At 72.3% G+C, this 112,599-nt stretch carries 111 protein-coding genes and 1 riboswitch (2 of these 112 cut by a window edge); of the genes, 42 read left to right on the top strand and 69 right to left on the bottom strand.

The window, feature by feature from the left end; all coding sequences use genetic code 11:
* The 4 genes from FHU40_RS01055 to FHU40_RS01070 form a co-directional block, all read right to left on the bottom strand.
* Window positions 1-331, bottom strand: the beginning of a protein-coding gene (locus FHU40_RS01055) for a hypothetical protein (protein WP_183590448.1). Its footprint begins 941 nt before the window's first position; the window shows 331 of its 1,272 coding nt (coding positions 1-331); its start codon is at window positions 329-331; the stop codon falls past the left edge of the window.
* A 50-nt stretch (window positions 332-381) separates the two neighbouring features.
* Window positions 382-1,365 (bottom strand): C40 family peptidase, encoded by a 984-nt coding sequence (locus FHU40_RS01060; RefSeq protein WP_183590449.1) that lies wholly within the window; start codon window positions 1,363-1,365, stop codon window positions 382-384.
* 13 nt (window positions 1,366-1,378) lie between these two features.
* A riboswitch (cyclic di-AMP (ydaO/yuaA leader) is annotated at window positions 1,379-1,565 on the bottom strand.
* A gap of 233 nt (window positions 1,566-1,798) precedes the next feature.
* Entirely contained in the window at window positions 1,799-2,005 is a 207-nt protein-coding gene (locus FHU40_RS01065; protein WP_183590450.1) for a hypothetical protein, read from the bottom strand.
* A gap of 66 nt (window positions 2,006-2,071) precedes the next feature.
* Window positions 2,072-3,340 carry an NYN domain-containing protein gene (locus tag FHU40_RS01070; protein WP_183590451.1) on the bottom strand — a complete coding sequence of 423 codons (1,269 nt, stop codon included), beginning with the start codon at window positions 3,338-3,340 and terminating at the stop codon, window positions 2,072-2,074.
* A gap of 101 nt (window positions 3,341-3,441) precedes the next feature.
* Here FHU40_RS01070 and FHU40_RS01075 point away from each other — a divergent pair, with 101 nt between their 5' ends.
* Both FHU40_RS01075 and FHU40_RS01080 read left to right on the top strand, forming a co-directional pair.
* Window positions 3,442-5,256: a DEDD exonuclease domain-containing protein gene (locus tag FHU40_RS01075; RefSeq protein ID WP_183590452.1), complete on the top strand. Its 1,815-nt coding sequence runs from the start codon at window positions 3,442-3,444 to the stop codon at window positions 5,254-5,256.
* Between the two features lie 28 nt (window positions 5,257-5,284).
* A complete protein-coding gene (locus tag FHU40_RS01080; protein ID WP_183590453.1) occupies window positions 5,285-5,563 on the top strand; it encodes an Lrp/AsnC family transcriptional regulator in 279 nt (92 codons plus the stop codon).
* A 24-nt stretch (window positions 5,564-5,587) separates the two neighbouring features.
* On the opposite strand, the gene trpD is transcribed toward FHU40_RS01080, so the two are convergent.
* The 3 genes from trpD to FHU40_RS01095 are packed head-to-tail and all read right to left on the bottom strand — an operon-like array spanning window position 5,588 to window position 8,086.
* Window positions 5,588-6,610, bottom strand: coding sequence for an anthranilate phosphoribosyltransferase (gene trpD, locus FHU40_RS01085; RefSeq protein WP_183590454.1), 1,023 nt, complete (start codon window positions 6,608-6,610; stop codon window positions 5,588-5,590).
* A complete protein-coding gene (locus tag FHU40_RS01090) occupies window positions 6,607-7,002 on the bottom strand; it encodes an Rv3143 family two-component system response regulator (RefSeq protein ID WP_183592131.1) in 396 nt (131 codons plus the stop codon). The genes trpD and FHU40_RS01090 overlap by 4 nt, the downstream gene beginning before the upstream one ends.
* A 34-nt stretch (window positions 7,003-7,036) precedes the next feature.
* Entirely contained in the window at window positions 7,037-8,086 is a 1,050-nt protein-coding gene (locus tag FHU40_RS01095; protein ID WP_183590455.1) for a cytochrome c oxidase assembly protein, read from the bottom strand.
* 65 nt (window positions 8,087-8,151) lie between these two features.
* Here FHU40_RS01095 and ctaE point away from each other — a divergent pair, with 65 nt between their 5' ends.
* Genes ctaE through qcrB form a run of 4 tightly spaced genes read left to right on the top strand, consistent with a single transcriptional unit; the run spans window position 8,152 to window position 12,542 of the window.
* Entirely contained in the window at window positions 8,152-8,799 is a 648-nt protein-coding gene (ctaE, locus tag FHU40_RS01100; protein WP_183590456.1) for an aa3-type cytochrome oxidase subunit III, read from the top strand.
* Window positions 8,800-8,833: 34 nt separating this feature from the next.
* Entirely contained in the window at window positions 8,834-9,712 is an 879-nt protein-coding gene (qcrC, locus tag FHU40_RS01105) for a cytochrome bc1 complex diheme cytochrome c subunit (protein WP_183590457.1), read from the top strand.
* Window positions 9,709-10,791, top strand: a complete 1,083-nt coding sequence (gene qcrA / locus FHU40_RS01110; RefSeq protein WP_183590458.1) for a cytochrome bc1 complex Rieske iron-sulfur subunit — start codon at window positions 9,709-9,711, stop codon at window positions 10,789-10,791. Before qcrC ends, qcrA begins: the two co-directional genes overlap by 4 nt.
* Window positions 10,792-10,793: 2 nt before the next feature.
* Complete coding sequence (qcrB, locus tag FHU40_RS01115; protein WP_183590459.1) at window positions 10,794-12,542, top strand: cytochrome bc1 complex cytochrome b subunit; 1,749 nt, start codon at window positions 10,794-10,796, stop codon at window positions 12,540-12,542.
* A 435-nt stretch (window positions 12,543-12,977) separates the two neighbouring features.
* Here qcrB and FHU40_RS01120 read toward each other — a convergent pair whose 3' ends face one another.
* The 4 genes from FHU40_RS01120 to ctaC all read right to left on the bottom strand — a co-directional run bounded on the left by FHU40_RS01120 (window position 12,978) and on the right by ctaC (window position 17,324).
* Window positions 12,978-14,186: a L,D-transpeptidase gene (locus tag FHU40_RS01120; protein WP_183590460.1), complete on the bottom strand. Its 1,209-nt coding sequence runs from the start codon at window positions 14,184-14,186 to the stop codon at window positions 12,978-12,980.
* A gap of 86 nt (window positions 14,187-14,272) precedes the next feature.
* Complete coding sequence (locus FHU40_RS01125) at window positions 14,273-14,671, bottom strand: cytochrome c oxidase subunit 4 (RefSeq protein WP_183590461.1); 399 nt, start codon at window positions 14,669-14,671, stop codon at window positions 14,273-14,275.
* Window positions 14,671-16,425, bottom strand: a complete 1,755-nt coding sequence (gene ctaD, locus FHU40_RS01130; RefSeq protein WP_183590462.1) for an aa3-type cytochrome oxidase subunit I — start codon at window positions 16,423-16,425, stop codon at window positions 14,671-14,673. Before ctaD ends, FHU40_RS01125 begins: the two co-directional genes overlap by 1 nt.
* Window positions 16,422-17,324: an aa3-type cytochrome oxidase subunit II gene (ctaC, locus tag FHU40_RS01135; protein ID WP_343057655.1), complete on the bottom strand. Its 903-nt coding sequence runs from the start codon at window positions 17,322-17,324 to the stop codon at window positions 16,422-16,424. Before ctaC ends, ctaD begins: the two co-directional genes overlap by 4 nt.
* 122 nt (window positions 17,325-17,446) lie before the next feature.
* Here ctaC and FHU40_RS01140 point away from each other — a divergent pair, with 122 nt between their 5' ends.
* Window positions 17,447-18,544, top strand: a complete 1,098-nt coding sequence (locus FHU40_RS01140; RefSeq protein WP_183590463.1) for an aminotransferase class V-fold PLP-dependent enzyme — start codon at window positions 17,447-17,449, stop codon at window positions 18,542-18,544.
* A complete protein-coding gene (locus tag FHU40_RS01145) occupies window positions 18,545-18,790 on the top strand; it encodes a sulfurtransferase TusA family protein (RefSeq protein WP_183590464.1) in 246 nt (81 codons plus the stop codon).
* A 154-nt stretch (window positions 18,791-18,944) separates the two neighbouring features.
* Here FHU40_RS01145 and FHU40_RS01150 read toward each other — a convergent pair whose 3' ends face one another.
* Genes FHU40_RS01150 through FHU40_RS01160 form a run of 3 tightly spaced genes read right to left on the bottom strand, consistent with a single transcriptional unit; the run spans window position 18,945 to window position 21,149 of the window.
* A complete protein-coding gene (locus FHU40_RS01150) occupies window positions 18,945-20,108 on the bottom strand; it encodes an NAD(P)/FAD-dependent oxidoreductase (RefSeq protein ID WP_183590465.1) in 1,164 nt (387 codons plus the stop codon).
* Between the two features lie 13 nt (window positions 20,109-20,121).
* Window positions 20,122-20,742 (bottom strand): GTP cyclohydrolase I FolE, encoded by a 621-nt coding sequence (gene folE, locus FHU40_RS01155; protein WP_183590466.1) that lies wholly within the window; start codon window positions 20,740-20,742, stop codon window positions 20,122-20,124.
* Window positions 20,739-21,149: a hypothetical protein gene (locus FHU40_RS01160; RefSeq protein ID WP_183590467.1), complete on the bottom strand. Its 411-nt coding sequence runs from the start codon at window positions 21,147-21,149 to the stop codon at window positions 20,739-20,741. Before FHU40_RS01160 ends, folE begins: the two co-directional genes overlap by 4 nt.
* 96 nt (window positions 21,150-21,245) lie before the next feature.
* Here FHU40_RS01160 and FHU40_RS01165 point away from each other — a divergent pair, with 96 nt between their 5' ends.
* Window positions 21,246-21,932, top strand: coding sequence for a helix-turn-helix transcriptional regulator (locus tag FHU40_RS01165; RefSeq protein ID WP_183590468.1), 687 nt, complete (start codon window positions 21,246-21,248; stop codon window positions 21,930-21,932).
* Here FHU40_RS01165 and FHU40_RS01170 read toward each other — a convergent pair.
* Complete coding sequence (locus FHU40_RS01170; RefSeq protein WP_183590469.1) at window positions 21,916-22,899, bottom strand: carbohydrate kinase family protein; 984 nt, start codon at window positions 22,897-22,899, stop codon at window positions 21,916-21,918. The two genes, FHU40_RS01165 and FHU40_RS01170, sit on opposite strands and share 17 nt — an antisense overlap.
* 64 nt (window positions 22,900-22,963) lie before the next feature.
* On the opposite strand from FHU40_RS01170, the gene FHU40_RS01175 reads away from it, so the two are divergent.
* On the top strand, window positions 22,964-23,173 hold the full coding sequence (locus FHU40_RS01175; protein ID WP_183590470.1) for a hypothetical protein: 210 nt from the start codon (window positions 22,964-22,966) through the stop codon (window positions 23,171-23,173).
* Window positions 23,174-23,655: 482 nt separating this feature from the next.
* On the opposite strand, the gene erpA is transcribed toward FHU40_RS01175, so the two are convergent.
* Window positions 23,656-24,018, bottom strand: coding sequence for an iron-sulfur cluster insertion protein ErpA (erpA, locus tag FHU40_RS01180; protein WP_183590471.1), 363 nt, complete (start codon window positions 24,016-24,018; stop codon window positions 23,656-23,658).
* Window positions 24,019-24,088: 70 nt separating this feature from the next.
* Entirely contained in the window at window positions 24,089-25,186 is a 1,098-nt protein-coding gene (locus FHU40_RS01185; RefSeq protein ID WP_183590472.1) for a glycerate kinase family protein, read from the bottom strand.
* Between the two features lie 35 nt (window positions 25,187-25,221).
* On the opposite strand from FHU40_RS01185, the gene FHU40_RS01190 reads away from it, so the two are divergent.
* Both FHU40_RS01190 and nadA read left to right on the top strand, forming a co-directional pair.
* Window positions 25,222-26,139: a GNAT family N-acetyltransferase gene (locus FHU40_RS01190; protein WP_343057656.1), complete on the top strand. Its 918-nt coding sequence runs from the start codon at window positions 25,222-25,224 to the stop codon at window positions 26,137-26,139.
* 50 nt (window positions 26,140-26,189) lie between these two features.
* Window positions 26,190-27,362 carry a quinolinate synthase NadA gene (nadA, locus tag FHU40_RS01195; RefSeq protein WP_183590473.1) on the top strand — a complete coding sequence of 391 codons (1,173 nt, stop codon included), beginning with the start codon at window positions 26,190-26,192 and terminating at the stop codon, window positions 27,360-27,362.
* A gap of 32 nt (window positions 27,363-27,394) precedes the next feature.
* On the opposite strand, the gene FHU40_RS01200 is transcribed toward nadA, so the two are convergent.
* The 9 genes from FHU40_RS01200 to FHU40_RS01240 all read right to left on the bottom strand — a co-directional run bounded on the left by FHU40_RS01200 (window position 27,395) and on the right by FHU40_RS01240 (window position 36,593).
* A complete protein-coding gene (locus FHU40_RS01200; RefSeq protein ID WP_183590474.1) occupies window positions 27,395-28,555 on the bottom strand; it encodes a sensor histidine kinase in 1,161 nt (386 codons plus the stop codon).
* A gap of 109 nt (window positions 28,556-28,664) precedes the next feature.
* Window positions 28,665-30,209: an efflux RND transporter periplasmic adaptor subunit gene (locus FHU40_RS01205; protein WP_183590475.1), complete on the bottom strand. Its 1,545-nt coding sequence runs from the start codon at window positions 30,207-30,209 to the stop codon at window positions 28,665-28,667.
* Entirely contained in the window at window positions 30,206-30,994 is a 789-nt protein-coding gene (locus tag FHU40_RS01210) for a hypothetical protein (RefSeq protein WP_183590476.1), read from the bottom strand. Before FHU40_RS01210 ends, FHU40_RS01205 begins: the two co-directional genes overlap by 4 nt.
* 28 nt (window positions 30,995-31,022) lie before the next feature.
* The gene (locus FHU40_RS01215; protein WP_183590477.1) at window positions 31,023-32,249 is read right to left on the bottom strand and encodes an ABC transporter permease; all 1,227 of its coding nucleotides are present in this window, start codon (window positions 32,247-32,249) and stop codon (window positions 31,023-31,025) included.
* Window positions 32,246-32,968, bottom strand: coding sequence for an ABC transporter ATP-binding protein (locus FHU40_RS01220; protein WP_343057658.1), 723 nt, complete (start codon window positions 32,966-32,968; stop codon window positions 32,246-32,248). Before FHU40_RS01220 ends, FHU40_RS01215 begins: the two co-directional genes overlap by 4 nt.
* Entirely contained in the window at window positions 32,965-34,104 is a 1,140-nt protein-coding gene (locus tag FHU40_RS01225) for a permuted SH3 domain-containing protein (protein ID WP_183590478.1), read from the bottom strand. The genes FHU40_RS01220 and FHU40_RS01225 overlap by 4 nt, the downstream gene beginning before the upstream one ends.
* Before the next feature lie 132 nt (window positions 34,105-34,236).
* A complete protein-coding gene (gene pspAB / locus FHU40_RS01230) occupies window positions 34,237-34,824 on the bottom strand; it encodes a PspA-associated protein PspAB (RefSeq protein WP_183590479.1) in 588 nt (195 codons plus the stop codon).
* A complete protein-coding gene (gene htpX, locus FHU40_RS01235; RefSeq protein WP_183590480.1) occupies window positions 34,824-35,741 on the bottom strand; it encodes a zinc metalloprotease HtpX in 918 nt (305 codons plus the stop codon). Before htpX ends, pspAB begins: the two co-directional genes overlap by 1 nt.
* Before the next feature lie 36 nt (window positions 35,742-35,777).
* Window positions 35,778-36,593, bottom strand: coding sequence for a PspA/IM30 family protein (locus FHU40_RS01240; protein WP_183590481.1), 816 nt, complete (start codon window positions 36,591-36,593; stop codon window positions 35,778-35,780).
* Between the two features lie 131 nt (window positions 36,594-36,724).
* Here FHU40_RS01240 and FHU40_RS01245 point away from each other — a divergent pair, with 131 nt between their 5' ends.
* Entirely contained in the window at window positions 36,725-37,309 is a 585-nt protein-coding gene (locus FHU40_RS01245) for a DUF3043 domain-containing protein (RefSeq protein WP_183590482.1), read from the top strand.
* A 182-nt stretch (window positions 37,310-37,491) separates the two neighbouring features.
* Here the strand turns inward: FHU40_RS01245 and FHU40_RS01250 are convergent, their stop codons facing one another.
* The 8 genes from FHU40_RS01250 to paaA are packed head-to-tail and all read right to left on the bottom strand — an operon-like array spanning window position 37,492 to window position 42,795.
* Window positions 37,492-38,496: an aldo/keto reductase family protein gene (locus tag FHU40_RS01250; RefSeq protein WP_183590483.1), complete on the bottom strand. Its 1,005-nt coding sequence runs from the start codon at window positions 38,494-38,496 to the stop codon at window positions 37,492-37,494.
* A 40-nt stretch (window positions 38,497-38,536) separates the two neighbouring features.
* Window positions 38,537-38,965 (bottom strand): TA system VapC family ribonuclease toxin, encoded by a 429-nt coding sequence (locus FHU40_RS01255; RefSeq protein WP_183590484.1) that lies wholly within the window; start codon window positions 38,963-38,965, stop codon window positions 38,537-38,539.
* Window positions 38,962-39,192, bottom strand: a complete 231-nt coding sequence (locus tag FHU40_RS01260) for an antitoxin (RefSeq protein WP_183590485.1) — start codon at window positions 39,190-39,192, stop codon at window positions 38,962-38,964. The genes FHU40_RS01255 and FHU40_RS01260 overlap by 4 nt, the downstream gene beginning before the upstream one ends.
* A 34-nt stretch (window positions 39,193-39,226) precedes the next feature.
* The gene (paaE, locus tag FHU40_RS01265; RefSeq protein ID WP_183590486.1) at window positions 39,227-40,285 is read right to left on the bottom strand and encodes a 1,2-phenylacetyl-CoA epoxidase subunit PaaE; all 1,059 of its coding nucleotides are present in this window, start codon (window positions 40,283-40,285) and stop codon (window positions 39,227-39,229) included.
* Between the two features lie 29 nt (window positions 40,286-40,314).
* Complete coding sequence (paaD, locus tag FHU40_RS01270; protein WP_183590487.1) at window positions 40,315-40,863, bottom strand: 1,2-phenylacetyl-CoA epoxidase subunit PaaD; 549 nt, start codon at window positions 40,861-40,863, stop codon at window positions 40,315-40,317.
* The gene (gene paaC / locus FHU40_RS01275; RefSeq protein WP_183590488.1) at window positions 40,860-41,597 is read right to left on the bottom strand and encodes a 1,2-phenylacetyl-CoA epoxidase subunit PaaC; all 738 of its coding nucleotides are present in this window, start codon (window positions 41,595-41,597) and stop codon (window positions 40,860-40,862) included. Before paaC ends, paaD begins: the two co-directional genes overlap by 4 nt.
* Window positions 41,594-41,875: a 1,2-phenylacetyl-CoA epoxidase subunit PaaB gene (paaB, locus tag FHU40_RS01280; RefSeq protein ID WP_183590489.1), complete on the bottom strand. Its 282-nt coding sequence runs from the start codon at window positions 41,873-41,875 to the stop codon at window positions 41,594-41,596. The genes paaC and paaB overlap by 4 nt, the downstream gene beginning before the upstream one ends.
* Window positions 41,872-42,795 carry a 1,2-phenylacetyl-CoA epoxidase subunit PaaA gene (gene paaA / locus FHU40_RS01285; RefSeq protein ID WP_183590490.1) on the bottom strand — a complete coding sequence of 308 codons (924 nt, stop codon included), beginning with the start codon at window positions 42,793-42,795 and terminating at the stop codon, window positions 41,872-41,874. Before paaA ends, paaB begins: the two co-directional genes overlap by 4 nt.
* A gap of 85 nt (window positions 42,796-42,880) precedes the next feature.
* Between paaA and FHU40_RS01290 the strand changes: the two genes are divergently transcribed.
* Genes FHU40_RS01290 through FHU40_RS01305 form a run of 4 tightly spaced genes read left to right on the top strand, consistent with a single transcriptional unit; the run spans window position 42,881 to window position 44,718 of the window.
* Window positions 42,881-43,438, top strand: a complete 558-nt coding sequence (locus FHU40_RS01290; protein ID WP_183590491.1) for a GNAT family N-acetyltransferase — start codon at window positions 42,881-42,883, stop codon at window positions 43,436-43,438.
* Window positions 43,439-43,490: 52 nt separating this feature from the next.
* Window positions 43,491-43,709, top strand: a complete 219-nt coding sequence (locus FHU40_RS01295) for a hypothetical protein (protein ID WP_183590492.1) — start codon at window positions 43,491-43,493, stop codon at window positions 43,707-43,709.
* Window positions 43,710-43,723: 14 nt separating this feature from the next.
* Window positions 43,724-44,422 (top strand): AzlC family ABC transporter permease, encoded by a 699-nt coding sequence (locus FHU40_RS01300; protein ID WP_183590493.1) that lies wholly within the window; start codon window positions 43,724-43,726, stop codon window positions 44,420-44,422.
* Entirely contained in the window at window positions 44,419-44,718 is a 300-nt protein-coding gene (locus FHU40_RS01305; RefSeq protein ID WP_183590494.1) for an AzlD domain-containing protein, read from the top strand. The genes FHU40_RS01300 and FHU40_RS01305 overlap by 4 nt, the downstream gene beginning before the upstream one ends.
* A gap of 78 nt (window positions 44,719-44,796) precedes the next feature.
* Here FHU40_RS01305 and FHU40_RS01310 read toward each other — a convergent pair whose 3' ends face one another.
* The gene (locus FHU40_RS01310; RefSeq protein ID WP_183590495.1) at window positions 44,797-44,997 is read right to left on the bottom strand and encodes a hypothetical protein; all 201 of its coding nucleotides are present in this window, start codon (window positions 44,995-44,997) and stop codon (window positions 44,797-44,799) included.
* A gap of 134 nt (window positions 44,998-45,131) precedes the next feature.
* Window positions 45,132-45,878, bottom strand: a complete 747-nt coding sequence (gene dapB, locus FHU40_RS01315) for a 4-hydroxy-tetrahydrodipicolinate reductase (RefSeq protein WP_343057660.1) — start codon at window positions 45,876-45,878, stop codon at window positions 45,132-45,134.
* A 63-nt stretch (window positions 45,879-45,941) separates the two neighbouring features.
* Between dapB and FHU40_RS01320 the strand changes: the two genes are divergently transcribed.
* The 6 genes from FHU40_RS01320 to FHU40_RS01345 are packed head-to-tail and all read left to right on the top strand — an operon-like array spanning window position 45,942 to window position 52,210.
* Entirely contained in the window at window positions 45,942-46,457 is a 516-nt protein-coding gene (locus FHU40_RS01320) for a class I SAM-dependent methyltransferase (protein ID WP_183590496.1), read from the top strand.
* 56 nt (window positions 46,458-46,513) lie between these two features.
* A complete protein-coding gene (locus tag FHU40_RS01325) occupies window positions 46,514-47,134 on the top strand; it encodes a sigma factor-like helix-turn-helix DNA-binding protein (protein ID WP_183590497.1) in 621 nt (206 codons plus the stop codon).
* Entirely contained in the window at window positions 47,124-47,684 is a 561-nt protein-coding gene (locus FHU40_RS01330) for a hypothetical protein (protein ID WP_183590498.1), read from the top strand. The genes FHU40_RS01325 and FHU40_RS01330 overlap by 11 nt, the downstream gene beginning before the upstream one ends.
* A 55-nt stretch (window positions 47,685-47,739) precedes the next feature.
* Window positions 47,740-49,626 carry an ATP-binding protein gene (locus FHU40_RS01335; RefSeq protein WP_183590499.1) on the top strand — a complete coding sequence of 629 codons (1,887 nt, stop codon included), beginning with the start codon at window positions 47,740-47,742 and terminating at the stop codon, window positions 49,624-49,626.
* A 47-nt stretch (window positions 49,627-49,673) separates the two neighbouring features.
* Window positions 49,674-51,674, top strand: a complete 2,001-nt coding sequence (locus tag FHU40_RS01340) for an eCIS core domain-containing protein (protein WP_183590500.1) — start codon at window positions 49,674-49,676, stop codon at window positions 51,672-51,674.
* Window positions 51,671-52,210: a hypothetical protein gene (locus tag FHU40_RS01345; protein ID WP_183590501.1), complete on the top strand. Its 540-nt coding sequence runs from the start codon at window positions 51,671-51,673 to the stop codon at window positions 52,208-52,210. Before FHU40_RS01340 ends, FHU40_RS01345 begins: the two co-directional genes overlap by 4 nt.
* A gap of 369 nt (window positions 52,211-52,579) precedes the next feature.
* Here FHU40_RS01345 and FHU40_RS01350 read toward each other — a convergent pair whose 3' ends face one another.
* From FHU40_RS01350 to rpsO, 3 genes are all read right to left on the bottom strand, one after another.
* Window positions 52,580-53,860 (bottom strand): M16 family metallopeptidase, encoded by a 1,281-nt coding sequence (locus FHU40_RS01350; RefSeq protein WP_343057661.1) that lies wholly within the window; start codon window positions 53,858-53,860, stop codon window positions 52,580-52,582.
* Window positions 53,861-53,925: 65 nt separating this feature from the next.
* A complete protein-coding gene (locus tag FHU40_RS01355; protein WP_183590502.1) occupies window positions 53,926-56,175 on the bottom strand; it encodes a polyribonucleotide nucleotidyltransferase in 2,250 nt (749 codons plus the stop codon).
* A 288-nt stretch (window positions 56,176-56,463) separates the two neighbouring features.
* Window positions 56,464-56,739: a 30S ribosomal protein S15 gene (gene rpsO, locus FHU40_RS01360; protein WP_183590503.1), complete on the bottom strand. Its 276-nt coding sequence runs from the start codon at window positions 56,737-56,739 to the stop codon at window positions 56,464-56,466.
* Between the two features lie 179 nt (window positions 56,740-56,918).
* On the opposite strand from rpsO, the gene FHU40_RS01365 reads away from it, so the two are divergent.
* A complete protein-coding gene (locus tag FHU40_RS01365) occupies window positions 56,919-57,620 on the top strand; it encodes a L,D-transpeptidase family protein (protein ID WP_343057662.1) in 702 nt (233 codons plus the stop codon).
* Window positions 57,621-57,643: 23 nt separating this feature from the next.
* Here FHU40_RS01365 and FHU40_RS01370 read toward each other — a convergent pair whose 3' ends face one another.
* Window positions 57,644-58,204 (bottom strand): RNA polymerase sigma factor, encoded by a 561-nt coding sequence (locus tag FHU40_RS01370; protein WP_183590504.1) that lies wholly within the window; start codon window positions 58,202-58,204, stop codon window positions 57,644-57,646.
* 65 nt (window positions 58,205-58,269) lie between these two features.
* On the opposite strand from FHU40_RS01370, the gene FHU40_RS01375 reads away from it, so the two are divergent.
* Window positions 58,270-59,121: a hypothetical protein gene (locus FHU40_RS01375; RefSeq protein ID WP_183590505.1), complete on the top strand. Its 852-nt coding sequence runs from the start codon at window positions 58,270-58,272 to the stop codon at window positions 59,119-59,121.
* Window positions 59,122-59,171: 50 nt separating this feature from the next.
* Window positions 59,172-59,549: a hypothetical protein gene (locus FHU40_RS01380; protein ID WP_183590506.1), complete on the top strand. Its 378-nt coding sequence runs from the start codon at window positions 59,172-59,174 to the stop codon at window positions 59,547-59,549.
* A 65-nt stretch (window positions 59,550-59,614) separates the two neighbouring features.
* Here the strand turns inward: FHU40_RS01380 and FHU40_RS01385 are convergent, their stop codons facing one another.
* Window positions 59,615-61,444 carry a phosphoenolpyruvate carboxykinase (GTP) gene (locus FHU40_RS01385; protein WP_183590507.1) on the bottom strand — a complete coding sequence of 610 codons (1,830 nt, stop codon included), beginning with the start codon at window positions 61,442-61,444 and terminating at the stop codon, window positions 59,615-59,617.
* Window positions 61,445-61,559: 115 nt separating this feature from the next.
* On the opposite strand from FHU40_RS01385, the gene FHU40_RS01390 reads away from it, so the two are divergent.
* Together FHU40_RS01390 and FHU40_RS01395 are read left to right on the top strand one after the other, a co-directional pair.
* The gene (locus FHU40_RS01390; RefSeq protein WP_183590508.1) at window positions 61,560-61,907 is read left to right on the top strand and encodes an ArsR/SmtB family transcription factor; all 348 of its coding nucleotides are present in this window, start codon (window positions 61,560-61,562) and stop codon (window positions 61,905-61,907) included.
* 8 nt (window positions 61,908-61,915) lie between these two features.
* On the top strand, window positions 61,916-63,571 hold the full coding sequence (locus FHU40_RS01395; RefSeq protein ID WP_183590509.1) for a SulP family inorganic anion transporter: 1,656 nt from the start codon (window positions 61,916-61,918) through the stop codon (window positions 63,569-63,571).
* Window positions 63,572-63,840: 269 nt separating this feature from the next.
* Here FHU40_RS01395 and FHU40_RS01400 read toward each other — a convergent pair whose 3' ends face one another.
* Window positions 63,841-66,000, bottom strand: coding sequence for an MMPL family transporter (locus FHU40_RS01400; RefSeq protein ID WP_183590510.1), 2,160 nt, complete (start codon window positions 65,998-66,000; stop codon window positions 63,841-63,843).
* Between the two features lie 175 nt (window positions 66,001-66,175).
* Between FHU40_RS01400 and FHU40_RS01405 the strand changes: the two genes are divergently transcribed.
* Window positions 66,176-67,336: a sensor domain-containing protein gene (locus tag FHU40_RS01405; RefSeq protein ID WP_221199481.1), complete on the top strand. Its 1,161-nt coding sequence runs from the start codon at window positions 66,176-66,178 to the stop codon at window positions 67,334-67,336.
* Complete coding sequence (locus FHU40_RS01410) at window positions 67,333-67,929, top strand: LuxR C-terminal-related transcriptional regulator (protein ID WP_183592138.1); 597 nt, start codon at window positions 67,333-67,335, stop codon at window positions 67,927-67,929. The genes FHU40_RS01405 and FHU40_RS01410 overlap by 4 nt, the downstream gene beginning before the upstream one ends.
* A gap of 6 nt (window positions 67,930-67,935) precedes the next feature.
* Here the strand turns inward: FHU40_RS01410 and FHU40_RS01415 are convergent, their stop codons facing one another.
* Window positions 67,936-69,591 (bottom strand): putative PEP-binding protein, encoded by a 1,656-nt coding sequence (locus tag FHU40_RS01415; protein ID WP_183590512.1) that lies wholly within the window; start codon window positions 69,589-69,591, stop codon window positions 67,936-67,938.
* A gap of 27 nt (window positions 69,592-69,618) precedes the next feature.
* Between FHU40_RS01415 and FHU40_RS01420 the strand changes: the two genes are divergently transcribed.
* Window positions 69,619-69,876, top strand: a complete 258-nt coding sequence (locus FHU40_RS01420; RefSeq protein WP_183590513.1) for an HPr family phosphocarrier protein — start codon at window positions 69,619-69,621, stop codon at window positions 69,874-69,876.
* On the opposite strand, the gene FHU40_RS01425 is transcribed toward FHU40_RS01420, so the two are convergent.
* The 8 genes from FHU40_RS01425 to rimP all read right to left on the bottom strand — a co-directional run bounded on the left by FHU40_RS01425 (window position 69,873) and on the right by rimP (window position 78,177).
* Window positions 69,873-70,841 (bottom strand): hypothetical protein, encoded by a 969-nt coding sequence (locus FHU40_RS01425; protein ID WP_183590514.1) that lies wholly within the window; start codon window positions 70,839-70,841, stop codon window positions 69,873-69,875. The two genes, FHU40_RS01420 and FHU40_RS01425, sit on opposite strands and share 4 nt — an antisense overlap.
* The gene (locus FHU40_RS01430; protein WP_183590515.1) at window positions 70,838-71,770 is read right to left on the bottom strand and encodes a bifunctional riboflavin kinase/FAD synthetase; all 933 of its coding nucleotides are present in this window, start codon (window positions 71,768-71,770) and stop codon (window positions 70,838-70,840) included. Before FHU40_RS01430 ends, FHU40_RS01425 begins: the two co-directional genes overlap by 4 nt.
* A gap of 20 nt (window positions 71,771-71,790) precedes the next feature.
* Window positions 71,791-72,645: a tRNA pseudouridine(55) synthase TruB gene (gene truB, locus FHU40_RS01435; protein ID WP_183590516.1), complete on the bottom strand. Its 855-nt coding sequence runs from the start codon at window positions 72,643-72,645 to the stop codon at window positions 71,791-71,793.
* Entirely contained in the window at window positions 72,638-73,132 is a 495-nt protein-coding gene (gene rbfA, locus FHU40_RS01440; RefSeq protein WP_183590517.1) for a 30S ribosome-binding factor RbfA, read from the bottom strand. Before rbfA ends, truB begins: the two co-directional genes overlap by 8 nt.
* 108 nt (window positions 73,133-73,240) lie before the next feature.
* Window positions 73,241-76,057 carry a translation initiation factor IF-2 gene (gene infB / locus FHU40_RS01445; protein ID WP_183590518.1) on the bottom strand — a complete coding sequence of 939 codons (2,817 nt, stop codon included), beginning with the start codon at window positions 76,055-76,057 and terminating at the stop codon, window positions 73,241-73,243.
* A gap of 136 nt (window positions 76,058-76,193) precedes the next feature.
* Window positions 76,194-76,571, bottom strand: coding sequence for a YlxR family protein (locus FHU40_RS01450; protein ID WP_343057663.1), 378 nt, complete (start codon window positions 76,569-76,571; stop codon window positions 76,194-76,196).
* 131 nt (window positions 76,572-76,702) lie between these two features.
* The gene (gene nusA, locus FHU40_RS01455) at window positions 76,703-77,677 is read right to left on the bottom strand and encodes a transcription termination factor NusA (protein ID WP_183590520.1); all 975 of its coding nucleotides are present in this window, start codon (window positions 77,675-77,677) and stop codon (window positions 76,703-76,705) included.
* Complete coding sequence (rimP, locus tag FHU40_RS01460; protein ID WP_183590521.1) at window positions 77,677-78,177, bottom strand: ribosome maturation factor RimP; 501 nt, start codon at window positions 78,175-78,177, stop codon at window positions 77,677-77,679. Before rimP ends, nusA begins: the two co-directional genes overlap by 1 nt.
* A gap of 118 nt (window positions 78,178-78,295) precedes the next feature.
* Here rimP and FHU40_RS29275 point away from each other — a divergent pair, with 118 nt between their 5' ends.
* Window positions 78,296-78,715, top strand: coding sequence for a hypothetical protein (locus FHU40_RS29275; RefSeq protein WP_183590522.1), 420 nt, complete (start codon window positions 78,296-78,298; stop codon window positions 78,713-78,715).
* Window positions 78,712-79,146 carry a ferritin-like domain-containing protein gene (locus FHU40_RS29280; protein WP_183590523.1) on the top strand — a complete coding sequence of 145 codons (435 nt, stop codon included), beginning with the start codon at window positions 78,712-78,714 and terminating at the stop codon, window positions 79,144-79,146. The genes FHU40_RS29275 and FHU40_RS29280 overlap by 4 nt, the downstream gene beginning before the upstream one ends.
* A 199-nt stretch (window positions 79,147-79,345) precedes the next feature.
* On the opposite strand, the gene FHU40_RS01475 is transcribed toward FHU40_RS29280, so the two are convergent.
* The 5 genes from FHU40_RS01475 to FHU40_RS01495 form a co-directional block, all read right to left on the bottom strand.
* Window positions 79,346-81,127, bottom strand: a complete 1,782-nt coding sequence (locus FHU40_RS01475; RefSeq protein ID WP_183590524.1) for a proline--tRNA ligase — start codon at window positions 81,125-81,127, stop codon at window positions 79,346-79,348.
* 66 nt (window positions 81,128-81,193) lie between these two features.
* Window positions 81,194-82,042 (bottom strand): GNAT family N-acetyltransferase, encoded by an 849-nt coding sequence (locus tag FHU40_RS01480; RefSeq protein ID WP_183590525.1) that lies wholly within the window; start codon window positions 82,040-82,042, stop codon window positions 81,194-81,196.
* Window positions 82,043-82,161: 119 nt separating this feature from the next.
* A complete protein-coding gene (gene ispG, locus FHU40_RS01485; RefSeq protein ID WP_183590526.1) occupies window positions 82,162-83,313 on the bottom strand; it encodes a flavodoxin-dependent (E)-4-hydroxy-3-methylbut-2-enyl-diphosphate synthase in 1,152 nt (383 codons plus the stop codon).
* Between the two features lie 21 nt (window positions 83,314-83,334).
* Window positions 83,335-84,690 (bottom strand): M50 family metallopeptidase, encoded by a 1,356-nt coding sequence (locus FHU40_RS01490; protein ID WP_286674371.1) that lies wholly within the window; start codon window positions 84,688-84,690, stop codon window positions 83,335-83,337.
* Window positions 84,691-84,719: 29 nt separating this feature from the next.
* On the bottom strand, window positions 84,720-85,805 hold the full coding sequence (locus tag FHU40_RS01495; protein ID WP_183590527.1) for a 1-deoxy-D-xylulose-5-phosphate reductoisomerase: 1,086 nt from the start codon (window positions 85,803-85,805) through the stop codon (window positions 84,720-84,722).
* 30 nt (window positions 85,806-85,835) lie between these two features.
* Here FHU40_RS01495 and gabT point away from each other — a divergent pair, with 30 nt between their 5' ends.
* Window positions 85,836-87,155, top strand: coding sequence for a 4-aminobutyrate--2-oxoglutarate transaminase (gene gabT, locus FHU40_RS01500; RefSeq protein ID WP_183590528.1), 1,320 nt, complete (start codon window positions 85,836-85,838; stop codon window positions 87,153-87,155).
* Between the two features lie 257 nt (window positions 87,156-87,412).
* A complete protein-coding gene (locus tag FHU40_RS01505) occupies window positions 87,413-87,778 on the top strand; it encodes a YciI family protein (RefSeq protein ID WP_183590529.1) in 366 nt (121 codons plus the stop codon).
* Here the strand turns inward: FHU40_RS01505 and FHU40_RS01510 are convergent.
* The 6 genes from FHU40_RS01510 to FHU40_RS01535 all read right to left on the bottom strand — a co-directional run bounded on the left by FHU40_RS01510 (window position 87,775) and on the right by FHU40_RS01535 (window position 97,153).
* Window positions 87,775-91,296, bottom strand: a complete 3,522-nt coding sequence (locus FHU40_RS01510) for an ATP-binding cassette domain-containing protein (RefSeq protein WP_183590530.1) — start codon at window positions 91,294-91,296, stop codon at window positions 87,775-87,777. The genes FHU40_RS01505 and FHU40_RS01510 overlap by 4 nt on opposite strands.
* 54 nt (window positions 91,297-91,350) lie before the next feature.
* Entirely contained in the window at window positions 91,351-91,881 is a 531-nt protein-coding gene (locus tag FHU40_RS01515) for a pyridoxamine 5'-phosphate oxidase family protein (protein ID WP_183590531.1), read from the bottom strand.
* Between the two features lie 89 nt (window positions 91,882-91,970).
* A complete protein-coding gene (locus FHU40_RS01520; protein WP_183590532.1) occupies window positions 91,971-93,179 on the bottom strand; it encodes a saccharopine dehydrogenase family protein in 1,209 nt (402 codons plus the stop codon).
* Between the two features lie 128 nt (window positions 93,180-93,307).
* A complete protein-coding gene (locus FHU40_RS01525; protein WP_183590533.1) occupies window positions 93,308-94,741 on the bottom strand; it encodes a gamma-aminobutyraldehyde dehydrogenase in 1,434 nt (477 codons plus the stop codon).
* Between the two features lie 70 nt (window positions 94,742-94,811).
* Entirely contained in the window at window positions 94,812-96,434 is a 1,623-nt protein-coding gene (locus FHU40_RS01530; protein ID WP_183590534.1) for an amidohydrolase, read from the bottom strand.
* Window positions 96,434-97,153, bottom strand: a complete 720-nt coding sequence (locus FHU40_RS01535; protein WP_183590535.1) for an arginase family protein — start codon at window positions 97,151-97,153, stop codon at window positions 96,434-96,436. Before FHU40_RS01535 ends, FHU40_RS01530 begins: the two co-directional genes overlap by 1 nt.
* 125 nt (window positions 97,154-97,278) lie before the next feature.
* On the opposite strand from FHU40_RS01535, the gene FHU40_RS01540 reads away from it, so the two are divergent.
* Together FHU40_RS01540 and FHU40_RS01545 are read left to right on the top strand one after the other, a co-directional pair.
* Window positions 97,279-98,667, top strand: a complete 1,389-nt coding sequence (locus FHU40_RS01540; RefSeq protein ID WP_183590536.1) for an aspartate aminotransferase family protein — start codon at window positions 97,279-97,281, stop codon at window positions 98,665-98,667.
* A 116-nt stretch (window positions 98,668-98,783) separates the two neighbouring features.
* Entirely contained in the window at window positions 98,784-99,722 is a 939-nt protein-coding gene (locus tag FHU40_RS01545) for a hypothetical protein (protein ID WP_183590537.1), read from the top strand.
* 45 nt (window positions 99,723-99,767) lie between these two features.
* Here FHU40_RS01545 and FHU40_RS01550 read toward each other — a convergent pair whose 3' ends face one another.
* From FHU40_RS01550 to FHU40_RS01565, 4 genes are read right to left on the bottom strand one after another with little or no spacing between them, the layout of a single operon-like run.
* Window positions 99,768-100,565 (bottom strand): ABC transporter permease, encoded by a 798-nt coding sequence (locus FHU40_RS01550; protein WP_183590538.1) that lies wholly within the window; start codon window positions 100,563-100,565, stop codon window positions 99,768-99,770.
* Complete coding sequence (locus tag FHU40_RS01555; RefSeq protein WP_183590539.1) at window positions 100,565-101,470, bottom strand: ABC transporter permease; 906 nt, start codon at window positions 101,468-101,470, stop codon at window positions 100,565-100,567. Before FHU40_RS01555 ends, FHU40_RS01550 begins: the two co-directional genes overlap by 1 nt.
* Complete coding sequence (locus FHU40_RS01560) at window positions 101,470-102,636, bottom strand: ABC transporter ATP-binding protein (RefSeq protein WP_183590540.1); 1,167 nt, start codon at window positions 102,634-102,636, stop codon at window positions 101,470-101,472. The genes FHU40_RS01555 and FHU40_RS01560 overlap by 1 nt, the downstream gene beginning before the upstream one ends.
* The gene (locus tag FHU40_RS01565) at window positions 102,620-103,825 is read right to left on the bottom strand and encodes a polyamine ABC transporter substrate-binding protein (RefSeq protein WP_246389910.1); all 1,206 of its coding nucleotides are present in this window, start codon (window positions 103,823-103,825) and stop codon (window positions 102,620-102,622) included. The genes FHU40_RS01560 and FHU40_RS01565 overlap by 17 nt, the downstream gene beginning before the upstream one ends.
* Before the next feature lie 199 nt (window positions 103,826-104,024).
* Between FHU40_RS01565 and FHU40_RS01570 the strand changes: the two genes are divergently transcribed.
* Both FHU40_RS01570 and FHU40_RS01575 read left to right on the top strand, forming a co-directional pair.
* Window positions 104,025-104,498 carry an Lrp/AsnC family transcriptional regulator gene (locus FHU40_RS01570; protein WP_183590541.1) on the top strand — a complete coding sequence of 158 codons (474 nt, stop codon included), beginning with the start codon at window positions 104,025-104,027 and terminating at the stop codon, window positions 104,496-104,498.
* Window positions 104,499-104,611: 113 nt separating this feature from the next.
* On the top strand, window positions 104,612-105,892 hold the full coding sequence (locus FHU40_RS01575) for an NAD(P)/FAD-dependent oxidoreductase (protein WP_343057668.1): 1,281 nt from the start codon (window positions 104,612-104,614) through the stop codon (window positions 105,890-105,892).
* A 3-nt stretch (window positions 105,893-105,895) separates the two neighbouring features.
* On the opposite strand, the gene FHU40_RS01580 is transcribed toward FHU40_RS01575, so the two are convergent.
* A complete protein-coding gene (locus FHU40_RS01580) occupies window positions 105,896-107,359 on the bottom strand; it encodes a M1 family metallopeptidase (RefSeq protein WP_183590542.1) in 1,464 nt (487 codons plus the stop codon).
* A gap of 178 nt (window positions 107,360-107,537) precedes the next feature.
* Here FHU40_RS01580 and FHU40_RS01585 point away from each other — a divergent pair, with 178 nt between their 5' ends.
* From FHU40_RS01585 to FHU40_RS01595, 3 genes are read left to right on the top strand one after another with little or no spacing between them, the layout of a single operon-like run.
* The gene (locus FHU40_RS01585; protein ID WP_183590543.1) at window positions 107,538-108,449 is read left to right on the top strand and encodes a serine protein kinase RIO; all 912 of its coding nucleotides are present in this window, start codon (window positions 107,538-107,540) and stop codon (window positions 108,447-108,449) included.
* Window positions 108,450-108,471: 22 nt separating this feature from the next.
* On the top strand, window positions 108,472-109,428 hold the full coding sequence (locus FHU40_RS01590; protein ID WP_343057669.1) for an LOG family protein: 957 nt from the start codon (window positions 108,472-108,474) through the stop codon (window positions 109,426-109,428).
* A 15-nt stretch (window positions 109,429-109,443) separates the two neighbouring features.
* The gene (locus FHU40_RS01595) at window positions 109,444-111,135 is read left to right on the top strand and encodes a TIGR03767 family metallophosphoesterase (RefSeq protein WP_183590544.1); all 1,692 of its coding nucleotides are present in this window, start codon (window positions 109,444-109,446) and stop codon (window positions 111,133-111,135) included.
* 7 nt (window positions 111,136-111,142) lie between these two features.
* Here FHU40_RS01595 and rlmN read toward each other — a convergent pair whose 3' ends face one another.
* A complete protein-coding gene (gene rlmN / locus FHU40_RS01600) occupies window positions 111,143-112,291 on the bottom strand; it encodes a dual-specificity RNA methyltransferase RlmN (protein WP_183590545.1) in 1,149 nt (382 codons plus the stop codon).
* A 50-nt stretch (window positions 112,292-112,341) separates the two neighbouring features.
* Window positions 112,342-112,599: the 3' portion of a hypothetical protein gene (locus tag FHU40_RS01605; RefSeq protein ID WP_183590546.1), read on the bottom strand. Its footprint extends 114 nt past the window's final position; only the last 258 of its 372 coding nucleotides appear in the window; the start codon falls outside the window, past its right edge; the stop codon is at window positions 112,342-112,344.

A 112,599-nucleotide genomic window follows, 5' to 3' on the forward strand; every position in this document is an offset into this window, starting at 1 on the left:
GCAGCGTGAAGTCGGTGACCCGCAGCGCCTCGCCGTTCGCCGCCAGCGCCGCCAGCAGGCCACCGGCGCTGTCGTCCCCGCCCGGCGCGAGCCCGCGGGCGGCGTCCGGGTCGCGCTGCCGCACGGCGCGCTCGAACGCCGCGAGCGTGGTGCCGGCCCCCGCCGGCGCGACGCTCGGGCGCACCGCCCGCGGCGTCGGCGCGACGTAGGTGTCGTCGCGGACGACCGCCCAGCCGACCAGCGCCGCCGCGACCAGCACGCACAGCGAGAGGCCGGCCACCCACCAACGTGGGCGGCCGGCCTCTCGGGGCTGGTCGGGGGTCGTGCTCACCCCCGCATTGTGCCGTCAGGCGCCAAGGCCCGGGGCGAGAGATCGGGCGATCAGCCGGGCCGGACGGCGCCGACGTACGGCATCGAGGACACCGAGGAGACCACGACACCGGTGCCGGGGTTGGCGGCGTGCACGATCATGCCGTTGCCGATGTACATGCCGACGTGGCTGATCGGGCTGTAGTAGAAGACCAGGTCGCCGGGCTGGAGGTCGCTCATCGCGATGTGCGGCCCGGAGCCGTACTGGGCGCTCGACGAGTGCGGCAGCGCGACGCCGGCCTGGGCCCAGGCCATCATCGTAAGACCGGAGCAGTCGAAGGCGTTGGGCCCGGCGGCGCCGTAGACGTAGGCGTCGCCGACCTGGGCCATCGCGTAGGCGATCGCCGCGGAGGCGCGGCCGGAGGCGGGCACGTCGGAGGGGATCCGCGCGACGCCGCGCGAGAGGATCTCCTCGCGCTCCTTGGCCTTGAGGTCGTCGAGAAGGCTCTCGGCCTCCTCGAGCTTCTTGTCGACGGTCGCCTTCTCCTCGCCCAGCTGCTTCTCGAGCGCGGCGACCTCGGTGGCGCGCCGCTCGGTCGCCTGCTGGCGGATGCCGAGCGCCTCGGCCTCGGTGGCGTACTTGTCGAACAGCTGCGACTGCAGGTCGTTGAAGGCCGACATCGTCGACAGCTGCGCGAGGAAGGACTGGGGGTCGTCGGAGACCACGACCTGGCCGACGTTCGAGAGGCTCTCGCCCTCGTACTGGCGCACGATCGAGTCCTGCACCTGGGAGCGGACGTCCTCGAACGCGTCGTCCTGGCGGGCCTGGTCGGCCTTCAGCGAGGTCAGGTCGCGCTGGAGGTCCTTCAGCTCGAGCTGGGCGTCGTGGTAGCGCTCCTGGGCCTGCTCCGCCTCGTGGTAGAGCTTGTCGACGCGGGCCTGGACGTCGTCGATGTCGGGCTCCGCCTGCGCGGGGCTGGACGGCATGAAGCCGACGCAGGCGATCATGGCGCAACCCGAGACGATGGTGGCGAGTCGCTTCCGGCTCTTCTGCACGAGCGGGCGGTCTCCTTCGGTACGTCGTACGCCTACCGGGTGAGCTGACGGATTCGGGCACGACATTTGCCCTACACCGGTCCGGTCCCGGCACGCACGCGTCCCGTCACCCTTCCGGTGATTCACCCCGGGCGGCGGGCGGACCCGCCACCGATGGTTCCCCGGCTCCGGGTGCTCCGACAGGTCGGCGCATCCGGATTCAGCGCGGTGGCCGCGCGGATCCGAGTGATCCACGTCCCCGGCCACCTGAGCGACTGAGGTTAGTCATGCCGGACCGCGGTCGCCAAACCTTCCACCGGCAACACGCCGGAATTTTGCATTGACCTTGCGGCTGACCCGCCGTGGATCCCCGGTTTTCCACAGCATCCGCCCCAGAAGTCACATGCGTCACATCAGCCCCACCCCCGTCTCGCAGCGTCGTGGGTGGGCCGTCTCACGCCGACTCCATGTGCGGCGTGTCGACGGATCGGACCAGCCGCAGCGGCGGCACCAGCCCGCTCTCGGCCAGGACGTCGAGCGCGCGGCACTCGTCGTCGTCGAAGGTGAGCTCGGGCGGCGGACCGAGCAGGACGGTGACCACGCAGTCGTGGCAGTGCAACCCGCGGACCTCGCAGGTGTCGCAGTCGATTCTCGTGCTCATGAGAGGCACGGTGCCAGGGACCACCGACAGTCCCCCGGACACCGTCCGGGAGGCGCGTCGCGGCGGTCAGCGGGCGAGCAGCCCCAGCAGCGCGTCGGGGTCGACCACCCGGGCGCCGGAGCGGGCCACGTCGTCGGCGACCGCCCGGTCGGCGGTGACCACGACGACCACCCGGCCGGCCGGCTCCACGGCGACCAGATCGCGCACGACGTCGTCGGCGATCACGCCGCGCGGGCTGTAGAGCACGCGGACCCCGCGCGGGGCGACCACCGGCGGTCGGTGGTCGGTCTCGGCCGCGTCGAAGACCAGCGTGGTCTCCGCGCCGGTACGGGCCACCAGCGCCGCGAGCCCGCCGGCGAGCCGGTTGCGCTGGGCCTCCAGCGACGAGCTCGGCCAGGCCCGCTTGCTGACGTTGTACCCGTCGACGATCAGCCGCGACCTCGGCATCGCGAGCAGCTGCTCGAGGAGCGCGGGACTCTCGGCGCCGAGCGCCCCGGCCGCGCTCGTCGTCCGCGCCCCCGACGCCGCGACCTCGGCCTCCACCCGGTCGGCCGGCACGCCCTCGACCGTCCGCAGCGCCAGCTCGCGGCGCAGCCCGGAGGCCGCGTCGATGACCGTGTCGAGCAGCAGCCGGGCCCGCAGCGTCACCTCGTCGCGGTCGGACCGGGCGGTACGACGCGCCTGCGCCTCCTCCGCGTCGCGGCGCTCCCCCTCGGCGCGGAGCCGGCGGTTCTCCTTCTCCAGCGCCGCGACCCGGCGCTCGACGTCGCCCTGAGCGGCGGCCAGCTCCTCCTCCGCCCGCTCGGCGCGGGCACGGGCCTCCCGCTCAGCCGCCCGCGCCTCCCCGATCCTGCGCCGCAGCGAGGTGTGCTCCGCCTTGTGCTCCTCGGCCCGGACCCGCTGCTCCTCGCGCAGGTCGCGCACGGCCTGCTCGGCCTCGGCCAGCCGGCCGCGCAGCCGCTCGAGCTCGCGGGCGCGCGGATCCGGCTCGGGCGCGGCCGCCACGATCCTCTCGACCCGCTCGGCGAGCTGCTCCTCCCACCCGTCGGGCCGGACCAGCCAGATCCGGGCGGCCACCGCGGCGTCGCCGTCGTCGGGCTCCGGGCGCGCGGCCACCTGGATCCCGACCCGCTCGCGCAGCTCGTCGTCGGCGAGCGCCTCGGTGATCGCACTCGCGCCCAGACGGGCGCGCCGGGCCGGGGCGAACGACGCCACCCGGCGTACGGCAGCGGGCAGCGACGGCACGTCGGGCAGCACCTCGGCGGTCTGCGCGACGACGCGGGCGCGGACCGGCTCGGGGAGCCCGGCCAGCGCGTGCGGGTCAGGGACAGTCATCGGCGCTCCTCTCCCTGAACGTGTGGTCACCATAGACCGCGCGTCGCACCCGACCGCGCGTCGTCCCAGGAATGTCGGTGGTCGGATCTAGCGTCGAGCACATGGCCCAAGAACCCCGCGTGCACAGCGGCGTTCAGCGTGCGACCTCCACCTGGGAGTCGCAACGCAGTTTCGACGAGCTGGGCCGCCCGCTGCGCGACATCACGTTCTGCGTCGTCGACCTCGAGACCACCGGCGGCTCCGCGGAGGGCGGCTCGATGATCACCGAGATCGGGGCGGTCAAGGTGCGCGGCGGCGAGCTGCTCGGCGAGTTCCAGACCCTGGTCAACCCCCGCGCCGAGATCCCGGCCTTCATCGCGGTGCTGACCGGCATCACCAACGGCATGGTCTCCGACGCGCCGCCGATCGAGTCGGCGCTCCCGGCGTTCCTCGAGTTCGCGGCCGGCTGCGTGCTGGTCGCCCACAACGCGCCGTTCGACGTCGGGTTCCTGCGCTACTTCGCCGAGCAGCAGGGCCGCCCGTGGCCGACGTTCGAGGTGCTCGACACCGCCCGCCTGGCCCGGCGGGTGATCACCCGCGACGACGCGCCCAACTGCAAGCTCTCCTCGCTCGCGAAGGCGTTCGGGTCCGCGACCACCCCCAACCACCGGGCGCTCCAGGACGCGCGGGCGACCGTCGACGTGCTGCACGGGCTGATGGAGCGCCTCGGCGGGCTGGGCGTGCACACCCTCGAGGAGCTGCAGACCTTCTCCTCCCGGGTCTCCACGGCGCAGCGCCGCAAGCGGCACCTCGCGGAGGCGCTCCCCCATGCCCCGGGCGTCTACCTCTTCCGCGACGACCGGGCGCGCGTGCTCTACGTCGGCACCTCGCGCGACCTGCGCACCCGGGTGCGCTCCTACTTCACCGCCTCGGAGACCCGGTCGCGGATCGGCGAGATGGTCGGCATCGCGACCGTCGTCGACGGCATCGAGTGCGCGACGGCGCTGGAGGCCGAGGTCCGCGAGCTGCGCCTGATCGCGGAGCACAAGCCCCGCTACAACCGGCGCTCCCGGTTCCCCGAGAAGGTCCACTTCATCAAGCTGACCCGCGAGCCCTGGCCGCGGCTGTCGCTGGTGCGACGGGTGCTCGACGACGACGCCGACTACCTCGGCCCGTTCTCGTCGAAGAAGACCGCGGAGAAGTGCCTGGCCGCGCTCCACGACACGTTCCCGATCCGGCAGTGCTCCGACCGGATCGCCCGCGACCCCGGCGGCCCCGCGGGCGGGCGGACCCCCTGCGTGCTGGCCGAGATGGACCGCTGCCTGTCCCCCTGCGACGGCAGCGTCGACGCCGCGACGTACGCCGCGGTCGTGCGCCAGCTGCGCGACACCCTGCTGCGCCGTCCCGACGAGGTGGTCGAGGCGATCAACGCGCGGATGGCCGCCCTCGCCGACGACGAGCGCTTCGAGGAGGCCGGGGTGCACCGCGACCGGCTCGCGGCGTTCGTGCGCGCGGCCGCCCGCACCCAGCGGCTCGCCGCGCTCACCCGCTGCCCCGAGGTGGTCGCCGCGCGGCACGAGGACGACGGCCGGTGGGCGGTCCACGTGGTCCGCCACGGCCGGCTGGCCGCGGCCGGGGTGATCCCGCCCGGGGCCGACGCCCACGCGTTCGTCACGACGCTGCGGCAGTCGGCCGAGACGGTCCGCCCCGGCCCGGGCCCGGTGCCGGCGGCGTCCGCGGAGGAGACCGAGAAGGTGCTGCGCTGGCTGGAGTCGCCCGGCATCCGCCTGGTCGACGTCGACGGCGAGTGGACCTGCCCGGTCGCCGGCGCCACCCGGCACCTCGCGGTGCACGACGCGGTCAACCAGTCCCGGCTCTCGCTGGTTCCGTTCGCCGACCGCCGCGGGCTCGCCCCGGTGCACCGGCCGGCCCGCTGAGCTCACGGGGCCGAGTAGTGTCCGTCCCGTGATCACCGCCATCGTCTTCGTGAAGGCCGACGTCGCCCGCATCCCGGAGGTGGCCGAGGCCATCGCCGCGCTCGACGGCGTGAGCGAGGTCTACTCGGTCACCGGTCAGATCGACCTGATCGCGCTGGTGCGGGTGCGCGACCACGACGACATCGCGGCCGTGGTCGCCGACCGTCTCAACAAGGTGCCCGGGGTCAACGCCACCGAGACCCACATCGCGTTCCGCACCTACTCGCGCCACGACCTCGAGTCGGCGTTCTCCCTCGGCCTCGACTGAGGGTCGGAAGTCCCGATTCAACCCTCAGGCGGACGCGGCGATCCAGCGCTCGAGGGTGGCCTTCGCGGCACCGGAGTCGATCGCGTCGCGGGCCTTGTCGATGCCGGCCGCCAGCGCGTCGGCGGGTTCGGCCGCGGGGTCGTCGTACACGGCCAGCGCCGCGCCGGCGTTGAGCAGCACGGCGTCGCGTACGGCGCCGGTCTCCCCGCCGAGCAGCCGGCGCACGACGTCGGCGTTGTGAGCGGCGTCGCCGCCGCGCAGCGCCTCGGTGGTGCCCCGGGCGATACCGAGCTCGGCCGGGTCGACCACGGACTCGGTGACCGCACCCTCGTGCACGCGCCACACCCGGGAGGTCGTGGTGGTCGTCAGCTCGTCGAGCCCGTCGTCGCCGCGGAAGACCCACGCGTCGACGCCGCGGCCGGCGAACACGCCCGCCATCACCGGCGCCAGCCGCGCGTCGGCGCAGCCGATCGCCTGGGCACCGGCCCGGGCCGGGTTCGTCAGCGGGCCGAGCAGGTTGAACGTCGTACCGATGCCCAGCTCGCGCCGCGCCACCGCGGCGTGCCGCATGGCCGGGTGGAAGGTGGCCGCGAAGCAGAAGGTGATGCCCGCCTGCTCGGCCACCGACGCCACCCGCTCGGGCGGCAGGTCGAGACGGATGCCGAGCTGCTCGAGCACATCGGCGGAGCCCGACTGCGAGGAGGCCGAGCGATTGCCGTGCTTGACCACGCGAGCGCCGGCGCCGGCCGCGACGATGGCGGACATCGTCGAGATGTTCACCGACATCGAGCGGTCGCCCCCGGTGCCCACGACGTCGAGCAGGCGACCCGGGACCGACAGCGGGGTGGCGACGGCGTACATCGCCTCGACGAGGCCGAGCACCTCGTCGATCGTCTCCCCCTTGGCGCGCAGCGCCACCGCGAAGCCGGCGACCTGCACGGGCGTGGCCTCGCCCGAGAGCATCTCGTGCATCGCCCAGGCGGTCTGCTCCGCGCTGAGGTCGGTGCCGGCGACCAGCGCGCCGAGGACCTCGGGCCAGCTGGTCACGTGCCGGCGGGCACGCGCGAGCTCAGCAGCGACACGACGGTCTCCGCGAGCTGGATCGGGTCGAGCGGGTGCGGCACGGCGGCCTCGGCCCGCGACCAGGTGGCCAGCCACGCGTCCTGCGGGCGACCGGTGAGCACCAGCACCGGCGGGCACTGGTAGATCTCGTCCTTGAGCTGCTTGGCGATGCCCATCCCGCCCGCCGGCACGGCCTCGCCGTCGAGGATCACGAGGTCGATGCCACCGGCGTCCATGTTCTGGATCACGACCGGCTCGGTCGCCACCTCGACGTACTCGAGCTCGGGCAGCTCCGGGTGCGGGCGTCGGCCGAGGGCCAGGATCACCTGCTGGCGGGTGTTCACGTCATCGCTGTAGACCAGCACCCGCAGGGGCATGGTCCGAGAGGTCGCGTCGTTCACGTTCGCGACTCTACCGGTCGGTCTCGGTGGGAGGTGCGGCCGAGGGTGTGACCTGCGGCGCGGTCTGGGGTCCGGTCTGGGGTCCGGTCTGGGGTCCGGTCTGGGGTCCGACCTCGGGCGGGGACCCGGATGCGGACGCCGCACGCTCCCGCGCCTCGAGCCGGTCCAGCCTCCGGTCCTCGCGCTCGGCCTCCTTCAGCGACTGGCGCACCCACTGCACGAACAGGACGCCGAAGAACGCCACCGCGATCAGGTCACCGGAGCCCCAGAGGATGCCGCCGGCGAGGTGCTGGTCGTCGAGCGGGTCGGGCAGCCAGGCGCCCATCGGCCCGTCGTGCAGGGAGGCGTAGTGGTCGCCGCCGAGCACCTCCTCCTCCTGCATGATCGTGATCCCGAGGAAGGCGTGGAACGGCAGCGTCATCACGATCAGCAGCATCCGGAACGGGTAGGCCACCTTGCCGGGCACCGGGTCGACGCCGACCAGGGGCCAGAAGAAGAGGCAGCCCACGAGCACCAGGTGCAGGTGCATCGTCTCGTGGAGGTACGTCGAGTCCAGCGTCGCGGGGTACCAGCCGGTGAAGTAGAGCGACCAGGGCGAGGTCACGTAGAGCACGAACGTCAGCGGCGGGAAGGACAGCACCTTCGCGACGCGCGAGTGGAGTACGACGAGCAGCCAGCGCCGGGGCCGGGCCGGCAGCGTGCGCAGCGCCAGGGTGACCGGGGCGCCGAGCGCGAGGGAGAGCGGCACCAGCATCGACAGGACCATGTGCTGGACCATGTGCACGCTGATCAGCGTCTCGTCGTACGCCCCCAGACCGGACGCCGTGGCGAAGTAGAAGAGCCCCATCCCGACGGGCACGAAGGCGACCGTCCGGCCGACGGGCCAGCGGTCGCCGCGGCGGTGCAGCGTGACCACTCCCCAGATGTAGAGACCGGCCACCCAGACGGTCAGCACGAAGGCGACCGGCTGCAACGACCACCCCGTGAGCACGGTGCCGAAGGTGAAACGAGGGAGGTCGACACCGGCGTCCAGGACGGTGCCGACAGCGGGGATGAGCACGTTGTGAACTTTATGACGACGAAACGCGGGGGGCCGGGGTGCCCTCCCCGAGCGGTCACGCCATAATGGCCACCGTGGCGACAGCAACTGCGATTCCGGCTTCCCGTCTGCACGGGCATCATGACCGTCCGAGCATGGTCTCGGTCGGCACGATCATCTGGCTCTCGAGTGAGCTGATGTTCTTCGCGGCGCTGTTCGCGTCGTACTTCACGATCCGGGCGGTGAGCCCGGACCTGTGGGCCCAGAACACCCAGCACCTCAACGTGCCGTTCGCCACGGTCAACACCACGATCCTCGTGCTGTCGTCGCTGACCTGCCAACTGGGCGTCTTCGCCGCCGAGCGCGGCCAGGTCGGCCGCACCGGCTCGGTCTGGAACGTCAAGGGCTGGGGCCTGCGCGAGTGGTTCATCCTGACCTACGTCATGGGTGCGATCTTCATCGGCGGCCAGGCCACGGAGTACGCCGAGCTGGTGCGCGAGGGCATCACGATCCAGGACTCGGCCTACGGCACGATGTTCTACCTGACCACCGGCTTCCACGGCATCCACGTGACCGGCGGTCTCATCGCCTTCCTCTTCGTGCTCGGCCGCACCTACGTCGCCCGGAAGTTCACCCACGAGCAGGCGGTGAGCGCCATCGTCGTGTCCTACTACTGGCACTTCGTCGACGTCGTGTGGATCGGGCTCTTCGCCACCATCTACCTCGTCCAGTAGCCCCGAGTAGACCTACCCAACGCAAGGACAAGATGTGCGTCTCCTGAATCGATCCGCAGGTCGACTCTCGCGGCACCGCCGTAGCCCCCTGGCGGGCCTGCTCGTCATCCTCGCCGGCCTGCTGCTGACCGGCGGCATCTTCACCGCCGTCGCCAACACGACCGCCCAGGCCGACCAGACCGCCTCCAACGAGGAGCTCGTCGCGAAGGGCCGGGCGCTGTTCCTCGTGAGCTGCTCCTTCTGCCACGGCCAGAACGGCGAGGGCGTGAGCACCGAGAACGGCAACCAGCTCGGCCCGTCGCTCGTCGGCGTCGGCGCCGCTGCCGCCGACTTCCAGCTCAGCACCGGCCGGATGCCGATGGCGCAGCCCGGCGCGCAGGTGCCGAGCAAGCCCGAGGCGTTCGACGACGACGAGATCGCCGCGCTGTCGGCGTACGTCGCCTCTCTCGGCCCCGGCCCGGCCATCCCGGACGAGTCCGACTACAGCATCGAGGGCCTCAGCGACGAGGAGCGTCAGGCCGCGATCGCGCGCGGTGGCCAGATCTTCCTGACCAACTGCACCGCCTGCCACAACTTCCAGGGCTCCGGCGGCGCCATGCCGCGCGGCGGCTACGCGCCGGCACTGCACGAGACCAGCGCCAAGAACATCTACCAGGCGCTGCTCACCGGCCCGCAGAACATGCCGAACTTCACCAACGGCAACCTCTCCCCCGAGGAGAAGCGCGACGTCATCGCGTACCTCTACTCGCTGCGGGACATGCCCGAGTACGGCGGGTTCGGCCTCGGCGGCCTCGGACCCGTGCCGGAGGGCATGGCGGCCTGGCTGTTCGGCATCGGCCTGTGTGTCGGCGCCGCGGTCTGGATCGCCGCCCACACGACCCGTTCGAACAAGAAGAAGGTGGACGCGGCATGAGCACTCCGTCCCACGACGGGGGCCACGACGAGCCCGTGGACGAGAATCTTCCCGAGCGCGACGACCTCTACGCCAACCCCGGCCTCCCCGAGCACCAGTGGCGGCCGACCGACGTCGACCCGAAGGCCGAGAAGCGCGCGGAGCGCCAGGTCGCCACGCTGTTCGGGCTGTCGGCGATCTGCACCGTGCTGCTGGTCGTCGCGTACTTCACCGTCGACGTCAACGACACCGTCGGCAACCTCGGCGCCCAGAACCTCACCCTCGGCCTCTGCCTGGCCGGCGCCCTGCTGTTCCTCGGCTTCGGCGTGATCCAGTGGGCCCGCAAGCTGATGGCCGACCAGGAGATCGTCGAGTACCGCCACCCGGCGGCGTCCTCCGACGAGGACCGCGCGGCGACCCTCGAGGCGCTCAGCACCGGTCTCGCCGAGTCCGGCATCGGCCGGCGCCCGCTGGTGCGCAACTCGCTGCTCGGCGCGGTCGGCCTGCTCGGCGTGCCCGCGATCGTGTTCCTGCGCGACCTCGGCCCGACCAACGCTCAGGTGACCAAGGCCCAGCCGTACCCCGGCGCCGGCCTCGAGCACACCATCTGGGAGCAGGGCATGCGCGTCGTCCGCGACGTGGTCGGCACCCCGATCAAGCCGGGCGACCTCCAGATCGGCGACCTGGTGAACGCCGAGCCCGAGGGCCTGTTCAAGAGCCCGTGGGACGGCGAGCCGCTGGAGGGCCTCGCCCTCCAGGTCGGCAAGTCCAAGGGCGCCGTCGTCGTCGTGCGCATGGAGCCCGACGAGATCATCCCGGGCAAGGGCCGGGAGAACTGGTCCGTCGACGGCATCCTCTGCTACTCGAAGATCTGCACCCACGTCGGCTGCCCGATCTCGCTGTACGAGCGCACCACCCACCACCTGCTCTGCCCCTGTCACCAGTCCACCTTCGACCTGGCCGACTCCGCCAAGGTGGTCTTCGGCCCGGCCGCGCGGCCGCTGCCGCAGCTGCCGCTGGCCGTCGACAGCGAGGGCTACCTGGTGGCGCAGAGCGACTTCACCGAACCCGTGGGACCGAGCTACTGGGAGCGTGGCTGATCATGGACACCAGCAAGGTCGCCAGCAGCAACACGACGACCGCTGCGACAGCGAGCAAGCCCAAGCGCATCGGTGCCGTCGCCACCTGGGCCGACGAGCGCCTCGGCCTCGCCGGCCTCGCCAAGAAGAACCTGCGCAAGGTCTTCCCGGACCACTGGTCCTTCATGCTCGGCGAGATCGCGCTCTGGAGCTTCGTCGTCCTGCTGCTCACCGGCGTCTTCCTGACGCTCTGGTTCACCCCGAGCATGGGCGAGGTGCAGTACAACGGCACCTACGAGCAGCTGCGCGGCGTCCACATGTCCGAGGCGTTCGCCTCGACGCTGCGGATCTCCTTCGACGTGCGTGGCGGCCTGCTGATGCGCCAGATGCACCACTGGGCGGCGATGCTCTTCGTCGCGTCGATGATGATCCACCTGCTGCGCGTCTTCTTCACCGGTGCGCACCGCAAGCCGCGTGAGCTCAACTGGGTGATCGGCTGCCTGCTGCTGATCCTGGGCACGCTCGAGGGCTTCACCGGCTACTCGCTCCCCGACGACCTGCTCTCGGGCACCGGCGTCCGGGCCGCGGACGGCTTCATCAAGGCCACCCCCGTGGTCGGCACCTACATGTCGTTCTTCCTCTTCGGCGGCGAGTTCCCGGGTGAGTCGATCATCCCGCGCCTGTACGTCGTCCACGTGCTGCTGCTCCCCGGCCTGCTGCTCGCGCTGATCGCGGCGCACATGCTGCTGCTCGTCTACCACAAGCACACGCAGTGGCCTGGTCCCGGCCGCACCGAGAAGAACGTCGTGGGCTACCCGATGCTCCCGGTGTACGCCGCCAAGGCCGGTGGCTTCTTCTTCATCGTGTTCGGCGTGACCGCGCTGCTCGCCAGCCTGCTGTCGATCAACGCGGTGTGGAAGCTCGGACCGTACGACCCGTCCAAGGTGACCGCCGGCTCCCAGCCGGACTGGTACATGGGCTGGCCGGACGGCGCGCTGCGGATCATGCCCGGCATCGAGAGCGAGTTCTGGGGCATCACGATCTCCTGGAACGTCATGCTCCCGATCCTGGTGCTGCCGATGCTGATGTTCGTGATCCTGCTGCTCCTGCCGTTCCTGGAGGCGTGGATCACCGGTGACAAGCGCGAGCACCACCTGCTCCAGCGGCCGCGCAACGCCCCGACCCGCACCGCCCTGATGGTCGCGCTGATGACGATGTACGGCCTCTTCTGGGCGGCCGGCGGCAACGACATCCTCGCCATCAAGCTGCACGCGTCGATCAACGAGATCACGTACTTCCTGCGCGGCGCGGTGTTCGTCGGCCCGATCCTGGCGTTCATCATCACCCGCCGCTGGTGCATCTCGCTGCAGCGCAAGGACAACGAGACCCTCCTGCACGGCTACGAGACCGGCATCATCATGCGGTCGGCCGAGGGCGGCTACTCCGAGCGCCACCTGCCGCTGCCGGACTCGAAGGCCTACACGCTCACCGCTCGCGACCGCGACCCGGTCGTCGACGGCTTCGAGGTCGACGCCGCGGACGCCAACGGCCTGCCGGCTCCCGGCGAGGGCCGGATCGCGGCGCTCCGCCACCGGCTCCGCACGCTGTGGTACACCGACAACGTGCAGAAGCCGAGCCAAGCCGAGCTGGAGGAGGGTCACCACCACTCCGAGCACGAGCACGAGCTCCAGGAGCCGTTGGACGGCCGCGCCGCCGACGGCCACCAGTTCGACGGTCACCACCTGGTCGACGACGAGTCGCTCCGGCACTGACCCGGCCCTGCGCCGTACGAGGCCGCCCACTCCCCAGCGGAGTGGGCGGCCTCGCTCATTTCAGGCTGTGCCGACCAGGGTGTTGGTCTCGCTCTGGCTGGCCTCAGCCGTCGCGGCTTCATCAAGGGATGAGGGCGAGGCCGCGCTCCCCCGGGTGAGCACACCGAGGGAACCGTCGCTCCACCCTCATCCCTTGATGAAGCGCGCCCGCAGCGCGCCGCACCGGGACGACGTTGCTCCTGCGCCAACCGCCGCTCTCGACGCGCAGGTCGCGACCTCGCTCCCTGGTGACGCCATCAAGGGATGAGGGCGAGGCCGCGCTCCCCCGGGTGAGCACACCGAGGGAACCGTCGCTCCACCCTCATCCCTTGATGAAGCGCCCGCAGCGCGCCGCACCGGAACGACGTTGCTCACGCCAACCGCCCGCAGACCCGCTCAGGCCAGCGCGGAGCCCTGCCGGTACTCCCGGAACGACTCGTTCCAGTCGCCGTAGCCGTTGTCGAGGGTCATCGGGCGATCGGTGCCGGTGTAGTCGACGACGTCGCCGCGGCGGGACATGGCGTAGAGCCAGGCGGCGTTCTCGGTGCTCATGCCGGTGCAGCCGTGGGAGACGTTGGCGTAGCCCTGGGAGCCGACCGACCACGGCGCGGCGTGGATGAACTCGCCGGAGTTGGTGACCCGCATCGCCCACTTCACGCCGGCGATGTTGTAGGCCTCGGCGCCCGTGATACCGACCGTCTCGGAGTTCATGTCCTTGGACTCGAACTTCTCCATGATCACCTTCACGCCCGAGCGGGTCGTGAAGTCCGGCTGCTTCCCGGTGGTGATCGGGATGGTCCGCAGCAGCTTGCCGTTGCTGAAGACCTTCATCTGGTGGGTGCGCGCGTCGACCCGGTAGATGTGCGCGTCGCCGACGTGGAAGTCGAGCTGGCGGCTCTCCTGGCCGTAGATGCCGTTGCCGGCGGGCACGCTGTTCACGTCGACGTCGACGTGCACGTCGGTGCCGGCCCGCCAGTACTTCTTCGGGCGCCAGTGCGCCTCGTTGTCGCTGAGCCAGTGCCACGTGCCCGGCTGCGCGGGCGTGGAGGTCACCGTCATGTGCTTCTCGAACGCCGCCCGGTCGGTGACCGGAAGGTCGAACCTGACGATCACCGGCATGCCGACGCCCACCGTCTCGCCGTCGAGCGGCGCCACAGAGGCGTAGGTCTGCTCGTCGAGGGTGAGGCTCTGGGTCGAGAAGCTGAGCCGGCGGGTGGCCTGGTCGCCGGCCGCGCTCTGCCCCGAGGCCTTCACGACGTACGTCGTGCCGGGCTCGAGCCGCGCGGTCGCCCGCCACGAGGTGCCGTCGGACGAGACCTTCCCTGCGACGTCGCCCGCCGGCGAGGTCGCCTGGACCGAGCTGATCGTGCCGCTCGAGGCGGTCACCGTGAGCTCGGTGTCGACGGGCACGTCGCTCGCGCCCCGCTGGACGCTCGAGGTGACCCGGAAGGGCGTGGCGTCGGGCGTCGGCTCCGCGGCCGACGTGTCGCCGCCCGCGACCGCAGAGGCGCCCGGGACGTCGTCGGTGTTGCAGGCCGACAGCCCGCCACTCGCGAGCAACAGCAGCGCCACGGCACCGGTCAGGCGCGTGCGACTCACGGACATGGTCTCCCCCGAAACAGACGGCCTACGAACGTCGTCCAGGGTAACTGCCGAAGCCACACGCGCCGATTCGACGCGGCCGGGTGGGCTCAGTGAGCGTGGACACCCCGGTAGTACTCGAAGATCCAGCCGCTCACGGCCAGGGCACCGAGCACCAGGCCGATGATGAACAGCCACCAGGCGCCCGCGGCGATGCCGAAGACGCACACGCTGAGCGTCAGGCCGCACCACAGCGGCCACCAGGAGTACGGCGGGAAGAAGCCGAGCTCGCCGGCGCCGTCGGCGATCTCGCCGTCCTTGCGGTCCTCGGGACGCGGGTCCATCCGCTTCGCGTGGAAGCCGAGGTAGAAGGTCACCATCACGGCCAGGAGCGTGGTCATGGTGAGCGCGGACGTGCCCGTCCAGTCACCGGCGATGAACCAGTAGGCCGGGGTGACGAGGGCGAAGAAGATCGTGACGATCGCGAAGATCCAAGCCTCGGACTTCATCAGGCGTCGCCCTCCGGGTTGTCGTTGCGGTCGCGCAGCATCTCCTCGCGGCCCTCCATGTCAGGCGCGTCGGCCGGTCCGCCGACCCGCGCCATCTCGTTGTCCTCGAGCTCCATCGCGGCGACCTCCGGGTGGTGCAGGTCGAAGGCCGGGGACTCCGAGCGGATCCGCGGGATGGTGACGAAGTTGTGCCGCGGCGGCGGGCAGCTGGTCGCCCACTCGAGCGACCGGCCCCAACCCCACGGGTCGTCGACCTCGACCAGCGGAGCCCGGCGCGAGACGTAGACGTTGTAGAGGAACGGCAGGGTCGAGGCGCCCAGCAGGAACGCGAAGACCGTCGAGATCTGGTTGAGCGTGGTGAAGCCGTCGTCGGGCAGGTAGTCGGCGTACCGACGCGGCATGCCCTCGACGCCCAGCCAGTGCTGGATCAGGAAGGTCCCGTGGAAGCCGACGAACAGCAGCCAGAAGTGCACCTTGCCGAGGCGCTCGTCGAGCATCCGGCCGGTCATCTTGGGCCACCAGAAGTAGAAGCCCGCGAACATCGCGAACACCACGGTGCCGAACACGACGTAGTGGAAGTGCGCCACGACGAAGTAGGAGTCGGAGACGTGGAAGTCCAGCGGCGGGCTGGCCAGGATGACGCCGGTCAGGCCACCGAAGAGGAACGTCGTGAGGAAGCCGATCGACCACAGCATGGGCGTGTCGAACGAGACCGACCCGCCCCACATAGTGCCGATCCAGTTGAAGAACTTCACTCCGGTCGGTACGGCGATCAGGAAGGTCATGCCGGAGAAGAACGGCAGGTCCACGGCGCCGGTGACGAACATGTGGTGCGCCCACACCGCGACCGAGAGGATCGCGATGCCGAGCGTCGCGCCGACCAGGCCGATGTAGCCGAAGACCGGCTTGCGGCTGAAGACCGGCAGGATCTCGGTCACGATGCCGAAGAACGGCAGGGCGATGATGTAGACCTCGGGATGGCCGAAGAACCAGAAGAGGTGCTGCCACAGGATCGCGCCGCCGTGCGCGGTGTCGAACACGTGGGCGCCGAGCTGGCGGTCGGCCTCGAGCGAGAGCAGCGCGCCACCGAGCACCGGGAAGACGATCAGCGCGAGCAGGCTGGTGACCAGCGTGTTCCACACGAAGATCGGCATCCGGAACATCGTCATGCCGGGCGCGCGCATGCAGATGATCGTGGTGATGAAGTTAACCGCGCCGAGGATGGTGCCGAGACCGGCCATCCACAGACCCATGATCCACAGGTCACCGCCGACACCCGGCGAGCGGACCGCGTCGGAGAGCGGCGTGTAGGCGAACCAGCCGAAGTCGGCCGCACCCTGCGGGGTGAGGAAGCCGGACGCCGCGATGATGCCGCCGAAGAGGAACAGCCAGTAGCTGAACATGTTCAGCCGCGGGAACGCGACGTCGGGCGAGCCGATCTGCAGCGGCATGATCACGTTGGCGAACCCGAAGAACAGCGGGGTCGCGAACAGCAGCAGCATGATCGTGCCGTGCATGGTGAACAGCTGGTTGTAGAGCTCGTCGTTGACGACCTGCATGCCCGGGTAGGCCAGCTCGGAGCGGATCAGCATGGCCATCAGGCCACCGATCAGGAACCACGCGAACGAGGTGACCAGGTAGAGCTTGCCGATCAGCTTGTGGTCGGTGGTCGTGAGGATCCGCGCCACCTGCTCGCCAAGCGGCCTGCGGGGCGCCGGAATGGCGCTGGTCGGCTGTGCGGATGTCGTAGTCACTCCGCGCCCTCCTCGGACTCGTCACCGGACTCGAGTCCGGTCTGGGTGCTGGCGTAGTCGCCGCCGAGCAGCGGCAGGTCGGACGTCGCGCCGGCGTCCTCCAGCTGCTGCAGGTAGGCCTGGTAGTCCTCCTGGCTGACGACGTGCACGTTGAAGAGCATCCGCGAGTGGTAGGCGCCGCAGAGCTCGAAGCACTTGCCCTTGTACGTGCCGATCACGGTGGGGGTGACCTCGTAGTGGTTCACCCGGCCCGGGATGACGTCCATCTTCATCAGGAACGCGGGGACGCCCAGGTCGTGGATCACGTCGGGCGAGTGCAGGTTGAAGCGCGTGGTCTGGTCGACCGGGAGGTACAGGTCGGGGATCTGCGAGCCGGTGCCGCCGCCGTGGACGTAGGACTGGTACGGGAAGTTGTCGTCGGCCGGGTCGTCGTTGGCCGACGCGTCCATCTCACCGAGGCCGTAGTTGAAGGTCCACGACCACTGCTGACCGACGACCTCGATCGTGTTGTCGACCGGCAGGTCGTCGTCGAGCACGTAGTTCTGGGTCTTCACCGTGTGGGCGAAGAACACGATCACCATGATGACCGGAGCGATCGTGTAGAAGATCTCCAGCGGCAGGTTGTAGCGCGTCTGCACCGGGATCTCGTCGTCGCTGCGACGGCGGTAACGGATGATCACGTAGAAGATCAGGCCCCACACGATGACGCCGGTGATCATCGCGGCGATCCAGGCACCCTGCCAGAGGCCGAGGATGCGCTCGCCCTGGTTGGAGATCGGCGCCGGCATCGCCGCGCGCTTCCACTCATCGGTCGTCTCAGAGGAGCAGCCGCCGAGCACCAGGACAGTGATGCCCATTGCGATCAGCACGGCCGAGCGACGGATTGTCGCCGGCTTCACGGCCGAGCGCCTGGGGAGTTGCAGACCCACGAACGAGCCTCTCTCTCATCGATCACGGATACGCCGAACACTAGCGGAATCGCCCCCTCAATGATCCGGTGGGGTGCCGGTAGGTTGCGAGTGTGAGAAAAGCCGCGGCGTACCTGGACTCGGCATCGTCGGAGCCGCTCCACCCGGCCGCCCGCGAGACGCTGTCGGCCGCCTACGAGCGGGGGTACGCCGACCCCCGCCGGCTGCACGGCCCGGGGCGCGATGCCCGTCTGCTGCTGGACAACGCGCGCGCCGTCGTCGCGGAGTGCCTCGGCGTGCGCGCCGACGAGGTCACCTTCACCCCGTCGGGCACCGACGCCGTGCATCGCGGCCTCCTGGGGCTGCGCCGCACCGGCGCGGTCGGGCACGCGTCGGTGGCGCACACGGCCGTCGAGCACTCGTCCGTCGTCCATGCCGCGACGTGGGCCGGCGCCGCCCGCGAGATCCCGGTCGACCGGCTGGGGCGGGTCGACCCGGCGGCGGTGCCGGCAGACGCCGGCGTGGTCGCCGTCCAGAGCGCCAACCACGAGGTCGGCACCCTGCAGCCGGTCGCGAACCTGCACACCGCCGCCCCCCTCTTCGTCGACGCCTGCGCGTCGATGGGCCGGCTCCCCCTGCCCGGCGGCTGGGCGGCGCTCGCGGGCTCGGCCCACAAGTGGGGCGGCCCCGCCGGCGTCGGCGTCCTCGTCGTCCGCAAGGGCACGCGCTGGGTGAACCCCTTCCCCGGTGACGACCGGATCGACGAGCGGACCTGCGGCTTCGAGAACGTGCCGGCGGCGCTCGCCGCTGCCGCCGCCCTGCGCGCGGTCGTCGAGAAGCGCGAGGAGGTCAACGCGCGCCAGTTCGCGCTCGTCGAGCGGATCCGCGAGGCCGCGGCGCTGATCCCCGACGTCGAGGTGGTCGGCGACCCCGTCGAGCGGCTCCCCCACCTGGTCACGTTCTCCTGCCTCTACGTCGACGGCGAGGCGTTGGTGACCGAGCTCGACAAGCGCGGGTACGGCGTGGCCAGCGGGTCGGCCTGCACGGCCTCGACGCTCACCCCGAGCCGGGTGCTCGAGGCGATGGGCGTGCTCACCCACGGCAACGTGCGGGTCTCGCTCACCCGCGACACCACCGAGGAGGACGTCGACGGCTTCCTGGCCGCGCTGCCCGAGGTGGTGCGCGACCTCCGCGCCCAGGTGGGGCTCTAGATGGCCGGACCGACCACGGTCGACCTCGAGCTCGACTGCCGCGGGATGCTCTGCCCGGTGCCGGTCATCCACCTCGGCAAGAGGTACGCCGAGGTGCCGGTCGGCGGGCTGATCGGCGTGGTGGCGACCGATGTGGCCGCCCGTACCGACGTGCCGGCCTGGTGCCGGATGCGCGGCCAGGAGTACGTCGGCGAGGACGCCGCGCCCGACGGGACGCCGCGCTACCTCGTACGCCGGCTGCGATGACCAGGCCCGAGGGCTCGCACGCTGCGCGACGCTCGGCATCCACGCCGGCTTCGTTGCCAGCGCTCGACAGACACCCGGTATGCCCTCGCACCGGCGCCTTGCCGGCGCGGCGCCGAACGCCGCTTGCCGGCACGACCCCCCGGGCCTGCTCATCTCAGCTGACCGACTCCGCCAGCCCGGCGATCCCGACACCGGTGTCCTCCAGGCGCGCCACGTCGACGGTCCGGCCGACCAACGCGCGCAGGTGGTCGATGCTGTCCCACTCGTTGAGGTGCATCCCGCCCAGGACCCGGCCGGCGTCATGCCAGAGCACCACGGCCTGCCGGGCCGCCAGGTCGCCACGCACGACGACGCTGTCGAGGTGCTCGCGCGGCACCCGCCCGACGTACTCGACCCCGAGGTCGTACTGGTCGGTGAAGAAGTAGGGCACCCGGTCGTAGGGCGCGTCCGCGCCCAGCATCGAGCGGGCGGCCGCCCGGCCCTGCTCGATCGCGTTGTCCCAGTGCTCGACCCGCAGCCGGCCGAGGGTCGGGTGGTCGTGGGCCGCGATGTCGCCGGCGGCGTAGACGTCGGGGTGGGAGGTGCGCAGGGTGGCGTCGACGAGCACACCGCCGTCGACGTCGAGTCCGGCCGCGACCGCCAGATCCAGCCGGGGCGCGGCACCGACCGCCACCAGCACCAGGTCGGCCGGCACCGGACTGGCGCCGTCGAAGGAGGTGCCCAGCCGCAGGTCGACGCCGTGCTGGCGGTGCAGGTCGGCGAAGGCCGATCCGAGCCGCTCCCCCAGCACGCCGAGCAGCGGCTGCGCCTGCGGCTCGATCAGCGTGACGTCGCACCCGGCGGCCCGGGCCGCGGCCGCGACCTCGAGGCCGATCCAGCCGCCGCCGACCACGGTCAGCCGCGGCTTCTCGAGCAGCGCGGCGCGCAGCGCGGCCGAGTCGTCGCGGGTGCGCAGGTACGCCGCCGGCGCGCCCGTCACCGGCAGCCGGCGCGGCTCGGAGCCGGTGGCCAGCAGCAGCTTGTCGAAGGCGATCTCGCCGCCCGGCGTCACGACCACCCGGCGCTCGAGGTCGACCGCGCTCGCGGCCGTGCCGGTGCGGACGTCGATCGCGCGCTCGGTGTACCAGTCGGCGTCGCGCAGACCGGTGGCCTCGACGTCCTCGTGGCCCAGCAGCACGTCCTTGGACAGCGGCGGCCGATCGTAGGGCAGATGCTGCTCGGCGCCGAGCAGCACGACGTCGCCGTCGTACCCCTGCTCGCGCAGCTCCTCCGCGGCGGCGTTGCCCGCCAGTCCGGCGCCGATCACGACCATCGTCATGGGATCAACCTCTCTATCGATCTGGTGCTGTCGGTCGGGTGCGGGTGAGCGCGAGGAACTCCGCACGACTCGCCGGCTCCTCGCGGAGCCGGCCGAGCAGGGCGGACGTCACCGTCGTGGCTCCCGGCGCCCGGACGCCCCGCAGCGTCATGCAGAGGTGCTCGGCCTCGATGACGACACCGACGCCGGACGGCGCGAGAGCCTCCTCCAAGTGTCGCGCGACCCGTTGGGTGAGTCGCTCCTGAGTCTGCACGCCGCGGGCGTGGTGGTCGACCACGCGGCCCAGCTTGGAGAGGCCGACGATCCGGTCGCCGGGGAGGTAGCCGACATGCGCGACGCCGACGAACGGGAGCATGTGGTGCTCGCACATGGACCGCACCGGCAGGTCGCGCACCAGCACCAGCTCGTCGTACCCCTCGTCGTTGGGGAACGTCGTCATCTCGAAGGCGGTCGGGCTGAGCATCTCGGCCAGGGCGCGGGCCATCCGGCCCGGTGTCGCGGCGAGCGACTCGTCGGCGAGGTCCAGGCCGAGCGACCGGAGCAGGTCGACGGCGGCCGCCTCCGCGGCGTGGACGTCGACCCTGGGGTGATGCTCGACCCGCCAACGAGCGAGGTCCTGGGCGGCCTGGGTCATGCCCGGGACCGGTCCATGGCCAGCAGGCTGAGGGCCAGGGCGGCGAGCAGCAGGCCGAAGTCGCGCAGCGCGATGTCGTAGTACTCCCCCGTGCTGACCAGGTTGACGATGATGCCGGCCAGCCAGGCGGCGACCAGCAGCCCGCCCCAGCGCGGCGTGACGAGCACGACCAGGCCGGCGACGATCTCGACGACGCCGATCATCAGCATCGCGTCGTGGGCGTCGCCGGGGATCAGGTCGTTGACCCAGGTCGCGAGGTAGGCCTCCCAGTCGTCGGTGAGGACGCCGAGGAACTTGTCGAGCCCGAACAGGATCGGCGCCACGACGAACGCGGAGCGCAGCAGCAGGTAGGCCTGGTCGGTGTGGTTCGCCGTCATCACGGACGGCCGGTGGTGCAGCGTGGTCATGGCTCCTCCGGTTTCTAAAACTGAACTAGTTGCACGTTAGAATCCGTGGCACCATTGCGTCAAGAGTTTTCTGTTTTAGACAAGGAGCCGCCCGTCGTGGACCTCGCCGCCCAGGCCGCCAGCGTCGGTGCCCTCGCGGAGCCGATCCGCCTGGCGCTCTACGAGTACGTCGTGGCGCGCGGGGAGCCCGTGGGCCGCGAGGAGGCCGCGACCGCGCTCGACCTGGCGCCGCACACGGCGAACTTCCACCTCGACCGGCTGGTCGAGGCGGGGCTGCTGACCGCGGAGTACCGCCGCCTCGGCGGCCGCACCGGACCTGGCGCCGGACGCCCGAGCAAGCTCTACAAGCGGGCCGAGGACCCGGTCGCGATCTCCCTGCCCGACCGGAAGTACGACCTGGTGGGCCACATCCTGGCCAGCGGCATCGAGCGGGCGAGCGGTGCCTCCGGCCCGGATGTCGACACGGCGATCGACACGGCGGCCGCGGAGATCGGGCGGGCGATCGGCGCCGAGGCGGCGCCCGGCGACGTCGCGGCGTTCACGAGGGTGCTGGCCGACCACGGCTTCGAGCCCCGGGTGGACGGCGACACCGTGCTGCTGGCCAACTGCCCCTTCGACACGCTCGCCCGCAGCCACACCGAGCTGGTGTGCGGCATCAACAGGTCGTTCGTGCAGGGGGTCGCCGACGGGATCGGCTGCGACGTCAGCGCCTGCCTCGCGCCCGAGCCCGGGATGTGCTGCGTGCAGGGCCGGATCGGCCCGGAGGTCAGCCGATCGACTTGAGGTGCGGCTCGATGTCCGCGGCTGCGTCGCTCCCGTAGGAGTGCTCGAGGCGGGCGAGGAACTGGGCCGGGGTGAAGGCGTACTCCTGCGTGCCGACCGTCTCCACGACGTACGCCGCGAGCACGCAGCCCACCTGGGCGGCCCGCTCGAGGCCGAGGCCCCACGCGACGGCGGCGAGGAAGCCCGCGCGGAAGGCGTCGCCGACACCGGTCGGCTCGACCGCGGTGACGTCCTGGGCCGCGGGCAGGACGATCGGCTGCTCCCCCGCGCGCTCGACGCGCACGCCGTCCTTGCCGAGGGTGGTCACCTGCACGCCGACCCGGTCGAGGACCTCGGCCGCCGACCAGCCGGTCTTCTGCTCGATCATGTGCGACTCGTACTCGTTGGAGAAGAGGATCGCAGCGCCGTCGATGAGCTCGCGGATCAGCTCGCCATCGCTGAACGCCAGCTGCTGGCTCGGGTCGGCGATGAAGGCGTAGCCGCGCTGGCGGCACTCCTCGGTGTGCCGGAGCATCCCGTCGGGGTCGTCGGCGCCGATCAGCACGTAGTCGGGGTGACCGACGCGCTCGACGACCGGGCCGAGCTCGATCAGCCGCGCCTCGCTCATCGCGCCCGGGTAGAACGAGGCGATCTGGGCGCCGGTCGGGTCGGTGGTGCACACGAACCGCGCCGTGTGCCGGGTGTCGGAGATCCGCACGTGGGAGCAGTTGACGCCGTGCCGCTCCAGCCACGAGCGGTAGTCGGCGAAGTCCTCGCCGGCCGCACCGACCAGCACCGGGCGCAGGCCGAGCTGGCCGAGCCCGAAGCACATGTTCGCCGCCACGCCCCCGCGCCGGATCTCGAGATCCTCGACCAGGAACGACAACGAGATCTTGTCCAGCTGCTCCACCACCAGCGAGTCGCGGAACTTCCCCTGGAAGCTCATCAGGTGGTCGGTGGCGATGGAGCCCGCGATCAGCAGCGACATGACACGGGAGACTACCGAGGCGAACTGCTACCCCGACCGGCCGGTAGCACTTACGGTCGATGTCATGAGCAACGCCCGACTGGCCTACGACGACGCCTCGACGCCCGCCGAGATGCGGATCGACTGCCTGGCGGCGCAGGCCGCCCTCGCCGGCCCGCTCGCCGCGACGGCGCGCGAGCTGTCGCGGGAGCAGCCCAAGGCGGCGCAGATCGAGGTCCCCGAGGCCGCCGCCCGTCTGGCCCGCGCACTGCACCTGCAGCTCGACGGGGAGTGAGCGGCCCTCGCACCCACCGCACCGGTGGTTGAGGAGGTTGCGCTAGCAACCGTCTCGAAACCCGGACAGCCGACAGGCAACCGCCACCACCGACGCCGTCAGCAGGGTGGTCTCGAGGCTCGGGCCTGGCAGCCCTCACACCTCAACCACCGCACCGGTGGTTGAGGAGGTTGCGCTAGCAACCGTCTCGAAACCCGGTCAGCCAACAGGCAACAGGCAACCGCCACCACCGACGCCATCAGCACGATGGTCTCGAGGCTCGGGCCTGGCGGCCCTCACACCTCAACCACCGCACCGGTGGTTGAGGAGGTTGCGCTAGCAACCGTCTCGAAACCCGGACAGCCAACAGGCAACCGCCACCACTAACGCCGTCAGCGGGGTGGTTTCGAGGCTCGGGCCTGGCGGCCCTCACACCTCAACCACCGAGCAAATGCAGCGGGCCCCGCCGGTCGTGCACCGACGGGGCCTTGCTGTCACTCAGCTCAGTGGAAGCTGTCGCCGCAGGCGCAGGAGCCGGTGGCGTTGGGGTTGTCGATCGTGAAGCCCTGCTTCTCGATCGAGTCGACGAAGTCGATCATCGCGCCGTTGAGGTAGGGAACGCTCATCCGGTCGACGACGACGGCCACACCGTCGAAGTCGGTCACGACGTCGCCGTCGAGGCTGCGCTCGTCGAAGAACAACTGGTAGCGGAGGCCCGAGCAGCCACCGGGCTGCACCGAGATGCGCAGCGCGAGGTCGTCGCGGCCCTCCTGCTCGAGGAGGCTCTTCACCTTGGCGGCGGCCACCGGGCTCAGGTTGATGGAGTCGGCGTGGCGCTCGGTGGTGGTCTCGACCTGCTCGGTCATGGGCTGTTCTCCCGAAGTCGATGGAAGTGTCTTGCTAGCCCCAATGGTCGCACACCGGCGGTTATTCCGGTCACCCAGCGTGACCTCGCGGCGACCAGGTGCGCGCCACGCGCTCCGCGAGGTCCGCCAGCGCCCCGGCGGGGTCGGCGAAGGCGCGCTCCTCCCCCGTCAGGTCGACCAGCGAGTACGCCGACTCGACGCCCAGGGCCCGCATCTCCCGCGAGCCGACCTGGACCCGTCCGGCGAGCACCACGCAGGGGCGCAGCGCCTCCCCGGCGAGCTCGGCCACGCCGTACGGCACCTTGCCGCCACGGCTGGAGTAGTCGAACGCCCCCTCGCCGGTGACGACGAGGTCGGCGGTCCGGGCGCGCTCGGCCAGCCGGAGGCTGTCCGCGACCAGCCCGATGCCCGGCCGGCGGGTGGCGCCGAGCAGCAGCAGCGCGAAGCCGAGGCCCCCGGCGGCGCCGGCGCCCTCCCCGAGCGCCACCCGGCGGTCGGTGGCCACGGCGAGCTCCTCCAGCCAGCCGTCGACGACCGGGAGCCGGTCGTCGGCGATGCCCTTCTGCGGGCCGAAGACCTTGGTCGCCCCGAACAGGCCGGTCAGCGGGTTGTCGACGTCGGTGGCCGCGACCAGCTCGACCGGCACCGACGGCAGGTCGACCCGGCCGATGCCCGCGAGCCCGGCGGCGCCCCGGTCGAGCGGCCGGTCGGCGGTGGCCCCGAGGGCGGCCAGCAGCCCGGCTCCCCCGTCGTTGGTGCCGCTCCCGCCCAGCCCGACCACGACCCGCCCCGCACCCGTGTCGACGGCCGCGCGGACCAGCTCGCCGACGCCGTACGTCGTGGCCTCCTCCGCCCGCTCCCCGCCGGTCAGGTGGACGCCGCAGGCCTGGGCGCTCTCGACGTACGCCGTGCGCACCCCGTCGTGCTCGACCACCAGCAGGGACGCCGGCGTCGGCTCGCCGTGCGGGCCGCGGACCGTCACCGCGAGCAGGTCGCCGCCGAGCGCCGCGTGCAGCACGTCGACGAAGCCGGGGCCGCCGTCGGCCATCGGCGCCAGGTCGATCTCGTCGTCGGGGGCCCGTCGCCGCCAGCCCGCCGCGATCGCGTCGGCGGCCTCCACGGCGGTCAGCGTGCCCGCGAACTTGTCGGGGGCGACCAGAATGCGCATGCGCCCATCCTGGCGGACTGCCTAGGGTCGGCGTCGTGGCAGACCCCCAGAACGGCCCCCGGCACGACCCCCTGAGCGGCCTGATCATCCGGCCGATGACCCTCGACGACGTCCCGGCGGCGGAGCGGGTGAGCGACGAGGGGTTCTTCGAGCTCGACACCCGCCAGCGGCGCGGCACCGACCCGGAGCCCGAGCGCCGCTCGGAGGCGCACCGTGCGGTGTGGATCGAGCGGACCCGGCACTTCGTGCGCACCGACCCCGGCGGCTGCTGGGTGGCCGAGGACGCCTCCGGCATGGTCGGCATGGCCACCTCGTTCCGGCGCGAGACGCTGTGGTGCCTGGCGACGTACGCCGTGCTGCCGGGCCGCCAGGGGCAGGGCATCGGCAAGCCCCTGCTCGCGGCGGCGCTCCAGCACGGCGCGGCCAGCACCCGCGCGATGCTGTCGGCGTCGTCGGATCCCCGAGCCGTGCGGGTGTACCACCAGGCCGGGTTCGAGCTGCATCCGCAGATGTACCTCACCGGCGCCATGGACCGGTCGGCGATCCCGGCGGTGCGGAAGGTCCGCGAGGGCTCGGCCGCGGACGTCGACCTGATGGACTCCCTCGACCGGGCGGCCCGCGGCGCCGGGCACGGTCCCGACCACGAGCTGATGCTGCGCACCTGGCGGCTGCTGGTCTCCGACACCTCGACCGGGTCGGGCTACGCCTACCTCAACGAGCGCGGCCAGCTGGCCCTGCTGGCCGCCAGCAACCGGCGCACGGCGACCCGGCTGCTGTGGGCGGCGCTGGCGGAGGGCCCCGAGCAGATCACGGTCGGGCACGTGACGGGGGCCAACCAGTGGGTGCTCGACGTCGGCTTCGCCGCGCGGCTCGCGCTGCACCAGGAGGGCTACCTCGGCCTGCGCGGGATGAAGCCGCCCGCGCCGTACGTTCACAACGGTGCACTCCTGTAGTGCCCCGCACCGGAAGTTCGGCACCCGACCCCCAGGACTAGGATTCGGCCATGGCGACCGTGGATCTCCCGCTGCTCCCACTCGGGCGCGGCACCGACCTCAACAGCGAGCGGGGGGTGGAGTGCCCGGGCGACCTGCCCCCGGCGTCCGACCCCGCACTGGTCGCACGGGCGCGAGCGGCCAAGGACGCGCTCGGCGAGAAGGTGTTCGTGCTCGGGCACCACTACCAGCGCGACGAGGTCATCCAGTTCGCCGACGTCACCGGTGACTCCTTCAAGCTCGCCCGCGAGGCGGCGGCCCGGCCGGACGCGGAGTACATCGTCTTCTGCGGCGTGCACTTCATGGCCGAGTCGGCCGACATCCTGACCGGCCCCGACCAGCAGGTGGTCCTGCCCGACCTCGCGGCGGGCTGCTCGATGGCCGACATGGCCCGGCTGACCCAGGTCGAGATGGCGTGGGATGCGCTGGTCAAGGCCGGGATCGGCGACTCCGTCGTCCCCGTGACCTACATGAACTCCTCGGCCGACATCAAGGCGTTCTGCGGGCGCAACGGTGGACTCGTCTGCACGTCGAGCAACGCCGACGTCGCGCTGCAGTGGGCGGTCGAGCAGAAACCCGACGCCAAGATCCTCTTCTTCCCCGACCAGCACCTGGGCCGCAACACCGGGGTGCTGAAGATGGGCTACTCGGTCGACGACTGCGTGGTCTGGGACCCGCACCGCCCGAACGGCGGACTGACCACCGAGCAGCTGCGCGACGCAAGGATGATCCTCTGGCGCGGCCACTGCTCGGTCCACGGCCGCTTCTCCCCCGAGGCGGTCGACGACCTGCGCGCCGAGATCCCCGACATCACGATCCTGGTGCACCCCGAGTGCCGCCACGAGGTCGTGCTCAAGGCCGACCTGGTCGGCTCGACCGAGTTCATCATCCAGACGATCGAGGCCGCGCCCGCGGGCTCCAGCTGGGCGATCGGCACCGAGCTCAACCTGGTCAAGCGGCTCGCCGACGCCCACCCCGACAAGCGGATCGTCTTCCTCGACAAGGCCGTCTGCTTCTGCTCGACGATGAACCGGATCGACCTGCCCCACCTGGTGTGGACGCTCGAGTCGCTGGTCGCCGGCACCGTCGTCAACCGGATCGAGGTCGACGCCGAGACCGAGAAGTGGGCGCTGGTCGCGCTCGAGCGGATGCTCGCCCTGCCGGGCAGGACCGCCAAGGACTGACCGGCGGGCCGCGCCCGGAACCGGGCGGGTCCTCAGGACTGCTCGGGCAGCTCGAACCAGGCGCAGGTCCCGCCGTACGCCGCCTCCCCGAGGCCGATGCGGCCACCGTGGGCCTCGATGATGCGGCGGCAGGTCGACAGGCCGATGCCCGAGCCCTCGACGTCCTCGTCGATGCGCGCGAGGGGCTGGAAGACCCGCTCCCGCTGGTCCTCCGGGATGCCCGGTCCGCGGTCGCAGATCTCGATCCGCCAGCGACCGTTGACCACCGTGCTGTCGACCTCGATGTGCGGCGGGCGGCCCGCCCGGGTGAACTTGGCGGCGTTCGCGACCAGGTTCTGCAGCACCGCGCGCAGCTGCACGGCGTCGCCCGTCACCGTCGGGAGATCGCCCGTGACGATCGTCGCCCCGGTCAGCGGCACGGCCAGGTCCTCGACGACGTCGCGGAGGACCCCGCCGAGATCGACGGGGCCGCGCTGCAGCTCGCCGCCGACCCGCGCGAACTTGAGCAGGTCGTCGATGAGCGACTGCATCCGGTCGGCACCGCCGATGGCCCGCTGCACGAGGAAGCCCATGTCCCCGTCGCCGTCGAGCTCGTCGTCGAGCATCCGCAGCGCCATCGTCACGGCGGTGAGCGGGTTGCGCAGGTCGTGGCTGACCTGGCCGGCGAACGCCGCGAGCTGCTCGTTGGAGCGCTGCAGCTCGCGGGTGCGCAGCTCCAGCTCGAGCAGGTCGACGACCCGGTCGGCCAGCCCGACCAGGGCGCTCTCCTGCTCGTCGGCCAGCGTGCGCGGCTGCTCGTCGAAGACGCACAGCGTGCCGATCACGACGCCGTCGGGCGTGCGCAGCTGGTGGGTCGCGTAGAACCGCACGCGCCCGATCGCGCCGGTCACGAAGGGGTTGTCCGCGAAGCGGGGGTCCTTGCTGGCGTCCGGCACGATGACCGGCGCCTCCTCCTCGAGGACGGTCGCGCACATCGAGTCCTCGCGCCGGCAGACCGAGGCGTCGAACCCGTGGGTGGCGATCTGGTGCTGCTCGGTGTCGGTGAGCAGGTTGATCGTCGCCATCGGCACCAGCGCCACCTGCGCGGCGATCTCCACGAGCGCGAGCAGGTCCGGCCGCGGCGGCTCGACGAGCACCCGGTAGCGCCCGATCTCCGCGACCCGCCGCTCGTCCTGCACAGGCGCGATCGCCATCCGTCAGCCTCCCCATCGGCTCGAGGTACCCGGACCGAGAGCCGGGGCATCGGCCCCGGCCTCGAAGCCCGCAGGCTATCCGGGCCGCCGCCTCGTCGGCGCGGGCCCCTCACCGGCCGAACGGCTGGCCACCCGATCCGCCACGGAACTGCACCATCCCGCCACCGGGGACGCCGGGGAGGCCGCCCTCGCCGAACCGGAGTCCGCCGGTCCCGCTGTCCCCGCTCGGCAGCGCCCGGTCGAGGTCGGCGAGCACGACCTGATCGCCCGGCGACACCCCGTCGGTGATCTCGACCCGGGTGCCGCCGGCGACCCCGGTGGTGACCGGCGTCGGCGTGGCGACGCCGCCGTCGAGCACCAGCACCGTGCCGTCGGACACCGCCGACGCCGGCACCGTGACGACGTCGGTCGCCGCGCCGGTGACGACCGCGACCGAGGCGGTCAGTCCGGTCGCGAGGTCGAGGCGCTTGCGCTTCAGCGTGATGGTCACGGCGTACGCCGAGTCGTCGTCCGGCACCGAGCTGACCTGCGTGACGGTGCCGGCGAGCGACCGCTCGGCACCGGCGGGTGCGGCCGTGGCCCGCTGGCCGACCTTCAGGTCCTGCACCTGGGCGGTGGTCGCCGCGACCCGGACGGTCGTGGTGCCCCGGGAGACCAGCACGAAGACGTCCGTCCCCGCCGCGACCGAGTCGCCGACGGCGGCGTCGACCGCGACGATCCGGCCCGCGAACGGCGCGGTCACGGTGGCGGTCGCGAGCTCCTGGCGGGCGGCGACCAGGTCGGCGCGCGCCTGGTCGATCGCGGCCTGGTCGTGGGCGAGCGTCGCCGCGGTGACCGTGCCGCCGGGGGTCTCCTCGGCGACGAGCACGATGGGGGCCTCGCCGGAGGTCGACGTGGCCGCGGCGGGATCGGCCGCAGCTCCGGCCTCCGACAGGGTCGCGCCGAGCGCGTCGAGGGCGTCCTGGAGCGCCTGCTGGTCGGTGGCCACCCGCTGCTGCGCGGCCTGCACCGCCCCCAGGGCGTCGGTGCACGCCTGGCCGGTCACGTCGACGCAGGCGGCCTGCTGGGCGACGAGCGCCTGCTGCGCCGCGACCAGCGACGCCGACACGGTCGACTGCGCGGCGACGACCGCCCGCTGCTGCTCGGCGAGCGCGGCGAGGTCCGGATCCTGGCTCGGAGACCCCGACGGCTCCGCGGGGGACTCCGAGGTCTGGGGAGCCTGGGGACTCTGGGGAGCCTGGGGCGTCTGGGCAGGCGCGGAGGGCGATCCGCCGCCCGCCTGCGACACCGCGACGGTCTGGGCATCGATGTCGGACTCGAGCTGCGCGCGGGCCACCGCCAGCGTGGCGCGGGCCGACCGCACGGCCCGGCGCAGCGTCTCGTCGTCGAGCCTGCCGAGGGCCTGCCCGGCGCGCACCTGCTCGCCGGGCTCGACCGCGATCGTCGCGACGGTGCCGGAGGTGGCGAAGGCGAGGTCGGCCCGCCCGGCCGGCTCCACGGTGCCGGACAGGTCGAGGGTCTGCTCGACCTCGCCGACGGTCGCGCGGGCGGTGCGGTACGACGGGTCGTCGGCCTGCGCGGCGTACGCCGCCCAGCCGACCCCGACGACGGACAGGGCCGCGACACCGACGACGGCGCGGCGCGGGATCCTCACGCGGCACCGTCGCCCGGGCCGCGCATCGCGAACCCGAGGCCGCCCGCGCACTCGCCGTCGACCGGGTCCGAGACGCCGATCGTGTCGGCCGTGACCGCGCCGGTGTCGTCGCTGTCGCCGCGGGCGGTGACGCAGCGGCCCACCACCACGGCGGAGGCCGTGGCCGCCACCGTCGTCGTGTACGTCGTGGCGTCGTCGACGGTGACCGTGACCTCGGCGTTCTCGTCGCTGCCCGGGGTCGTCGCGCTCAGCGTGAAGCCCGCCGCGGACACCCGCGTGACCTCGCCGAGCGTGCCGAAGCCGCGCATCCGGCCGCCGTCCGGCGCGTCCGACGGCAGGTCGGACGGCGTCCCCTCCGGCCGCTGACCGCCACCGGGACCGTCGGCGCCGGGGCCGCAGCTCCCGTCGGCGTTCGCGTCGGTCAGCCGCACGCCGGCGGCGGTGACCGCGGTCGGCGCGGTCGCGTCCGCGGAGGCATCGTCCGTGGTGACCAGGACGCAGGCGCCGACGGCGACGTCGTCGAGCGTGCCGCCCACCTGCTCGGTGAACGTGGTGTCCCGGGTCCAGGTCACGGCGACCTGGCCGCCCTGCGGGCTCTGCACCTGGGCGGTGCGGCCCGACACGGCGGCGACCTCGCCGGCGGCACCCGGGAGGCCCGCTCCGCCGGGCATGCCGCCCGATTGCGGAGCGGCGTCGGTCGCCTCGTCGTCGGCGCCGCAGGCGGCGAGGGTCGCGAGGAGCAGCACCGACGACGCGGTGGCGAGGGTGAGGCGGGTCAGGGTCATGGGGAGGGCCTTTCGTAGGGGCGCAGCCTCACTCGCTGCGGAGGGCGTCGATGGGCGTGAGACGGGCGGCGCGGCTCGCGGGGTAGACCCCGAAGCCGACGCCCAGGGCGAGCGAGGTCAGCAGCGCCGCGCCGACGGCCAGCGCCGAGAGGGTGACCGGCTGGTCGATGAGGGGCGGCAGCACCCACGAGCCGACGACGCCGACCAGCAGGCCGACGACCCCGCCCGCCAGGCCGAGCATCGACGCCTCGACCAGGAACTGCCGGCCGATCACCCGGGGCGTCGCGCCGAGCGCCTTGCGCAGCCCGATCTCGCGGATCCGCTCGGTGACCGAGACCAGCATGATGTTCATGACACCGACCCCGCCGACAAGCAGCGAGATCGCGGCGATGCCGGTGAGCAGCACGGTGAGCGTCCTGTTGGTGGAGTTCGCGGTCTCGACGAGCGACTCCTGGGTCGAGATGCCGAAGTCCGCGTCGGTCGTGGTGACGCCGTGCCGGGTGGCCAGGAGGCTCTGGACCTCCTGGTACGCCGCGCTGAGCGTCGCCTGCGACGCCGCCTCGACGTAGATCGTCGACACCGAGCTCGAGGTGGCGCCGGTCAGCGCCTGGGCGGTGCTGATCGGCAGGATCGCCTGGTCGTCCTCGGAGCCGCCCGACTCGGAGGCGCCGCTCGAGTCGAGCACGCCGATCACGGTCAGCCGCTGGCCGGCGATCGTCACGGTCTGCCCGACCGGGCTGCCGAGCCCGAGGAGCTCGCTCGCGGTGTCCGGTCCGAGCACCACCACGGGGGCGCCGGAGGCGACCTCGTCGGCGGTGAAGAACCGGCCCGACGCCAGCGAGCGGGCGCGGACGTCCGGCCACGAGGGCGTCGTACCGACCAGCGAGGTCGTCCAGTTGGTCTCCCCCGCCGTCAGCGACGCGGACGACGAGGTCGTCGGCGCGACCCGGCGTACGTCGGGCGCGGCGGTGTCGTCGCCGATGGCCGCGGCGTCCTCGAGCGTGAGCGTGGTCGCCGAGCCGAAGCCGCCGCGCATGCCACCGGAGTCGGTGCTGCTGCCCGGCGACACGATCAGCAGGTTGCTGCCGAGCGCGTCGATCTCGTCGCGCACCTGCTGCTGCGCACCCTGGCCGAATCCGACGGTGAGGATCACCGACGCGATGCCGATGACGATCCCGAGCATGGTCAGCAGCGACCGCATCCGGTGTGCCCGCACGGCCTCCGCGCCCGCGCGGAGGGTCTCCACCCAGGTCACGCGGGCACTCCCGCCCGCGCGGTCGGCGTGTCGGAGACGATCCGGCCGTCGTCGATGACCAGGTTGCGGCTCGCGCGGCCGGCGACGTCGTGCTCGTGGGTGATCAGCACGATCGTGCGGCCGGCGTCGTGCAGCCCGTCGAGCAGGTCGAGCACGTCGGCGGTCGACCGGGAGTCGAGGTTGCCGGTGGGCTCGTCGGCCAGGATGATCGCCGGCTCGGCCACCAGCGCCCGGGCGACCGCCACGCGCTGCTGCTGGCCGCCGGAGAGCTCGCCCGGCCGGTGCGCGGTGCGGTCGGCCAGCCCGACCCGCTCCAGCGCGGCCACGGCCCGCTCGCGTCGCTCCTGGCGGGGCAGGCCGGCGTACACGAGCGGCAGCTCGACGTTGCGCCACGCGGGCAGGCCGGCCAGCAGGTTGAACTGCTGGAAGACGAAGCCGATGCGGCGGTTGCGCACCTCCGCCAGCTGGGCCTCCGACATGGTCGACACGTCCTCGCCGGCGAGCAGGTAGCTGCCGGCGGTGGGGTTGTCGAGGCAGCCGAGGATGTTCATCAGCGTGGACTTGCCGGAGCCGGACGGGCCGACGACCGCGACGTACTCGCCCTCGCGGATCGCGGTGTCGATGCCGCGCAGCGCCTCGAACTCCAGGCTGCCGGTGCGGTAGGTCTTGCGGACGCCGTCGAGCCCGATGATGGGCGGGGTGCTCGTCGTCGCGCTCACTGGGCCGGGCCGCCCGGCATCGCGGGCTGGCCGCCGTCCATCCGGAGCTGCGGCAGCTGACCATCCGGGAAGCCCTGCCGGCCTCCCCCGCCACCACCGGAGATCCGCTCGAGGCCCGGCACGACGACCGTGTCGCCCTCCTCGAGCCCCGAGACCACCTCGGTCGTCACGCCGAACGCCTCGCCGGTCTCGACCTCGACCCTGGTCTCCTCGCCGTCCTCGACCTGGATGGCGTAGGTCGTGCCGTCCTCGGTCGTGAGCGCCCGACTCGGCACGGTGAGCACGCCCTCGCGCTGCCTGACGACGATCGTCGCGGTCGCCGAGACCCCGGCGTAGAGGTCGTGGCGCCGGCCGGTGACCGCGATCGTCACCGGGAACACGGCGGCGCCGCTGTCGTTGGTCCGCGCGACCAGGCCGACCTCCTCGACGGTGCCGTAGACGGTGTCGGCCACGCCGGTGACGGCGATCTCGGCCTGCAGGCCCCGCTTGAGCCGGTCGACGTCGGCGGCGGCGACGGTCGCGTCCACGACGTACCTGCCGGTCGAGACGATCGAGATCGTGCCGGCCGAGGTGTCCGCGTCTGCGGTCGGCGCGGTCGACCCGACGGTGTCGCCCTCGGCGAGGTCGACCGAGGTCACCGTGCCCTTGATCGAGGCGCGCAGGGTGGCGTCCTCGACGGCGCTGCGGGCGTCGGCGAGGGCGGCGCGGGCCGAGACGATTGCGGCCCGGTCGCTGGCGAGCCGGACGTCGCCGGCGCCGGAGTCCTCGTCGTCGTCGAGCTGGGCCAGGGCGGCGTCGTACGACGACTGCGCGGCGCGCCGGGTGGCGACCAGGGCGGCATCGTCGACGACCGCGAGCACCTGGTCCTTGCGGACCCTCTCGCCCTCGGCGACGGCGACCCGGGTCACCCGGCCGGCGACGGCGAACGACTCGTCGGCGGTCCTGCTGGCGGCGACCGACCCGTCGGCCGTGACGGTGTCGCGGACGGTCTCCGTGGACACGGTCGCGGTGGTGCTGGAGGCGGCCTGTGAGCTGTCGCGGGTCGACAGCCAGGCGCCGGTGCTCGCGACCGCGACCAGCGCCACGAGGGCGCCGCCCAGCAGGACACGCGAGCGACGACGGGCGGGCAGGCGCACGGGGGTCCCTCTCGACGTGGGTCGATGCGGGACCGGTCGGCGCCGCGAGGGAGACGTTGCCGGGGCGGGCTGTGCCGCTCCTCGGGTCGACCTGTGCGTGGCCTGTGGGGCGGACCTGTGGGCGGACCTGCCTTACAGGCCGGGGGCGCCCCAGACCGCGAGCCAGCGGCCGAGGTCCTGCTCCATCGGGAGCTCGCCGGCGAGGGTGTCGCGCAGCTGGAGCTCGAGCAGGTTGTCGCGCTGCCGCTCCCCCGCCCCGGCGGAGCCGCCCTGGGGCGCGAACGGGTAGAAGGTGCCCTGCTTGTAGAGGTAGACCAGGCCGACCCGGCGACCGTCGGCGCCCGCGAACGGGATCAGCGAGCAGAGCAGGCCGGGTCCGAACCCCTGCTCCTCCAGCGAGGTGTTCACCGCGTGCAGGTCGGTGCAAAGGTCGGCGATGTCGGGGTCGTCGCGGACCACGAGCCAGGTGAAGCCGTACTCGTCCTGGCTGAGCTCGACGTCGGGCTGGCCGGGGTCGGCGTTGAGCAGCTCGACGACCTCCGACTGCACCTGCGCGAAGGCGTTGCCGGTCGCCGCCCGGTAGCAGACCGAGCCGGTGCCGGTCGGCCGCAGGCCGAGGCTCGTCTCCAGCGTGATCGCCGCGCTCGGCACGTGGAAGAGCGCGTCGAGACGGGGCGCCTTGGGGCGGGAGCGGCCGGTGATGACGTCCCAGAGGCCCATCAGGCGGACCGGTCCAGCTCGGCGCGGATCTTCGCCAGCTGCTCCAGGCGCTGCTCGAGCGTCGGGTGGGTCGAGGTGAGGGTGCGCATCGACACGCCCTTGACGGCCGGCGCGATGAAGAAGGCGTTCATCGGCTGCGAGGCGCGCAGGTCGCGGTCGGGGATCGTGTTGATCTCGCCGGTGATCTTCTGCAGCGCCGAGGCGAGCGCCTCGGGCTTCATCGTGAGGTAGGCGCCGGCCCGGTCGGCCGACATCTCGCGGTAGCGCGAGAGCAGCTTGAGGAGCAGGAAGCTCACGGCGTACGTGATCAGGCTGACGACGAGGACGATCAGCCAGACCGGGAGGCCGTTGTTGTTGTCACGCCGGTTGCCGCCGAAGATCGCGCCGTACTGCGCGCCCCGGGTGAGCATGCCGGCGACGATGCCCGCGGACGAGGCCACGGTCATCACCAGCACGTCGCGGTGGGCGACGTGGGACAGCTCGTGGGCGAGGACGCCCTCGAGCTCCTCGCCGTTGAGGCGCTGGAGGATGCCGGTGGTCACCACCACCGCGGAGTGGCTGGGCGAGCGGCCGGTCGCGAACGCGTTGGGCAGCTCGGTGTCGGCGACGCCGACCCGGGGCTTCGGCATGTCGGCGAGCACGCAGAGGCGGTCGATCATGGCGTGCAGCTCGGGCGCCTGCTCCGGGGTCACCTCGCGGGCCCGCATCGCCTTCATGGCGACCTTGTCGGAGTTGTACCACTGGAACCAGGCGACACCGATTCCGCCGATGCCGATCAGGAAGACGAGCAGCGGGCTGTTCCAGAACAGCGCCATCAGAATCGCGATGATGCCGACGAACAGCGCACCGAGCAGGAAGATCACGGTGGTCATCCGGGCGGTGAGCCCGGGATCGCCGACGAATCGCGTGCGTGCCATGCCCTTATTCTCCGGGACGGCTCAAACGGGCGGGACTCAGGCCTGCTCGCCCTCTGCCTTCTCCTGGGCCTTCTCCTGTGCCTGCTTCTCCGGGGCCGCCTCGAGGACGTCCCCGCTGTCGTCGGCCCCCTCGATCGCCGCCGGCGGGGTGGGCGCCGTGCCGGCCTTGAGCGCGGCTAGCTCGGCCTCCACGTCGGCCTGCGAGCTGAGCGCGTCGAGCTCGCGCGCGATGTCGTCGCCGCTGTTGGTCGCGGTGACGTCGTCGAGCGCGCCGGAGGCGATCAGCTCGTCGATCGCGCCGGCCCGCGCCTGCATCTGGGCGGTCTTGTCCTCGGCCCGCTGGATCGCCTGGCCGACGTCGCCCAGCTCGTCGCCGATGCCCGACATCGCCTCGTTGATACGGGTCTGCGCCTCGGCGGCGGTGTACGTCGCCTTGATCGTCTCCTTGCGGGTGCGGAACGCCTCGACCTTCGCCTGCAGCCGCTGCTGGGCGAGGGTGAGCTTCTCCTCCTCCGCCTGGAGCTGGGCGTGCTGGGTCTTGAGGTCGGTGATCTGCGTGGTCAGACCGGACTTGCGCGTGAGCGCCTCGCGGGCGAGGTCCTCACGGTCCACGGCGATCGCCTTCTGCGCCTGGTCCTGGAGCTTCGTGGACTGCTGCTCGAGCTGGTTGATCTGCAGCTCGACCCGCTTGCGGCTGGTGGCGACGTCGGCCACCCCACGACGTACCTTGGAGAGCAGCTCCTGCTGCTTCTGGTAGCTGTAGTCGAGGGTCTCGCGGGGATCCTCGGCGCGGTCGAGCGCCTTGCTCGCCTTCGACTTGAAGATCAGGGTGAAGCGCTGCCAGAGTCCCATTGCGGCGTGGTCCCTCTCGATACGGTCCGGTCTCGGAGTCAACCCTAGACGGACAGCCGCAATGGGAACCACAGCGGCGCCGCCGGTAGTCTGAGGTCAACCTCTCGTCCCCGCTCTCCGAAGGCCCCGCGTTGTTCCGTCGCAGCAAGTCCGAACCCGCCCCCGAGCCGACTCCCACCAAGGTGGGCGGCAAGGGTCGTCCGACCCCGACGCGCAAGGAGGCGGAGGCCGCCGCCAAGGCGCGGGTCAAGCAGCCCCGGACCCGCAAGGAGCAGTCGGCGGCGCAGCGCAAGCAGCGCTCGGAGTCGAGCAAGACCGTCCGCCAGGCGATGCGCGACGGCGACGAGCGCTACTTCCCGGCGCGGGACAAGGGCCCGGTGCGCCGCTTCATCCGCGACTACGTCGACGCCCGGTTCTCGATGATCGAGCTGGTGATCCCGCTGCTGCTGATCACGATGATCCTCGGCTACTCCGGCAACCCGTCGCTCGCCCAGTGGGGCAACACGCTGCTGCTGGTGATCGTGATCGTCGTCCTCTTCGACATGTTCTGGCTGCGGTTCCGGCTGCGCCGCGAGCTGGCCCGTCGGTTCCCCGACAAGAGCCTCAAGGGCACGACCTACTACGCGATCACCCGCGCCATGCAGATGAAGTTCATGCGCCTGCCCAAGCCCCGCGTGAAGATCGGGCAGGCGCTCCCGGACGACTACGACCGCTAGGCGGTCGGCTCCCAGGCTCGGCGACGCTGGCTGGCCGTGCCGGGGGCCGGGTGTCGGCGGTTCACCAAGGGATGCAGGCGAACCCGCGCTTCCCTGGCTGAGTCCACCCTGGGAAGCGCGGCTCGACCCTCATCCCTTGATGAAACCGCGGCCGGCGACGCACGCACCGACCACCCGGACCGCTAGAAGTCGCGGCGCGACGGCGACTGGGTCTGGGCGGGGTCCCGCTCGACGATCGGGCCGACGACCTCGTCGATCGCCTGCAGCGTCGCCTCGTCGAGGGTGACGCCCGAGGCGCGGGCGTTGTCGGTGACCTGCTCGGGCCGGCTGGCGCCGATGATGGCGGCGGAGACGTTGTCGTTCTGCAGCACCCAGGCGACCGCGAGCTGAGCCATCGAGAGGCCGGCCTCGTCGGCGATCGGCCGGAGCCGCTGGACCCGCTCGAGGACGTCGTCCTGCATCCAGCGGCTGATCATGTTCGCGCCGCCCTTCTCGTCGGTGGCGCGACTGCCCTCGGGCGCCGGCCGGCCGGGGAGGTACTTCCCCGTCAGCACACCCTGGGCGATCGGGGACCACACGATCTGGCCGATACCGAGCTCGGCACTGGTGGGGACCACCTCGGCCTCGATGACCCGCCAGAGCATGGAGTACTGCGGCTGGTTGGAGACCAGCGGGATCCGCAGCTCCCGCGCGAGCTCGTACGCCGCCCGGATCTCCTCCGCGCGCCACTCGCTGACCCCGATGTAGAGCGCCTTGCCCCGGCGTACGACGTCGGCGAACGCCTCCATCGTCTCCTCGAGCGGCGTCTCGTGGTCATAGCGGTGCGCCTGGTAGAGGTCGACGTACTCGGTCCGCAGCCGCCGCAGCGATCCGTCGATCGACTCCATGATGTGCTTGCGCGACAGGCCGTGGTCGTTGTGCTGGCGAGGCCCGGTCGGCCAGAAGACCTTGGTGAAGATCTCCAGGCCCTCGCGCCGCTCACCCTTCAGTGCGTTGCCGAGCACGGTCTCCGCGGCGGTGTTGGCGTAGACGTCGGCGGTGTCGAACGTCGTGATGCCCTCGTCGAGCGCCTGCCGCACGCAGGCCGTCGCGGCATCCTCCTCCACCTGGGATCCGTGGGTCAGCCAGTTGCCGTAGGCGATCTCCGAGATCTTCAGTCCACTGCCGCCGAGGTTGCGAGTCTGCATGGGTCCGACCCTAGTGCCGCCCGGCACGGGCCCTGCGCCCTCACAACAGCGTCAGGTGATCACGGCCTGCGCCGGGCACAGCCGAGACCGGCACCGACTCGTCGAAGGTCACGAGCCGGCCGCCGCGGGCCACGGCGAGTGCCAGCAGGTAGAGGGCGGTGACCTGCTTCGGTCCATGCACGCGATCGGCGCGGACCCGCTCGGCGTCGAGCACGGAGACCTCCGCCGGCCAGAACTCGTGGTGAGCGGTCGCGGTCGCCTGCCGCAGCAGCTCGATCGCCTGGCCGGAACGGATCGGGTTCGGGTAGCGCGGCTGACTGATGATCCGCACGAAGCCGTTCTGGGTGAGCGGGCACGAGGCCCATCCCTGGTCGATCTCGGCGTCCAGCCAGTCCCAGGCCCGCCGATGACTCACGTGGTCGGAGTCGAGCAGCGCCAGGAGCACGTTGACGTCGAGGAGTGCCCTCACGATTCGAGTTCCGCGGCGATCTCGTCGATCAGGGTGTTGGTGACCAGCCCGCCGCGGGACGGCAGGGGCCGGAATCCGTAGTCGGCGCGGGCGGCCTGGTCCGATGCATCGTTCAGCGCCTGCCGGGCGAGCTCCGACAGGATCGCGCCCGCCGACCGACGCTCGCGTCGGGCGCGCTCCTTGGCGACCATGAGCACGTCGTCGTCGATGTCGAGAGTGGTGCGCATACATCTGATGCTATCGCATCAGCGGCGCCCGGCCTCAGCCGTCGTAGTCGAGGACGACCTCCTCGGAGGTCGGGTGCGCCTGGCAGGTGAGCACGTACCCGCGCTCGATCTCGTCGGGCTCGAGGGCGTAGTTGGCGTCCATCGCGACGGTGCCGGAGACCAGGCGCGCGCGGCAGGTGCCGCACACCCCGCCCTTGCAGGCGAAGGGCAGGTCGGCGCGGACCCGCAGGGCCGCCTCCAGCACGGGTACGTCGTCGGGGCGCAGGTCGAGCGACGACGCGCGGCCGTCGAGGCGGATCGTCACCCGGGCCGCGCCGTCCGGTGCGCCCGTCAGCGCCTCGACGGGCGCCCGCTCGACGGGGTCGGCGTGGAAGAGCTCGCTGTGCACCCGCGCCGAGGGGACGCCCAGGTCGGCGAGCGCGGACCGGACCGAGACGAGCATCTGCTGCGGCCCGCACAGGAACCAGTCGTCGGCGCCGGCGAGCCCGAAGGCGGCGACGATCCGCGACAGGCGGGGGCCGTCCAGCCGGCCGGACAGCAGCTCCACGTCGGAGGTCTCCCGCGAGAGCACGTGCACGATCTGCAGCCGCGACGGGAAGCGGTCCTTGAGGTCGTGCACCTCGTCGAGGAACATGACCGAGCGGTGCGTCCGGTTGACGTAGACCAGCGTCACCGAGGAGGCCGGCTCCCCTTCGAGGACCGCCGTGACGATCGAGAGCACCGGCGTGATGCCGGAGCCGGCCGCGACGGCCACGACGTGCCGGGCGGCGGTCGGGGACACCGTCGTGGTGAACCGGCCCGCGGGCGTCATCACGTCGAGCGTGTCGCCGACCGTGAGCGTCGAGAGCACCCCGGAGCTGAAGGCGCCGTCGGGGAGGCGCTTGACGCCGATCCGCAGCCGGCCGGACGACGGCGCCGTGCAGATCGAGTAGGAACGGCGTACGTCGTCGCCGCCGCGGATGTTCAGGTGCTGGCCGGGCAGCCAGGCGAAGTCGGACGCCAGGTCGTCGGGCACCTCGAAGGTGAGCGCGACCGAGTCGTCGGTGAGCTCGTCGATCGCCGCGACCCGCAGCGCGTGGAAGGTCGCCGACACCTCAGCGGTGCCCCATCAGTGGTGCCCCATCAGTGAGCCTTGAAGTGGTCGAACGGCTCCCGGCAGGAGCGGCACACCCATAGCGACTTGCACGCGGTCGACCCGAAGCGGCTCGACTCGCGGGTGTCCGGCGACCCGCAGCGCGGGCACCGGACGGCGAGCGGCACCGTGACCGGCCCCGTCACCTGCCCCGTCACCTGCCCCGCCGGGCCCGTCACTGGACCCGCCGGGCCTGGCGGCGCGATGCCGTACGCCGCGAGCTTGGCGCGCGCCTCCTCGGTCATCCAGTCGGTCGTCCATGCCGGCGACAGCACGTACTCCACGTCGACGTGCTGGTAGCCGGCCGAGGTCAGGGCGTCGACCAGGTCATCGCTGATCGTCTCCATCGCGGGGCAGCCGGAGTACGTCGGGGTGATCGTGACGTGCACGCGACCCTGGTCGTCCTCGGTGACGTCGCGCAGGATGCCGAGGTCGCCGATCGTCACCACCGGCAGCTCGGGGTCGGGCAGGTCGGCGGCGATCTTCCAGGCCGCCGAGGGGGCGGTCGGGGCGGCCCTGCGGTCGACGAAGCCGGTCACCAGACCGCTCCCGGGTGCGATCGGTGCAGGTGCTGCATCTCCGCGAGCAGGTGCCCGAGGTGCTCGGTGTGCAGGCCGCGCCGGCCTCCCCCGATGGCCGGTGCGACCTGCGGGACCGACAGGGTCGCCGCGACGACGACCTCCTCGACCCGTCCCAGCACCCCCTCGCGCAGCGCGCCCGGGTCCACGAGGGCGCCGGCGGTGGGGGCGAAGAGCTCCTCGACGTAGGGCCACTCCGCGTCGAGCGCCTGCTGCATCCGCAGGTGCGACACCTCGGTGCCGTCACCGAGCCGCAGCGTCCAGAGCCGGGCGTGGTCGACGTGGTAGGCGACCTCCTTGACCGCCTTGCCGGCCACGCCGGCGAGCGTGGGGTCGGACGCCGACGCGAGCGCGACGTACAGCTCCGACTGCCAGGTCGCGAGGACCAGCAGCCGCGCGATCGTGACGGCGAAGTCCGCCTGCGGCCGCTCGACCAGCCAGACGTTGCGGAACTCGCGGTCGTCGCGCAGGTAGGCCAGGTCGTCCTCGGTGCGGCCCGCCCCTTCGACCGCCCCGGCGTAGGTCAGCAGCGCCCGTGCCTGCCCGAGCTGGTCGAGCCCGATGTTCGCGAGGGCGACGTCCTCCTCGAGCTCCGGCGCCCGGCTGATCCACCAGCCCATCCGCTGCGCCGAGACCAGCGCGTCATCGGCCAGGCCGAGGACGTAGTCGAACAGGGTGCTCGGTGGGGTGGTCACAGGTGCTCGACCCCCTCGGGCACCGAGTAGAAGGTCGGGTGCCGGTAGACCTTGTCGTCGGCGGGGTCGAAGAACGCCTCGCGCTCCCCCGGGTCGGACGCCACGATCTGCGCCGACGGCACCACCCACAGCGAGATGCCCTCCTGGCGTCGGGTGTAGAGGTCGCGGGCGTTGCGCAGCGCGAGCTCGGCGTCCGGCGCGTGCAGCGAGCCGACGTGCACGTGCGAGAGCCCGCGGCGCGAGCGCACGAACACCTCCCACAGCGGCCAGTCGTTCATGCGGCGCCCTCCTCGGGGACCGCGTGCTTCGCGGCGTACGCCGCGGCCGCCTCGCGCACCCAGGCGCCGTCCTCGTGCGCCCGGAGGCGGTGGGCCATCCGCTCGCGGTTGCACGGCCCGTTGCCCTTGATCACCTCGGTGAGCTCGCCGAAGTCGACCTCGCCGAAGTCGTAGTGGCCGCGCTCGTCGTTCCAGCGGATCTCCGGGTCGGGCAGCGTCAGGTCGAGCGCCTCCGCCTGCGGCACGGTCATGTCGACGAACCGTTGGCGCAGGTCGTCGTTGGAGAACCGCTTGATCCCCCACGCCATCGACTGGGCGGAGTGGGGCGAGTCGTCGTCAGGCGGGCCGAACATCATCAGCGCCGGCCACCAGTAGCGGTCGACGGCGTCCTGGGCCATCGCCCGCTGCCCCGGCGTGCCGTGGGACAGGGTGTGCAGGATCTCGAAGCCCTGCCGCTGGTGGAAGGACTCCTCCTTGCAGATCCGCACCATCGCGCGGGCGTAGGGGCCGTAGGAGCAGCGGCACAGCGGCACCTGGTTGACGATCGCGGCGCCGTCGACGAGCCACCCGATCGCGCCGACGTCGGCCCAGGTGAGCGTCGGGTAGTTGAAGATCGAGGAGTACTTCTGCCGGCCGGTGTGCAGCTGGTCGAGCAGGTCGGCCCGGTCGACGCCGAGCGTCTCGGCCGCGGCGTACAGGTAGAGCCCGTGCCCGGCCTCGTCCTGCACCTTCGCCATCAGGATCGCCTTGCGGCGCAGCGACGGCGCCCGGCTGATCCAGTTTCCCTCCGGCTGCATGCCGATGATCTCGGAGTGCGCGTGCTGGGCGATCTGGCGCACCAGCGTCCGCCGATAGCCATCGGGCATCGGGTCGCGCGGCTCCACCCGACCGTCGTCGGCGAGCAGGTCGTCGAAGGACACGTTCGGCACGCTACCAGAGTTGTTACAGTTACATTCCGGACGAACGGCGTACTGTAACAACTCGCGCGGCTGAGAGGATCGGGACATGAGCAGTCCCACCGCCGACGTCTCGGTCCGCGTCGCCTGGGCCGACGACGCGCCCGCGATCGCCGAGCTGCAGCTGCGCACCTGGCGCACGACGTACGCCGGCCTGGTGCCCGCCGACGCACTCCCCGACGACGCCGAGGCGGCCGCCGCGGCGTGGCGCGCCGCCCTCGACCGGCCCGGCGACGCCCGCAACCGGGTGCTCGTCGCCCTCGAGCGCAACCGGGTGGTCGGCTTCGCGATCTGCTCCCCCGCGGCCGACCCCGACTGCGACCCGATCGCCGACGGCGAGCTGGCCGAGCTGACCGTCGACCCCGACGAGCGCGGGCGCGGGCACGGCTCCCGGCTGCTCCAGGCCGCCGCGGAGACGATGGCCGCCGACCGCTTCGCGCGCGCCGTGCAGTGGGTGCTGGCGACCGACGACGCCCTGCGCGCCTTCCTCGCCGGCGCCGGCTGGGCGGCCGACGGGGCGCACCGCGAGCTCGACCTCGACGGCTCCGGCAGCACCCTCGTCAAGCAGATCAGGATGCACACCTCGCTCACAGAAGTCACCCCTTGATTTCCTGGGCTCCCGGGCCAGGATGGAGGTCCACTCCAGATCGGAGACCTCCGTGTTCGGACCCCTGCCGCGCCTGCACCGCCTGCTCGTCATCGTCACCGCCCTCGTCGTGGGCATGCTCTCCGGGATCTGGCTCGTCGAGGTCATGGGTGCGCCGCTCCTGATCGGCGCCGGCATCGGCTGGGGCCTGCTCGCGGGCCTGCTCCTCAACTACGTGCTGCTGCACGACTTCCACCACCGCACCCGTCCGGTGCGCGTGCGCCGTCACTAGCTACGCTCGGGCGGGTGACCGTCGCGCCCCTGGACCCCCGCGAGCGGCGCGCGATCGTCCGCGACAGCCTCGGCGTCGGCATCGCCACCGGTGCGTACGGCGTCAGCTTCGGCGCGGTCTCGGTCGCGGCCGGACTGTCGGTGGCGCAGACCTGCGCCCTGTCGCTGCTGGTCTTCACCGGCGCCAGCCAGTTCGCCCTGATCGGCGTGCTCGCGGCCGGCGGTGCACCGCTCTCCGGCGCCCTGACCGCCCTGCTGCTCGGCACCCGCAACACCCTCTACGGGCTGCGGATGGCGCCGCTGCTCCGCTTCACCGGGCTGCGCCGCATCCTGGCGGCGCACGTGCTGATCGACGAGTCGACCGCGATGGGGGTGACCCGCGAGTCGACCCCGGCGGCCCGGGTCGGCTTCCTGACCACGGGCGTCTCGATCTTCGTGCTCTGGAACCTCGCCACGCTGATCGGCGCGGTCGCCGGCAACACGATCGGCGATCCGCGCACCTACGGGCTCGACGCCGCCGTCGGCGCCGCCTTCCTGGCGCTGCTCTGGCCGCGGCTGCACGGCCGCCGCAACCTGCAGGTCGCCCTCGCCGCCGCCGTCGTGGCGCTCGCGACCGTGCCGGTCGTGCCCGCCGGCGTACCCGTGCTGGCGGCGGCCGCGGTCGCCCTGCTCGCCGGGGCCTTGTCGCGGAGCACCCCGGGGAGCGCGCCGTGATCTGGGTCGCCGTCGTCGCCACCGGGATCGGCTGCTACCTGCTCAAGCTGGCCGGGCTGTCGGTGCCGCCACGGGTGCTCGAGCGGCCCCTGGTCGAGCGGGTCGCCGACCTGATCCCGGTCGCGCTGCTCTCGGCGCTGGTGGCCGTCCAGGTGTTCGCCGACGGCCACGACCTGGTGCTCGACGCCCGCGCGCTCGGCCTCGCGGTGGCCGTGGCGCTCCTGCTGCTGCGGGCACCGTTCCTGGTCGTCGTGTTCGGCGCGGCGCTCGCCGCCGCCCTGGCCCGGATGCTCTGACCGGACCGGACCTCGGCACCCCCAGCAAGGCCCGCACCGACCAGGTCGGCGCGGGCCCGCTCGCGGTCTCCCAGAGGGTCAGCTCACGCCGACGACGCTCCGGGCCGTGGCGACCGCGCTGTGCTGGACATCGCCCGCGGCGCCGAGGTCGCGCGCGACGTCCAGGGTCCGGGCACCGCGGTGGCCGGCATCGGGGCCGGGTGGACCGTCAGGGGCGCGGTACCCGGTCCGGGCCGCGGCGACGCGCCCCGCATCGCCGGGTCCCGGGATCCTGCGCATGACACGTCCTTCTCCACCTCGAGGAGCGGCTACGGACTCGCAGCCTCGCCGCTGTCAACGAGCGGTGGAACCGGGCGGCACGCACAGGTTCCTGCAATGCACGAACCTGCAGGCAACCGAGTTCGCGCCGACCCCTAGATGAAGCCGAGGACGTGCTCCAGCCCGACGGTCAGGCCCGGCCGGGCAGCGATCTCGCGCACGCCGGTGAGGACACCGGGCACGAACGACGCCCGGTCCAGTGAGTCGTGCCGGATCGTGAGAGTCTCCCCCGGCCCGCCCAGCAACACCTCCTGGTGGGCGACCAGACCGCGAACCCGCACGCTGTGCACCCGGACGCCGTCGACGTCCGCGCCGCGGGCGCCGTCGAGGCCGGTGGACGTCGCGTCCGGCATCGCGTCGACGCCGGCCTCGCGACGGGCGGCGGCGATCAGCTCCGCCGTACGCCGAGCCGTGCCGGAGGGCGCATCGGCCTTCGTCGGGTGGTGCAGCTCGACCACCTCGACGGACTCGTAGTACGGCGCTGCCGCGGCCGCGAAGCGCATCATCAGGATCGCGCCGATCGAGAAGTTGGGCGCGATCAGCACGCCGACCGACGGCGCGTCGGCCAGCCAGCGGCGCAGGGTGTCCAGCCGGGCGTCGTCGAAGCCGGTGGTGCCGACGACGGCGTGGATGCCGTGGTCGATGCAGAACTCGAGGTTGTCCATGACCGCGTCGGGATGGGTGAAGTCGACGACGGCCCGAGCACCGGAGGTCACCAGGGAGTCGAGGTCGTCGCCGACGTCGACCGCGGCGACCAGCTCCATGTCGGCGGCCGCCTCGACCCCCCGACAGACCTCCGAGCCGACTCGTCCACGCGCACCGAGCACACCTACCGTGATCACGCCCTCAACCTACCGGCCAGCCGGTGCCTGACTCGGCGGCGACCGTCTGGCAGTCTTGGGCGCATGGCGCTGCAGACGATCCCGCCGCGGATCCGGTGGGCTGTCGACATCATGGACGTCCAGCCGACGGACCATGTGCTCGAGATCGGTTGTGGTCCCGGCTACGGCGCCGAGATGATCTGCGAGCGGCTCGACACCGGGAAGCTCTTCGCGATCGACCGGTCCGAGTCGGGCGTCGACCGCACCAAGCGCCGCTGCGCCCGCTTCGTCGAGAGCGGCCGACTGACCGTGCGCCAGATCGACCTCGCGACGCTGCGGGTGCCGGTCAAGCGGCTGCACAAGGTCTTCGCCTTCAACGTCAACCTGTTCTGGGTGCGCGACTGCGCCGACGAGATCGCGCTGCTCCACGAGCGGGTGCTGCCCGGCGGCGCGGTCTACCTCTTCTTCGACGCCAACCGCCCCGAACTGGTACCCAACATCGTGCGCAAGTCCTCGGCGGCACTCCAGGGGGGCGGCTTCCGGGTCTCGGTGGTCAACCAGGTGGCGCCGCCGGTCGTCGGCATCATCGGTCGCAGATAAGGAAATATCCTTCACTTCTCTTGCATTAGGTTATTCCCTGACGTAACCTCCTCGGCATGACCACCCCCGTCGTGGTCCTGACCGTCGACCAACGCGGCAGCCGCAGCGGCCCGGACCTGATTCCCGAGGCACTCGCCAAACTGGCCGCCGTGCCCGCCCGGCTGCCCTTCGAGCGCACGGTGGGCGACGAACTCCAAGGCGTGCTGGTCCGGGCGCGGTCGGTCGCCGACGCGCTGTCTCTGCTGCTCCGGGCCGACGCGTGGAACATCGGCGTGGGCGTCGGCATGGTCGAGGAGCCGCTCCCCGACCATGCCCGCGCCGGCCGCGGCCCGGCGTACCTCCACGCGCGCGCGGCCGTGACCGCCGCCAAGAACAGTCCGTGGCACACCCGGGTCGTCGGCGACGAGCCCGCGGCGCGCGCCCTGGAGACCACGATCTGGCTGTGGGCCGCCGTGCTCGCCCGCCGCACCACCCGGGGCTGGGAGGTGGCCGACCTGGTCGCCGAGGGCCTGTCGTACGCCGAGGTCGGCGAGCGGCTCGGCATCAGCCAGTCGGCCGTGAGCCAGCGCGCCCAGGCCGCCGGCATCGTCGAGGCGCGCCGGGCGCACGAGCTCGTCGCCGGAATCGCCGCACACCTGCTCGGGACGGGAGAGGACCATGTCGACCATGTCGGCTGAGAACTGGGGCGCGCTGACGCTGGTACTGCTGGGCTTCACCCTCCTCTGCGGGCTGGCGGCGTGGGCGCTCGGTGGCCGCCGGATCTGGGCGCCGGCCGCGCTGCTGCTGCTCGCTGCCGCTGCCGCCGTCGCGGCGGCACCCGACCGGGTCAGCGTCGACTCTCCCGCCGCCGAGGCGCTGCTGGTCGCCCTCGGCGGCGCGGTCGCGGTCGCGGGCGGCGGGCCGCTCACCGCGCTCGTCTTCGACCTCGTCGACCGTCGCGAGCCCCCGGCCGAGTCCCTCGACCTGGCCGGGCACGTGCTGCGCGGCGGCGCCTGGATCGGGGCGCTGGAGCGGGCGGCGATCTACGCCACCCTGGTCGCCGGCTGGCCCGAGGGCCTCGCGGTCGTCCTCGCCCTCAAGGGCCTGGGCCGCTACCCCGAGCTGCGCGCGGCCGAGGACGGCGTCCGCACCGGCGCGGCCGAGCGGTTCATCATCGGCACGTTCACGAGCGTGCTCTGGGCCTGCGCGGCCGCGGGAGTCGTCGCGCTGGCGCTGACGAGGGGCTGACCCGCCCCCCGAGGTACGCCGGACAGCGCACCCGGCCCATGGGATCCTGTCGACCGTGGAGACCCTGTCGACTCGGATCGCGACCGCGGTCGCCCGACGCACCGAGGCGGGCTGGAGCGCCGCCGGCACCGCCGAGGCGGCCCTCGCCGCGCTCGACCTCGACGCCGCCGACGTCGAGCGCGAGGCGGCCCTGGCCGAGCTGGCCCACCGGTTCGGCCTCTCCCCCGCCGAGACCGCGATCCTGGAGGTCGCCGCGCTGGCCGACCACACCGTGAGCGGTCACCTGCTGACCGGGCTGCTCTCCGGGGATCCCGGGCCCGCGCGCGCGACCGTCGCCGTCGCGATGGAGGTCGCCGGCCTGACCGCCGACGCCCGGGCGGCCCAGCAGCACCTCGGCCAGCACTCGGCGCTCGTACGCCAGGGCCTGGTCGCCACCACCGGAGCCGACGTGCTGCTCAGCCGCCGTGTCGTCCTCCCCGATCGGGTGGCCGCCCACCTGGCGGGCGACGACGTACCGACCCGACGGGTGCTGGGCCTGCTGCACGACGCCGTTCCGGTCGAGGTCGAGGGCACCGAACTGGTGGCGGCCGCGCTCGGCGCCGGACAGCGACTGGTCTGGATCCACGCTCCGGCCGGGGGCGCCGGCGCGGCGATGGCCGCCGCCGCCTGCCGGCGGCTCGACGTGGCACACCTGGTGGCGGACCTGGGTCGGCTCGACCCGACGACACCGGTCGAGGAGGCGGCGTTCGAGGTGCTGCTCGAGGGCGGCCTGGCCGGCAGCGTCGTCGTGCTCGTCGGGGCGGAGCGGGTGCGACCCGACGTCTACCTGCGCTCCGCCGTGCCCGTCGTCGGCGTCAGCGCGGAGCCCTGGGACCCGGTCTGGCCGGCCGACCTCCCGCTGACCGTCCCGGCGCCCCGGCTCTCCGTCGCCGAGCGCCAGGCCCTGTGGCAGCCGCTGCTCGAGGACGAGACCGCGGCCCGCGAGGTGAGCGGCATGCCGCTGTCGCCCGAGCAGATCGTGGCGGTGGGGCGGCACGCGGTGACCAGCGCGCGGCTGCATGGCGAGGAGCGGGTGTCGATCGCGCGGGTCCGGCAGTCGGCGCGCGAGCTGGGCCGCGGCCGCAGCGTGCGCGCGAACGCCGGATCGTCGGTCACGCTCGACGACCTGGTGCTGCCGCCTGCTGCCCTGGGCGAGGTCACCCGGCTGCTCGACTGGGCCCGCTACCGCGACGAGGTGACGGCGCTCGGGCCGCTGCACGGCAAGGGCGGCAAGGGCACCGGCATCTGCGCACTCTTCTCCGGGCCGCCCGGCACCGGCAAGACCCTGGCTGCCCACGTGGTCGCGGACTCGCTGGGCATGGACCTCTACCAGGTCGACCTCTCCACGATCGTCGACAAGTACATCGGCGAGACCGAGAAGAACCTCGAGCGGGTCTTCACCGAGGCGGAGGCCACCAACGCCGTGCTGTTCTTCGACGAGGCGGACGCCCTGTTCGGCTCCCGCTCCGAGGTCCGCGACGCCAAGGACCGCTACGCCAACCAGGAGATCGCCTACCTCTTGCAGCGGATGGAGCAGTTCGACGGCATCACCGTGCTGGCCAGCAACCTGCGCGGCAACATCGACCCGGCGTTCGCGCGGCGGCTGCACTTCATGGTGGCCTTCCCCGCGCCCGACGAGCCGACGCGCCGGCGTCTCTGGTCCCACCACCTGGACGGCATCGGCACCGACGCCCAGGACCCGGTCGACCTCGACGGCCTCGCCGCGTCCGTCGAGCTGGCCGGCGGCGACATCCGCAACATCGTGCTGACGGCCGTGTACGCCGCCGTCGCCGAGGGCACACCGCTCGGCATGCGACACCTGGCCGACGCCGTCGTCCGCGAGCACGTCAAGCTCGGCCGGCGGCCACCGGTCTTGACCAGTGGGTCGAACCCGCGGCGTTGATCGGCGTTTCCCGCGATCGGCGCCCCGGGGCAGGAGAGAATCGGGCCATGTCCAGCGGACCCACCCACGCGACACCGGAGACGGAGCAGGAGCTCGCCCGGTCGGCTCCGGCGCCGGCCGTCGCCGCCCCGGAGGCCCCGCTGCCGCTCGTCGTCGGGCACGCCGAGGACCGCGCCGAGCACGAGGCGGACGCGATGGCCGACAGCGCGCTGGCGCGGCTGAGCCGCCTCGAGGCCGGCCCCCACGTCCACGCTCCCGGGTGCGACCACGCGGTCCGGCGCAGCGCCACGGCGTCGGGCACCGCCGTGGTCGGCCACGAGGGCGGCGTGCTCGACCCGGGCACCAGCGACGCCATCGAGGCCCGTCGTGGCACCGGCCGGCCGCTCGACGCCGACGTACGCCGCCGGATGGAGACGGCGTTCTCCCGCGACCTCTCCTCGGTGCGCGTCCACCGCGACGACCACGCCGCCCGGCTCAGCTCGGCGGTCTCCGCCAGCGCGTTCACGACCGGTCAGGACATCTTCTTCGGGCGGCAGCAGTACGACCCCGGCTCCCCCACCGGGGAGCGAATGCTCGCCCACGAGATCGCCCACACGCTGCAGCCGGCCGGCGGTGCGCGCCGCCTCGTCGACCGGTCCGCCGCCCCGCTCGACCCGCACACCCGGGCGGCGATCGCCCGCGGCGTGGGCGCCGGCTCCCGGATCTGCCGCTGGGAGCTGCCCTGGCGCAAGAAGAAGGCGGCACCGGCCGCCGCACCCGCGCCCGCACCGGCGGCACCCGCGGTCGCGCCGAAGCCGCCCGCCTACAGCGGTCCGGCCGGCAAGCACGACCAGGTGGGGGTCGAGCTCGGCAAGCCGGGCATCGCCGGCGGCATCACCGGCAGCGTCGCGCTGGGCACCCACCTCGCCAAGGAGGCCGGCGGCGCCAGCGAAGCCCTCGGCGGCCTGCTGGTCGGCGACTCGCTGGTCGGCCTCAACAACGCCCGCAAGATGGGCAACGACGCCGCCGAGTTCGACGACGCGGGCATGAAGAACCTCGCCGGACGCAAGGGCAAGAACCAGGCCAACGCCCTCCTCGGCGCCGCCACCTCGACCGCCAAGGCCGGCGTGCAGACGGCGTTCGTGCACAGCGGAGGCAGCGTCAAGAACGTCGCGGTCGGCGTCGGCAACGCCACCCTCGGCACCGCCGCCGGGGCGCTGGGCGTCGCGACCGGCTCCGCCCAGGTGCTGCAGGGCATGTGGCGCGGTGGGAAGGCCGTCCAGAAGCTCTGCCGACTGGCCTGGGGACGCGCCCAGACGATGCTGAGCACTCGCGGCGCCGAGTGGAAGAAGGCGATCGTCAGCGCCGAGAAGTACAAGCTCGCGATCGCGGCGATGAAGACCACCCTCGGCGTACTCGGCATCGCCGCGGGAGCGCTGCTGATCGTCAGCAACCCGATCGGCTGGGGCATCGGGATCGCCGCGGCGGTGGCCGGTGGCGTATACGCCGCGGCGAAGATCGCCGGCAAGGTCTCCAACGCCCGCGACCGGGCCAAGGCCGCGGAGCAGATCGCCCAGGGCAAGCGGGCCGAGGAGGTCTTCGGCGAGATCGAGACCGAGGAGATGGACGCCGAGGAGGCCGAGCAGGTCACCACGCGCGGGCGCAGCCGCAGCTTCGCGGCGGCGCCACCCTCGACCCCGCCGCCCGCGAGCGTGGTCGGCTTCAGCAAGACGCGGTCGGGCCCGATGACGCCCCAGGCGAAGGCCCGCCGGCAGGCCATCGAGCAGGCGAACGAGGTGGCCCGCCAGGCCTCCGCCAACGCCCGGCTGGCCGACGAGCTGCGCGGCGCGCTCCGCCAGGGCAACGTACCCCTGGTGCTCGGCGCGATCGAGCGCTCCACCGTCGACTCGGCCTTCAGCCGCGAGGCGGCGCTGCCCGAGGAGAGGGAGCGCGAGCTGCACGACTCCTACCTGCTGCTGAGCTCGATCAACGTCGACCCGGACGAGGCGCTCTCGGAGTCCGGCCAGGACCTCATCGAGCGGAAGCTCTCCAAGGTGGAGTCCATGTGACCAGTCCGGGCGCGTCGTACGACGCCACCCAGGACCCGGCGTACGAGCTGCTCGGACTGCTCGCCGAGGAGTTCGCCGAGGGCGGCATCCCCTCGAGCGTCCTGCCGGGCGACGGCGAGGTGCCGGCGCAGCTGGTGGTCCCGCTCGAGGACGAGGCCGGGCGGACCTCGACCGCGCACGTGTGCTTCCTGCCCGGGCACGAGCAGCCGCCGGTGCTCCAGTACCTCGTGGTGCTCCCCCACGAGGTCGTGCCGGAGGCGGTGAGCGACGTCGCCCGCTTCCTACACATGGTCAACTCGACGCTGCCGCTGACCGGCTTCGAGCTCGGCGAGTCGGTCGCGACGGTGGTCTTCCGCTACAACCAGGCGGTCTCGGTGCACCCGCTCGACCCCGGCGTGGTCGCCTGGTCGCTGTCGATGATCCACCACGCCGTCGTACGCCTCGGTCCGCTGGTCGCCGCCGCCTGCGGCGGCACGTCGTACGCCGAGCTCGTGTCGGCGTTCGGTCGGGTGCAGGCCGAGCTGTTCGCGGAGTGAGGCCCCGGCGCCGGGTGTCGGTGGGTGGGGTGCCCCGGCGAGGGGGTTTCATCAAGGGATGAAGGCGAAGCCGCGCCTCCCTGGCTGGGTTCACCCCGGGAGGCGCGATCTCGACCTCATCCCTTGATGAACCCGCGCCCCGACGGTGACCCCACCTGGTGCCGCCCGGGCGAGGCCGTCGGGCGGTGAGCCAGCAACCGATTCGGTGCCGCAGACGGTTGCCAGCACACCGCCAGGCCGGTCGGCCGTCGTGGCGGTGCGTGAGCAACCTTCCCGGCATCGCAGAAGGTTGCTGGCTCACCGCCGGCCGGACCCCCGGGACTCGCAGGCCATCCACACCACCTCGGAGGACCGACGCGGGCCGGCGCGTCAGGCCGGGCCGACGACCGCGAGGATCTCGGGGCGCCCGAACACCTCGCGCCCGACCGCGCGCACCTCGTCGAGCGTGACGGCGTCGATGCGGGCCATCACCTCGTCGATGCTGAGCAGCTCGTCGTGGACGAGCTCGGCCTTGCCGATGCGCGACATCCGCGACGCGGTGTCCTCGAGCCCGAGCACCAGCCCGCCGCGCAGCTGACCCTTGCCGCGGGCCAGCTCCTCGGCGGTGATGCCGTCGCGGGCCACCTTGGCGAGCTCCTGGCGGACCACGGCGAGCACGTCGTCGAGCCGGTTCGGCAGGCAGCCGACCGAGACCCCCACCAGGCCCGAGTCGGCGTGGTGGGAGGAGAACGAGAACACGGAGTAGGCCAGCCCGCGGAGCTCGCGGACCTCCTGGAAGAGACGGCTCGACGTACCCCCGCCGAGCGCGGTGTTGAGCACGCCGAGCGCGAAGCGCCGGTCGTCGTCGCGGCGCAGGCCCTCCATGCCGAGCACGAGGTTGACCTGCTCGAACGGGCGGCTCGCCTCGATCAGCCCGGAGGTGACCCGCTTGCGGCTGCCGTGCCGCGGCGGCACCGGCGCCTCGCGGACGTCGAGCCAGCCGTTGCGGCCGAAGGCCGTACGCACCTGGCGGACCAGGCTCGCGTGGTCGACGTTTCCGGCGGCGGCCACAACGACGTTGGCCGGCCGGTAGTGCCGCCGGTAGAAGCGGTGGACCTGGGCGCGCGTCAGCGCCTCGATCGACTCCTCGGTACCGGCGATCGGGCGGCCCAGCGGGCTGTCGCCCCAGGCCCGGGCGGCGAACAGGTTGTGCACGACATCGTCGGGATCGTCGTCGTGCATCGCGATCTCGTCGAGGATCACGTCGCGCTCGGCCTCGACGTCGGCGGGCGCCAGCGTGGAGCCGGTGATCATGTCGCCGAGCACGTCGACCGCGAGCGGCAGATCCTCGTCGAGCACCCGCGCGTGGAAGCAGGTGTACTCCTTCGCCGTGAACGCGTTGAACTCGCCGCCCACGGCGTCGAGGGCGACCGAGATGTCGAGCGCGGAGCGCTCCGCGGTGCCCTTGAACAGCAGGTGCTCGAGGAAGTGCGAGCAGCCGTGCAGCGCGGGCGACTCGTCGCGCGAGCCGACGCCGACCCACACCCCGATCGCGGCCGAGCGGACGCCGGCCTGCTGCTCGGTGATGATCCGCAGCCCGCTGGGCAGGGTGGTACGGCGTACCCGCGCGGTCACCTGACCGGCGGCGTCACGCTCGGTGTGCAGCGTCACCGTCCGCTGAGAAGACGGCGACCCGCCAGAGAGCTTCTGGCGGGTCACCGTGTTCGGAGCCTTGGTCACTCGGCGTCGTCAGCTCCCTCGGAGCCCGACTCCTCGGCGTCCCCGGCACCCTCCGCGTCCTCGACGACGGGGACGAGGGACAGCTTGCCGCGGTCGTCGATCTCGGCGATCTGGACCTGGATCTTCTGGCCGACCGAGACGACGTCCTCGACGGCGTCGACGCGCTTGCCGCCGGCCAGGCCGCGCAGCTTGCTGATGTGCAGCAGGCCGTCCTTGCCCGGGAGCAGCGAGACGAACGCACCGAAGTTCGTCGTCTTCACGACGGTGCCGAGGTAGCGCTCGCCGACCTCGGGCATCGTCGGGTTGGCGATCGCGTTGATCGCGGAACGGGCGGCCTCGGCGGCCTCGCCGTTCGTCGCACCGATGTAGATGGTGCCGTCGTCCTCGATCGAGATCGACGCCTCGGTGTCGTCCTGGATCTGGTTGATCACCTTGCCCTTCGGGCCGATGACCTCGCCGATCTTGTCGACGGGGATCTTGATGGTGATGATCCGCGGCGCGTGGATCGACATCTCCTCCGGCTCGTCGATGGCCTCGGCCATCACGTCGAGGATCGTCATCCGGGCGTCGCGCGCCTGCTGGAGCGCCTGCGCGAGCACCTCGGCGGGGATGCCGTCGAGCTTGGTGTCGAGCTGCAGAGCGGTCACGAACTCGCGGGTGCCGGCGACCTTGAAGTCCATGTCGCCGAACGCGTCCTCGGCGCCGAGGATGTCGGTCAGCGCGACGTACTGGGTCGAGCCGTCGATCTCACCGGAGACCAGGCCCATCGCGATGCCCGCGACCGACGCCTTCAGCGGCACGCCCGCCTGGAGCAGCGCCAGCGTGGAGGCGCAGACCGAGCCCATCGAGGTGGAGCCGTTGGAGCCCATCGCCTCGGAGAGCTGGCGGATCGCGTACGGGAACTCCTCGCGGTCGGGCAGCACCGGCAACAGCGCCCGGCGGGCGAGCGCGCCGTGGCCGACCTCGCGGCGCTTGGGCGAGCCCACGCGGCCGGTCTCGCCGGTGGAGAACGGCGGGAAGACGTACTTGTGCATGTAGCGGCGGTGCTTCTCCGGGGAGAGCGTGTCGAGCTGCTGCTCCATCTTGAGCATGTCGAGCGTGGTGACGCCCAGGATCTGGGTCTCGCCGCGCTCGAACAGCGCCGAGCCGTGCACCCGCGGGATCACGCCGACCTCGGCGTGCAGCGGCCGGATGTCGGCCAGTCCGCGGCCGTCGATGCGGACCTTGTCGCGCAGGATGCTCTCGCGCACGACGGCCTTGTTGACCGAGCGGAACGCCGCGCCGAGCTCCTTCTCGCGGCCGGCGAACTGCTCCTCGAAGTGACCGAGGACCCGGTCCTTGAGCTCGTCGGTGCGGTCCTGACGCTCCTGCTTGTCGGCGATCTTCATCGCGGCGGCGAGGTCGGCCTTGGCGAACGACTCGACGGCCGAGAAGACGTCGTCCTCGTAGTCGAGGAAGATCGGGAAGTCCTGGACCGGCTTCGCGGCCACGTTGGCCAGCTCGGCCTGCGCCTCGCAGAGCTGCTTGATGAACGGCTTGGCCGCGTCGAGACCGCCGGCGACGACCTCCTCGGTCGGGGCCTGGGCGCCGGACTGGACCTTGCCGAAGCTGGTCTCGGTGGCCTCGGCCTCGACCATCATGATCGCGACGTCACCGGTCTCGGTGACCCGTCCCGCGACCACCATGTCGAAGACGGCGTCCTCGAGCTGGCTGTGCGTCGGGAACGCGACCCACTGGCCCTCGATCAGCGCCACGCGGACGCCACCGACCGGGCCGGAGAACGGCAGGCCGGAGAGCTGGGTGGACAGCGAGGCGGCGTTGATCGCCAGCACGTCGTACGGCGCGTCCGGGTTCAGCGCCATCACGGTGATGACGACCTGGACCTCGTTGCGCAGGCCCTTCTTGAAGGTGGGGCGCAGCGGACGGTCGATGAGGCGGCAGGTGAGGATCGCGTCCTCGCCGGGCCGGCCCTCGGAGCGGAAGAACGAGCCGGGGATCTTGCCCGCGGCGTACATCCGCTCCTCGACGTCGATCGTCAGCGGGAAGAAGTCGAAGTGGTCCTTGGGGTGCTTGCCGGCGGTGGTCGCCGAGAGCAGCATCGTGTCGTCGTCGAGGTAGGCGGTCACCGAGCCGGCGGCCTGCCGGGCGAGCAGCCCGGTCTCGAACTTCACGGTGCGCTGGCCGTACTTGCCGTTGTCGAGGACGGTCTCGACGGCAGAGATCACGGGCTCGTTGGATTCAGTCAAGGGTCGTTCCCTGTTCTGTCGCGGAGCGAGCCGCGGCGTCCCGCTCACCCGGCGGGAGTGTGCTCGTGGACGAGTCCCTGCCGAGCGGAGCCGGTCTTCGATCGAGGCCCGCAGACCGCGAGGTCTGAGAGCCACTACCGAGGACCGGGCCAGACGGGCGGGTCGCTCCTGGTTGTTTCCGATGTTGTTCAGTTGTGGAACGGGTCCGAGCCTAGCCGGATCGGACCCGGATACGAGAGGAGCGGCTGCCCGAGAGGGGCAGCCGCTCCGCCCCGGAGACGGGGATGATCAGCGACGGAGGCCGAGGCGCTCCACGATCGAGCGGTAGCGCTCGATCTCGGTCTTCTGCAGGTAGTTGAGCAGGCGACGGCGCTGACCGACGAGCAGCAGCAGCCCACGACGGCTGTGGTGGTCGTGCTTGTGCTGCTTGAGGTGCTCGGTGAGGTGGCTGATGCGGTGGCTCAGCAGCGCGATCTGCACCTCGGGCGAGCCGGTGTCGCCCTCGGTCGTGGCGTACTCGGCGATGATCTTCTTCTTGGTCGCCGCGTCGGTACCGATCGACATGCGGGCTCCTTCCTCGGCCCTCTCGGGCACAGTCTTCGTTGCGCGGCGCGCCCGGGCCTGTTCACCGGGGCACTCTGGTTCCGCGGCCGTTCTGACGGCGTGTCGCCTCCGTGGAGGCAACCTGAGAAGACTAGCGCGCTGGGTCGCTCGCGGCCGAATCCGCATGTGATGATCGAGCCGTGCCACGACGCCTGGGAGCCGGGCTCGCCCTCGCGCTGCTGACGACCCTCCTCGTCGCCGCGCCGATCGGCGCGGCGACGGGGAGCGCGCGCGTCGACGAGCCCGCGTGGGCCCGCGGGCTGCCGGCCCGGACCACCCAGGTGGTGCGCACGGTGTCGAGCCGGACGTACTGCCGCCAGGTCTGGTGCACCGTCACCCAGGCCTGGGAGCGCGGTGACGACGGCGTCTGGACGATGCGCCGCGAGTTCCGGTCCACGATCGGCTCGCGGGGCTGGGGCAAGCAGCGCGAGGGCGACCGGCGCTCGCCGCTGGGGGTGTTCCGGATCAAGGTGACGTTCACGACGACGCCGGCCAACCCGGGTCGGATGCCGTGGCGCCAGCGGCGCGCGACCTCGGTCGTCTCGGCCGCGGCCGGGCCGAACTACAACACCTGGCTCGAGGTCCGCGGCGTCACGTCGGGCAACCGACCGTCGATGCGATCGGGCTGGGTGCTGGACTTCAACCACGTCCGGCTCCGCCCGGGGGCGGGCGCCCGGCCCGTACCCGGCAAGGGCAGCGGCATCTTCTACCACACCTCGAAGCCGGGACACCCCTGGGCGCCGACCGCGGGCTGCACCCAGGTCGGCAACCCGCAGCAGATGCGCTGGCTGCTCACCTGGCTGCGCCCGGCGGCCCAGCCGCGGGTCGTCCAGGAGCGCTGAGCACGACCGAGCCCACGGCCGGGCTACGGCTCGTCGGTCCCGGCGACCTGCTGGCGCAGCCTGCGCAGGGCGCGGTGCCGCGCGACCCGGACGGCGGTCGGGCTCAGCCCGAGCGCACGGGCCGTCGTGGCGACGTCGAGGCCGACCACCTCCAGACAGGCGAGCACGTCGGCCTCCCGCGGGCTCAGCAGGGCGAGCAGTCGGCGGGTCTCGGCCTGGCCGACGACCGCGCCCTCGGGCGACCCGACGACGCCCCAGGCGTGGTCGGCGGGGTCCGGCTCCCGCGGATCGGTACGCCGTCGCCGCGCCGCGCGCCGGCGGTTGTTCAGGGTCAGTCGGGCGATGGTGAACAGCCAGCCCGCGAAGTCGTCGTCGGACCCGGTGAACTCGCCGATCTTGCCCGCCGCGGTCAGCCATGCCTCGGCCGCGACGTCCTCGGGCGAGGCGGTCGGGTCGCCGGACGGCAGGGACGCGAGCCAGGCCTCCAGCCGGCGCGCGTGCCGGGCGTAGAGTTCCCTCCAGGCCGCCTCGTCGCCATCGCGCGCCGCGGAGACGAGCGGACCGTCGCGTCGTGGTCCGGGCATCGCACTCCTTCCGAGACTGGCCCGGGGAGCGTAACGATCCGCGGGACTCGTGACATGTTCTCCATGTGCGACCCCGTCCCTCCCGTGCCGAGCTGCGGCGCCTGCTGCGCGCTCCGGTCGACGACCCCACCGTCGGCGACCGCACCGTCGACGACCGCACCGTCGACGACGAGTTCATCGCCCGGCTCGCCGCCGAGGCCCGCACGGCACCCCGACCCGCCGCCGCGCCGCCGCGCCGCCGGCTGCTCGCGCCGGTGGCCGCACTGGTCGCGGCGGGCCTGATCGGCGGGGTGGGCGCCTCCTACGCCGCCGGCATCGTCGAGCCGCGTTGGCCGCTGCACCCGGCTCCCGAGCGCTCCCCGAAGCCGACGCCGACCACCCCGGCCGAGCCGACACCGGCGCCTCCCGCCGGCGGCCCGGCGACCGGGCCATCGACACCCCTCGCGCCGGGAGCCGGCGATGGCGACCAGGGCACCGGACGCGGCAACGGGCACGGCAACGGCAACGGCAAGGGACACGGCAGCACCGGCAATCCCGGCCAGGGCCAGGGCAACGGCCAAGGCCAAGGCCAAGGCCAGGGCAACGGCCAAGGCCAAGGCCAGGGCAACGGCCAAGGCCAAGGCCAGGGCAACGGCCAAGGCCAAGGCCAGGGCAACGGCCAAGGCCAAGGCCAGGGCCGCGGCAACGGCCAAGGCCCGAAGCAGGGCAGCGGCCCGGGCCACGCAACGAATCCGAAGCCCGGCAAGAAGGCAGGCAAGGACCGCGGTCACGGTGGCGATCGGCCGGGCACGGGTCAGGGGCATGGCCAGGGCCAGGCTCAGGACACGGGCGAAGACCGCGGTCGAGGCACCGCGCCCGGCGGCTCGGGCCCGATCCGCGAACGTCCTGTAACGCTCCGCCCCCGTCGCGACATGTAGCCACTGAGTTGTCCCAGGGACGTCCGCGTCCCGAGATCGAGGAGTTGAGCATGCACCGCTTCCGCACCACGACCGCCGCACTCGTGTCGAGCGTCGCCCTCGCCGTGACCGGCGCGCCGTTCGCGGCCCACGCCGACAAGCCGGACCCCTGCGCCAAGCGGGAGGCACAGGTCGCGAAGGCCGAGGCCGCGCTGGCCCACGTGACCGCCGTCTTCGCCAAGCAGCAGGAGAAGGTGGCCGACGCCCAGGAGGCCGTCACGCACGCCGACAACCGCAACGCCAAGGCCGAGGCCCGCGCGCAGCTCGGTGCGGCCAAGGCCGACAAGGCGAAGGCCAAGAAGGCCAAGAAGGCCCAGCAGATGCGGCTGGCCAAGGCCACCGAGCGGCTTCAGCAGTGCACCGCCCCGGAGGCCCCCGCCGCGTCCTGACCGACCGGCCCCCGATCGCCTCGGCCCGGCGCCCCACCCCCCACGTCGGGCGCCGGGCCGGGCGCCTAGATGAGAGCGGCGGCGACCCGCCGGTGCGCCGCCCAGATCTCCTCGGGCAGACCCTCGAACTGGGCGAGATGCTGCTCCCGGTGGCCCATCTCCTGCTGCCAGCGCGGCACGTCGACGGCCAGCACGGCGTCCAGGTCGGCGAGCGTGCGCTCGTCGAGGCCCTCGAGGTCCAGCTCGTGTCGGGCCGGCAGGATGCCGACCGGAGTCCGGACGCCGGCGACCTCGCCGTTCCGGAGCTGCATCAGCCACACGAGCGGGCGGAGGTTCTCCCGGTAGCCCGGCCACAGGAAACGGCCGTCCTCGCCCCGCTGGAACCAGTTCACGTGCGCGAAGATCGGCTGGCTCTTCGCCGCACCGATGACGTCGAGCCAGTGCTGGGCGTAGTCGGCCTCGGGGTAGGACATGAACGGACGCATCGACATCGGGTCGTAGCGCAGCACGCCCTCGAGGCCGTCCGCCGCTGCGGTCGCCTCGGCGCCCAGCGTGAGTCCGTCGTAGACGCCTTCGGCGAGGTCCGTGATCGCGCGGATCAGCGGCTCGCGGTCCCGGGTGCGGCCGCCGAAGATGACGCCGTGGATCTCCACGCCACGCGGGTCGTCCCAGTCCGCGGCCACGTTCGGGACGTTGCCGAGCTGGGTCGTGAACCGGGAGTTCGGGTGCGCCCACGGGTCGTCGGCCTGCTCGGCGGCGCGCTCGGCGATCGGCTGCCCCGTCCAGTCCAGCCAGCCGTCCAGGTCGGTCGGCTGCGGGCCGCGGCCCTCCCACCAGACCTCCTGGGTCTTCCCGTTGTAGGCGACGTTGGTGAAGATCGCGCCGGAGTTCGGCGTGATCGAGTCGATCGCGGTGGGGTTGGTCAGCTCGTTGGTGTCCTTGGCGACGCCGAAGACGCCGTTCTCCGGGTTGAAGCCGCGCAGCACGCCGTCGTCGTCGACCCAGATCCAGGCGATGTCGTCGCCGTAGAACTCGACGTGGTAGCGGTCGCCGAGGGCGTCGGGAGCCAGCGTCATCGCGAGGTTGGTCTTGCCCGAGGCGGACGGGAAGCCGCCGCAGATGTGGTACTTCCGGCCGGTCTGCTTGTCCGTGATGCCGAGCAGCATGAACTGCTCGACCAGGAAGCCGTTCTTCCAGCCGTCGTAGGAGCCCTGGCGCAGGCCGTGGGCGATCTTGCCGAGCAGCGCGTTGCCGCCGTACGACGAGCCGAAGTGCAGGATCGTGCGCTCGTCCGCGATCGTCACGAAGTAGCGCCGGTCCTCCGGGGTGCCCTGGCCGAGGTTCTCCAGGTCGCCGGTCACGTGCACCGCGCGGACGAAGTCGTTGCCCAGGGCGTTGACGGAGTCGACCCCGACCCGCGCCATCCGGATCATCTGCAGCACGACGTTGCGGTTGTCGGTGAGCTCGACTCCGGCGGCGAACCTCTCGAGCGGCGAGCCCGCCGGGGCCATCAGGTACGGGATGACGTACATGGTCTTGCCCGCCGAGGCGCCGGTCATGAGCTCGACGAGCTTCGGCTTCATCTCCGCCGCGGGCTTCCAGTTGTTGTACGTGCCGCGGTCGCGCTCGTCGGAGGTCGCGACGATGGTGCGCTCCTCCGCGCGGGCGGTGTCCTTGCGGTAGGAGCGCGAGTAGTACCGGCCGGCGCCCACCGGAAGCAGCTCGCCGGCCTCGAGGGACTCGGCGACCAGACGGGCGTCGTCGGCGGCGGAGACGACCTCGACCCGGGAGGCGCCGGTGACCTCGGCCCAGTGCGCGACGTACTCACGCACGTGCGGATTCGTCAGGCCCGCGTCATCGAACACCTTCACCACGTCAAGCACCACGTCAACCATGCGCGTTCCTCATCTCGGGAGTCCAGGCGGGTGAGCCGGAGACTACCCGACATGAAGACTTCTTCATCTGATGTATTGTTGTGACATCGGCAACGCGGATGCGGAGGGAGCAGTCATGGGGGTGCCGCTCTACCAGGCGAAGGCCGAGTTCTTCAAGACGCTCGGCCACCCGGCCCGGATCCGGATCCTCGAGCTGCTCTGCGAGCGCGACCACGCGGTGCACGAGCTGCTGGAGCAGATCGAGATCGAGCCGAGCAACCTCTCCCAGCAGCTGGCCGTGCTGCGGCGTACGTCGATGGTCGTCTCGCACCGCCGCAACGGCGAGGTCGTCTACTCGATCAGCGTGCCCGAGGTCCGCGACCTGCTGCTGGCCGCCCGCAAGATCCTGTCCGGGTTGATCGCCGTCCAGGGTGAGCTCGGACACGAGCTCACCGACACCCTCACCGATACCGCGCCCCGCTGATCCCGCCGTTGTCCTTGCGCATCGTCCTCCACCGCATCCGCGAGCTGGCGCCCCGTTCGTCCGACTGGCGCCACCTGCGCGTCGGGCGGGACCTCACCGCCGGCGTGCTGGTCGCGCTCGTCGCGCTGCCCCTGGCGCTCGGCTTCGGCGTCAGCTCCGGGATGGGCGCCGCGGCCGGGCTGGTCACCGCGATCGTGGCCGGGGTCGTCGCGGCCGTGTTCGGCGGCAGCCGGGTCCAGGTGAGCGGTCCCACCGGCGCGATGACGGTGGTCCTGGTCCCGATCGTCGCCGCGCACGGCGCCAGCGGCGTCCTCGTCGTCGGCCTGATCGCCGGCCTGATCCTGATCGGGCTCGGCGCCACCGGCGCCGGCCGGTTCATGCGCTACGTGCCGGTGCCCGTGGTCGAGGGCTTCACGGTGGGCATCGCACTGGTGATCGGCCTCCAGCAGGTGCCGACGGCCCTCGGTGTCGACGTACACGCGGAGAAGGTGCTGCCGCTCGTCGCGGACGCCGTACGGGCGTGGCTGTCCGATCCGCACTGGACCGCACCGGCCATCGCGATCGGGGTCGCCGTCGGCATGGTCGTCGTGGCCCGGGTGCGCAGCGCGATCCCCGCCGCCCTGCTCGCGGTCGTGGTGGCCACGGCGGGCAACCACTTCCTCGACTGGGGCGCCGCGACGATCGGCGCCATCCCGCGCGGCCTTCCCGGTCCGTCGCTGCCCCGCGTGCCGTTCGCCGACCTGGACAGCCTGCTGCTCCCGGCCGTGGCGGTCGCCGCCCTGGCCGCGCTGGAGTCCCTGCTCTCGGCCACGGTGGCCGACGCGATGACCGTCGGCGAGCAGCACGACCCCGACCGGGAGCTGGTCGGACAGGGTCTCGCGAACCTCGCCGCTCCCGTCTTCGGCGGCATCCCGGCCACCGCGGCGATCGCGCGCACGGCGGTCAACGTGCGGTCCGGAGCCGGGTCCCGGCTGGCCGCCGTCACCCACGCCGTGGTCCTCCTCGGCATGGTGCTCGTGCTCGCACCCTGGGTCGAGCAGATCCCGCTGGCCGCCCTGGCCGGCGTGCTGATCGCCACAGCGGTGCGCATGGTCGAGGTCTCCAGCCTCACCGCGATGCTGCGCGCCACCCGGGGCGACGCGGCGGCGCTGGTGGCCACCGCGGCCGCGACGGTGGTCTTCGACCTCGTCCTGGCGGTGCTGATCGGCCTGGTGGTCGCGGGGTTCTTCGCCCTCCAGCAGACCGCCCGCACCGCCCGTCTCGACCAGGTGCCGCTCGACGAGAGCGACCACGTCGACGAGGAGCGCCGACTCCTCGACGAGCACATCGTCGCCTACCGGATCGACGGGCCGCTGTTCTTCGCGGCCGCGCACGACTTCCTGCTCGAGCTGGCCGACGTCCATCGGGTCCGCGTCGTCGTGCTGCGCATGTCGCGCGTCACCACCGTCGACGCCACCGGCGCGCGGGTCCTGGCCGAGACCATCGCCGGGCTCGAGCGCCGAGGGATCCGCGTGCTGGTCTCGGGGGTGCAGCCCCAGCACGAGCGGGTGCTGCGCGAGCTGCGCGTCCACGACCAGCTCGCCCACGAGCAGCACCTCTTCGCCACCACCCCCGAGGCCATCGCCCACGCCCGGCTGCTCGCCGCGGAGCCCGGCGGGCCGTAGCACTCGACCCGCTCCTCCCGGTGTCGCGTGCACGGGTGGTTTCGAGGCTCAGGCGCCAGAGCGCCTTCGCACCTCAACCACCGACGCCGGTGGTTGAGGTGCGAGGAGCGCCAGCGACGAGCCTCGAAACCACCACGCCCCCGACTCACCGGGTTTCGAGGCTCAGGCGCCAGAGCGCCTTCGCACCTCAACCAGCGACACGGTGGTTGAGGTGCGAGGGCCGCCAGGCCCGAGCCTCGAAACCACCCGTCGAAGCCCGGTCCTTGCCGTCAGCGGGCGCTGACGGCGTACGCCGGCTCCCGCTCGACCACCGGCTCGCCCCGCGGGCGGGACGGGCGCCAGGGCCACCAGACATGGTCGCCGAGCAGCACCAGCACGGCGGGCAGGATCACCAGGCGGATCAGGGTGGCGTCGAGGAGGATCGCGGCGGAGAGACCGACGCCCAGCATCTTCATCTCCAGCATCGACAGGGTCGCGAAGATCGCGAACACCGACACCATCACGGCCGCGGCGCTGGTCACGACGCCGGCGGTGTCCGCGATGCCGCGCTGGACGGCCAGCCGGGTCGGCAGCCCGTGCTGGACGTGCTCGCGGACCCGGCTGAGCACGAAGACGTGGTAGTCCATCGACAGCCCGATCAGCACGACCAGCACGAAGAGCGGGATCCAGTCGATCACGAAGCCCGGGCTGGTGAAGTCCAGGGACCCGCTGAACCAGCCGTGCTGGAAGACCAGCGTCAGCACGCCGAACGCCGCGCCGACCGAGGCCAGGTTGAGCACCGTCGAGATGCCCGCGAGCGCGACGCTGCGGAACGTCGTGACCATGATCAGCATCGTCAGCACCAGCACGAACCCGATCACCAGCCCGAGCCGGCCGCTCTGCTTGTCGGCGAAGTCGAGGCTCGCGGCGGCACCTCCGCCGACGGCGTGCTCGATCCCCGGCGCGTCGGCCAGGTCGCCGAGAGCGGCCGGCACCAGCTCGCCGCGCAGCTCGCGCAGCGCGTCGTCGACGCGCTCGTCGGTCTCGTCGTACGGCATGCCGAGCACGAGCAGCGACGTCGTGCCGTCGTCCGAGGTCTGCACGCCACGGCCCGAGGCCACGAAGTGGCCGGTGTCGACGGCGTCGGAGCTCAGTCGCTCGAGGGCCGCCTGCACCTGCGCCCCCTCCCCCGCGTCGCCGCGGACGACGACCGTCGCGCTGGCGCCCTCGTCGGCCGGGAAGCTCTTGCTGATGTCCTTGACCGTCTGCACCGCGGGGACCGAGGTGGGCAGCGTGTCGAGCGTCCCGGAGTGGGTCTTCATGCCGAGCGCCGGGATCGCCAGGCCGACGATGACGCCCGAGGCGAGCACCAGCGCGACCAGCGGATGCCGGACGACGGGGCCGAGCAGCCGCCGGCTGATGCCGCCCTGGCCGACACGCCGGTTGAGCCGCCACAGCAGCGGCACGCGCGGGCGGTCCGACCAGCGGCCGAGCTTGACCAGCAGCGCCGGCAGCACGGTGATCGAGCCGAGCACGGCGACCGCGACGACGAGGATCGAGCCGATCGCCAGGGAGTTGAACGTCGGGTCCGCCACCAGGAACAGCCCGGCCATCGCGGCGATCACCGCGCCTCCGGAGACCAGGATCGAGTGACCGGAGGTCTGCGCGGCGATCTCGACGGCGTCGAGGGTGCGGTGCCCCTTCGCGCGCTCCTCGCGCTCGCGCTTGAGGTAGAAGAGCGAGTAGTCGACGCCGACGGCCATGCCGATCAGCACGATCATGCTCGCCGTCGTGTCGTCGGAGGGGATCAGGTGCGACAGCGGCGCCATCAGTCCGATGGTGGCCGCGACGCTGGACGCCGCCAGCAGCACCGGGATGCCGGCCGCGACGAGCGCGCCGAAGGCGATCAGCATCAGGACCAGCGTCACCGGGACGCTCGTGGTCTCGGCGGCACTCAGGTCGTCGCCCACCCGCTCGTTGATCGCCGCGTCCAGGCTGACGTCGCCGGCCTGGCGGATGTCCAGTCCGTCGTGCTCGGCCGCGACGCCGTCGACCGCGCGCTGGAGGTCGTCGACCTCGTCGGTGTCGCCGGCCAGCTCGATCGGCACGAGCAGCGCGCTCCGGTCGGCGTTCCACTGCGGGTCGCCGACCTCGGCCACGTGGTCCGCCTCGCCGGCCGCCGCGACGACGTCCTCGGCGGCGGACTCGGCGGCGCTGGACTCGAGCGAGCCGGACCGCGCGGTGATCAGGACGTTCTCGGTGTCCGCCTGGACCAGGTCGGCGTCGTGGACCATGGCGTCCGCGCGGCCCGACTCGCCGACCCGGTAGTCGGCGTCGGTGGTGTTGTTCGTGGGGATCGCGACGGCGAGCCCGACGGCGAACGCGACGAAGGCGATCCAGGCCAGGATCGCGCGCCAGGGGTGCTCCGCGCTCCATCTCGCGGCTCGCATCGGTACTGCTGTCAACGGGTTGCCCATGGCCGTCTCTCCTCGGGTCCTCGATGGCTGGTGTGTCGGTCCCTTCCAGCGTCGGGCCACGCGTGCGGAAGGTCAGGGGCGCCAGGACCCCGGCCGAGGTGGTGCCTGCACCACTGCACAGGTCGGGCCGGCCCGAGAGGATGGGGACGTGGATCGTTTGCGCCTGACCGGGTACGCCGTCGCTCAGTTCTTCCTCGCGATCGTGCTGATCGTGCTGCTCGTGCTCTGGATCGTCGGCGGCGTGCTCGTCGTGGTCTGGATCGGCCTCGGCATCCTCACCGGCTGCCTGGTCGCCACCCGGTGGATCGCGAACCTGCACCGCGAGATGGCCGCCCGCACGCTCGGCGAGCCGATCCCGGTCCCCTACCGCCCGCTGCCGCCCAGTGGCTTCTTCGACAAGGCCCGCGTGGTGCTGGCCGACCCGATGACCTGGCGCGACCTCGCCTGGGTGCTGGTCGCCCCGGTCGTCGGCATCGTGGTCTCGCTGGTCGTGGTGATCCTGCTGCTCGGGATCGTCACGGGCTTCATCTGGTGGTTCGCGACGCCGCCGCTGATGATGGCGCGCGCCCACTTCGACCGCCTCTTCCTCGCCTACAGCCGCACCGAGCGGCTCGAGCAGCGGGTACAGGACCTGACCCACAGCCGGGCCGACGTCGTCGACCACTCCGCGGCCGAGCTGCGCCGGCTCGAGCGCGACCTCCACGACGGCGCCCAGGCCCGCCTGGTGGCGCTGTCGATGAGCCTGGGCATGGCCGACGCGGCGTTCGACGGCGACCCGGAGCAGGCACGCCGGCTCGTGCAGGACGCGCGCGCCACCACCACGGCGGCGATCGGCGACCTCCGCTCGGTCGTCCGCGGCATCCACCCGCCGGTGCTCGCCGACCGCGGCCTCGGCGGCGCCGTCCAGGCGATCGCGCTGGACATGGCGATCCCGGTGCAGGTCGACGTCCGGCTGCCCGGACGGCCGCCCGCGCCGGTCGAGTCGGCGGTCTACTTCGGCGTCGCGGAGTGCCTGGCCAACATCGGCAAGCACGCCGGCGCCCACCACGCGTGGATCACGCTCACCCACGACGACGACCTGCTGCGCGCGGTCGTCGGCGACGACGGACGCGGCGGCGCCGACGCCGCCACCGGGACCGGCATGCTGGGCGTGATGCGGCGGCTGGCCGCGTTCGACGGCACGATGTCGGTGTCGAGCCCGACCGGCGGGCCGACCCTGGTCACCCTGGAGGTTCCGTGCAGCCTGGACCCGATGCCGCACCCAAGCTCGTCCTCGCCGAGGACCACGCCCTCCTCCGGGCCGGCATGATCCAGCTGCTCGAGGGCAACGGCTTCACGATCCTCCACGCGGTCGACAACGCCCCCGCCCTCGAGGAGGCGCTCCGCGACCCCGACGCCGACGCGGCCGTCCTCGACGTACGCCTGCCGCCGACGCAGACCGACGAGGGCCTGCGCGCCGCCATCGCCGTGCGCGAGGCCCGCCCCGGCTTCCCGGTGATGGTGATCTCCCAGTACGTCGAGCAGCTCTACGCCCGCGAGCTGCTGGCCAGCGGCGCCGGTGCCGTCGGCTACCTGCTCAAGGACCGGGTCTCCGACGTGGCGGAGTTCGTCGACGGCGTACGCCGGGTCGCCGCGGGCGGCACCGTCCTCGATCCCGAGGTGGTGGCGACGGTGATGGCCCGCCGGCGCGACGAGCCGCTGGACCGCCTGACCGCGCGCGAGCGGGAGGTGCTCGCGCTGATGGCCGAGGGCCGCTCGAACGGCGCCATCGCCGCGCACCTGCACGTGACCGAGAAGGCCGTCGCCAAGCACATCAACAGCATCTTCGCGAAGCTCGACCTGCCGCTCGCCGACGACGACCACCGCCGGGTCCGGGCGGTGCTGGCCTGGCTGCGCCTGTAAGGACGGTCAGCCCAGCAGCGCGCGCACCGCGGCTCGGGCCGACTGCGGGTCGTCGGCCGACAGCGCGGCCTCCGCGGCGTCCTCGCACTGCTGCGAGGTGACCGTCGACAGGCGGGCGCCCACGGGACGGACGGCGGCGGCCGCCATCGACAGGGAGCCGACGCCCATGCCGACCAGCACGCAGGCGAGCAGCGGGTCGGCCGCGGCCTCGCCGCACACCCCCACCGGCTTGCGGGCGTGCAAACCGGCGTCGGCGGTGATCGCGACGAACTGGAGCACCGCCGGCTGCCACGGGTCGGTGAGGTAGGCGAGGTCGGCGGCGCTGCGGTCGGCGGCCATGGCGTACTGCGCCAGGTCGTTGGTGCCGATCGAGAGGAAGTCGACGACCTGGAGCATCCGGTGCGCGAGCAGCGCCGCGCTCGGCACCTCGACCATGATCCCGGCCTTCAGCCCGCGCCGGTGCACCCGGGCCGCGAAGCCCTCGGCCTCGGCGACGGTCGCGACCATCGGCGCCATCACCCACGCCTCTCCCCCGGTCGCGGCGGCGGCCGCCGCGATCGCGTCGAGCTGCCGGTCGAGCAGGCCGGGGTCGTCGGAGCTCAGCCGCAGCCCCCGGACGCCGAGCGCCGGATTGTGCTCGCCGCCGGGGCCGGCGTACGCCAACGGCTTGTCCGAGCCGGCGTCGAGGGTGCGCAGCACGACGTGCCGGCCGGGGAACGCCGCGAGCACCTCGCCGTACGCCGCGGCCTGCTCGGCGACCGTCGGCTCGGTCTCGCGACCGAGGAAGCCGAGCTCGGTGCGCAGCAGCCCCACGCCCTCGACGGGAGCCCGGGCCGCGGCGCGAGCGGAGGCGCCGTCGGCGACGTTGGCGAGGATCTCCACCGGGTGCCCGTCGGCGGTGCGGCCCGGGCCGCTCCATCCGGCGACGGCGGCGCGCCGGGCGGCGTCGGCGGCGGCCCGGGCCCGCGCGGCCTGGCCGTCGGGGGCGACCTGCACGGTGCCGGCGGCGCCGTCGACGAGCAGCGGGGTGCCGTCGGCGACCGCCGCCACCCCGGCGACGCCGACCACGCAGGGGATCGCGAGCTGGCGGGCGACGATCGCGGTGTGGCTGGTCGGTCCACCGCGACGCAGCACCAGAGCCGTCACTCGCTTCGCGTCGAGGCCGGCCGCGTCGGCGGGCGCCAGGTCGTCGACCACCAGCACGGAGGGCCCGTCCGGGAGGTCGAGGCCGGGCTCGGGGACGCCGAGCAGCCGGGCGACCAGCCGCCGCTCGACGTCGCGCAGGTCGCTCACCCGCTCGGCCATCGACCCGCCCAGGTCGGCGAGCACGGCGACGAAGCGGTCCACGCCGGCTTGCACGGCCGCGACCGGGTCGGCACCGGCGCGGATGTCGAGCGCCACGGCATGGCGCAGGCCCGGGTCGCGGGCCAGCCCCGCGCTCGCGGTGAGCACGGCCGCCGCGTCCCCCGACGCCGCCCGCGCGCGACGCAGGTAGCCGTCGGCGACCTCCCGCGCTGCGAGGTCGTACGCCGCGAGCGAGGCCTCGGCGTCGGCGTGGTGTGGGCCGTCGTGCGGCTCGGCGGCCCGGGGCCCGGCGGGCACGACGTACGCCGGTCCGTAGCCGACGCCCGGCACGACCGGGGTTCCACCCAGCACCGTCACAGGCGCACTCTGTCAGACTGGCCGGCGATGCCCAGCAAGACCGTCGCAGTCGGCTCCCGGGTGGGCCTGCACCTGCGGCCCGCGCAGCTGATCGCCGAGGCCGCCGCCGCGCTCGACGCCGAGGTGCGGATCGGCCGGCCCGGCGCGGAGCCGGTCGACGCCCGCTCCTCGCTGCTGATCATGACGCTCGGCGCCGGCCCGGGCACCGAGGTCGAGGTGTCGAGCGACGACCCGGCCGCGCTCGACGCGATCGTCGCCCTGGTCGAGCGGGACCTCGACGCCTAGACCTGCCCGCGCAGGGCGAGATAGACCGCTCGCATCCCGACGGCCCGCTCGAGCTCGCGGGTGACGCCGCCGAAGAACTGCGCGCGGTAGGCCTCGTCGGTCACCGTCGACACCATCAGGTAGAGCCCGGAGAACGCCGACAGGAACACCGACACCTGCACGAGCGCGCGAGAGGCGGTGAACTCCGGATCGGTCTGCCAGGCGCTGGTCACCGGTCCGGTCATGATGATCGACCCGAAGACCATCAGGAACGCGAACACGGTCAGCGACAGCAGCAGCACCTGGACGGTCTGCACGACGAGCAGCACGAGGATCAGGTTCCAGCGCTCGTAGCCGGTCACCTCGGCGTACGCCGCGGGGTCGGCCGCCGGGTCGCCGACCAGCTCACGGCACGGCTCCTCGAGCGGGGTGCCGCGGCAGGCCCGCACCAGCAGCGCGTCGTCGACGGCGTCGTCGGCGCGGTCGACCTCGTCGGGCAGCCGCACCAGCAGGAAGCCGATCGCCAGCGCCGAGAAGAGCGCGACCACCAGCCACAGCGACGCGACGGTGAGGTTGGCCGCGACCTGCCATACCTCGGTGTTGATGAAGAGGAATGTGATCGCGAGCAGCAGCAGCGGCAGCGCCCGCGTGGTCATCGGCAGCACGAAGCGCAGGCTGCCGAAGGTCCGGCCCAGGCCCCAGGCGACGATCTGGCGGGCGTGCAGCGCGGTCAGGGCATACCAGAGCACCGCCAGCGCGCCGAGCGCCACCAGCGTCGCCGGCGCCGCGCTGAACTCGCCCGAGACCCACGCGATCACGCCGCCCGCCCCGGCCGAGAGCAGGGCGACCAGGACCACCAGCGGGACCGTGCGCCTGAGCCGGAGCGCGTTGCGCACGTCGGCCCGGCGCTCGGGCACGAAGTAGGAGAGACCGTGCTGGAGGAACCACGCGTCGGTGGCTGCGAGCGTCTCCTCCCGCGAGGTCACGCGAGTAGCTCGCGGGCCCGGTCGACGTCGGCGGTCATCTGCTCGATCAGGGACTCGACGGACTCGAACGCCACCATGCCGCGCAGCCGATCCACGAAGCTGACCTCGACCTCGACGCCGTAGAGCTCGAGGTCGGTGCGGTCCAGCACGTAGCTCTCGACCCGCCGGTCGCGCACCCCGTCGAAGGTCGGGTTGGTGCCGACGCTGATCGCGGCCGGGAACACCTCGCCGGTGTCGAGGCGGCGCAGCCGGCCCGCGTAGACACCGTCCGGGGGTACGGCGGTCATCGCCGGCGCGGGCACGTTGGCGGTGGGGAACCCCAGCTCGCGACCGCGCTGGTCGCCGCGGATCACCACGCCACGCACGGCGTACGGCCGCCCGAGCGCCTCGGCTGCCCCCGCGACGTCGCCGGCGGCCAGGCTCATCCGGACGTACGTCGACGACCACACCTGCGGCCCGCCGTCGAGCGGGATGCCCTCGACCGTGAAGCCGTGCCGCTCCCCCGCCTCGTGCAGCGTCGCGACGTCGCCGGACGCGCGGTTGCCGAAGCGGAAGTTGGCGCCGACGACGACCGCCGCGGCCCGCAGGGACTGCACGAGCACCCGCTGGATGAACTCCTCCGGCGACCAGCCGGCGACGCCGCGGTCGAAGGGCAGGGCCAGCACGTCGTCGGCGCCCGCCTCGCCGAGCAGCTCGGCGCGGACCTCGACGGTCGTGAGGGTGGTCGGAGCGTGCTCGGGGCGCAGCACCGCCATCGGGTGCGGGTCGAAGGTGACCGCGACCACGCGCAGCGACCGGTCCCGGGCGATCTGTCGCGCGCGGGCCAGCACGTGCCGGTGCCCGAGGTGCACCCCGTCGAAGTTGCCGATGACCACGGCGGTCGGTCCGAGGTCGGCCGGGACCTCACCGAGAGAGCGCCAGATCTGCACGGCGAGAACACTATCGGGGCTCACCCGGTGAACACCGCGACGGGCCGGGCCCGACCGTCCTTCGGCTCGTAGAGCGCGAGGAACTCCCCGTCCGGCGCGAACACCGCCGAGAGCCCCGCCAGGTCGACGTCGATCGCCCGGCCGACCCGCACGTCGCCCGCCTGGCGCTCGTCGAGGTCGACCGACACGAACGCCGCGCGGGCGGCGGCCGCGATCGGCATCATCGCGAACTCGTCGCCGAGCTCGTCGAGCGTGCGGGCGTCGGCGAGCGCGTAGGGGCCGACGGCGGTACGCCGCAGCGACGTCAGGTGCCCCCCGACGCCCAGCCGGGCGCCGAGGTCGCGGGCGATGGCGCGGATGTAGGTGCCGCTGGAGCAGCGGACCGAGACGTCCAGCTCGTCGCCCCGCACCGCGTGCACCACCAGCTCGTGCACGGTGACCGGCCGCGCCTTCAGCTCGACCTGCTCGCCGTCGCGCGCCCGCTGGTAGGCCCGCTTGCCGTCGACCTTGATCGCCGAGACGGTGGTCGGCACCTGCAGCAGGTCGCCGACGAACTCCGCCGCGGCCGCCCGCACCTGCACCTCGTCGAGGCCGTCGGTCGCGACGGTCGCGGTGACCTCCCCCTCGGCGTCGTCGGTGCTCGTCGCCACGCCGAGCCGGATCGTCGCGTCGTACGCCTTCTCGGTCAGCATCAGGTGCCCGAGCAGCCGGGTCGCCCGGTTGACGCCGAGGACCAGCACCCCGGTCGCCATCGGGTCGAGCGTGCCGGCGTGGCCGACCTTCCGGGTGCCGGCGAGCCGCCGCACCCGCGAGACGACGTCGTGCGACGTCATGCCTCCGGCCTTGTCGACGACGACCAGCCCGGACTCACTCATCGTCGAGTTCGTCGTCCTCGGCCTCGCGGGGTGGTTCCTGAGGAGCCGAGGTACGAGGCGTCTCGAAGGGCTTCTTGTAGGGGTCGGCCTCGCCGGCGTACGCCGTGCCGCGCGCCGCCGCCACGGCCTCGTCCTGCTGCCTGGCCCGGGCCAGCACCTCGTCAAGGTGCCGAGCGGACTCGGGCAGGGCGTCGGCCACGAACGTCAGCGACGGCGCGTGCCGCATGCCCAGCTGCTTCGCGACCTCGGAGCGCAGCAGCCCCTTGGCCGACTCGAGCGCGGCGGCCGTAGCGGCGAGCGCCGCCTCGTCGTCCCCGGTGGAGTCCAGGACGGTGTAGAAGATCGTGGCCTGCTGCGAGTCGCCGGTCAGGCGGACGTCGGTGATGGTCACGAAGCCGAGGCGCGGGTCCTTGATCCGGCGCTCCAGCATCTCCGCGACGATGACCTGGATCCGATCGGCGATCTTGCGGACGCGAGGGCTGCTCATGATTCCTACTCTCTCAAACGTCGAGTCGGCGCCAGTTTCCCGCCGTAACGCACCGAGCCGGCGCCAGTTTCCGCGCAGGGCGGGGAAACTGGCGCCGACTCGGCCGGGTCAGCTGCGGGGGATCTCCCGCATCTCGAAGGCCTCGACAATGTCGCCTTCCTTGATGTCCTGGAAGTTGCGCAGCACGAGACCGCACTCGAAGCCCTCGCGGACCTCGGACGCGTCATCCTTCTCGCGCTTGAGCGACTGCAGGTCGAGGTTGTCGGCCACGACGGAGCCGTCGCGGATGACGCGGACCTTGGCGTTGCGCCGGATCACGCCGCTGGTGACCATGCAACCGGCGATGTTGCCGATCTTGGACGAGCGGAAGATCGCGCGGATCTCCGCCTGGCCCAGGGTCGACTCCTCGTACTCCGGCTTGAGCATGCCCTTGAGCGCGGCCTCGATCTCCTCGATGGCCTGGTAGATGACGGTGTAGTACCGGATCTCCACGCCCTCGCGGTCGGCCAGCTCCGTCGCCTTGCCCTGCGGGCGGACGTTGAAGCCGATGATGATCGCGTCGGAGGCGGCGGCCAGGTCGACGTTGGTCTCGGTGATCGCACCGACACCACGGTCGATGACCCGCAGGCTGACCTCGTCGCCGACGTCGATCTTCGCCAGCGCGTCCTCGAGCGCCTCGACCGAACCGGACACGTCGCCCTTGAGGATGAGGTTGAGCTCCTGGCTCTCGCCCTTCTCCATGGAGGCCATGAAGTCCTCGAGCGTACGACGCACGCGGCGCTTGGCCTGCATGGCCGCCCGCTCGCGGGCCTCACGCTTCTCGGCGATCTGGCGCGCCATCCGGTCGTCCTCGACGACGATGAAGTTCTGGCCCGCGCCGGGGACGGCGCTCAGACCCAGGACCATCGCCGGGCGGGACGGGCCGGCCTCGGTGAGCTCGTTGCCGTACTCGTCGAGCATCGCGCGGACCCGGCCGTGGGCCGGACCGGCGACGATCGAGTCGCCGACGTGCAGCGTGCCGCGCTGGACCAGGACGGTCGCGACCGGGCCGCGACCGCGGTCCAGGTGCGCCTCGATGACCAGACCCTGCGCGTCCCGGTCGGGGTTCGCGGACAGGTCCAGCGACGCGTCGGCCGTCAGCACGACCGCCTCGAGCAGCTTGTCGAGGTTGAGCTCGGACTTGGCCGAGACGTCGACGAACATCGTGTCGCCGCCGTACTCCTCGGGCACCAGGCCGTACTCGGTCAGCTGGCCGCGGACCTTGGTCGGGTCGGCCTCGGGCTTGTCGATCTTGTTGACCGCGACCACGATCGGGACCCCGGCCGCCTTGGCGTGGTTGAGCGCCTCGACGGTCTGCGGCATCACGCCGTCGTCGGCGGCGACCACGAGGATCGCGATGTCCGACGACTGCGAGCCACGGGCACGCATGGCGGTGAACGCCTCGTGACCCGGGGTGTCGATGAAGGTGATGCGGCGGTCCTCGCCGTCGACCTCGGTGTGCACCTGGTAAGCACCGATGTGCTGGGTGATGCCACCGGCCTCGCCCGAGGCGACGTTGGCGCTGCGGAGCGCGTCGAGCAGGCGGGTCTTTCCGTGGTCGACGTGGCCCATGACGGTGACGACCGGCGGACGCGCCTCGGCGGCCTCCTCGTCGTCCTCGTCGTCGCCGAACTCGATGTCGAAGGACTCGAGCAGCTCGCGGTCCTCGTCCTCCGGGGACACGACCTGGACGACGTAGTTGAGCTCCTCACCGAGCAGCTCGAGGGTCTCGTCGTTGACCGACTCGGTCGCGGTGACCATCTCGCCGAGGCTGAACAGCATCTGCACCAGCGACGCGGCGTCGACGTTGATCTTCTCCGCGAAGTCGGTCAGCGAGGCGCCCCGCGGCAGGCGGACGGTCTCGCCGTTGCCCTTGCGGACGCGCACGCCGCCGATCGTCGGGGCCTCCATGGCCTCGAACTCCTGGCGACGCGCCCGCTTCGACTTGCGACCGCGCCGCGAGGGACCGCCCGGGCGACCGAAGGCACCCTGGGTCTGGCCGCGCTGACCGGGACGACCGCCACCGGGACGACCGCCGCTGGGGCCGAAGCCACCGGGACGACCCGGCGCGCCGGCACCGGCACCGGGACGACCGGGGGCGCCACCGCGACCCGGCGCGCCACCGCGGCCGGGGGCACCGGGGCGACCGGGACCGCCGGCACGGGCACCCGGGCCCTGGCCGAACGCGGCCGGGGACTTGGGCATCATCGCCGGGTTGGGACGCGGCATGCCCGGACGGCCGCCGGGTGCCGGCGGGCGCGGCGGCCGGTTGTCGCCGCCACCGGTCGTCGGAGCCGGGCGCTCGCCCGGCGCCGGACGGCGGCCCATGCCCTGGCTGGACGCGAACGGGTTGTTGCCCGGACGCGGCGCACCGGGGCGGCCGACCGGACGCGGCGCCGGTGCCTTGGGCGCGGGGGCCTTCGGGGACGGCGCGGCGTCGGCGGCCGGCGCCTCGGGCTCAGGCTCGGGCTCGGGCGGCGGGGCCGGGGGCTCCTCGGCCTTCGGGCCGGGGCGGGGGCCGGGCTTGGGGGCGGCCTTCTTCGCCGGGGCCGCCTCGGCCTCGCCGCGCTCCTCGACGGGCGCAGCGGGTGCCGCCGCGGCGGCGGGAGCCTCGGCGGCCGGGGTCTCCACGACCGGGGCCTCGGCGGCCTTCTTGGCCGGGGCCTTCTTCGCGGCCGGCTTGGCCGGTGCCGCGTCGGCGGGAGCCGCGGCCTGCTCGGCCTTCAGCTTGTCGCCGTACTCCTTGCGGAACCGCATCTCAGCGGGAAGTTCGACCGTGGAGCTCGCCGACTTGACGAACTCCCCCATCTCCTTGAACTTCTCGAGAACGAACTTGCTCTCGACTCCGAACTCCTTGGCGAGTTCGTGAACTCGGGTCTTAGCCACGCTTCTCCTTCTGGCCTCGAACCCGAGTTCCCGCAGATCGGCTGGGGGGAGATCGAGACCGTTAGTGGGTGTGCACGCTCATCGCGAAGTACTCATCGAGTGCTCATGAGCAGGTGCTCCAGTTTCTGTCGGACGGTCAGGTTGGTTCTGCGCGCGAGTCGAGGTACTCGCCCAGCGGTGCGGTGGCCAGCCCCGCCCCGCCTCGCCCCTGGTCTCCCAGGAAGCGAAGGGCCCGGGCGAACGCTCGCCGCCGCACCGCGAGCTCGTAGCACTCGGGGGTGGGGTGGAGGTGCGCTCCCCGCCCGGGTGCGGTGCCCTGCGGATCGGGCACGACGGCCGGGTGGCCGTGCGCATCCGAGCCGACGGTCACCCGCAGCAACTCGCTCTTCGTGGCCCGCTCCCGGCACCCCACACACGTCCGAACCGGGCCCCCGGGTTCAGCGGAGGGGGCCGGGAGATCCGGGCATGCTGCAGAGAAGTGTTCACGCGCCACTGACGACAACCCTACCCCCACGAGCCCCTCGATTTCGAACTGGGGCGACCTACGCCGAGTCGGCGCCAGATTTCACGCGGGCCCTGCGGGCGAGCGGAAATCTGGCGCCGACTCGGCTGCTATCGACATCGGCAGCGCCTCGTCAGCCGCCGCTACGCGTCGGCTGCCTCGTCGCTGCGGATGTCGATGCGCCAGCCGGTGAGGCGGGCGGCGAGGCGGGCGTTCTGGCCCTCCTTGCCAATCGCCAGCGAGAGCTGGAAGTCGGGCACCACGACCCGCGCGGAGCGGGCCTCGGCGTCGATCACCTCGACCGAGGTGACCCGGGCGGGCGAGAGCGCGTTGGCGACCAACTGGGCCGGCTCGTCGGACCAGTCGACGATGTCGATCTTCTCGCCGTGCAGCTCCGACATCACGTTGCGCACCCGCGAGCCCATCGGCCCGATGCAGGCGCCCTTGGCGTTGACGCCGGGGGCGGTCGAGCGCACCGCGATCTTGGTGCGGTGGCCGGCCTCGCGGGCGATCGCCGCGATCTCGACGGTGCCGTCGGCGATCTCGGGGACCTCGAGTGCGAACAGCTTCTTCACCAGGTTCGGGTGCGAGCGGGACAGGGTGACCTGCGGCCCACGCATGCCCTTGCGCACCGACACGACCAGGCACTTGATGCGGGTGCCGTGGTCGTAACGCTCGCCCGGGACCCGCTCGCCGACCGGCAGCAGCGCCTCGAGCTTGCCGAGGTCGACCATCACGTCGTCCGGGTTGCGGCCCTGCTGGATGATCCCCGAGATGACGTCGCCCTCGCGGCCGGAGAACTCACCGAACCGGATGTCGTCCTCGGCGTCGCGCAGCCGCTGCAGCATGATCTGCTTGGCGGTCGTCGCGGCGATCCGGCCGAAGCCCTCGGGGGTGTCGTCGTACTCCCCGACCACGTTGCCCTCGTCGTCGAGCTCGCTGGCGAGCACGGTGACGTGCCCGGACTTGCGGTCCAGGTCGACGCGGGCCCGCTCCTGCGCGCCCGGGGTCTTGTGGTACGCCGTGAGCAGTGCCTGCTCGATGGCCTCCACCAGCACGTCGAACGAGATCTCCTTCTCCCGCTCGAGCATGCGCAGGATGCTCATGTCGATGTCCATCAGGCCTCCTCGCCCCCGTCACCCTCGTCGCCGCGGCGGTTGAACTCCACTTGCACCAGCGCCTTCTTCACCTCGGCGTACGCGACCTGCTGCCGCGCGCCGTCGACCTCGAGCGTGGCGGCGTCGTCGGTCGACTCGAGGATCCGCCCGGTGACGGTGCTCCCGTCGGCGCCGGTCACCTTGACCAGGCGGCCGGCGTTGCGCCGCCAGTGGCGCGGGAGCGTGAGCGGGCGGTCGACACCGCGCGAGGTGACCTCGAGCGTGTAGGGGTGCTCCCCCATCACGTCGGACTCGTCGAGCACCCGGTTGACCTCGCGGGTGGCCTCGGCGACCTCGTCGAGGGTCACCCCGCCGTCCTTGTCGACGGCGACCCGCAGGATCCGGCGCTTACCGGCCGGAGTGATCTCGACGGCCTCGATGTCGAGGCCCAGGGCACGCAGGGGGTCGTCGAGCTCGGCCTCGATCCGCTCCCTGGTGGCGTCCTGGTTGGCGCTGCTCACGGGTGGGCGACCTCCTTGTGCTGTTGTTGATCGTCAACCATAGCCGCTCCGGGGCACGGCGGCGGCACGGCGGCATCACGACGGCATCACGGCGGCCAGAGGGGTTAGGGTCGGCGCCGTGCCCGCAGCGTCCCGCCTCTCCCGCCGCGCCGCGCTGGCCGTCGGCGCGGGCGGTCTGCTCGGGGTCTCCGGCTGCGGTCAGGACGCCCCGGCACCACTGCGCCCCGCCGCCGGGGGAGACCCCGACGAGGCCCTCGTCGACGAGGTGGTCGCCCGGATCACGGCGACCGCCGCGAAGTCCGGACGGGTGCCGCAGCTGACCGCGATGCACGCCGCGCACCTGGCCGCGCTCGAGGCCGAGGCGCCGGTCGCCGCGGCCGCCTCGCGCCGGCAGCTGCGCCGGGCCGAGCGCGACCTGCAGGAGTTCTTGGAGGACGCCGCGGTGCGCGCCGAGAGCGGCCCGCTCGCCCGGCTGCTGGCGTCGATGTCGGCGTCGGTCTCCCAGCACCTCGCCGCACTGCCGTCGGAGGCGACGTGAGCGACGTCGACGCCCTCCAGACCACGCTCGCTGCGGAGCATGCCGCCGTCTACGTCTTCGGCGTGCTCGGCGGGCGCACCTCGCGCAGCGCGATGCCGGTCCTCTACGCCGCGGTCTCGGCGGCGTACGCCGCGCACCGGGGGCGACGGGATCAGCTGACCGGCTGGCTCGTCGACGCGGGCGCCGAGCCGGTCGCGGCCGAGCCGGCGTACGTCGTGCCGGCGGACCTCGAGCGCGCCGAGCGGATCGCGCGGGTGGCGCGGGAGACGGAGCGGGCGTGCGCCACGACGTACGCCTGGCTGGTCGCGAACGCCGTCGACGAGACGCGGCGCTGGGCGATCCGGGCGCTGAACGAGACAGCGGTCCGCGAACTCGCCTTCCGGGGAACTCCCGAGATGTTCCCCGGAGCCGGCGAGCACGCGGACCGCTGAGGCCTGGACTGGCCCGCGAGCGAGGCACCGCCGGGATGTGGGGGGACTGGCGGCTCCTCGCTCTTGCAAAAGCATGCAACAGAGCGCCCCGAAGGCGCGATAGCCCGCCAACCTCACGTTTGTGCATTGCACAAACGTGCAGATCCCGTCCGGGCGCGGCCACGCCCGGACGGAACTCCGCGCGGTCGGCCCGTGCCGCTCAGGCCTTGACGAGGCGGACCAGGTGGTCGACCACGTGGTCCGCGGCGACGTCCTCACGGGCACCGGTGGCGCGGTCCTTGACCTCGATGGTGCCGTCGGCGAGGCCCTTCCCGACGATCACGATCGTCGGGACGCCGATCAGCTCGGCGTCCTTGAACTTCACGCCGGGGCTGACCTTCGGGCGGTCGTCGTACAGCACCTCGACGCCGCGCGAGGCGAGCTCGTGGGCGATCCGCTCGGCGGCCGCGTAGACCTGCTCGTCCCTGCCGGTGGCCACCAGGTGCACGTCGGCGGGCGCGACCTCCCGCGGCCACGACAGCCCGAGGTCGTCGAGGGTCCCCTCGGCGATCGCGGCCACCGCACGCGAGGGTCCGATGCCGTAGGAGCCCATCGTGACCGTGACCAGCTTGCCGGACTCGTCGAGCACCTTGAGATCGAGCGCGTCGGCGTACTTGCGGCCGAGCTGGAAGATGTGGCCCATCTCGATGCCGCGGGCGGTCTCGAGGGTGCCGCCGGCGCCCCCCTCGACCCCACAGACGGGGCACGGGTCGCCGTCGCGCACCTCGGCGGCCTCGATCGTGCCGTCGGGGGTGAAGTCGCGGCCGACGACCAGGTCGAGGACGTGGCTGCCGTCGACGTTCGCCCCGGTCACCCAGCTGGTGCCCGCGACCACGCGGGGGTCGACCAGGTAGCGGATGCCCGACTCGCCCTTCTCCCCCAGCGCCCCGGGGCCGATGTAGCCCTTGACCAGGCTCGGGTGACTCTTGAACTCCGTTTCGTCGAACGGCTCGACCTCGATCGGCTCCAGCTGGCCCTCGAGGCGCTTCTGGTCGACCTCGCGGTCGCCGGGAACGCCGATCGCGATCGGCTCGCGGGTACCGTCCGGGTGCTTGAGGACGATCAGGACGTTCTTCAGCGTGTCGCCGGCGGTCCACGGGCGGTCGGCGCGCGGGAACGCGTCGTTGAGGTGGTCGACCAGGGTCTGGATGGTCGGCGTGTCGGGCGTCTGCTCCGCGTGGGCGGCGGGCAGGCCGTCGTACGGCACCGGCCGCGGCGGCGCCACCTGCACGGCCTCGACGTTCGCGGCGTAGTCGCACTTCGTGCAGCGGACGTAGGTGTCCTCGCCGACCTCGGCCCGGGCCAGGAACTCCTCGGACTTCGACCCACCCATGGCGCCGGAGGTCGCCTTGACGATGACGTACTCGAAGCCGAGCCGGTCGAAGATCCGGATGTAGGCGTCGCGGTGCTTCTGGTAGCTCGCGTCGAGGCCCGCGTCGTCGATGTCGAACGAGTAGGAGTCCTTCATCACGAACTCGCGGCCGCGCAGCAGGCCGGCCCGCGGCCGCGCCTCGTCGCGGTACTTGGTCTGGATCTGGTAGATGACCAGCGGCAGGTCCTTGTAGGAGCTGTAGAGGTCCTTGACCACGAGGGTGAACATCTCCTCGTGGGTCGGGCCCAGCAGGTAGTCGGCGCCCTTGCGGTCGTGGAGGCGGAAGATGTTGTCGCCGTACTCCGTCCACCGGTTGGTCGCCTCGTAGGGCTCGCGCGGCAGCAGCGCGGGGAAGCTGAGCTCCTGGCCGCCGATGGAGTCCATCTCCTCGCGGATGATGTTCTCGATGCGGCGCAGCACCTTCAGCCCCAGCGGCAGCCAGGTGTAGATGCCGGGCGCCGCACGGCGGATGTAGCCGGCGCGGACGAGCAGCCGGTGCGACGGCACCTCGGCGTCCGCCGGGTCCTCCCGCAGGGTCCGCACGAACAGGCTCGACATCCGCATGATCATGGCGAGAAGGCTACTTGTGGGGGTCCACGGGCAGCGAACCAGTAAGGCCGGTGCCCCGGGGCCGGCTCAGAACATCACGGTCGCGAAGCGCGCGGTCTCGCGGAAGCCGACCTTCTCGTAGACGGCGCGCGCCGGGGAGTTCCACTCGTTGACGTAGAGCGAGACCACCGGCGCGATCTCGCGGCGGACCAGCTCGACGACGGCCGCCATGCCGGCGGTCGCCAGTCCACGGCCGCGGAACTCGGGCGGCACGAAGACGCCCTGGACCTGCGCGGCGTACGGCGTCGCGCAGGCGACCTCGGCCTTGAACACCAGCCGGCCGGAGTCGTCGAAGCGGGCGTAGGACCAGCCGCGGCTCACCAGCTGCGCGACCCGGGCCCGGTAGAGCTCGGTGCCGCCGCCCCACTCCGGGGAGACGCCCACCTCCTCGGTGTACATGGCGACGCAGGCCGGGTAGAGCTGCTCCATGTCGGACTTGGTGGTCCGCCGGACGTACGGGTCGATCGGCGCGTGCGGCGGCGTCGAGATCTCGAGGTGCGGCTGGTCCCACCGGGCCTCCCGGGGCCGGCCCCAGCTGCTGGCGACGCCGTTCCAGAACGCCCGGACCGGCTCCTGCGGACCGACGATCGTCGACACCGTGCGGCCGCGGGCGAGGGCGCGCTCGGCGAACGCCGCGGCGTCGTCGGCGGTGGCGCAGATCGGCACCAGGTTGGCGCCGACGTGGCAGGCCGCGGTGAGCTCGCCCGCGACGAACCGGCCCCACATCTCGCCGCCGAGCCAGCGCGGCTCGAGGTTCGTGGTGGTCGCGCGGTAGTCGGCGAAGACGTTCACGACCGGCTCGCGGCGGGCGAGCGCCAGGAAGGCGTCCAGATCGGGGGCACCGAGCGGCCGGACGCCGTGGCGGGTCGTGAGCACGGCGGCAGCCTAGTACCCAGACCGGGAACGCCCGGAGCGATGCCGAGCGAGCACGACGAAGCCCACGACCACGAGGACCGCTGCCGCGACCAGGAGCACCAGCGGCAGCAGCAGGGACATCACGAGACCGTGACGCTGGCCGAGGCGCCGTCGACCGACTCCATGCCCTCGGCGATCCGCATCGCCTCTTCGATGAGGGTCTCCACGATCTGCGACTCGGGCACGGTCTTGATGACCTCGCCCTTGACGAAGATCTGCCCCTTGCCGTTGCCGGAGGCGACGCCGAGGTCGGCCTCACGGGCCTCGCCAGGGCCGTTGACGACGCAGCCCATGACCGCGACCCGCAGCGGGACCTCCATGCCCTCCAGGCCGGCGGTCACCTCGTCGGCGAGCTTGTAGACGTCGACCTGGGCGCGTCCGCAGGACGGGCACGAGACGATCTCGAGCCGACGGGGCCGCAGGTTCAGCGACTCCAGGATCTGGAGCCCGACCTTGACCTCCTCGACCGGCGGCGCGGACAGCGAGACGCGGATGGTGTCGCCGATGCCCCGCGAGAGCAGCGCCCCGAACGCCGTCGCCGACTTGATCGTGCCCTGGAACGCCGGGCCGGCCTCGGTCACCCCGAGGTGCAGCGGCCAGTCCCCGCGCTCGGCCAGCATCTCGTAGGCGCGCACCATCACGACCGGGTCGTTGTGCTTCACCGAGATCTTGAAGTCGTGGAAGTCGTGCTCCTCGAAGAGGCTCGCCTCCCACACCGCCGACTCGACGAGTGCCTCCGGCGTGGCCTTGCCGTACTTCTCGAGCAGCCGCTTGTCGAGCGAACCGGCGTTGACGCCGATCCGGATCGACGTACCGCGGTCCTTCGCGGCGCGGGCGATCTCCTTGACCTGGTCGTCGAACCTCTTGATATTGCCGGGGTTGACGCGGACGGCCGCGCAGCCGGCGTCGATCGCGGCGAAGACGTACTTCGGCTGGAAGTGGATGTCGGCGATGACCGGGATCTGCGAGTGCTGGGCGATCTCCGGGAGCGCCTCGGCGTCGTCCTGGCTCGGGCAGGCCACCCGCACGATGTCGCAGCCGGACGCCGTGAGCTCCGCGATCTGCTGGAGGGTCCGGTTGACGTCGGCGGTGACGGTCGTGGTCATCGACTGCACGGAGATCGGGTGGTCACTGCCGACGCCGACCTTGCCCACCTGGATCTGGCGGGTCTTGCGGCGGGGCGCGAGCACCGGCGGCGGCGCCGCGGGCATGCCCAGGCTGATCTCGGTCATGGTCCCGATCCTAGGTCCCGGTCAGGACGCGATCCGAACGGGGACGACCAGGTCCCCGACGATCAGCACCGCACCCATGACCAGCAGCACGCTGGCCACGCAGTAGGCGATCGGCAACAGCCGCGCGACATCGACGTACCCGGGATCGGGGCGGCCGCGCAGCCGGGCCATCCCGCGGCGGATCGCCTCCCAGAGCGCGCCCGCGATGTGGCCGCCGTCGAGCGGCAGCAGCGGGATGAAGTTGAACATGCCGATGAAGAAGTTGAAGCCCGCGATCAGCATCAGCAGGAAGACGGCCTTCTCCTTGACCGGGAACGCCTCCTCCGACACGGTCTCGCCCGCGATCCGGCCGCCCCCGACGATGCTCACGGGGCCGTTGGGGTCGCGCTCCTGGATGCCGACGATCGCCTCGGCGACGTCCCACACCTTCACCGGGAGGGTGCCGAGGGCGACGACCGTGTCCTTGGTCATCCGGCCCATCTGGTCGACGGTGTAGATCGGCCCGCCCGTGTTGAGGCCGCCCAGCGTCGGGCTCACCCCGAGGAAGCCGACCTGGGTGAGGTCGGCATCGGTGGTCGACGTGGGTCGGGCGGTCACGGTCGTGTTCGTGCTGAGCGTGAGCTGCCGACCGTCGCGCTCGACCACGATCGTGGCGGCGCCGTCGTCGTTGGCGCGGATCTCCTTCTGGAGCGCCTCCCAGCTCGTGAACGGCACACCGTTGAACGACACGATCCGGTCGCCGACCTCGATCCCGGCGGCCTTCGCCGGCGCGACCGGATCGGTCGGACTGCAGGCGCGGTCACCCTCCGAGGCGGGCAGCACGCAGTCGACCACCGTGCTGACGACCGGACTGTAGGGCTTGGGATCGCTCAGGTTGCCGTACGTCGCGAAGACCCCGGCGAAGATGAAGAAGGCGATCAGGATGTTCACCGTGGGCCCGCCGGCCATCACGATGACCTTCTTCCACCACGCCATCTTGTAGAAGAGCCGGTCGGAGTCCTCCGGCCGGATCGTCTCCCACTCGGCCGCCCGCGCGTCCGAGATCAGCTGGGTGAACATGCCGGTGTTGGACTTGCGCACGCGCACGACCTGGTTGCCCTGGGCGTCGACCGTGACGTCGTCGGCGAGTTCCACCGCACCGGGCGGCAGCATCCCGACGATCTTGACGAAGCCGCCGAGCGGGATCGCCTTCACGCCGTACTCGGTCTCCCCGACCTGCTTGCTCCAGACGGTGGGCCCGAAGCCGATGAAGTACTGGGTGACCTTCCCGCCGAACTTCTTGGCCGGGATCATGTGGCCGAGCTCGTGGAGGGCGATCGAGGCCATGATGGCGGTCGCGAAGATCACCACCCCGAGCAGGTAGAACAGAGCGCTCACTGCCCATCCTCACTCATGTACGGCCTCACTCATGTCCGGCCCTCGATCAGCTGGCGGGCCGCGTCGCGGGCCCAGGCGTCGGCAGCGAGGACGTCCTCGATGCCCACCTCAGAGGGTACGACGTGCCGGCTGAGAACTTCCTGAACCGTGGGGACGATCCCGGTGAATCCGAGCCGACCGGACCGGAAGGCGTCGACGCACTCCTCGTTGGCCGCGTTGTAGACGGCCGGGGCGGTGCCGCCGCGCTCCCCCGCCTGCCGCGCCAGCGCGACCGCCGGGAACGCCTCGTCGTCGAGCGGGAAGAACTCCCACGTCTCCGGCCTCGTCCAGTCGACCGGCGGCGCCGTGTCGGGCACCCGGTCGGGCCAGGCCAGGCCGAGCGCGATCGGGATCAGCATCGTCGGCGGACTCGCCTGCACCAGCGTCGAGCCGTCGACGAACTCGACCATCGAGTGCACGACGCTGGTCGGGTGCACGACGACCTCGATGCGGTCGAACGGGATCCCGAAGAGCAGGTGCGCCTCGATGACCTCCAGGCCCTTGTTGACCAGCGTCGCGGAGTTGATCGTGACGACCGGACCCATGTCCCACGTCGGGTGCGCCAGCGCCTGCGCGGGAGTGACGTCGGCGAGCTCCGCACGGGAGCGCCCGCGGAACGGCCCGCCGCTGGCGGTCAGCACCAGCCGGCGTACCTCGTCGGGCGAGCCCCCGCGCAGGCACTGGGCGAGCGCGCTGTGCTCGGAGTCGACGGGCACGAGCTGGCCGGGCCTGGCGCGGTCGAGCACCAGCGGGCCGCCCACGATCAGCGACTCCTTGTTGGCGAGCGCGAGGGTGTTGCCGGCGTCGAGGGCGGCCAGGGTCGGCCGCAGCCCGACCGCGCCGGTGATGCCGTTGAGGACGACATCGCACTCCAGCGACGCGGCCGCGACGCTCGCGTCCTCCCCCAGCCCGGAGTACGCCGGCGCGAACTCCGCCACCTGCCGCTCGAACAGCTCGGGCTGCGAGCCGCCGGCCGTGAGCGCCACGACCCGGAACCGGTCCGGGTTGGCGCGCACGATCTCGAGGGCCTGGGTGCCGATGGAGCCGGTGCTGCCGAGGATCACGACGTCTCTCACCGGTCCAGTCTCGCCCACTAGTGTCGGTGCATGAGCATCGCGCAGGAACGCCGACTCGTCACCGCCATCCCCGGCCCGGGCTCACTCGAGCGGCTGGAGCGCAAGAAGGCGCTCGTCGCCGACGGCGTCGGCACCACGCTGCCGGTCTTCGTCGCCGAGGCCGGCGGCGGAGTGCTCGTCGACGTCGACGGCAACCACCTGATCGACCTCGGCTCCGGCATCGCGGTCACCACGGTCGGCAACGCCGCGCCCGGGGTGGTCCGACGCGTGCAGGAGCAGGTCGCGGCGTTCACGCACACCTGCTTCATGATCACGCCCTACGACGGCTACGTCGACGTGTGCGCCGCGCTGGCGGAGCTGACGCCCGGCGTCCACGCCAAGAAGTCCGCGCTGTTCAACTCCGGCGCCGAGGCCGTCGAGAACGCCGTGAAGATCGCGCGGGTCGCGACCGGCCGCGACGCCGTGGCCGTCTTCGACCACGCCTACCACGGCCGCACCAACCTCACGATGGCGATGACCGCGAAGAACATGCCGTACAAGAACGGCTTCGGCCCGTTCGCCAGCGAGGTCTACCGGGCGCCGATGTCCTATCCCCTGCGCGACGGGCTCTCCGGCGAGGAGGCCGCGGCCCGCGCGATCGACGTGCTCGACAAGCAGGTCGGCGCGGCCAACCTCGCCTGCGTGGTGATCGAGCCGATCCAGGGCGAGGGCGGCTTCGTCGTGCCGGCGCCGGGGTTCCTCCCCGCGCTCGCCGCCTGGTCGCAGGAGCACGGCATCGTCTTCATCGCCGACGAGATCCAGTCGGGCTTCTGCCGCACCGGCGACTGGTTCGCCTGCGACCACGAAGGCGTGGTGCCCGACCTCGTCACGACCGCGAAGGGCATCGCCGGCGGCCTCCCTCTCGCCGGCGTCACCGGCCGCGCCGAGCTGATGGACGCCGTCCACGTCGGCGGCCTCGGCGGCACGTACGGCGGCAACCCGATCGCCTGCGCGGCGGCGCTCGGCGCGATCGAGGAGATGCGCACCCACGACCTCGTCTCCCGGGCCCGCGAGATCGAGGCGCTCATGGAGACCCGGCTCGGCGCGCTGCGCGCCGAGCACGACGTGATCGCCGACGTGCGCGGTCGCGGCGCGATGATGGCGATCGAGCTGTGCCGGCCCGGCACCACCGAGCCCGACCCGGCACGGATCGCGGCCGTCGCGGCGTACTGCCACCGGCACGGCGTCGTCACGCTCACCTGCGGCACCTGGGGCAACGTCTTCCGGTTCCTGCCGCCGCTCTCCATCGGCGACGCGCTCCTCACGGAGGGCTTCGACGTCGTCGCGGAGGCATTCGCCGCGACCCGGTGACGCCGACCCGCCCGGGCCCGGCCGGCTGATGGGGCCGGAGGGTGCGGGGGCGGAAAGAGGAAGTCACCTGGAACGCGGTCGGTGCACCGCGCGGCGGATCAGCCAGGCGCCCGCCCCCGCATCTTCCAGAGCGTCCGGACCGGCCGCGGCGTTACATCGCGGCGTACGGTCGCACTCGGATCGACCGGCCCGCGCCTGTCGATCCCGGGCCGCCCCGCCCGTCATCACGACGACCGCATCGCACCGAGGAGGATCCCGTGTCCGCAGAACGTCGTCGCTACCTGCTGCTGCTCCCGGCTCCGGAGGAGGAGTGGGCGAGGCTGCCCGAGTCGGAGCACGAGCTCGGCATGGAGAACCATCGTCGGTTCCACGAGGCGCTGGCGGCCCGAGGCCACGAGCTGGTGCTCACGAGCCCGCTCGAGCCGTCGAGCGAGGCGATCTCGATGCGCAACACCGGCCGCGGGTCGGTCGTCGTGACCGACGGCCCGTTCACCGAGACCGTCGAGCAGATCGTCGGCTTCTACCTCGTGGAGTCGGCCGACGAGCAGGATCTGATCGAGATCGTGCGTGCGTTCGCCGAGGGCGGCGACCACGTCGAGCTGCGGCGGCTGGCGTCGGCCTAGCCGGCGAGGTGTCCCCACCGGGGCGCCAGCTCCGCCCACGGGCCGACGGCCGCCACGCGGCCCTCGACGAGCACCACCACCCGGTCGGCCTGGGCCAGGGCGGCGCGCTTCGAGGTCGCGCCGACGACGGTCGCACCGGCTCGGCGCAGCGCCGTCCACAGCTCGATCTCGGTGGCGGCGTCGAGCGCCGACGACACGTCGTCGGCGAGCAGCAGCTCGGCGTCGCAGGCGACCCCGCGCGCGAGGGCGAGCCGCTGCACCTGGCCGCCCGAGAGCCGGACGCCCCGGTGGCCGACGAGCGCGTCGGGGCCGCCCGCCACCGCGACGTCCTGCGTGAGCCGGGCCGTCTCCAGGGCGGGGACGACCCGCCGGTCGGGGTGGTCGAGGTGGACGTTGTCGGCGAACGTGCCCGACAGCACCCGGGGCACCTGCGCCACGTGGGCGACCCGCCCCGGGCGGAGGAAGGACTGCCCGTCGGCCACGGGTACGTCGTTCCAGCGGATCTCGCCCGTGCTGGACACGAGCCCGGCGAGCGCCGAGAGCAGGCTCGACTTGCCGGAGCCGACCTGACCGAGCAGCAGCACCAGCTCCTGCGCGGACACGCTGAGGTCGACGTCGCTGACGCCGATCGTGCCGTCGTCGTGGACGGCCGAGACGCCGCGGAGCTCGAGGGTGCGTAGTGGGTCGCGCACCCCCGCGAGCGGGGCGGGTGCGGTGCCGCGCACGAGGTCGACGCCCTCGGGCAGGTCCATGAGGTCGCCGCCGCCGGCGAGCCGGCTGGTGGCCTGCATCCAGGCGCGGGTGCCGGGTGCCTCGGTGATGACGGCACCGGCCACCCGGCCGAACCAGTCGAAGCCGTTGACCGCGCCGGCCACCAGCAGCGCGGTGGCGAGGCCCCAGCCGCCGGCGACCAGGACCGCCCAGGCGGTGACGACGCCGCACTGGACCATCACGACCGGCACGCCGTCGAGCAGCGCCTGCACCCGGTGCTCGCGCACCGCGGCCTGGACCCGCCCGCCGTCGACCTCGCGCAGGTGGGCGTGGACGCTCGGCGTCGACGCGGCGAGCTTGACCGTGCGCACCGAGTCGAGGGCCGAGACGAGCGAGCGGCCGAAGCGCGCCCGTGCTGCCGCGGACGCGGCGGCGGACCGGCCGGCGACCCGGCGCCCGAACGACGACGCCAGCGACGACGTCAGCATCACCGCGAGCAGCACGCCACCGGCGAGCAGGCTCTGGGCCAGCAGCGCGGTGACCACGGCGACCACGAGGCCGCTGACGAAGTCGACCCACCGGTCGGCGTACCGGGCCAGGCGGTCGGCGTCCATGGTGCGGGCGACGACCTCGCCGGGCGGGGTACGGCGCAGCCGGTGCTGCTCGGTCTGGCCGGCGAGCACCGTCGTGCGGACCCGCAGCATCACCGCGATCCACCAGCGCGGGTAGCGCCGGATCGCCTCGGCCAGCAGCAGCGGCGACACGATCAGGGACGCGACCAGGGCGACCGTGAGCCGGGTCGGGTCGCCGTCCTCCTGGAGCGTCTCGACCAGGTGTCCCCACGCCCAGCCGGTGAACACGCCGAACGCGCCGGTGAGCGCGGACACGAGGAACAGCACGATCGACACGGCGCCCCACCGCGGCTCGATCAGCAGCGCCCGCAGCGTCGAGCGGGCCAGGCCCGGCACCGGCTTCAGCGCGGGTGCCGCGGGTGGCTCGCCCGTCCGCCGCGCGGTGCCGACCTGCTGTGCGTCGACGGCGGCCTCCCGCTCGACCTGGTCGAGTCGGTCGTCCTCGGCCGACGCCTCCAGCAGCGCGCGGAACGGGCCGGCCTCGGCGACGAGCCGGGCGCGCGGGCCGCGCTGCACGACGCGGCCGTCGTCGAGCACCGCGACCTGCTCGGCGCGCTCGGTGGTGGACAGGCGGTGCGCGACCAGCAGCCCGGTGCGGCCGGCGAGCAGCCGGTCGGCGGCCCGGACGACGTGGGCCTCGGTCACCGGGTCCATGCGCGCCGTCGCCTCGTCGAGCACGACCACCCGGACGTCGCGGACCAGCAGCCGGGCGAACGCGACCAGCTGCTCCTCCCCCGCCGAGAGCGTGGTGCCGCCGGGGCCGAGCAGCGTGTCGAGGCCCTCGGACAGCCCGGCGACCCAGTCGTCGAGGCCGAGCTCGGCCACCGCGGCCGCGATGTCGGCGCGGGGGACGTCGGAGAAGAGCGTGATGTTCTCGGCGAGCGTGCCGGCCAGGATCTCGGTGCGCTGGGTGACGACGCCGACGGCGGCGCGCAGCCCCTGCAGCTCGAGGTCGCGCACGTCGATGCCGCCGAGGAGCACCGAGCCGGGCTCGGGCTCGACCGCCCGCGACAGCAGCGACGCCAACGTGGACTTGCCGGATCCGGTGCGGCCGACCAGCGCGCAGGTGGTGCCGGCCGGCACGTGCAGGTCGACGTGGCGCAGGGCGAACCGCCCCTCGGCGTACGCGAAGTGCAGGTCGCGGAAGGAGAGGTCGAGCCGCCCGTCGGGGAGCTCGGCGCCGTCGGTCGGCTCCTGCTCGGCGCCGAGCAGGCCGCGCAGCCGGAGCACGGCGCCGAAGCCGGCCTGGAGGTCGGGGAGGTGGCGCGCCAGCTGGTCGACCTGGCCGACGAACATCGTGGTGACCAGGAACAGCGTGACCAGCGAGGCCGTGCCGAGATGGTCGCTCGCCACGAGGGCGACGCCGACCAGGGCGGTGCCCGCCAGGACGGCGTGCAGGAGGGTGCCGGTGCGGCGGCTGACCCGGGCCTCGAGCTCGAGCACGACCGCGAACAGCCGGTGCACCCGGGCCGCGAGCTCGGTGGTGCGCCGCAGCACGTGGGCCTGCCCCAGGCTGGCACGCAGGTCGTCGCGGCCGGCGACGCCCTCCTCCAGGGCGGCCGCGTGGTCGGTCCACGCGGCCTCCTCCTCGACCTTGCGGGCCGAGATCTGCGGCAGCAGCGGCCGGACGACGCCGAACGCGGCGACCCCGGCGAGCGGGAAGAGCAGGAACGCCGGCCACCAGGTGAAGCCGGCCACCAGCCACAGCGGCCCGGACGCGAGCACGGTGCGCATCGCCATCCAGACGCTCTGCCGGAGCAGGGTGCCGACCTCGTGGGTGTCGTCGTCGACCCGGTCGAGCACCTCGCCGACGGCCTGCTCGGTGAGCGCGGCGAGCGGCTGGTCGAGGGCGGCGTCGAGCAGGTCGGCACGGAGCCGGCCCTCGGCGCGGTCGACGACGCCGGCCCACAGCGTGCGGCCGACCGTGTCGAGCACCGCGGCCCCCACGACGCACAGCGCGAGGACCCCGACGAGTCCGCTCGACGCGTGCTCCGCGAGCCGCCCGGCGACCAGCGAGCCGAGCGACGTACCGACCGCCGCGATCGCGCAGGCGACGACCGCCACGACGGCCACCGGCGTGCGGAGGCGACGCCAGTCGACGGTCCGGGCGGGTTCGGGAGGACCGGGAGGGGCGGACCGGAGCGACCGGTCGGCGTCGAGCTGGGTGGCAGGCATGGCGAGGTACGACGTTATGCCGCGGCACCGACGGTCGTCGCGTGAATATCCGGCTCAGAACCGCCAGCGCGTGGCGCCCCCGGGCTCGACCGTGAGCAGCGCCACCATCGAGGTCGCCTCGACCCGGTAGACCCACCACGGCGGCGGCCCGCCGGAGGGTGCGGTGAACGGAGCGGTCAGCGCGATCCCCGACTCGTCGACCACGCACGGCCACCCGTCGGCAGCCCACTCCGCGGCCCGGGCAGCCACCACCTCCGGGTCGGTCACCCGGCCGGCCGTGCCCTCGACCACGAGGTCGAACTCCTGCACCGCGAGGGCGAGCGAGCAGCGGGGGTCCCGGGCGAGGTTGCGCGCCTTGCGGGTGCCCGGCCCGGTCTCGATCCAGAACGCGCCGTCGGCCCACAGCGCCCCGATCCCGGTCGTGTGCGGACCGCCGTCGGCGTTCAGCGTCGTGATCCAGGTGCTGTGCCGGCTCGGCCCGCCGGTCTCCGGCGCCTGGGTGAAGCCCTGGCCGAGGCGCCGGGTGATCGTCGCCAGGTCCAGGATCGGGCTGTGGTCCTGGGTGTCGAGGTTCGTCGCGGTCATGTCAGATCCGACTCGACGGCGACGGCGTACTCATCGGCGCCTGCTCGGCCCACCACCAGGCCCGCCGACCGACGTCCTGCCCGGACGCGTCAGAGCTCCTTGATCCCCCAGGGACTGCCGTACTCGGTGAGCAGGTCGAGGAACGGCACCGCGTCGAACGCCTCCGGGCCGAGCACGCCCGCGCCCTTCCAGGTGCCGCGCGCCAGCAGCTCGAGCGCGACGACGGGGTTGATCGCGGTCTGCCACACGACGCACTGGTGGCCGTACTCCTGCATGGTCCACTCGTTGTCGACCACGTGGTAGAGGTACGTCGACCGCTCGGCGCCGTCCTGGCCCGTGCCGGTCACCCACACTCCCGCGCAGGTCTTGCCCTGCATCCGCGGCCCGACCGTGGCCGGGTCCGGGAGCACGGCGGCGACGACGTCGCGCGGGCTGACCTCGACCCCCTTGACCCGCACCTTCTCGGTCGAGTCGAGGCCGAGGGTGTGCAGCACCTTGAGGATGTTGATGAACTCGTCGCCGAGGCCGTACTTGAACGTCGCGCGCCTGCAATCGATCCAGCGCGGCATGAGGAGCACCTCCTCGTGCTCGACGTTCACGCACTCGACCGGGCCGATGCCCTCGGGGAAGTCGAAGACCTCCGGCTCGGAGAACGGCGGCGTCGTGTGCCAGTCGCCGTCCTGCCACACCACCGGCGGGTTGAGGCACTCCTCGATCGTGGTCCACATCGAGAACGACGGCGCGAAGATCTCGTTGCCGTCGTCGTCGGTCACGACGAGGTTGGCGCCGTCGCGGGTGCCGAGCTCGTCGATCTCCCTGAAGAGGTGGTCGGCGGCGTACCGCGCGAACACGTCGGACAGCCCCGGCTCGACGCCCATTCCGACGAGCGCGAGCCGGCCGGCGGCCTCCCAACGGTCGGCGAGGGCGAACTGCTCGTCGCCGAGCTTGACCCCGGGCTTCTCGTACGGCGTCGTCGGGTGCGGCTGCGACAGCGACATCGCCATGTCGAGATAGTCGGCGCCGGCGGCGAACGCACCGTCGAAGACCGGCATGTCGAAGACCGGGTCGACCGCGTTCATCACGTGGGTGATGCCGTGCTCGCGACACAGCGCCGCCACGGCGTCCGCGGACGACGCGTCGATCTGCGCGGCCACGTACCGACCGTCCTGGGCTGCCGCCTTCTCGGCGCGCGCCGGGTCGTAGTCGGCCACGACGATGGTCTCGAAGAAGTCGCGGCGGGCCGCGATGGCGGCGAACGCCGCCCCGACGCCCCCGGCGCCGACCAGCAGGATTCTCATGGTGTCTCTCTTCGCTCAGGAGGTGCGGTGGTTTCGAGGCTCAGGCCTTGACGGCCTTCACACCTCAACCACCGGTCCGGTGGTTGAGGAAGGCGCGCTAGCGCCTGTCTCGAAACCACGACTGGAGGTCAGTCGCCGATGTACGACATCACGTGCTTGATCCGGGTGTAGTCCTCGAAGCCGTAGCCGGAGAGGTCCTTGCCGTAGCCGGAGTGCTTGAAGCCGCCGTGCGGCATCTCGGACACGAAGGGGATGTGGGTGTTGATCCACACCGCGCCGAAGTCGAGCCTGCGCGACATCCGCAGGGCGCGGGCGTGGTCCGTGGTCCAGACGCTGGAGGACAGGCCGTACTGCACGTCGTTCGCCCAGGCGAGCGCCTGCGCCTCGTCGGTGAACCTCTGGACCGTCATCACCGGGCCGAAGATCTCGGTCTGGATCTGCTCGTCGGTCTGCCGCAGGCCGGAGAGCACGGTGGGCTCGTAGAAGTAGCCCTTCTCGCCCTTGCGCGCACCGCCGGTGTTGATCGTCGCGTGGTCGGGGAGCCGATCCACCATGCCGGTGACGTGGCTGAGCTGGTTGGCGTTGTTGAGCGGCCCGTAGTACGTCGCCTCGTCGTCGGGCATGCCGGTCGGCATCCCCTTCGCGGCCTCGGCCAGCGCGGCGACGAACTCGTCGTGGATGCCCTGCTGCACCAGCACCCGCGTGGCGGCGGTGCAGTCCTGGCCGGCGTTGAAGAGTCCGGCGCCGGCGATGCCCTCGGCGGCGCCGGCGATGTCGGCGTCGTCGAAGACCACGACCGGCGCCTTGCCGCCGAGCTCGAGGTGGACGCGCTTGAGGTCGTGCGACGCCGCCTCGGCGACCTGCATGCCCGCACGCACCGAGCCCGTGATCGCGACCATCTGCGGCGTCTTGTGAGAGACCAGCGCGCGTCCGGTGTCGCGGTCGCCGCAGACCACATTGAGCACGCCCGGCGGCAGGAACTCCTGGCACAGCTCGGCGAGCAGTGTCGAGCTCGCGGGCGTGGTGTCGCTGGGCTTCAGCACGACCGTGTTGCCCGCCGCCAGCGCGGGCGCGATCTTCCAGATCATCATGAGCAGCGGGTAGTTCCACGGCGTCACCTGGCCGACGACGCCGATCGGCTCGCGGCGCACCCACGAGGTGTGGTCGGCCAGGTACTCCCCGGCCGCCTTGCCCTCGAGCATCCGGGCCGCGCCCGCGAAGAACCTGAAGTGGTCGGAGGCGTACGGCATCTCCTCGTCCATGGTGAGCTGCACCGGCTTGCCGGTGTCCTTGCACTCGACGGCGTTGATCTCCTCGACCCGCTCCTCGATCGCGCTCGCGATTCTCAGCAGGGCGTTGGAGCGGTCCTGGGGTGTCGCGTACGCCCACCCGTCGAAGGCGGCGTCGGCCGCGGCGTAGGCCCGGTCGATGTCCTCGGCGCCCGACTTCGGCGCCTGCGCATACACCTCGCCCGTGGTCGGGTCGATGACGTCGTAGGTCTCCCCCGACGCGCTGTCGACGAGCTCCCCGTTGACGACGTTCTTGAAGGTCTGGTCGGCCATGGCTGGGAGCCTAGTGATGGGACAACGAAATCTGTAGGGGCGAGCCCGTTTAGATACTGATTTCGTTGTCTCAGGCGCGATGGACGGGCGTACCGTCGATCCACGTGGACGCGACCTGCGTGGCGCCGATGTCGTCGGCGGACTCGGCGAACGGGTCGCGGTCCAGCACCACCAGGTCCGCGGTCGCGCCCGGGCGCAGCACACCGGCGTTGTCCCTGTGGTTGATCCACGCCGAGCCCGAGGTGTACGCCGCGAACGCCGACTCGAGCGCGATCGCCTGCTCTGGCAGGAACCGGTCGTGGCCGGCGCGGCCCGCCTCGCCGTACGCCGTCCGGTTGACCGCGACGTGGATCGCCTCGAGCGGATTCGGGGTGCTGACCGGCCAGTCGCTGCCCGCGACCAGCCGGGCGCCGTGGCGCTCGAGGTCGCCGAAGGGGTACTGCCAGCGCGACCGCTCCTCCCCCAGGAACGGCAGCGTCAGCTCGACCATCTGGTCGTCGTAGCAGGCCCACAGCATCTGCAGGTTCGCGGCGACGCCGAGCGCGGCGAAGCGCGGCACATCGTCGGGGTCGACCAGCTGCAGGTGTGCGAGGTGGTGGCGGCGCTCGGGATCGCTGCCGCGGAGGGCGTCGAGCGCCTCCCGCACCCCGCGGTCGCCGATCGCGTGCACGTGCACCTGGAAGCCCGCGGCGTCGAGGCGCCCGACGTACCGCCGCAGCGCGTCGGGCTCGACGAAGGAGTGGCCCCGGTTGGCGGTCGCGTGGCCGCAGCGGTCGAGGTAGGGCTCGACGAGCGCGGCGCTGAAGTTCTCGGCGACGCCGTCCTGCATGATCTTCACGCTCGTCGCCCGGAACTGCCCGTGGGTGTACCGCTCGCGGCGCTCGACCAGGTCGGCGATCTGCTCCTCGCCGCGGCCGCGGTCCCACCAGAGCGCACCGACGACGTGGGCCGACAGGTCGCCCTCGCGGGCGGCGCGGAGGTACGTCGGGCCGACGTCGTCCATGCCGGCGTAGGCCCCGACGATCGCGTCCTGCCAGCCGGTGACGCCGACCGAGTGCAGGTAGCGCTGCCCCTCGAGGAGTCCGGCGTAGTACTCGCCCTCGGAGGTGGCGGGCGGGTGCCGAGCGACCAGCGCCATCGCACCCTCGTGCAGGGTGCCGGTCGGGTGGCCCTCGGCGTCGCGCTCGATCCGCCCGTCAGCGGGATCGGCCGTGTGCCGGTCGAGGCCGGCGAGCTCGAGCGCTCGGCTGTTGACCCAGGCGCCGTGGTGGTCGCGGTTGGGCAGGAACACCGGCCGGTCGGGCACGACCACGTCGAGGTCGGCCGCGGTCGGCGTGCCGCCCGGGAACGCCGACATCGCCCAGCCCCCGCCCAGGATCCACGGGCGGTCGGGGTGCGCGTCGGCGTACTCCCTGACGATCCGGAGGTAGTCCTCGCGGGTCTCGCCCTCGGTGAGGTCGCAGCGGGTGCGCTCCAGCCCGCCCTGCACGGCGTGCACGTGGGCGTCGACGAAGCCGGGAACCAGCAACCCGCCGTCGAGGTCAACCACCTCGTCGGTGGTTGAGGTGCGAGCGGAGCGAGCCTCGGAACCACCATGGACCGACACGATGCGCCCGGACTCGACCAGCACCTCTCCCGCACCCACGTACCGCTGCCCGTCGAAGAGGGCACCGTTGGTGAAGAGCGTCGCCATCAGCGCCCCTCCAGCAACGGGCCCGCCGGGTCGTGGGAGATGCCGTGCCAGCGCGCGGCCAGGCCCGAGAGCGCCTCCAGGCAGACCCGGTTGGCGAGGAACGCCGTGATCTCGGCGTGGTCGTAGGGCGGCGACACCTCCACCACGTCGATGCCGGCGACCGGCAGCTCCCGGCAGATACGGCGTACGGCGTCGAGCAGTTGGCGGCTCGAGAGCCCGCCCGGTTCCGGCGTACCGGTGCCGGGCGCATGGCCGGTGTCGGCGTGGGCGTCGAAGTGGATCATCGAGACCCGGTCGAAGCCGTGGTGGCGGGCCACGCCGGTCGCGTCGGACAGCGCGATGGAGTGGTCGCCACCGAGCACGAGCGGAATCGCACCTGCCCGCGCGACGGCGTACACCGCCTCCTCGAGGGCGTGCAGGGAGCGCTCGATCTCACCGGGCGGCATCTCGACGTCGCCGGCGTCGACGACCGCGAGGTCTCGGAGCGCGTCGACGCGGAGCGCGAGGTGCGGACGCGAGCCGTCGTGCGGCAGGTAGTCGGTCTGCCGGATCGCCATCGGCCCGAAGCGGGTGCCCGGACGGTGGGAGGTGCCGCCGTCGAACGGGGCGCCGATCACCACGACGTCGGCGGCGGCCAGCGCGGCGGGAGCGTCGAGATCGACGCGGTCGACGCCGAGGAAGGTGATGTCGGGACCGAACTGCGGGCCGTACCGGGTCATGGGCCATTCCTATCAGCCGGACGAGCGGCCCGATCGCCGTCGCACGACGAAATCCGTGGTCGACGACCGGCGTTGACGACGGATTCACTTGCAATCAGGGGGTCCGGCCGCGCATCATGGTCCCCATGACCTCGGACTACGACCACCTGCAGCGGGCCGCCAAGGACCACCTGTGGATGCACTTCACCCGGCACTCGTCGTACGACGAGGCGGACGTGCCGATCATCGTGCGCGGTGAGGGTGCCTACATCTACGACGCGCAGGGCAAGCGCTACCTCGACGGCTTGGGTGGGCTCTTCGTCTCCCAGCTCGGCCACGGGCGCACCGAGCTCGCCGAGGCCGCGGCCGCGCAGGCCAAGGAGCTGGCGTTCCACCCGCTGTGGTCCTACGCGCACCCGAACGCGATCCTGCTCGCCGAGCGGATCGCCGGCTACGCGCCGGGCTCGCTCAACCGGGTGTTCTTCACCTCCGGTGGCGGCGAGGCGGTCGAGACGGCGTGGAAGCTCGCCAAGAACTACTTCAAGCTCGTCGGCAAGCCGCTGAAGCACAAGGTGATCTCGCGCGCGATCGCCTACCACGGCACCACCCAGGGCGCGCTGTCGATCACCGGGCTGCCGCCGCTGAAGCAGCAGTTCGAGCCGCTGGTGCCCTCGACGTTCCGGGTCCCGAACACCAACATCTACCGGGCCGCGGAGACCACCGGCGGCCTCCTCGACGGCAGCGACCCCGAGGCCTTCGGCCGCTGGGCAGCCGACCAGATCGCCATCGCGATCGAGAACGAAGGCCCCGACACCGTGGCGGCCGTCTTCCTCGAGCCGGTGCAGAACGCCGGCGGCTGCTTCCCGCCGCCCCCGGGCTACTTCCAGCGGGTGCGCGAGATCTGCGACGAGTACGACGTGCTCTTCGTCTCCGACGAGGTCATCTGCGCCTACGGCCGGCTGGGCCACATGTTCGGCGCGGAGCGCTACGGCTACGAGCCCGACATGATCACCTGCGCCAAGGGCATCACCTCCGGCTACGCCCCGCTCGGCGCGATGATCGCCTCCGACCGGCTCATGGAGCCGTTCCTGGCCGATGGCGAGATGTTCGCCCACGGCTACACCTTCGGCGGCCACCCCGTCGCGGCCGCGGTCGCGATGAAGAACTTCGACATCTTCGAGGAGGAGAAGGTCCTCGAGCACGTCCGCTCGAACGAGGACTCCTTCCGCGCCACCCTCGAGCGCCTGACGGACCTCCCCATCGTCGGCGACGTCCGCGGCGACGGGTACTTCTACGGCATCGAGCTGGTCAAGGACAAGGCCACCAAGGAGTCCTTCACCGACGAGGAGTGCGAGCGCCTGCTCTACGGCTTCGTCTCCAAGCAGCTGTACGCCGAGGGCCTCTACTGCCGCGCCGACGACCGCGGCGACCCGGTCATCCAGCTCTCGCCGCCGCTCATCTGCGACCAGCAGCACTTCGACGAGATCGAGCAGATCCTGCGCATCGTCCTCGACAAGGCCGGCTCGCTGCTCTGAGTCGACCCGGCGCCAGATCACCGCCGAGCCGGCGCCAGATTCCTCATTGGCGCCGGTTGTCCACAGATCGGTCCGGTGCGCGCTGAAGTCCCGGACCGGTGGGCAGACGTCGGGGCATGGAGACACCCGACCTGCCCAACCATCCGTTCACTCTCGCGATGGCCCGGGAGATCGGACTGAGCGCCGCCACGCTGTTCCGCCTGGTCCGACGTGGCGTGCTTCGCCACCCGGTGCGCGACGTCTACGTGCCGTCGGCGATCCCGGACGGGATCGAGCTGCGGTGCCAGACGCTGCGACTGGTCCTTCCCCACGACGCGTTCATCTGCGACCGGACCGCGTCGTGGCTCCACGCCGGCGACCGCGCACTGGCACCCAACGAACACCTCTCGGTGCCACCGATCTCGTGCTTCCGGCCGAGCGATCACGGCCGCCTTCGCAACAAGCTCGTCGACAGCGGCGAGCGGGAGATCCGCCCGCGCGACCTGATGACGATCGGCGGGCTCACCGTTACCACGCCGCTGCGCACGGCGCTGGACCTCGGACGGCTCCAGCGCACCGCCGACCTCAAGCTCCACGGCATGGACACGATGCTCGGACTCGGAGCCTTCGGCTACGAACAGCTGCTCGCCGAGGTCCCCGGGTTCAATCGGAGACGCGGAGTCGTCGAGCTGCGCGTGCTCGCACCGCTGGTGGACGGTGGATCGGAGTCGTTCGGCGAGAGTGCGCTGCGCCTCCGGTGGTACGGCGCCGGCCTCCCGCGGCCGCAGACCCAGATCTCGATTCGGGTGCACGGGCGCGAGGTCTACCGGATCGACCTGGGACTCGAGGACATGCTGTTCGCGGCCGAGTACGACGGTGAGCGGTGGCACGGCGAGGAGCAGGCCGAGCAGGACGAGGAACGTCGACGGTGGCTCGCGCGAGTGCGCGGCTGGGCGATCGAGGCGTTCCGCAAGCCACACGTGTTCGGAACTCAGCAGCATGCGGAGCAACGACTCAGGACGACGTACAACACCGTCCGCGCACGTCACGGACTGCCTCCGGCGTACTTCGTCTGACTGCAATCTGGCGCCGTCTCGGCTGCAATCTGGCGCCAACTCGCGCTAGGTGAGTGCCCGTTGGCGACGGCGGTTGTTGACCTCGCCGCCGACCACGATCAGCACCGCCACCAGGAACATCACCGTGCCGACCACGTTGACCTGCATCGGGATGCCACGCTGCGCAACGCCCCAGACGAACATCGGGAACGTCGTGGTGTTGCCGGCGTTGAGGTTGGTGATGATGAAGTCGTCGAAGGACAGCGAGAAGCTCAGCAGCGCGGCACCCAGGATGCCGGGGAAGACCAGCGGGAAGGTGACCCGCCAGAAGGTCTGCCGCGGCGTCGCATACAGGTCCATCGCCGCCTGTTCGAGGTTGTCGTCCATGCCCGCCAGCCGGGCTCTGACCGTCACCACCACGAACGAGATGCAGAACATGATGTGGGCGATCAGGATCGTCCAGAAGCCGAGCTGACCGGCGAAGCCGGAGGCCACGAAGAGGGCCAGCAGCGACGAGCCCATGACTATCTCGGGGGTGGCCATCGGCAGGAAGATCAGCAGGTTCATCGAGGACCGGCCGACGAACTGGTGGCGGACCAGCGCGAAGGCCATCAGCGTGCCCAGGATCGTCGAGCCCAGCGTAGCCAGCAGGCCGATCTCGACGCTGGTCTTCAGCGCCGAGCACATGCCCTCGGGCTCGCACGGGTTGAGCCAGTTGTGCAGCGTGAAGCCGTCGAAGCGATAGATCAGCCGGCTCGTCGGGTCGTTGAAGCTCATCAGCACGACCACGAAGATCGGGATGAAGGTGTAGATCAGGACCAGGATCCCGAGGATCAGCACCAGGTGCTCGCGCAACCACCGCATCACAGCAGCTCCTCCGTCCCCGCCTTGCGGACGTAGACCAGCACCATCACGACGATCAGGATCATCAGGATCATCGAGAGCGCGCCCGCGGCCGGGTAGTCGTTGGCCTGGGTGAAGAGGTTCTGGATGACGTTGCCGACCATCCGCTGGTTGGGGCTGCCCAGCAGCTGGGCGTTGATGTAGTCACCGGCCGCCGGGATGAAGGTCAGCAGCGTCCCGGAGACCACGCCCGGCAGCGACAGCGGCCAGGTCACCTTCCAGAAGCCGACGAACGGGTTGGCGTAGAGGTCGCTGGACGCCTCGATCAGCCGGTGGTCGATCTTGTCGATGCTCGCGAACAGCGGCAGCACCATGAACGGTAGGAAGTTGTAGACGAGGCCCGCGATCACCGCGAACGGGGTGGCCAGCAGCCGGCCGTCCGCGCCCATCAGGTGCAGCGCCTGGAGTGTGTTCACGACGAGGCCGTCGTCGGCGAGGATCAGCTTCCACGAGAGCGTGCGCACCAGGAAGCTGGTGAAGAACGGCGCGATGACCAGCACCAGCATCAGGTTCTTCCACCGGCCGGCCTTGAACGCGATCGCGTAGGCCAGCACGTAGCCGAGGACCAGGCAGATCAGCGTGGCGAGCGCGGCGTACCACAGCGAGCGCAGCAGCGGCTCCCAGTAGTCCTGGAGCGCGTGCCAGTAGTTGGAGAACTCCCACGTCATCTCGTAGCCGCGGAAGACCGAGCCGTTCGGGTCGTAGAGGCTGGTCGCGACCAGGGAGTAGAACGGGATGACGAAGAACAGCGCGAGCCAGACGACGCCCGGGATCAGCAGCAGGTAGCCGGTGCGCCCCCGCCGCCGGCCGGACTCCTCGGGCGGCGGCGCGCCGACCTCCGGCGCCACTCCCGCGGTGCTCGCCATCAGTCGTCGCCCTCCTGCGCACCCGCCCTCGCGTCCTGACTGAAGTCGAGGAGGAAGGCGTAGTCGGGTCGCCACGAGAGCTCGACCGACTCGCCCTGGCGGTAGATGCGCCGGTGTCCGGTGTTCTGCGCGAACACCTGGAGCTCCTGGCCCCACGGCATCCGCACGAGGTACTGGGTGCTCACCCCGACGAAGCTGACGTCGCTCACGACACCGCCCGGGATCGAGTTGCCGGGCGCGTCGAGCTGCTCACCCGGATCGCCGATCAGCACCTTCTCCGGCCGGATGCCGATCCAGCCCTTGCCGCCCTCGGCGTGGGCCCGGTGCGCCGGGATGGAGACGTCGACGCCGTGCATGTCCACGGTGACCAGGTCTCCGGAGCGGCTCTTCACCGTGCCCTCGATGAGGTTGGACTGGCCGAGGAAGTTCGCGACGAACGTCGTGCGCGGGTTCTCGTAGAGCTCCTCCGGGTCGCCCATCTGCTCGATGACGCCGGCGTTCATCACCGCGACCGTGTCGGCCATCGTCATGGCCTCCTCCTGGTCGTGGGTGACGTGGATGAACGTCAGCCCGACCTCGGTCTGGATCCGCTTCAGCTCGATCTGCATCGAGCGGCGCAGCTTCAGGTCGAGCGCGCCCAGCGGCTCGTCGAGGAGCAGCACCTCCGGCTTGTTGATCAGGGCGCGGGCGAGCGCCACCCGCTGCTGCTGGCCGCCGGAGAGCTGGGCCGGCCGCTTGCGGGCCTGCGTGTCGAGCTCGACGAGGTCGAGCATCTCGCGCACCTGACGGGCGACGTCGGGCGCCTTGCGGCGCTTGAGGCCGAAGGCGACGTTCTCGTGGATGTCGAGGTGCGGGAAGAGCGCGTAGTTCTGGAAGACCGTGTTGACCGGTCGCCGGTAGGGCTTGGCATAGGTGATGTCCTGCCCGGCGAGCGTGATCGACCCGGCGGTCGGGGTCTCCAGGCCGGCCACCATCCGCAGCGTGGTGGTCTTGCCGCACCCGGACGGACCCAGCAGCGCGAAGAAGGAGCCGCGGGGTACGTCGAGGTCGAGGTCGTGGACGGCGGTGAACGCCGCGAAGCTCTTGGTCACACCGCGCAGCCGCAGCCCGTCGAACGCGTCGTCGCGCGCGGGCGCCTGCTCGGCGAGGTCAGCCGGCGATGACATCGTTGAACTCTCCTTCGTACTGCTGGGACTGCTGGTCGGACAGGGGCATGAAGTCGAAGGAGTCCTTGAGGTCGTTGTTGTCGGGGAAGATCAGCTTGTTGTCGACCAACGACGGGTCGATCTTCTCCATCTCCTCGCGGGCGCCCTCGACGGGACAGATGTAGTTGACCCAGGCGACCAGCTTCGCGGCGACCTCGGGCTCGTAGTAGTAGTTCATCCACTCCTCGGCGTTCGCCTGGTGGACGGCGAGGTTGGGGACCATCATGTTGTCCGCCCAGAGGGACAGCCCCTCCTCCGGCGTGACGAACTTGATGTCGGGGTTGTCGAACTGGGCCTGGATGACGTCGCCCGACCAGGCCTCGCAGGCGACGATGTTGCCGGCGGCGAGGTCCTGGATGTACTCGTTGCCGGTGAAGGAGCGGACCTGCCCGCTCGCGACGACCTCGCTCAAGCGGTCGATCGCCTGGCCCCACTCGGCCTCGGTGAACTTGTCCGGGTTGGCACCGACGACCCGGAGCATGAACGCCATCGTGTCCCGCATCTCCGAGAGCAGCGTCATCCGGCCCTTCAGGTCGGACCGGGTGATCAGCTCCTCGAAGCTGCGCACCTCCGGGACCTTCGCGGCGTTGTAGGCGATGCCGGTCAGCCCGGCCTGCCAGGGGGCGTGGTAGTCGAGGTCGGGGTCCCACTGGCGGTTGCGCAGCGGCTGGATCAGGTTCTTGTGCACGTTGGGGATCCCGCTCGGATCGAGCGGCTGGATCCAGCCCAGCCCCACCATCCGCGCCGCCATCCAGTCGGTCATGATGATGATGTCGCGGTCGATCGGCTGGCAGGAGCCCATCTGGTTCTTGATCTTGGCGAAGAACTCCGCGTTGTCGTTGATGTCGTCGGTGTACTGGACGCTGATCCCCGTGCGGTCCTGGAAGACCGACACCGTCGACGTGGCCTTCTTGCGCGGGTCGATGTAGGCGGGCCAGTTGGAGACGATCAGCTCCTGGGACGTGGCCGAGACGTCGGTGGCTCGGCACTTCGCGGGGTCCTGCTTCGCTCCGTCGACGCTGAACATCGGCAGCTTCAGCGCGGCGATGCTCAGCCCCGCGAACGCCACCCCGCCCCCGGTCTTGAGCAGCCCACGGCGGGTGAGTCCGGGCCCTCGGCGACCCGTGGCCCGCGGGTGTTCCTCGGCCATGCACCCATCCCTTCGTCGGGGCTCCCAACGCTCGGATCGTGCCATGCATCACCCGCGTCGACAAGCGATCCAGTCGAAAAGAAACTACTCTGCAACGGAATCCTTCGTCCCCGTCCGATCGGGGCACTGGTCGACAAATCCCCGCGCGACACGCCGGATCGCTTTGACCGGGCGCGGCGGCTGCGCCACCATCGCCTCCATGAGCAGGAAGCCCGACCGACCGACGGCCACGCTCGACGAGGTCTCCAAAGCGATCATCGAGCAGTTGCAGCAGGACGGGCGCCGGTCGTACGCCGCGATCGGCAAGGTCGTCGGCCTGTCGGAGGCGGCGGTGCGCCAGCGCGTCCAGCGGCTGATCGAGGCCGGTGTGATGCAGGTCGTGGCCGTCACCGACCCCCTCGAGCTCGGCTTCGCCCGCCAGGCAATGGTCGGGATCCGCGTGACCGGACCGCTCGAGCCGGTCGCCGACCGGCTCGCCGAGCTCGACGAGGTCGACTACGTCGTGGTGACCGCCGGCAGCTACGACCTGCTCGTCGAGGTCGTCGCCGAGAGCGACGAGCACCTGCTCGAGCTGATCTCCGGCCGGATCCGTGCGATCGAAGGCGTCACCGCCACGGAGACCTTCATGTACCTGAGCCTGCGCAAGCAGACCTACTCCTGGGGTGTGCGCTGAGCCCGAACATCCCGGGGCCGGACCCCCACTACGAACGGCTGTCGCTCTGGCACGACACCGTCGACACCGACTGGACCCCGCGCGCCCCGCTCGACGGCGACACCGAGGCCGACGTGGCGATCGTCGGCGCCGGGTTCACCGGACTCTGGACGGCCCACTACCTCGCGGAGGCCGACCCCGAGCTGCGCGTCGTCGTGCTCGAGGCCGAGACCGCCGGGTTCGGCGCGTCCGGCCGCAACGGCGGCTGGTGCTCGGCGCTCTTCCCCGCGTCGCTCGCCACGCTGGCGGGGTACGCCGACCGCGCCGCCGCGCTCGCCCAGCACCGGGCGATGCGCGAGACCGTCGACGAGGTCGCCCGGGTGGCCGCGGCCGAGGGCATCGACGCACACCTCGCCCAGGGCGGCACCATCGCCCTGGCCCGCAGCCGCGCGCAGTGGTCCCGCGCCCGGGCCGAGGTGGCCGAGGCACGCGCGTGGGACCGCGGCGACGACGACCTGCGCCTGCTCGGTCGCCAGGAGGCGGCCGAGATCCTGCGCGGCAGCCGCACCCGCGGCGCGACGTACACCCCCGACTGCGCGGCCCTCCACCCCGCCCGCCTGGTCCGCGGCCTCGCGGATGCGGTCGAGCGCCAAGGGGTCACGCTCCACGAGCGCACGCGGGTCACCGCGATCGAGCCCCACCTGGCGCGCACCGAGCGCGGGTCGGTGCGCGCCCGCACCGTGCTGCGCGCCACCGAGGGCTACACCGCGACGCTGCGGGGCGAGCGCCGCACGATGGCGCCGGTCTACTCCCTGATCATCGCGACCGCGCCGCTCGCACCCGAGGTCTGGGACGAGATCGGCCTGGCCCGGCGGGAGACGTTCACCGACCACCGCCACGTCATCGTCTACGGGCAGCGCACCGCCGACGACCGACTGGTGTTCGGCGGCCGCGGCGCGCCGTACCACCTCGGCTCCCGGATCCGGCCGGAGCACGACCGCGACGAGCGGGTCTTCGCGCGGCTCTACTCGGCGCTCGTCGACCTCTTCCCCGTGCTGGCGGGCACCCGCATCACCCATGCCTGGGGCGGTGCGCTCGGCATCCCGCGCGACTGGTGCGCGTCCGTCGGGCTCGACCCCGCCACCGGCATCGGCTGGGCGGGCGGGTACGTCGGCGACGGGGTCAGCACGACCAACCTGGCCGGCCGCACGCTGCGCGACCTGGTGCTCGGCCGCGACACCGAGCTCACCCGGCTGCCGTGGGTCGGCCACCGCTCCCCCGCCTGGGAGCCCGAGCCGCTGCGCTGGCTGGGCATCAACGGCGGCCTGCGCGCGATGACGATCGCCGACGCCGAAGAGTCGATCACGCGCCTGCCCAGCGTGGTCGCCAAGATCGTCAGCCCCCTGCTCGGCTGACGGTTACCCCAGCCCGTTGGCGACGGTGTCTGCGGGCTTGCGCCCGGTGTGCACCCAGGCGCCGAAGAACCCGTCGAGGTCGGCGCCGCTGACCTCCTCCGCGAGCGCCTCGAACTCCGCGGTCGTGCCATGCCCGCCCGCGCGCTCGGCGACCCAGCGCCGCAGCAGCGTGCCGAACGCGTCGTCGCCGATCCGGTTGCGCAGCGCCTGGAAGGCCATCGCACCGCGCTGGTAGACGAAGCTCGCGAAGATCCGGTCGACGCAGCCGACCCCGCGCGGACACGGATCGGCGACCGTGCCGGACCAGAAGGGGTCCCCGGGCCCGAACGCGTCGTACATCGAACGCAGCCGGGTCGCGGCGGACGCCCCGGCCGTCGCCTCCGACCACCGCCACTCGAAGTACGTCGCAGCGCCTTCGTTGAGCCAGATGTCGCTCCAGCGGCGCAGCGCGACCGAGTCGCCGAACCACTGGTGCGCCAGCTCGTGCACGACGGTCAGCTCGGCGCCGGCGCCCTGACCGAGGTAGGGGTACGTCGGCCGGGTCTGGTTCTCGAGCGCGAAGCCCACGGGCAGGCTGGTGACCAGCCCGCCGACCGTCGAGAACGGGTAGTCGCCGAGCGCGCCCTCCAGCCAGGACAGGATCTCCGGCGTACGCCGCATCAGGCTCATCGAGCCGCGCTGCTCGCTCGGGCCGAGACCGCGCGAGACCGCCACCAGCCACGGTGTCCCGTCGCTGGTGCCCGACGCGAACCGGAACCTGCCGGCCGCGAAGAAGGCGAGGTAGGGCGCCATCGGCTCGTCCGCGCGCCAGGTCGTCGTCGCCCAGCCGCGGCCTCGGCCACGGCGCTCGACGCGGCGCACCTGCCGGCCGTTGGCGACCACGGCGTACTCGCTGGGCACCGTGATGCTGACCCGCATGCTCGCCTTGTCGGCCGGGTGGTCGTTGGCCGGGAACCACCACGGTGCCATGTGCGGCTGGTTCATCGCGACGACCTCGCTCGGGCCGGCCAGCCAGTTCCGCTCGCCGTCGTAGCCGAGCGCGGCCGGGCGCCCGGCGTAGCGGACCCGTACGTCGACGGTCTCGCCGGTCGTCAGGGGCCGGGCCACGACGAGCTCGTGCGGCCGCTGCCGGAACCGCACCCGGCGGCCGTCGACCTCCACCCGCTGCACCGGCAGCAGGAAGTCGAGGGAGAAGCTCGACACCGGCGCGGTGCCCCGCAGCCGGACCTGGGTCCAGCCGCTCAGCCGGCCGGTGCGGAAGGCGTAGCGGTCGTGGACGTCGTAGGAGACCACGTCGATGCCGCCGTTGCCGTCCAGCGGGAAGTACGGGTCGCCGATCCCCGGCGCGCCCGGCGGCCGGTCACCCGGCACCGCGACCGGCGCCGCGGTCGCGGTCGTGCCGCCGACCCCGAGCGCCAGGGTGAGCGCGATCAGCAGGGCGACGACGGACCTGGGTCGGGCGAGCACGTCGGCAACGTACCCGACCGCGCGTTAATCGGTTGCGCGGACGCGACCGCACACCCCAGAGTGTGCTCGACGCCCCGGAGCGACCGGGTGCCCGAGCGAGAGGAGCGCGACATGTCCACGACTGTCCTTGGCCTGTCCGCAGACCAGCACCCCTCTCACCTTCGGAGCACCCACACCGATGTCTCACGACTTCACCGCGGAGCCGCACGGCTCCACCACTGACACCACCGACCCCGGCCTCGACGACCTCGATCCGACCTTCGTCTTCGACTTCCAGGCCTACGACGACCTCGGCGACGGCCAGCGATGGTCCACCTGGCTCGCGGTCGAGCCGCTCTGTCGCGGCCCGGAGCCCCGCCCCGACTGGGTGGTGACCTCCCAGGCCGCGGTCGACACCGACCTCGGCATCCTCAAGACCGGCAAGGAGGCCGACGCCTTCCTCCTCGAGCGCGCGGTGCCCGGCTCCCCGCCGCCCGACGAGGGGGGCCTCGGCGAGTCCGTCGTCATGGTGGCCAAGCGCTACCGCAGCAGCGAGCACCGCAGCTTCCACCGCGCCGCGACGTACACCGAGGGCCGCAGCGTCAAGCGCTCCCGCGACGAGCGGGCGCTCAAGCGCAAGAGCACCTGGGGCCGGATCGTCGCCAGCAGCGAGTGGGCCATCTCGGAGTGGGACGCCCTCCGGCGCTGCTGGGAGCTCGGCCTGCCGGTCCCCTACCCGGTGCAGATCGACGGCACCGAGATCCTGATGGAGTGGATCACCGACGACGCGGGCGAGAGCGCACCACGGCTCGCGCAGACCCGGCCGGCGCCGGCGTTGCTCGCGTCGTACTACGACCAGCTCCGCGAGGCGCTCGCGACGATGGTGGCCAACGGGATCGTGCACGGCGACCTGTCGGCCTACAACCTGCTCGCGGCCGGGGAGCGGCTCGTCATCATCGACCTGCCGCAGATCGTCGACCTGGTCGGCAACACGGCGGGCATGGACTTCCTGCTGCGCGACTGCACGAACGTCTGCACCTGGTTCCGGGCCAAGGGCCTCGAGGTCGACGAGCACGAGCTGTTCGGGGAGCTGATGGCCCAGGCGTTCTAGAGGACGCCACTAGGGTGCGGGCGTGCGATCGCGTCATGCCGTCCGAGGTGAGCCCGACGAGCTGGTCCTCGGCCTGGAGCGTCGGGCCGCCGAGCAGCCCGACGTGCCGGTCGATCCCGCCCGGACCACGCTCTACTCACCCGGCGACCTCTACGACGCGGCGCCGTACGACGACTCGCTGGACGCCCGGGCCTACCGCTGGGCCCGGGCTCCACGCACCCCGGAGGCGGCGCTGTGCCGCGCGCTGCACGACCACGCGATCGACGTCGCGCTGGAGCGGTGGATCGCGGACCGCCGCCTGGTCGGCGTGATGGGCGGGCACGGACTGCGGCGCGGCGAGCAGGCGTACGTCGAGGCGGCCCGGCTCGGCATGCTGCTCGGCGCGTCCCACGTGGTGGCCACCGGCGGCGGGCCGGGCGCGATGGAGGCGGCGAACCTCGGGGGCTACCTCACCGGCCGCCCGGACGCCCTCGCCGACGCGCTGGCGCGGCTGGCCGCGGCCCCGTCGTTCCACCCGTCGGTCGACGCGTGGGCGGAGGCCGCCTTCGACGTGCTCGCGCGGCACCCCGACGGGGCTCCCGGCCTCGGGATCCCCACCTGGCACTACGGGCACGAGCCGCCGAACGTCTTCGCGAGCGCCATCGCGAAGTACTTCCGCAACTCCCAGCGCGAGGCGATCCTGCTCGAGATCTGCGACGCCGGCATCGTGTTCCTGCCCGGCCTCGGCGGCACCGTGCAGGAGATCTTCCAGGACGCCTGCGAGAACTTCTACGCCGACGAGGCCGCGGTCGCGCCGATGGTGCTGGTCGGCGCGACCTACTGGACCGAGACCCTGCCCGCCTGGCCGCTGCTCCGGGCGCTCGCGCGGGGCCGGGCGATGGAGCGACACGTGCACCTCGTCGACACCGTCGACGAGGCCGCCCAGCTGGTCGATTCCAACGACACGGACACCAATACGGTGACGCGGACGACCGACTGAGCCTAGATTGACGCGGTGCAGATCTCGCGTCGTGACGTCCTCCGCTCCTCCGCCGCCGCCGCCGGCAGCGTCGCCGCTCTCGGTGGCTTCGGCCTCGGCCTCGCCGACGCCGCGGTCGCAGGTTCCCCCACCGTCCGCGCGGCCGGGCGGACCGCCGTGCTCGGCAAGACCACACGCACGGCGGTGCTCGCCAAGGGCACCGCGGGCGCCGGCGGCTACCGGCCGGTGGTCGCCCGCGCCGGTGAGGCGACGGTGGTCCGGGGCGGGCTCGGCGCCGAGGCACAGCGCAAGCGGGCGAGCCGGCGCCGGGCGCTGGTCGCGTTCGGGCAGATGAGCGACGTGCACATCTGCGACAGCGAGTCCCCCAACCGTCTCGAGAACGCCGAGTTCTTCAGCAGCTCGGCGTACCGGCCCGGCGAGATGCTCGGCCTGCACGTCGCGGAGGCGATGGTGCGGCAGATCAACCGGATCGGCCGCGGTCCGGTGACCCGGCGCAAGCTCGACTTCGTCGTGCAGACCGGCGACAACGCCGACAACGCGCAGTACAACGAGCTCCGCTGGAACATCGACGTCCTCGACGGGGGCACCGTGCGGCAGGACTCCGGCGACCTCAACCGCTACGAGGGCGTGATGGACTCCAGCGACCCCGCCTTCTACGCGCCGGCCTACTACCACCCCGACGGCACGCCGGCCGGGCAGGTCGACGACGACTACCGCAAGACCTACGGCTTCAAGGCGATCCCCGGCCTCATCGACGCCGCGCGCCGCCCCTTCGACGCCACCGGCCTCGACGTGCCGTGGTACTCGGCACTCGGCAACCACGACCCGCTGATCCAGGGCAACGAGGCGCCGGACGCGACCAGCCAGGCCAAGGCCATCGGCGGGACCAAGACGATCCGGGTGGGGCAGCTCCCGCGCAACGTGACGCCGGACCCCGACCGCCGCCAGCTCAGCACGGCGGAGATCGTCGAGGAGCACTTCCACCTGGTGCCCGGGGCGCCCGGCCCGGTCGGCCACGGCTTCACCCCGGAGAACCGCAAGTCCGGCACCGGCTACTACACCTTCGACCACGGCAAGCACCTGCGGTTCGTCGTCCTCGACACCGTCAACCACAACGGCGACGACCGGGGCTCCCTGAACCAGACGCAGCTGAGCTGGCTGCGCAAGGTCCTCGCCGGCTCCCGCAAGCGCCTGGTGGTCGTCGCCAGCCACCACACGTCGTGGACGATGAACAGCACGGTCACCGGCTCGATCGACCCCGGGCGCCGGGTGCACGGCGACGAGCTGGTCAAGGAGCTCCTGCGCCACCCCAACGTGATCGCGTGGGTCAACGGGCACACCCACAGCAACAAGATCCTGCCGCATCCCCGCAAGAAGAAGGGCGGCAAGGGTCGCGCCGCGGTGGTCGGCGGCTTCTGGGAAATCAACACCGCCTCCCACATCGACTGGCCGCAGCAGGCCCGCCTGATCGAGGTCGCCGACAACCGCGACGGCACGCTCTCGATCTTCACCACGATGATCGATCACGGGGCGCCCACGGCGTACGCCGACCTCGGGTCGCCGCTCGAGCTCGCCGCCGTCGCCCGGGAGCTGGCCGCCAACGACCCGCAGGAGCGGAGCAAGAAGCGGGGCGGGGTGCGCACCTCCCGCAACACCGAGCTGCTGCTGCCCGCGCCGGCCTTCCTCACCAAGAAGAAGAAGAAGTAACCGCCGGTCAGGCCTCGGTGGCGGCCAGCTGGCCGCAGGCGCCGTCGATCTCGCGGCCCCGGGTGTCGCGCACGGTCGTGGGGATGCCCTTGGCCTCGAGCCGGCGCACGAACTCGCGCTCGTCGGCCGGGTCGGACGCCGTCCACTTCGACCCCGGCGTGGGGTTGAGCGGGATCAGGTTGACGTGCACCCAGCCCCATCGGCTCCGCCGATCATCCGGTAGAGCACCACGCTCGCGCAGCACGTCGGCGAGCAGGTCGGCCCGCCACGCGTGGTCGTTGATGCCGCGCATCATGGCGTACTCGATCGAGACCCGTCGCTTGGTCACCTTGGCGTAGTTCCAGGCGGCGTCGACGGTCTCGGCGACCGAGAAGCGGGTGTTGATCGGCACCAGCTCGTTGCGCAGCTCGTCGTCGGGGGCGTGCAGGCTGAGCGCCAGGGTGACCGGGATGCCCTCCTCGGCGAGCTGGAGCATCCGGGGCACCAGGCCGACGGTGGAGACGGTGATGCCGCGGGCGCTCATCCCGAGGCCGTCCGGCGTGGGGTCGGTGAGCCGGCGGACGGCGCCGATGACCGCCTTGTAGTTGGCGAGCGGCTCCCCCATGCCCATGAACACCACGTTGGAGACCCGGCCCGGGCCGCCGGGCACCTCGCCCCGGGTGAGCGCGCGAGCGCCGGCGACGACCTGCTCGACGATCTCGGCGGTGGACATGTTGCGCTGCAGCCCACCCTGACCGGTCGCGCAGAAGGGGCAGGCCATGCCGCAGCCGGCCTGGCTCGAGACGCACATGGTGGCCCGGTCGGGGTAGCGCATCAGCACCGACTCGACCAGCGCCCCGTCGAAGAGCTTCCAGAGGGTCTTGCGGGTGGTGCCGCGGTCGGCCTCCATGGTCCGCAGCGGGACCATCAGCTCGGGCAGCAGGCCCGCGACCAGCTCGTCGCGCTGCGTGGCCGGCAGGTCGGTCATCTCGGCCGGGTCGTCGACCAGCCGGGCGAAGTAATGGGTCGAGAGCTGCTTGGCGCGGAAGCCGGGGAGACCGAGCTCCGCGAGCCGCTCCTTGCGCTCCTCGGGCGTCAGGTCGGCGAGGTGCCGCGGTGGCTTCCTGCGGCCGCGGGGCTCGTCGAAGACGAGGGGAAGGTTGGTGCGCTCGGACATCGCAGCCGATTCTCCCACCCGCTCGCGCCGCGGGGCGATTCGTGGGCCGGTCAGCCCTCGTAGGAGATCATGTACCAGAGCACCAGGGCGGCTACGCCGCCGACGACCAGCGCGGTCACGAGGACGCCGGTCAGCATGTAGCCGCCGAACCTGCGGGTGCGTGGCGCGATCACCAGGCCGATCGGCACCGCGAGCATGACGAGCACGAAGGGGAACAGGCCCTCGGCCGTCTCGTCGTCCAGCACCAGGTGCAGCAGGCCGATGAAGAGCCCGGGCACCAAGATCACGAAGGCCAGGCCGGTGAAGAA

This window comes from Nocardioides soli (genome assembly GCF_014191495.1).
GTDB lineage: Bacteria > Actinomycetota > Actinomycetes > Propionibacteriales > Nocardioidaceae > Nocardioides > Nocardioides soli.

What these genes read in the sequence shown, in the direction of transcription:
- qcrB (WP_183590459.1), top strand. Translation starts at nt 10,794, where the DNA reads ATGGACACCAGCAAGGTCGCCAGCAGCAACACGACGACCGCTGCGACA.
- truB (WP_183590516.1), bottom strand. Translation starts at nt 72,645, where the DNA reads ATGAGTGAGTCCGGGCTGGTCGTCGTCGACAAGGCCGGAGGCATGACG.
- FHU40_RS01370 (WP_183590504.1), bottom strand. Translation starts at nt 58,204, where the DNA reads ATGCCCGGACCACGACGCGACGGTCCGCTCGTCTCCGCGGCGCGCGAT.
- FHU40_RS01520 (WP_183590532.1), bottom strand. Translation starts at nt 93,179, where the DNA reads ATGAGAATCCTGCTGGTCGGCGCCGGGGGCGTCGGGGCGGCGTTCGCC.
- FHU40_RS01065 (WP_183590450.1), bottom strand. Translation starts at nt 2,005, where the DNA reads ATGAGCACGAGAATCGACTGCGACACCTGCGAGGTCCGCGGGTTGCAC.
- FHU40_RS01550 (WP_183590538.1), bottom strand. Translation starts at nt 100,565, where the DNA reads ATGCGGTGGTTGCGCGAGCACCTGGTGCTGATCCTCGGGATCCTGGTC.
- erpA (WP_183590471.1), bottom strand. Translation starts at nt 24,018, where the DNA reads ATGACCGAGCAGGTCGAGACCACCACCGAGCGCCACGCCGACTCCATC.
- FHU40_RS01385 (WP_183590507.1), bottom strand. Translation starts at nt 61,444, where the DNA reads ATGGTTGACGTGGTGCTTGACGTGGTGAAGGTGTTCGATGACGCGGGC.
- FHU40_RS01475 (WP_183590524.1), bottom strand. Translation starts at nt 81,127, where the DNA reads ATGATCATGCGGATGTCGAGCCTGTTCGTGCGGACCCTGCGGGAGGAC.
- FHU40_RS01535 (WP_183590535.1), bottom strand. Translation starts at nt 97,153, where the DNA reads ATGACCCGGTACGGCCCGCAGTTCGGTCCCGACATCACCTTCCTCGGC.
- FHU40_RS01070 (WP_183590451.1), bottom strand. Translation starts at nt 3,340, where the DNA reads ATGACTGTCCCTGACCCGCACGCGCTGGCCGGGCTCCCCGAGCCGGTC.
- FHU40_RS01075 (WP_183590452.1), top strand. Translation starts at nt 3,442, where the DNA reads ATGGCCCAAGAACCCCGCGTGCACAGCGGCGTTCAGCGTGCGACCTCC.
- FHU40_RS01565 (WP_246389910.1), bottom strand. Translation starts at nt 103,825, where the DNA reads ATGGCCGAGGAACACCCGCGGGCCACGGGTCGCCGAGGGCCCGGACTC.
- nusA (WP_183590520.1), bottom strand. Translation starts at nt 77,677, where the DNA reads ATGGACATCGACATGAGCATCCTGCGCATGCTCGAGCGGGAGAAGGAG.
- rpsO (WP_183590503.1), bottom strand. Translation starts at nt 56,739, where the DNA reads ATGTCGATCGGTACCGACGCGGCGACCAAGAAGAAGATCATCGCCGAG.
- FHU40_RS01125 (WP_183590461.1), bottom strand. Translation starts at nt 14,671, where the DNA reads ATGAAGTCCGAGGCTTGGATCTTCGCGATCGTCACGATCTTCTTCGCC.
- FHU40_RS01540 (WP_183590536.1), top strand. Translation starts at nt 97,279, where the DNA reads ATGACCTCGGACTACGACCACCTGCAGCGGGCCGCCAAGGACCACCTG.
- FHU40_RS01340 (WP_183590500.1), top strand. Translation starts at nt 49,674, where the DNA reads ATGTCCAGCGGACCCACCCACGCGACACCGGAGACGGAGCAGGAGCTC.
- folE (WP_183590466.1), bottom strand. Translation starts at nt 20,742, where the DNA reads ATGACCCAGGCCGCCCAGGACCTCGCTCGTTGGCGGGTCGAGCATCAC.
- FHU40_RS01390 (WP_183590508.1), top strand. Translation starts at nt 61,560, where the DNA reads ATGGGGGTGCCGCTCTACCAGGCGAAGGCCGAGTTCTTCAAGACGCTC.
- FHU40_RS01525 (WP_183590533.1), bottom strand. Translation starts at nt 94,741, where the DNA reads ATGGCCGACCAGACCTTCAAGAACGTCGTCAACGGGGAGCTCGTCGAC.
- FHU40_RS01160 (WP_183590467.1), bottom strand. Translation starts at nt 21,149, where the DNA reads ATGACCACGCTGCACCACCGGCCGTCCGTGATGACGGCGAACCACACC.
- FHU40_RS01515 (WP_183590531.1), bottom strand. Translation starts at nt 91,881, where the DNA reads ATGACCGCGACGAACCTCGACACCCAGGACCACAGCCCGATCCTGGAC.
- FHU40_RS01240 (WP_183590481.1), bottom strand. Translation starts at nt 36,593, where the DNA reads ATGGGACTCTGGCAGCGCTTCACCCTGATCTTCAAGTCGAAGGCGAGC.
- FHU40_RS01290 (WP_183590491.1), top strand. Translation starts at nt 42,881, where the DNA reads ATGAGCAGTCCCACCGCCGACGTCTCGGTCCGCGTCGCCTGGGCCGAC.
- FHU40_RS01175 (WP_183590470.1), top strand. Translation starts at nt 22,964, where the DNA reads ATGAGCAACGCCCGACTGGCCTACGACGACGCCTCGACGCCCGCCGAG.
- gabT (WP_183590528.1), top strand. Translation starts at nt 85,836, where the DNA reads ATGAGCATCGCGCAGGAACGCCGACTCGTCACCGCCATCCCCGGCCCG.
- FHU40_RS01410 (WP_183592138.1), top strand. Translation starts at nt 67,333, where the DNA reads ATGATCCAGCTGCTCGAGGGCAACGGCTTCACGATCCTCCACGCGGTC.
- htpX (WP_183590480.1), bottom strand. Translation starts at nt 35,741, where the DNA reads ATGGCACGCACGCGATTCGTCGGCGATCCCGGGCTCACCGCCCGGATG.
- FHU40_RS01400 (WP_183590510.1), bottom strand. Translation starts at nt 66,000, where the DNA reads ATGCGAGCCGCGAGATGGAGCGCGGAGCACCCCTGGCGCGCGATCCTG.
- ctaE (WP_183590456.1), top strand. Translation starts at nt 8,152, where the DNA reads ATGGCCACCGTGGCGACAGCAACTGCGATTCCGGCTTCCCGTCTGCAC.
- FHU40_RS01250 (WP_183590483.1), bottom strand. Translation starts at nt 38,496, where the DNA reads ATGCAGACTCGCAACCTCGGCGGCAGTGGACTGAAGATCTCGGAGATC.
- FHU40_RS01570 (WP_183590541.1), top strand. Translation starts at nt 104,025, where the DNA reads ATGAGCAGGAAGCCCGACCGACCGACGGCCACGCTCGACGAGGTCTCC.
- FHU40_RS01120 (WP_183590460.1), bottom strand. Translation starts at nt 14,186, where the DNA reads ATGTCCGTGAGTCGCACGCGCCTGACCGGTGCCGTGGCGCTGCTGTTG.
- rbfA (WP_183590517.1), bottom strand. Translation starts at nt 73,132, where the DNA reads ATGAGCAGCCCTCGCGTCCGCAAGATCGCCGATCGGATCCAGGTCATC.
- rlmN (WP_183590545.1), bottom strand. Translation starts at nt 112,291, where the DNA reads ATGTCCGAGCGCACCAACCTTCCCCTCGTCTTCGACGAGCCCCGCGGC.
- FHU40_RS01200 (WP_183590474.1), bottom strand. Translation starts at nt 28,555, where the DNA reads ATGGCGATCGCGCCTGTGCAGGACGAGCGGCGGGTCGCGGAGATCGGG.
- FHU40_RS01585 (WP_183590543.1), top strand. Translation starts at nt 107,538, where the DNA reads ATGTCTCACGACTTCACCGCGGAGCCGCACGGCTCCACCACTGACACC.
- FHU40_RS01150 (WP_183590465.1), bottom strand. Translation starts at nt 20,108, where the DNA reads ATGACGATGGTCGTGATCGGCGCCGGACTGGCGGGCAACGCCGCCGCG.
- FHU40_RS01330 (WP_183590498.1), top strand. Translation starts at nt 47,124, where the DNA reads ATGTCGGCTGAGAACTGGGGCGCGCTGACGCTGGTACTGCTGGGCTTC.
- FHU40_RS01320 (WP_183590496.1), top strand. Translation starts at nt 45,942, where the DNA reads ATGGCGCTGCAGACGATCCCGCCGCGGATCCGGTGGGCTGTCGACATC.
- FHU40_RS01145 (WP_183590464.1), top strand. Translation starts at nt 18,545, where the DNA reads ATGGCCGGACCGACCACGGTCGACCTCGAGCTCGACTGCCGCGGGATG.
- FHU40_RS01560 (WP_183590540.1), bottom strand. Translation starts at nt 102,636, where the DNA reads ATGTCATCGCCGGCTGACCTCGCCGAGCAGGCGCCCGCGCGCGACGAC.
- FHU40_RS01260 (WP_183590485.1), bottom strand. Translation starts at nt 39,192, where the DNA reads ATGCGCACCACTCTCGACATCGACGACGACGTGCTCATGGTCGCCAAG.
- pspAB (WP_183590479.1), bottom strand. Translation starts at nt 34,824, where the DNA reads ATGGGCCTCTGGGACGTCATCACCGGCCGCTCCCGCCCCAAGGCGCCC.
- FHU40_RS01545 (WP_183590537.1), top strand. Translation starts at nt 98,784, where the DNA reads ATGGAGACACCCGACCTGCCCAACCATCCGTTCACTCTCGCGATGGCC.
- FHU40_RS01090 (WP_183592131.1), bottom strand. Translation starts at nt 7,002, where the DNA reads ATGCCCCTGCGGGTGCTGGTCTACAGCGATGACGTGAACACCCGCCAG.
- FHU40_RS01420 (WP_183590513.1), top strand. Translation starts at nt 69,619, where the DNA reads ATGCCCAGCAAGACCGTCGCAGTCGGCTCCCGGGTGGGCCTGCACCTG.
- nadA (WP_183590473.1), top strand. Translation starts at nt 26,190, where the DNA reads ATGGCGACCGTGGATCTCCCGCTGCTCCCACTCGGGCGCGGCACCGAC.
- qcrA (WP_183590458.1), top strand. Translation starts at nt 9,709, where the DNA reads ATGAGCACTCCGTCCCACGACGGGGGCCACGACGAGCCCGTGGACGAG.
- FHU40_RS01380 (WP_183590506.1), top strand. Translation starts at nt 59,172, where the DNA reads ATGCACCGCTTCCGCACCACGACCGCCGCACTCGTGTCGAGCGTCGCC.
- FHU40_RS01555 (WP_183590539.1), bottom strand. Translation starts at nt 101,470, where the DNA reads ATGGCGAGCACCGCGGGAGTGGCGCCGGAGGTCGGCGCGCCGCCGCCC.
- ispG (WP_183590526.1), bottom strand. Translation starts at nt 83,313, where the DNA reads ATGACCGAGATCAGCCTGGGCATGCCCGCGGCGCCGCCGCCGGTGCTC.
- FHU40_RS01185 (WP_183590472.1), bottom strand. Translation starts at nt 25,186, where the DNA reads ATGCGCATTCTGGTCGCCCCCGACAAGTTCGCGGGCACGCTGACCGCC.
- FHU40_RS01310 (WP_183590495.1), bottom strand. Translation starts at nt 44,997, where the DNA reads ATGCGCAGGATCCCGGGACCCGGCGATGCGGGGCGCGTCGCCGCGGCC.
- FHU40_RS01325 (WP_183590497.1), top strand. Translation starts at nt 46,514, where the DNA reads ATGACCACCCCCGTCGTGGTCCTGACCGTCGACCAACGCGGCAGCCGC.
- FHU40_RS01530 (WP_183590534.1), bottom strand. Translation starts at nt 96,434, where the DNA reads ATGGCGACGCTCTTCACCAACGGTGCCCTCTTCGACGGGCAGCGGTAC.
- FHU40_RS01170 (WP_183590469.1), bottom strand. Translation starts at nt 22,899, where the DNA reads ATGTCGCTGCTGATCGCGGGCTCCATCGCCACCGACCACCTGATGAGC.
- paaB (WP_183590489.1), bottom strand. Translation starts at nt 41,875, where the DNA reads ATGAACGACTGGCCGCTGTGGGAGGTGTTCGTGCGCTCGCGCCGCGGG.
- FHU40_RS01210 (WP_183590476.1), bottom strand. Translation starts at nt 30,994, where the DNA reads ATGACCCTGACCCGCCTCACCCTCGCCACCGCGTCGTCGGTGCTGCTC.
- FHU40_RS01510 (WP_183590530.1), bottom strand. Translation starts at nt 91,296, where the DNA reads ATGCCTGCCACCCAGCTCGACGCCGACCGGTCGCTCCGGTCCGCCCCT.